The sequence below is a fragment of the Leucobacter musarum subsp. musarum genome (assembly GCF_001273845.1).
GTDB lineage: Bacteria > Actinomycetota > Actinomycetes > Actinomycetales > Microbacteriaceae > Leucobacter > Leucobacter musarum.
This window is the reverse complement of the sequence record NZ_JHBW01000087.1, coordinates 1-115343: the sequence shown is the minus strand read 5'-3', so window position 1 is coordinate 115343 and position 115343 is coordinate 1. Positions and strand designations below refer to the sequence as shown.

The 115343-nt window shown below is 65.6% G+C and carries 107 protein-coding genes and 3 tRNA genes; 24 read left to right on the top strand and 86 right to left on the bottom strand.

Going from position 1 to position 115343, the window contains the following annotated elements:
- Window positions 1-50 precede the first annotated feature (50 nt).
- Genes CH42_RS09560 through CH42_RS09550 form a run of 3 tightly spaced genes read left to right on the top strand, consistent with a single transcriptional unit; the run spans window position 51 to window position 2555 of the window.
- The gene (locus CH42_RS09560; protein WP_053352977.1) at window positions 51-1013 is read left to right on the top strand and encodes an EamA family transporter; all 963 of its coding nucleotides are present in this window, start codon (window positions 51-53) and stop codon (window positions 1011-1013) included.
- 32 nt (window positions 1014-1045) lie between these two features.
- The gene (locus CH42_RS09555) at window positions 1046-1651 is read left to right on the top strand and encodes a helix-turn-helix domain-containing protein (protein ID WP_053352976.1); all 606 of its coding nucleotides are present in this window, start codon (window positions 1046-1048) and stop codon (window positions 1649-1651) included.
- Entirely contained in the window at window positions 1644-2555 is a 912-nt protein-coding gene (locus CH42_RS09550) for an EamA family transporter (RefSeq protein ID WP_053352975.1), read from the top strand. The genes CH42_RS09555 and CH42_RS09550 overlap by 8 nt, the downstream gene beginning before the upstream one ends.
- Window positions 2556-2605: 50 nt before the next feature.
- Here the strand turns inward: CH42_RS09550 and CH42_RS09545 are convergent.
- The 3 genes from CH42_RS09545 to CH42_RS09535 form a co-directional block, all read right to left on the bottom strand.
- Window positions 2606-2690 (bottom strand) — tRNA-Leu (locus tag CH42_RS09545).
- A 108-nt stretch (window positions 2691-2798) separates the two neighbouring features.
- Complete coding sequence (gene ybaK, locus CH42_RS09540; protein ID WP_053352974.1) at window positions 2799-3302, bottom strand: Cys-tRNA(Pro) deacylase; 504 nt, start codon at window positions 3300-3302, stop codon at window positions 2799-2801.
- A 10-nt stretch (window positions 3303-3312) separates the two neighbouring features.
- Complete coding sequence (locus CH42_RS09535; RefSeq protein WP_053352973.1) at window positions 3313-5124, bottom strand: DEAD/DEAH box helicase; 1812 nt, start codon at window positions 5122-5124, stop codon at window positions 3313-3315.
- 122 nt (window positions 5125-5246) lie between these two features.
- Between CH42_RS09535 and CH42_RS09530 the strand changes: the two genes are divergently transcribed.
- Window positions 5247-6074 (top strand): SGNH/GDSL hydrolase family protein, encoded by an 828-nt coding sequence (locus CH42_RS09530; RefSeq protein ID WP_053352972.1) that lies wholly within the window; start codon window positions 5247-5249, stop codon window positions 6072-6074.
- 23 nt (window positions 6075-6097) lie between these two features.
- Window positions 6098-6442: a spore germination protein GerW family protein gene (locus CH42_RS09525; RefSeq protein WP_053352971.1), complete on the top strand. Its 345-nt coding sequence runs from the start codon at window positions 6098-6100 to the stop codon at window positions 6440-6442.
- Here the strand turns inward: CH42_RS09525 and gluQRS are convergent.
- Window positions 6432-7367, bottom strand: a complete 936-nt coding sequence (gene gluQRS / locus CH42_RS09520; protein ID WP_156322530.1) for a tRNA glutamyl-Q(34) synthetase GluQRS — start codon at window positions 7365-7367, stop codon at window positions 6432-6434. The two genes, CH42_RS09525 and gluQRS, sit on opposite strands and share 11 nt — an antisense overlap.
- Window positions 7368-7445: 78 nt before the next feature.
- Here gluQRS and CH42_RS09515 point away from each other — a divergent pair, with 78 nt between their 5' ends.
- From CH42_RS09515 to pdxY, 3 genes are all read left to right on the top strand, one after another.
- Window positions 7446-8834: an FAD-binding oxidoreductase gene (locus CH42_RS09515; protein ID WP_239684004.1), complete on the top strand. Its 1389-nt coding sequence runs from the start codon at window positions 7446-7448 to the stop codon at window positions 8832-8834.
- An 81-nt stretch (window positions 8835-8915) separates the two neighbouring features.
- On the top strand, window positions 8916-9398 hold the full coding sequence (locus CH42_RS09510) for a pyridoxamine 5'-phosphate oxidase family protein (protein ID WP_053352969.1): 483 nt from the start codon (window positions 8916-8918) through the stop codon (window positions 9396-9398).
- A gap of 97 nt (window positions 9399-9495) precedes the next feature.
- Window positions 9496-10347 carry a pyridoxal kinase PdxY gene (gene pdxY / locus CH42_RS09505; RefSeq protein ID WP_053352968.1) on the top strand — a complete coding sequence of 284 codons (852 nt, stop codon included), beginning with the start codon at window positions 9496-9498 and terminating at the stop codon, window positions 10345-10347.
- A gap of 41 nt (window positions 10348-10388) precedes the next feature.
- Here pdxY and CH42_RS09500 read toward each other — a convergent pair whose 3' ends face one another.
- Together CH42_RS09500 and CH42_RS09495 are read right to left on the bottom strand one after the other, a co-directional pair.
- On the bottom strand, window positions 10389-10760 hold the full coding sequence (locus CH42_RS09500; protein ID WP_053352967.1) for a fluoride efflux transporter FluC: 372 nt from the start codon (window positions 10758-10760) through the stop codon (window positions 10389-10391).
- A complete protein-coding gene (locus tag CH42_RS09495) occupies window positions 10757-11200 on the bottom strand; it encodes a fluoride efflux transporter FluC (RefSeq protein ID WP_053352966.1) in 444 nt (147 codons plus the stop codon). Before CH42_RS09495 ends, CH42_RS09500 begins: the two co-directional genes overlap by 4 nt.
- 123 nt (window positions 11201-11323) lie before the next feature.
- Here CH42_RS09495 and CH42_RS09490 point away from each other — a divergent pair, with 123 nt between their 5' ends.
- The 4 genes from CH42_RS09490 to CH42_RS09475 all read left to right on the top strand — a co-directional run bounded on the left by CH42_RS09490 (window position 11324) and on the right by CH42_RS09475 (window position 15986).
- A complete protein-coding gene (locus tag CH42_RS09490) occupies window positions 11324-12295 on the top strand; it encodes a metal ABC transporter substrate-binding protein (RefSeq protein WP_053352965.1) in 972 nt (323 codons plus the stop codon).
- Window positions 12292-13041, top strand: a complete 750-nt coding sequence (locus CH42_RS09485) for a metal ABC transporter ATP-binding protein (RefSeq protein WP_053352964.1) — start codon at window positions 12292-12294, stop codon at window positions 13039-13041. The genes CH42_RS09490 and CH42_RS09485 overlap by 4 nt, the downstream gene beginning before the upstream one ends.
- Window positions 13038-13919 (top strand): metal ABC transporter permease, encoded by an 882-nt coding sequence (locus tag CH42_RS09480; protein WP_053352963.1) that lies wholly within the window; start codon window positions 13038-13040, stop codon window positions 13917-13919. The genes CH42_RS09485 and CH42_RS09480 overlap by 4 nt, the downstream gene beginning before the upstream one ends.
- Window positions 13920-14003: 84 nt before the next feature.
- Window positions 14004-15986, top strand: a complete 1983-nt coding sequence (locus CH42_RS09475; protein ID WP_394325243.1) for an amino acid transporter — start codon at window positions 14004-14006, stop codon at window positions 15984-15986.
- Window positions 15987-15989: 3 nt separating this feature from the next.
- Here the strand turns inward: CH42_RS09475 and CH42_RS09470 are convergent, their stop codons facing one another.
- The 12 genes from CH42_RS09470 to CH42_RS09415 all read right to left on the bottom strand — a co-directional run bounded on the left by CH42_RS09470 (window position 15990) and on the right by CH42_RS09415 (window position 27448).
- A complete protein-coding gene (locus CH42_RS09470; RefSeq protein ID WP_053352962.1) occupies window positions 15990-17216 on the bottom strand; it encodes a serine hydrolase domain-containing protein in 1227 nt (408 codons plus the stop codon).
- A gap of 140 nt (window positions 17217-17356) precedes the next feature.
- A tRNA-Ala gene (locus CH42_RS09465) sits at window positions 17357-17432 on the bottom strand.
- A gap of 88 nt (window positions 17433-17520) precedes the next feature.
- Window positions 17521-17907, bottom strand: a complete 387-nt coding sequence (gene rsfS, locus CH42_RS09460) for a ribosome silencing factor (RefSeq protein ID WP_075205325.1) — start codon at window positions 17905-17907, stop codon at window positions 17521-17523.
- Window positions 17908-17975: 68 nt separating this feature from the next.
- Complete coding sequence (locus CH42_RS09455) at window positions 17976-19682, bottom strand: hypothetical protein (RefSeq protein ID WP_053352960.1); 1707 nt, start codon at window positions 19680-19682, stop codon at window positions 17976-17978.
- Window positions 19682-20278, bottom strand: a complete 597-nt coding sequence (gene nadD / locus CH42_RS09450; protein ID WP_370726576.1) for a nicotinate-nucleotide adenylyltransferase — start codon at window positions 20276-20278, stop codon at window positions 19682-19684. The genes CH42_RS09455 and nadD overlap by 1 nt, the downstream gene beginning before the upstream one ends.
- A gap of 14 nt (window positions 20279-20292) precedes the next feature.
- Window positions 20293-20505, bottom strand: coding sequence for a hypothetical protein (locus CH42_RS09445; protein WP_053352959.1), 213 nt, complete (start codon window positions 20503-20505; stop codon window positions 20293-20295).
- Between the two features lie 56 nt (window positions 20506-20561).
- Complete coding sequence (locus CH42_RS09440; protein ID WP_053352958.1) at window positions 20562-21815, bottom strand: glutamate-5-semialdehyde dehydrogenase; 1254 nt, start codon at window positions 21813-21815, stop codon at window positions 20562-20564.
- Between the two features lie 29 nt (window positions 21816-21844).
- Complete coding sequence (gene proB / locus CH42_RS09435; protein ID WP_053352957.1) at window positions 21845-22627, bottom strand: glutamate 5-kinase; 783 nt, start codon at window positions 22625-22627, stop codon at window positions 21845-21847.
- Window positions 22624-24129 carry a GTPase ObgE gene (gene obgE / locus CH42_RS09430; protein ID WP_053352956.1) on the bottom strand — a complete coding sequence of 502 codons (1506 nt, stop codon included), beginning with the start codon at window positions 24127-24129 and terminating at the stop codon, window positions 22624-22626. The genes proB and obgE overlap by 4 nt, the downstream gene beginning before the upstream one ends.
- 68 nt (window positions 24130-24197) lie before the next feature.
- A complete protein-coding gene (rpmA, locus tag CH42_RS09425; RefSeq protein WP_053352955.1) occupies window positions 24198-24452 on the bottom strand; it encodes a 50S ribosomal protein L27 in 255 nt (84 codons plus the stop codon).
- A gap of 33 nt (window positions 24453-24485) precedes the next feature.
- Window positions 24486-24794 (bottom strand): 50S ribosomal protein L21, encoded by a 309-nt coding sequence (gene rplU / locus CH42_RS09420; RefSeq protein ID WP_053352954.1) that lies wholly within the window; start codon window positions 24792-24794, stop codon window positions 24486-24488.
- A 146-nt stretch (window positions 24795-24940) separates the two neighbouring features.
- Window positions 24941-27448: an Rne/Rng family ribonuclease gene (locus tag CH42_RS09415; RefSeq protein ID WP_082309383.1), complete on the bottom strand. Its 2508-nt coding sequence runs from the start codon at window positions 27446-27448 to the stop codon at window positions 24941-24943.
- A gap of 260 nt (window positions 27449-27708) precedes the next feature.
- Between CH42_RS09415 and CH42_RS09410 the strand changes: the two genes are divergently transcribed.
- Window positions 27709-28320, top strand: a complete 612-nt coding sequence (locus tag CH42_RS09410) for a vitamin K epoxide reductase family protein (RefSeq protein ID WP_053352952.1) — start codon at window positions 27709-27711, stop codon at window positions 28318-28320.
- Here the strand turns inward: CH42_RS09410 and coaE are convergent.
- A complete protein-coding gene (gene coaE, locus CH42_RS09405) occupies window positions 28307-28912 on the bottom strand; it encodes a dephospho-CoA kinase (RefSeq protein WP_053352951.1) in 606 nt (201 codons plus the stop codon). The two genes, CH42_RS09410 and coaE, sit on opposite strands and share 14 nt — an antisense overlap.
- Window positions 28913-28963: 51 nt before the next feature.
- On the opposite strand from coaE, the gene CH42_RS09400 reads away from it, so the two are divergent.
- Window positions 28964-29569: a DUF4126 domain-containing protein gene (locus CH42_RS09400; RefSeq protein WP_053352950.1), complete on the top strand. Its 606-nt coding sequence runs from the start codon at window positions 28964-28966 to the stop codon at window positions 29567-29569.
- An 82-nt stretch (window positions 29570-29651) separates the two neighbouring features.
- Here CH42_RS09400 and rpsA read toward each other — a convergent pair whose 3' ends face one another.
- The 3 genes from rpsA to polA form a co-directional block, all read right to left on the bottom strand.
- Window positions 29652-31097, bottom strand: a complete 1446-nt coding sequence (gene rpsA, locus CH42_RS09395) for a 30S ribosomal protein S1 (protein WP_053352949.1) — start codon at window positions 31095-31097, stop codon at window positions 29652-29654.
- 152 nt (window positions 31098-31249) lie between these two features.
- Window positions 31250-32290, bottom strand: coding sequence for a helix-turn-helix domain-containing protein (locus tag CH42_RS09390; protein WP_053352948.1), 1041 nt, complete (start codon window positions 32288-32290; stop codon window positions 31250-31252).
- A gap of 111 nt (window positions 32291-32401) precedes the next feature.
- On the bottom strand, window positions 32402-35029 hold the full coding sequence (gene polA, locus CH42_RS09385; protein ID WP_082309382.1) for a DNA polymerase I: 2628 nt from the start codon (window positions 35027-35029) through the stop codon (window positions 32402-32404).
- Between the two features lie 115 nt (window positions 35030-35144).
- On the opposite strand from polA, the gene CH42_RS09380 reads away from it, so the two are divergent.
- On the top strand, window positions 35145-35585 hold the full coding sequence (locus CH42_RS09380) for a hotdog fold thioesterase (protein WP_053352946.1): 441 nt from the start codon (window positions 35145-35147) through the stop codon (window positions 35583-35585).
- A gap of 84 nt (window positions 35586-35669) precedes the next feature.
- Here the strand turns inward: CH42_RS09380 and CH42_RS09375 are convergent, their stop codons facing one another.
- From CH42_RS09375 to rpe, 15 genes are all read right to left on the bottom strand, one after another.
- A complete protein-coding gene (locus CH42_RS09375) occupies window positions 35670-36278 on the bottom strand; it encodes an ANTAR domain-containing response regulator (RefSeq protein WP_053352945.1) in 609 nt (202 codons plus the stop codon).
- 130 nt (window positions 36279-36408) lie between these two features.
- Window positions 36409-36490 (bottom strand) — tRNA-Leu (locus CH42_RS09370).
- Window positions 36491-36573: 83 nt separating this feature from the next.
- A complete protein-coding gene (pyk, locus tag CH42_RS09365) occupies window positions 36574-38028 on the bottom strand; it encodes a pyruvate kinase (RefSeq protein WP_053352944.1) in 1455 nt (484 codons plus the stop codon).
- 17 nt (window positions 38029-38045) lie between these two features.
- On the bottom strand, window positions 38046-39065 hold the full coding sequence (lgt, locus tag CH42_RS09360) for a prolipoprotein diacylglyceryl transferase (protein WP_053352943.1): 1020 nt from the start codon (window positions 39063-39065) through the stop codon (window positions 38046-38048).
- An 83-nt stretch (window positions 39066-39148) separates the two neighbouring features.
- Complete coding sequence (gene trpA, locus CH42_RS09355) at window positions 39149-39943, bottom strand: tryptophan synthase subunit alpha (protein WP_053352942.1); 795 nt, start codon at window positions 39941-39943, stop codon at window positions 39149-39151.
- Window positions 39940-41181 (bottom strand): tryptophan synthase subunit beta, encoded by a 1242-nt coding sequence (trpB, locus tag CH42_RS09350; protein ID WP_075205324.1) that lies wholly within the window; start codon window positions 41179-41181, stop codon window positions 39940-39942. Before trpB (CH42_RS09350) ends, trpA begins: the two co-directional genes overlap by 4 nt.
- A 20-nt stretch (window positions 41182-41201) precedes the next feature.
- On the bottom strand, window positions 41202-41972 hold the full coding sequence (gene trpC, locus CH42_RS09345) for an indole-3-glycerol phosphate synthase TrpC (RefSeq protein WP_053352941.1): 771 nt from the start codon (window positions 41970-41972) through the stop codon (window positions 41202-41204).
- Window position 41973: 1 nt separating this feature from the next.
- The gene (locus tag CH42_RS09340) at window positions 41974-42207 is read right to left on the bottom strand and encodes an HGxxPAAW family protein (protein ID WP_053352940.1); all 234 of its coding nucleotides are present in this window, start codon (window positions 42205-42207) and stop codon (window positions 41974-41976) included.
- A 34-nt stretch (window positions 42208-42241) separates the two neighbouring features.
- Window positions 42242-42916 (bottom strand): Trp biosynthesis-associated membrane protein, encoded by a 675-nt coding sequence (locus CH42_RS09335; RefSeq protein ID WP_053352939.1) that lies wholly within the window; start codon window positions 42914-42916, stop codon window positions 42242-42244.
- Window positions 42906-44498, bottom strand: coding sequence for an anthranilate synthase component I (locus tag CH42_RS09330; protein WP_053352938.1), 1593 nt, complete (start codon window positions 44496-44498; stop codon window positions 42906-42908). Before CH42_RS09330 ends, CH42_RS09335 begins: the two co-directional genes overlap by 11 nt.
- Window positions 44499-44572: 74 nt before the next feature.
- Entirely contained in the window at window positions 44573-44935 is a 363-nt protein-coding gene (gene hisI, locus CH42_RS09325; protein ID WP_053352937.1) for a phosphoribosyl-AMP cyclohydrolase, read from the bottom strand.
- Entirely contained in the window at window positions 44932-45717 is a 786-nt protein-coding gene (gene hisF / locus CH42_RS09320; protein WP_053352936.1) for an imidazole glycerol phosphate synthase subunit HisF, read from the bottom strand. Before hisF ends, hisI begins: the two co-directional genes overlap by 4 nt.
- A gap of 10 nt (window positions 45718-45727) precedes the next feature.
- Window positions 45728-46570 (bottom strand): ATP phosphoribosyltransferase, encoded by an 843-nt coding sequence (hisG, locus tag CH42_RS09315; protein ID WP_053353536.1) that lies wholly within the window; start codon window positions 46568-46570, stop codon window positions 45728-45730.
- 95 nt (window positions 46571-46665) lie between these two features.
- Entirely contained in the window at window positions 46666-46929 is a 264-nt protein-coding gene (locus CH42_RS09310) for a phosphoribosyl-ATP diphosphatase (protein ID WP_053352935.1), read from the bottom strand.
- Window positions 46930-46983: 54 nt separating this feature from the next.
- Window positions 46984-47646 carry a ribulose-phosphate 3-epimerase gene (rpe, locus tag CH42_RS09305; protein ID WP_053352934.1) on the bottom strand — a complete coding sequence of 221 codons (663 nt, stop codon included), beginning with the start codon at window positions 47644-47646 and terminating at the stop codon, window positions 46984-46986.
- A 55-nt stretch (window positions 47647-47701) separates the two neighbouring features.
- Here rpe and CH42_RS09300 point away from each other — a divergent pair, with 55 nt between their 5' ends.
- Window positions 47702-49147 (top strand): hypothetical protein, encoded by a 1446-nt coding sequence (locus CH42_RS09300; RefSeq protein WP_156322528.1) that lies wholly within the window; start codon window positions 47702-47704, stop codon window positions 49145-49147.
- On the opposite strand, the gene CH42_RS09295 is transcribed toward CH42_RS09300, so the two are convergent.
- From CH42_RS09295 to CH42_RS09285, 3 genes are all read right to left on the bottom strand, one after another.
- Window positions 49134-50576, bottom strand: a complete 1443-nt coding sequence (locus CH42_RS09295) for an MFS transporter (RefSeq protein ID WP_082309381.1) — start codon at window positions 50574-50576, stop codon at window positions 49134-49136. The two genes, CH42_RS09300 and CH42_RS09295, sit on opposite strands and share 14 nt — an antisense overlap.
- An 82-nt stretch (window positions 50577-50658) precedes the next feature.
- A complete protein-coding gene (locus tag CH42_RS09290) occupies window positions 50659-52062 on the bottom strand; it encodes a transcription antitermination factor NusB (protein WP_053352932.1) in 1404 nt (467 codons plus the stop codon).
- On the bottom strand, window positions 52059-52973 hold the full coding sequence (locus CH42_RS09285) for a methionyl-tRNA formyltransferase (protein WP_053352931.1): 915 nt from the start codon (window positions 52971-52973) through the stop codon (window positions 52059-52061). The genes CH42_RS09290 and CH42_RS09285 overlap by 4 nt, the downstream gene beginning before the upstream one ends.
- A 190-nt stretch (window positions 52974-53163) precedes the next feature.
- Here CH42_RS09285 and trpB (CH42_RS09280) point away from each other — a divergent pair, with 190 nt between their 5' ends.
- Window positions 53164-54375 carry a tryptophan synthase subunit beta gene (trpB, locus tag CH42_RS09280; RefSeq protein WP_053352930.1) on the top strand — a complete coding sequence of 404 codons (1212 nt, stop codon included), beginning with the start codon at window positions 53164-53166 and terminating at the stop codon, window positions 54373-54375.
- Between the two features lie 19 nt (window positions 54376-54394).
- Here trpB (CH42_RS09280) and CH42_RS09275 read toward each other — a convergent pair whose 3' ends face one another.
- The 4 genes from CH42_RS09275 to CH42_RS09260 all read right to left on the bottom strand — a co-directional run bounded on the left by CH42_RS09275 (window position 54395) and on the right by CH42_RS09260 (window position 58913).
- Window positions 54395-56551 carry a primosomal protein N' family DNA-binding protein gene (locus CH42_RS09275; RefSeq protein WP_053352929.1) on the bottom strand — a complete coding sequence of 719 codons (2157 nt, stop codon included), beginning with the start codon at window positions 56549-56551 and terminating at the stop codon, window positions 54395-54397.
- Window positions 56552-56559: 8 nt separating this feature from the next.
- Window positions 56560-57753: a methionine adenosyltransferase gene (gene metK, locus CH42_RS09270; RefSeq protein ID WP_053352928.1), complete on the bottom strand. Its 1194-nt coding sequence runs from the start codon at window positions 57751-57753 to the stop codon at window positions 56560-56562.
- 161 nt (window positions 57754-57914) lie between these two features.
- Complete coding sequence (rpoZ, locus tag CH42_RS09265; RefSeq protein ID WP_053352927.1) at window positions 57915-58196, bottom strand: DNA-directed RNA polymerase subunit omega; 282 nt, start codon at window positions 58194-58196, stop codon at window positions 57915-57917.
- Window positions 58197-58265: 69 nt separating this feature from the next.
- Entirely contained in the window at window positions 58266-58913 is a 648-nt protein-coding gene (locus CH42_RS09260; protein WP_053352926.1) for a hypothetical protein, read from the bottom strand.
- Between the two features lie 93 nt (window positions 58914-59006).
- Here CH42_RS09260 and CH42_RS09255 point away from each other — a divergent pair, with 93 nt between their 5' ends.
- A complete protein-coding gene (locus CH42_RS09255) occupies window positions 59007-59876 on the top strand; it encodes an acyl-CoA thioesterase (protein ID WP_053352925.1) in 870 nt (289 codons plus the stop codon).
- Window positions 59877-59891: 15 nt separating this feature from the next.
- Here the strand turns inward: CH42_RS09255 and CH42_RS09250 are convergent, their stop codons facing one another.
- From CH42_RS09250 to CH42_RS09240, 3 genes are all read right to left on the bottom strand, one after another.
- Window positions 59892-60359 carry an acyl-CoA thioesterase gene (locus CH42_RS09250; protein WP_053352924.1) on the bottom strand — a complete coding sequence of 156 codons (468 nt, stop codon included), beginning with the start codon at window positions 60357-60359 and terminating at the stop codon, window positions 59892-59894.
- Window positions 60360-60465: 106 nt separating this feature from the next.
- On the bottom strand, window positions 60466-62148 hold the full coding sequence (gene ettA / locus CH42_RS09245; RefSeq protein WP_053352923.1) for an energy-dependent translational throttle protein EttA: 1683 nt from the start codon (window positions 62146-62148) through the stop codon (window positions 60466-60468).
- 88 nt (window positions 62149-62236) lie between these two features.
- Window positions 62237-62725, bottom strand: coding sequence for a DUF6993 domain-containing protein (locus CH42_RS09240; RefSeq protein ID WP_053352922.1), 489 nt, complete (start codon window positions 62723-62725; stop codon window positions 62237-62239).
- A gap of 265 nt (window positions 62726-62990) precedes the next feature.
- Between CH42_RS09240 and ssb the strand changes: the two genes are divergently transcribed.
- Window positions 62991-63533, top strand: a complete 543-nt coding sequence (gene ssb / locus CH42_RS09235; RefSeq protein ID WP_053352921.1) for a single-stranded DNA-binding protein — start codon at window positions 62991-62993, stop codon at window positions 63531-63533.
- Here the strand turns inward: ssb and msrA are convergent.
- From msrA to CH42_RS09215, 4 genes are all read right to left on the bottom strand, one after another.
- Window positions 63530-64057 (bottom strand): peptide-methionine (S)-S-oxide reductase MsrA, encoded by a 528-nt coding sequence (gene msrA / locus CH42_RS09230; RefSeq protein ID WP_053352920.1) that lies wholly within the window; start codon window positions 64055-64057, stop codon window positions 63530-63532. The genes ssb and msrA overlap by 4 nt on opposite strands.
- Window positions 64054-64896: an ammonia-dependent NAD(+) synthetase gene (nadE, locus tag CH42_RS09225; protein WP_053352919.1), complete on the bottom strand. Its 843-nt coding sequence runs from the start codon at window positions 64894-64896 to the stop codon at window positions 64054-64056. Before nadE ends, msrA begins: the two co-directional genes overlap by 4 nt.
- 34 nt (window positions 64897-64930) lie before the next feature.
- Window positions 64931-68434 carry a DNA polymerase III subunit alpha gene (gene dnaE / locus CH42_RS09220; protein WP_053353534.1) on the bottom strand — a complete coding sequence of 1168 codons (3504 nt, stop codon included), beginning with the start codon at window positions 68432-68434 and terminating at the stop codon, window positions 64931-64933.
- 152 nt (window positions 68435-68586) lie between these two features.
- On the bottom strand, window positions 68587-69660 hold the full coding sequence (locus tag CH42_RS09215; protein ID WP_053352918.1) for an acyltransferase: 1074 nt from the start codon (window positions 69658-69660) through the stop codon (window positions 68587-68589).
- A gap of 212 nt (window positions 69661-69872) precedes the next feature.
- Between CH42_RS09215 and CH42_RS09210 the strand changes: the two genes are divergently transcribed.
- Entirely contained in the window at window positions 69873-71408 is a 1536-nt protein-coding gene (locus CH42_RS09210; protein ID WP_053352917.1) for a glycosyltransferase family 2 protein, read from the top strand.
- On the opposite strand, the gene CH42_RS09205 is transcribed toward CH42_RS09210, so the two are convergent.
- The 20 genes from CH42_RS09205 to CH42_RS09110 form a co-directional block, all read right to left on the bottom strand.
- On the bottom strand, window positions 71405-72322 hold the full coding sequence (locus CH42_RS09205; RefSeq protein WP_053352916.1) for an RluA family pseudouridine synthase: 918 nt from the start codon (window positions 72320-72322) through the stop codon (window positions 71405-71407). The genes CH42_RS09210 and CH42_RS09205 overlap by 4 nt on opposite strands.
- A complete protein-coding gene (gene lspA / locus CH42_RS09200; protein ID WP_075205321.1) occupies window positions 72309-72953 on the bottom strand; it encodes a signal peptidase II in 645 nt (214 codons plus the stop codon). Before lspA ends, CH42_RS09205 begins: the two co-directional genes overlap by 14 nt.
- An 11-nt stretch (window positions 72954-72964) precedes the next feature.
- Window positions 72965-73657, bottom strand: a complete 693-nt coding sequence (locus CH42_RS09195) for a DivIVA domain-containing protein (protein ID WP_053352915.1) — start codon at window positions 73655-73657, stop codon at window positions 72965-72967.
- A gap of 90 nt (window positions 73658-73747) precedes the next feature.
- Window positions 73748-74041 (bottom strand): YggT family protein, encoded by a 294-nt coding sequence (locus tag CH42_RS09190; protein ID WP_053352914.1) that lies wholly within the window; start codon window positions 74039-74041, stop codon window positions 73748-73750.
- 2 nt (window positions 74042-74043) lie between these two features.
- Window positions 74044-74544 carry a cell division protein SepF gene (locus CH42_RS09185; protein ID WP_053352913.1) on the bottom strand — a complete coding sequence of 167 codons (501 nt, stop codon included), beginning with the start codon at window positions 74542-74544 and terminating at the stop codon, window positions 74044-74046.
- Between the two features lie 30 nt (window positions 74545-74574).
- Complete coding sequence (locus CH42_RS09180) at window positions 74575-75270, bottom strand: YggS family pyridoxal phosphate-dependent enzyme (protein ID WP_053352912.1); 696 nt, start codon at window positions 75268-75270, stop codon at window positions 74575-74577.
- A gap of 18 nt (window positions 75271-75288) precedes the next feature.
- Complete coding sequence (gene ftsZ, locus CH42_RS09175) at window positions 75289-76524, bottom strand: cell division protein FtsZ (RefSeq protein ID WP_053352911.1); 1236 nt, start codon at window positions 76522-76524, stop codon at window positions 75289-75291.
- A 170-nt stretch (window positions 76525-76694) separates the two neighbouring features.
- Window positions 76695-77675, bottom strand: a complete 981-nt coding sequence (locus tag CH42_RS09170) for an FtsQ-type POTRA domain-containing protein (protein WP_156322527.1) — start codon at window positions 77673-77675, stop codon at window positions 76695-76697.
- A 176-nt stretch (window positions 77676-77851) separates the two neighbouring features.
- Window positions 77852-79273, bottom strand: coding sequence for a UDP-N-acetylmuramate--L-alanine ligase (murC, locus tag CH42_RS09165; protein ID WP_053352909.1), 1422 nt, complete (start codon window positions 79271-79273; stop codon window positions 77852-77854).
- A gap of 59 nt (window positions 79274-79332) precedes the next feature.
- Entirely contained in the window at window positions 79333-80418 is a 1086-nt protein-coding gene (locus tag CH42_RS09160; protein WP_053352908.1) for a UDP-N-acetylglucosamine--N-acetylmuramyl-(pentapeptide) pyrophosphoryl-undecaprenol N-acetylglucosamine transferase, read from the bottom strand.
- Complete coding sequence (gene ftsW, locus CH42_RS09155) at window positions 80415-81614, bottom strand: putative lipid II flippase FtsW (protein ID WP_053352907.1); 1200 nt, start codon at window positions 81612-81614, stop codon at window positions 80415-80417. Before ftsW ends, CH42_RS09160 begins: the two co-directional genes overlap by 4 nt.
- Window positions 81614-83143 (bottom strand): UDP-N-acetylmuramoyl-L-alanine--D-glutamate ligase, encoded by a 1530-nt coding sequence (gene murD / locus CH42_RS09150; protein ID WP_082309426.1) that lies wholly within the window; start codon window positions 83141-83143, stop codon window positions 81614-81616. Before murD ends, ftsW begins: the two co-directional genes overlap by 1 nt.
- A gap of 20 nt (window positions 83144-83163) precedes the next feature.
- The gene (mraY, locus tag CH42_RS09145) at window positions 83164-84252 is read right to left on the bottom strand and encodes a phospho-N-acetylmuramoyl-pentapeptide-transferase (RefSeq protein WP_053352906.1); all 1089 of its coding nucleotides are present in this window, start codon (window positions 84250-84252) and stop codon (window positions 83164-83166) included.
- Window positions 84249-85658 (bottom strand): UDP-N-acetylmuramoyl-tripeptide--D-alanyl-D-alanine ligase, encoded by a 1410-nt coding sequence (locus CH42_RS09140; protein WP_053352905.1) that lies wholly within the window; start codon window positions 85656-85658, stop codon window positions 84249-84251. Before CH42_RS09140 ends, mraY begins: the two co-directional genes overlap by 4 nt.
- Window positions 85655-87211: a Mur ligase family protein gene (locus tag CH42_RS09135; RefSeq protein WP_053352904.1), complete on the bottom strand. Its 1557-nt coding sequence runs from the start codon at window positions 87209-87211 to the stop codon at window positions 85655-85657. Before CH42_RS09135 ends, CH42_RS09140 begins: the two co-directional genes overlap by 4 nt.
- Window positions 87212-87236: 25 nt before the next feature.
- Window positions 87237-89036: a peptidoglycan D,D-transpeptidase FtsI family protein gene (locus CH42_RS09130; protein WP_053352903.1), complete on the bottom strand. Its 1800-nt coding sequence runs from the start codon at window positions 89034-89036 to the stop codon at window positions 87237-87239.
- Between the two features lie 36 nt (window positions 89037-89072).
- A complete protein-coding gene (locus tag CH42_RS09125; protein ID WP_053352902.1) occupies window positions 89073-89669 on the bottom strand; it encodes a hypothetical protein in 597 nt (198 codons plus the stop codon).
- Window positions 89666-90649 (bottom strand): 16S rRNA (cytosine(1402)-N(4))-methyltransferase RsmH, encoded by a 984-nt coding sequence (rsmH, locus tag CH42_RS09120; RefSeq protein ID WP_053352901.1) that lies wholly within the window; start codon window positions 90647-90649, stop codon window positions 89666-89668. The genes CH42_RS09125 and rsmH overlap by 4 nt, the downstream gene beginning before the upstream one ends.
- A gap of 11 nt (window positions 90650-90660) precedes the next feature.
- Complete coding sequence (gene mraZ, locus CH42_RS09115) at window positions 90661-91092, bottom strand: division/cell wall cluster transcriptional repressor MraZ (RefSeq protein WP_053352900.1); 432 nt, start codon at window positions 91090-91092, stop codon at window positions 90661-90663.
- 624 nt (window positions 91093-91716) lie between these two features.
- Complete coding sequence (locus CH42_RS09110; RefSeq protein WP_053352899.1) at window positions 91717-92103, bottom strand: DUF3040 domain-containing protein; 387 nt, start codon at window positions 92101-92103, stop codon at window positions 91717-91719.
- Between the two features lie 73 nt (window positions 92104-92176).
- Between CH42_RS09110 and CH42_RS09105 the strand changes: the two genes are divergently transcribed.
- Complete coding sequence (locus CH42_RS09105; RefSeq protein ID WP_053352898.1) at window positions 92177-93277, top strand: polyprenyl synthetase family protein; 1101 nt, start codon at window positions 92177-92179, stop codon at window positions 93275-93277.
- Window positions 93278-93305: 28 nt separating this feature from the next.
- Here CH42_RS09105 and CH42_RS09100 read toward each other — a convergent pair whose 3' ends face one another.
- Window positions 93306-93671, bottom strand: coding sequence for an Rv2175c family DNA-binding protein (locus tag CH42_RS09100; RefSeq protein WP_306455205.1), 366 nt, complete (start codon window positions 93669-93671; stop codon window positions 93306-93308).
- Between the two features lie 94 nt (window positions 93672-93765).
- Between CH42_RS09100 and pknB the strand changes: the two genes are divergently transcribed.
- A complete protein-coding gene (gene pknB / locus CH42_RS09095) occupies window positions 93766-95724 on the top strand; it encodes a Stk1 family PASTA domain-containing Ser/Thr kinase (protein WP_053352896.1) in 1959 nt (652 codons plus the stop codon).
- 80 nt (window positions 95725-95804) lie between these two features.
- On the opposite strand, the gene CH42_RS09090 is transcribed toward pknB, so the two are convergent.
- On the bottom strand, window positions 95805-97172 hold the full coding sequence (locus tag CH42_RS09090; RefSeq protein ID WP_053352895.1) for a class II 3-deoxy-7-phosphoheptulonate synthase: 1368 nt from the start codon (window positions 97170-97172) through the stop codon (window positions 95805-95807).
- 164 nt (window positions 97173-97336) lie between these two features.
- The gene (locus tag CH42_RS09085; protein ID WP_053352894.1) at window positions 97337-98008 is read right to left on the bottom strand and encodes a lysophospholipid acyltransferase family protein; all 672 of its coding nucleotides are present in this window, start codon (window positions 98006-98008) and stop codon (window positions 97337-97339) included.
- 140 nt (window positions 98009-98148) lie between these two features.
- On the opposite strand from CH42_RS09085, the gene CH42_RS09080 reads away from it, so the two are divergent.
- Window positions 98149-99978: an AMP-dependent synthetase/ligase gene (locus CH42_RS09080; protein ID WP_053353531.1), complete on the top strand. Its 1830-nt coding sequence runs from the start codon at window positions 98149-98151 to the stop codon at window positions 99976-99978.
- A gap of 73 nt (window positions 99979-100051) precedes the next feature.
- On the opposite strand, the gene def is transcribed toward CH42_RS09080, so the two are convergent.
- Both def and CH42_RS09070 read right to left on the bottom strand, forming a co-directional pair.
- Window positions 100052-100543, bottom strand: a complete 492-nt coding sequence (gene def, locus CH42_RS09075) for a peptide deformylase (RefSeq protein ID WP_053352893.1) — start codon at window positions 100541-100543, stop codon at window positions 100052-100054.
- A 41-nt stretch (window positions 100544-100584) separates the two neighbouring features.
- Window positions 100585-103986 (bottom strand): pyruvate carboxylase, encoded by a 3402-nt coding sequence (locus tag CH42_RS09070; RefSeq protein ID WP_053352892.1) that lies wholly within the window; start codon window positions 103984-103986, stop codon window positions 100585-100587.
- 209 nt (window positions 103987-104195) lie between these two features.
- Between CH42_RS09070 and CH42_RS09065 the strand changes: the two genes are divergently transcribed.
- Window positions 104196-105041: a ParA family protein gene (locus CH42_RS09065; protein WP_053352891.1), complete on the top strand. Its 846-nt coding sequence runs from the start codon at window positions 104196-104198 to the stop codon at window positions 105039-105041.
- Between the two features lie 79 nt (window positions 105042-105120).
- On the opposite strand, the gene CH42_RS09060 is transcribed toward CH42_RS09065, so the two are convergent.
- The 10 genes from CH42_RS09060 to CH42_RS09015 form a co-directional block, all read right to left on the bottom strand.
- Window positions 105121-105771, bottom strand: coding sequence for a MerR family transcriptional regulator (locus tag CH42_RS09060; protein ID WP_082309380.1), 651 nt, complete (start codon window positions 105769-105771; stop codon window positions 105121-105123).
- 156 nt (window positions 105772-105927) lie between these two features.
- The gene (ftsR, locus tag CH42_RS09055) at window positions 105928-106605 is read right to left on the bottom strand and encodes a transcriptional regulator FtsR (protein ID WP_053352890.1); all 678 of its coding nucleotides are present in this window, start codon (window positions 106603-106605) and stop codon (window positions 105928-105930) included.
- 1 nt (window position 106606) lies between these two features.
- Complete coding sequence (locus CH42_RS09050) at window positions 106607-107071, bottom strand: FHA domain-containing protein (RefSeq protein WP_053352889.1); 465 nt, start codon at window positions 107069-107071, stop codon at window positions 106607-106609.
- A 133-nt stretch (window positions 107072-107204) separates the two neighbouring features.
- Complete coding sequence (locus CH42_RS09045) at window positions 107205-108689, bottom strand: helix-turn-helix transcriptional regulator (RefSeq protein ID WP_053352888.1); 1485 nt, start codon at window positions 108687-108689, stop codon at window positions 107205-107207.
- Window positions 108690-108794: 105 nt separating this feature from the next.
- Window positions 108795-109214, bottom strand: a complete 420-nt coding sequence (gene mnhG / locus CH42_RS09040) for a monovalent cation/H(+) antiporter subunit G (RefSeq protein ID WP_082309378.1) — start codon at window positions 109212-109214, stop codon at window positions 108795-108797.
- Complete coding sequence (locus CH42_RS09035; protein ID WP_053352887.1) at window positions 109207-109518, bottom strand: monovalent cation/H+ antiporter complex subunit F; 312 nt, start codon at window positions 109516-109518, stop codon at window positions 109207-109209. The genes mnhG and CH42_RS09035 overlap by 8 nt, the downstream gene beginning before the upstream one ends.
- Window positions 109515-110081 (bottom strand): Na+/H+ antiporter subunit E, encoded by a 567-nt coding sequence (locus CH42_RS09030; RefSeq protein ID WP_053352886.1) that lies wholly within the window; start codon window positions 110079-110081, stop codon window positions 109515-109517. The genes CH42_RS09035 and CH42_RS09030 overlap by 4 nt, the downstream gene beginning before the upstream one ends.
- A complete protein-coding gene (locus CH42_RS09025; protein ID WP_053352885.1) occupies window positions 110074-111744 on the bottom strand; it encodes a Na+/H+ antiporter subunit D in 1671 nt (556 codons plus the stop codon). The genes CH42_RS09030 and CH42_RS09025 overlap by 8 nt, the downstream gene beginning before the upstream one ends.
- Complete coding sequence (locus CH42_RS09020) at window positions 111741-112250, bottom strand: Na(+)/H(+) antiporter subunit C (protein ID WP_053352884.1); 510 nt, start codon at window positions 112248-112250, stop codon at window positions 111741-111743. Before CH42_RS09020 ends, CH42_RS09025 begins: the two co-directional genes overlap by 4 nt.
- The gene (locus CH42_RS09015) at window positions 112247-115141 is read right to left on the bottom strand and encodes a Na+/H+ antiporter subunit A (protein ID WP_053353529.1); all 2895 of its coding nucleotides are present in this window, start codon (window positions 115139-115141) and stop codon (window positions 112247-112249) included. Before CH42_RS09015 ends, CH42_RS09020 begins: the two co-directional genes overlap by 4 nt.
- Window positions 115142-115343: the final 202 nt, after the last annotated feature.

Sequence of the window (115343 nt, the reverse complement as noted above, 5' to 3'; positions counted from 1 at the left end):
TCCACGCGGGCCCGTCGTTCGTCCGAGCCGCGCGATAGGCTCGCGACGTGATGACGCGCTCCGTTCCCCTCACGGGATTCCTCCTCGCAATCGGCTCCGCGGCGAGCTTCGCGCTTTCTGGCATCTTCGCGAGCGCACTGATCGCTGCCGGCTGGTCGCCCGGGGCGGCCGCGACCGCGCGCATTCTCTGCGCGGCGATCGTGCTCGCGGGCCCGACGCTCGTCATGCTGCGCGGCAATTGGCACCTGGTGCGACGTGCCTGGAAATCGCTGGTGCTCTTCGGGCTGCTCGCGGTCGCCGGGTGTCAGCTCGCGTTCTTCCTCGCCGTCGAGTTCATTCCCCCGAGCCTGGCGCTGCTCATCGAGTTCACCGGCCCCGTATTGCTGATGCTCTGGTTCTGGGCTCGCACCCGCGTCTCGCCCGGCGCGATCACGCTCCTCGGCGCCGCGATCGCGCTCGCCGGGCTCATCGCGATCTCCGCGAGCGGCGACGCCGGCGGTGCGCTGCATCCGCTCGGCATCGCATTCGCACTGGTGGCCGCGGTGGGCAACGCGGCCTACTACGCGACGGGCGCGTCGGCAGACCACGGCATCGCACCGCTGCCATTCGTAGGCCTGGGTCTCGCGGTCGCGGCGATCCTGCTCGCCGTGGTGAGCGGCACCGGCCTGCTGCCGTTCCGCGCGACGGCCGATCCCGTCGTGATCGCGGGCGCCGAGCTGCCCCCGGCGCTGGCGGTCACCGGTATGGTGCTCGTCTCGACGGTGCTCGCCTACGTGCTCGGTGTGGCCGCCGCTCGCCGCCTCGGGGCGACCGTCGCGAGCTTTACGGGCTATTCCGAACCTCTCTTCGGCATCTTCTGGACCATTGTGCTGCTCGCTGTCGTTCCGACCGGACGACAGTGGCTCGGCGCCGCACTGATCATCGCGGGTGTGATCGCGGTGAAGGTTGGCGAGCTCGTGCGGGCGCGCGGGCGGCGCGGGAGCACCGCGCGTATGCCAGCCGACCGAGATTGATATTGCACACATGAGTGCACTATTCTGCACTCATGTCACTGGAACCCGAAGCGCTCGCATCCCTCATCGGGCAGCGCGTCAGAGCAGAACGCACCGCGCTCGGCTGGAGCCTCGACCGGCTCGCCGACGTCGCGACCGTCAGCCGTCGCATGGTCGTCAATGTCGAGCAGGGAGCGGTGAATCCGAGCATCGGCACCCTGCTGCGCCTGAGCGATGCGCTCGGCATCGGGCTCGCCGCTCTGGTCCAGCCACCCGAGCCCGCCATCGCCCGAGTCACTCCGGCCGGATCCGGCACCGCCTTCTGGCGCGGCGAGCACGGGGGCGTCGGCACCCTCCTCACCGCGACTGACGCCCCTGACGTGGTCGAGCTCTGGGACTGGACGATGGAACCCGGTGACGCACTCGCGAGCGAGCCCCACACCGACGGCACCCAGGAGCTGCTGCACGTACTGCAGGGCGCCCTGAACGTGCGCGTCGATGGCACGGAGTACTCGTTGAGCCCCGGCGACGCCATCACGTTCGCCGGGAGCACCACTCACGAGTATCGCAACGACGGCGATACGACGACACACTTCACCATGACCGTGTTCGAACCCGGCGTGGGTGCGGCTCGTCGTGTGGAGTCACCCCATGCCTGAGCGCACACCCGTCACTACCGGCCACCCGACCGCGGCGCGGCGCATTCCGCCCTGGAGCCTCGCGGTGACGGCAATGTTCCTCATTCAATTGTCGAGCGCGCTCTCGGTGACGCTCATCACCGAGGTCGGCCCCGCCACCACGGCGTGGCTCAGGCTCACGATGGGCGCCATCATCTTTCTCCTCATCGCACGCCCCCGCCTGCGATCGATCAGACGGAGCGACCTGCTGCCGCTTCTCGGGCTCGGCGCCGCGAGCGCACTCATGAGCGTGGCGTTCCTCGCCGCGGTCGCCCGCATTCCGCTCGGCACCGCCGTGGCGATCGAGTTTCTCGGGCCGCTCGCGGTCGCCGCGCTGCGCAGCCGCTCGAAGAGCATGATCGCATGGCCGGCGCTCGCCCTCATCGGCGTCGTGTTGCTGACCGAGCCGTGGCACGGAACCGCCGACCTGCCCGGAATCGGCTTCGCCTTGCTCGCGGGAGTCGGCTGGGGCAGTTACATCCTGCTGACGCAGCAGGTCGGCGACCGCTTCCCGGGCATCAGCGGGCTCGCGATCACCATTCCCATCGCAGCGCTCTGCTCAACCGCCGTGGGAGTGCCCGGCCTCGCCGCGAACTTCGAGTGGCGGTTCCTCCTCATCGCGCTCGGCCTCGCCGTCATCGCCCCCGTGCTGCCCTTCGGTCTCGAGATGCTCGCGCTCAAGCGCATGACCCCGACCGCGTTCGGCACGCTGATGGCCATCGAACCGGCCATCGGCCTGCTGCTCGGTGCGGTCGTACTCGGACAGGCGCCCGGGCCGGTGCAGTTCATCGGGATCGCGATCGTGGTGATCGCCGGAGTCGCATCGCAACGCGGGGGCACCCGCGCGGGAGTCGGCGATCCTGCCGTCGCGCCGCTCTCGGAATAGGGTCGGGGAACGAGAAAGAGGCCCTCCAGAAGGAGAGCCTCTTACGTTCGTGCGCGGAGGGGGACTTGAACCCCCACGCCCTAATACGGGCACTAGCACCTCAAGCTAGCGCGTCTGCCATTCCGCCACCCGCGCGAACGATCCGGACCTTCATCGGCCGAACAGAAGATAACTTAGCACGAATTCTCGGGGCGAATCGAATCGGCCTGGGATCTCGCGCGCGTCGCGCACTGCGACCCGTCATCACCGCCCGGATGGGCGTCCGATCGCCGCGCGGATCGCGGCTGTGGCCCGCGCGAGATCGTCCGGAGCGAGCTCGATGTCGAGACCGCGACGTCCCCCGGAGACAAGCACGGTGTCGAACGCATCCGCCGTGCGATCGATCACCGTCGGCAGCGCCGTGCGCTGCCCCAGCGGGCTAATGCCGCCGACCACATAGCCCGTCTTGCGCTCCGCGACCGCCGGATCCGCCATGACGGCGCGCTTCCCACCGAGGGCGCCCGCAAGAGCTTTCAGGTCGAGCATCCCCGCAACGGGAACCACGGCGACGGCGAGCGAGCCGTCGACCTCGGCGAGCAGGGTCTTGAACACCCGCTCCGGGGCGATCCCAAGCTCGCGTGCTGCCTCCAGACCAAAGTCGGTAATCAACGGGTCATGGGTGTAGGCGTGCGCCGAAAACGCGATCCCTGCATGGGTCAGGGCGACGGTGGCAGGGGTGGATGCTCCCCCGGACTGCTTCTTGGCCATAGTGGCCAGCTTACGGTTGCAGACGCCGCCGCAGCAGTTCGATGCGTTTCTGCAGCTGCGTCACCGACGCCTGAGCCACGGCCGGGCCGCCGCAGACGCGACGCAACTCCGAATGGATATCCTTGTGCGCGTCACCCGAGACCTTCGAGTACATGCCGACCAGCGAGTTGAGCAGCTTGCGCTGTTCACCGAGGGTGCGATGCAGCGCCTCGGGCGACTCCGACCGCTCGGGCGCGTGTTCGAGAATGCCCTGGCGACTCGCACTGCGTCGCGCCTGGCGAGCCTGGCGCTGTTGCAACAGCGCCGCGACTTCCTGCGGTTCGAGCAGCCCGGGGAAGCCCAGGAACTCGAGCTCCTCCTCGGTTTCGACCTCCGCGTAACCGCCGAACTCGGCACCGTCGAAGACGGCACGGTCGAAGTGCGCATCTGATGACAGTGCTTGGTAGGTGAAACCTTCGCCCGCAAGCAGCTCGGACGACGCCTGGTCTCCACGCTCGGCCTCCGCCATCAGCGTGGCCTCGGCATCCCACATCTCTTCGGCGCTCTTCGGCCCCTCGAGCACGTGGTTGCGCTCTTTTTCGAGTTCCGAGGCGAGTTGCATGAGCGCGGGCACATTCGGAATGAAGACCGAAGCGACCTCGCCGCGTCGCCGTGATCGCACGAATCGACCGATCGCCTGCGCGAAGAACAGCGGGGTCGAGGAGCTGGTTGCGTAAACGCCGACGGCGAGCCGGGGCACATCGACACCTTCAGACACCATGCGCACCGCCACCATCCAGCGCGACTCGCCCTTCGAGAATTCGTCGATCTTCTCCGAGGCTCCGGAGTCGTCCGAAAGAATGAGCGCGACTGGCTCCCCCGTGATGTCGTGCAGCTGCTGCGCGTACGACTTCGCCGATGCGTGATCCGTCGCGATGACGAGCCCGCCGGCGTCGTGGATCTGCTGGCGTACCTCGGTCAGGCGTCGGTCTGCGGCACGCAGCACCTTTCCGATCCAGTCACCGGCTGGGTCAAGCGCCGTGCGCCAGGCCTGCGACGTGACATCTTTGGTATTGCCCTCGCCGAGCGCGGCCTCCATCTCTTCGCCCGCCGACGTTTGCCAACGCATCTTGCCGGCATAGACCATGAAAATGACGGGGCGCACGATGCCGTCGGCGAGTGCGCGGCCGTACCCGTAGTCGTAGTCCGTCATCGAGAGCCGGGAGCCGTCGCCCTGCGGCGCGTACTGCACGAACGGAATGGGCGCCTCGTCGGAGCGGAACGGGGTTCCCGTGAGCGACAGGCGCCGGCGCGCGTTGCCGTAGGCCTCGCGGATGGCGTCACCCCAGCTCAGCGCGTCGCCACCGTGGTGCACCTCGTCCATAATGACGAGCGTGTCTTCGTGCTCGGTGAGTAAGCGATGCTGCACCGGCTTCATCGCGACTTGCGCGTAGGTGACGGCAACTCCGTGATAGTGGCGCCCGTAAGCGAGACCATCGCTGTTCGAATACGACGGGTTGAGCCTGATGCCGGCTCGCGCCGCTGCGTCCGCCCACTGCGTCTTGAGATGCTCGGTCGGCGCGACGACGATGATCTGCTTCACGGTGTGGTTCGAACGCAGGATCGCCGCGAGTCGCAGTGCGAATGTCGTTTTGCCGGCACCGGGCGTTGCTGAGGCGAGAAAGTCGCGCGGGCTTTCGTCAAGGTAGCGCTTGATGGCCTCCTCTTGCCAGGCACGGAGCGTGCCGGCGGTACCGTGCGCGGCGCGCTCCGGGTACGCGGGGGGCAGGTGCTCAGCTGCACTCGTGCCCGGAAGGTGGAGGCCCGGGTCCGAATCTGTCACGACGTTCTAGACTATCGCTGTACGCCGAACGCCGCGCGCTCGGCAGAACCTGTGCGATGCGTATGCGACGGCCGGGTTCTTCGATTCGAACCCGTAAGTAACCGAATTCCCCGAGGTGAGCAATGGCACACGATGGCAGCATCGACCGGAGCGACGTCGAACTCCCCTGGTCTCGATTCGTCGCACTCGGCGATTCGTTCACTGAGGGCGTGGGCGACCCCGACGCCGACAGCCCGGGCGGGTTGCGCGGGTGGGCCGATCGGTTCGCCGAGGTACTCGGCGCCTACAGCGATGAGTTCGCCTACGCGAACCTCGCGGTGCGCGGCAAGTTGATTCAGCAGATCACCGACGAGCAGGTGGAGGCCGCGCTCGATTTGCGCCCCGACCTGATCAGCGTCTGCGCGGGCGGTAACGACGTGATTCGCCCCGGCACCGACCCCGATGAGGTCGCCGCCAAGCTGGAGCGGATCGTCGAACGGCTGAGTGTGGGCGGAGCGACGATCCTGCTCTTCACGGGAGTCGACACCGCGTTCCAGCCCGTGTTCCGTTCGATTCGCGGCAAAGTGGCGATCTACAACGAGAACGTGCGCAAGGTCGCGCAGCGGCACGACTGCATCGTGGTCGATCAGTGGGCGCTCGAAGAACTGCACGACAGCCGCTACTGGGCGGGCGATCGACTGCATCTGAATGCGCTCGGCCACCACACCATCGCCCTCGCGGCACTGGATGCGCTCGGCGTGCCTCACGACCTGGTGCCGCTCGATCCGCCGCCACTGCCGATCCGCAATTGGCGCGAGGCCCGGCGCGAGGACGTTGTGTGGGCGCGCGAGCACTTCGTGCCGTGGGTCATTCGTCGCATTAAGCACGTGTCGTCGGGCGATCACATCGAACCGAAACGCCCCGTTCCTGCGGCGGTGCGCGTATCGCGTCACGGGGCTGACGAAGCCTAGGTCGAGCGAGTAGGGTGGGCCGCATGACTCACCTCACGAAGCAGATCGCAGACACCCTCGTCCAGGTCGGCGTCCACTCGGCGTACGGCGATCCTGTCGAGGTCGACGGAACCACCCTCATTCCTGTGGCCTACACGGCCTACGGCTTTGGTGCGGGCGAAGGTGCCGGTGCCGGCGAGGGCGTCGCCCAGGGCGAAGGCTCGGGCGGTGGCGGTGGCGGTTTCGCCGTGCCGCTGGGTTCCTATGTCACCCGTGAGGGAACGACTCGGTTCGAACCCAACATCATCGCGCTGCTCGCCGTGGGTGTGCCCTTCGTGTGGGTCGCCGGGCGGGCGCTCTCCCGCATCATCCGGGCCCTCAAGAAGTAGCGAGCCGCCAGGTCCACGGCTCGGTCGGCACTGCCGCCGGGTCGAACCTGCTGAGCACCGTCGCCGCGGTCACGCGCTCCCCCGGCTGTGCCAGGTGGAGCGAGGTCGCGAGCCACCCGAGCACCTCGCCGTCGGTGACGCCGGCATCGCGCAGTTGTCCGAGCGTGACGGCACCGTCCCGCTTCGCGAGACGCGCCCCTGACGGTCCGAGCACGAGTGGGACATGCGCGTACTCGACTTCGGGCGGCGCGGGCAGACCGAGCAGACGCTGCAGCAGTATTTGCCGAGGCGTCGACGGCGCCAGATCGTCACCGCGCACGACCTGGTCGACGCCCATCGCAGCATCGTCCACCACCACTGCGAGGTTGTACGCAACCGTTCCATCGCCGCGCAGCAGCACGAAATCATCGATGTCGCCGTGCACCGGGCCGAGCACTCGATCAATGAAGCCGGGCGCTGACGTACCCTGGGGCACACGCAGCCGCACGGCGGGCAGCCTCGGAGCAATGCGCGCTCGGGCCTCGGCGCGCTCGGCCGGCGTTCGCTCGCGGCAGATGCCGGGGTAGGCGCCAGGTGGCGCGTGCGGAGCACTCGGCGCAGCCAAAATGTCTTTGCGGGAGCACGTGCACTCATAGACGAGGCCGGCATCACTCAGCTGAGCGATCGCGGCGGCGTAGGCAGCGGCCCGATCCGATTGCTGAACCGGCTCGTCGTCCCAGTCGATCCCGATGCGTGCGAGATCGCCGAGTTGCCGCTGAGCCGCTCCTGTATCCCGCGCGCGGTCGAGGTCTTCGATGCGCATTAGGAATCGCCGCCCCGATGCGCGTGCAAAGCACCACGCGAGCAGCGCGGTGCGCAGATTCCCGAGGTGCAGATCACCCGAGGGGCTGGGCGCGTAGCGACCGGCTCCGGCTGGCGATGTCATACCTGCCATCCTCCCATGCGCACGGGGTGTCGGATCGCTCACCCGCGATAGCCTGGGGGTTCGACCAAGGAGGCCCGTGTGATCGCTGTTCCGACCCCTCACGCTGCACCGAGCGGTGCGGTGCCGCCGATCGCCGAGCTGCGGACGTCTCTGGGCGATCGACTGGTCTCCGATCCGGAGCTCGTTGCTCCGTTCGCACGCGATTCCTCTCGGGCGCTGCTGGATGGCGCCCCCACCGCCGTGGTGTTCGCGGAGTCAACCGCAGACGTTGCGACTGCGCTGAGTTGGGCGCACCGCACCGGCGTCGCGGTCAGCGTGCGCGGCGCCGGAACGGGGCTCGCGGGCGGCGCGATGGCGTACCCCGGCGGGCTCGTCATCTCGCTCGAACGGTTGAACCGCATCATCGATATCGACGAGGAGAATCGTCTGGCGGTCGTGCAGCCCGGCGTGATCACTGCTGAGCTCGATGATGCGGCACGCGAGCTGGGGCTGTTCTTTCCGCCCGATCCGGCCAGCGCCCGCATCAGCACCGTGGGCGGAAACATCGCGACCAATGCCGGCGGACTGCGCTGCGTCGCGCACGGAGTGACGAGCGACTCGGTCGCCGCGCTCGAGGTCGTGCTCGCAGACGGGCGAGTGCTGCGCACCGGTTCGCGCACCCGTAAGAACGTCGTCGGCTACGACTTGACGCGCCTCTTCGTCGGCTCGGAAGGCACCCTGGGCGTCATCACCGAGGCAACCGTGCGCCTCAAGCCAGTGGCACCGGGCACGCCCCGCACGTTCCGCGCGAGCTTTGCGACGCTCGAATCGGCGGGCCGAGCCGTTACTGCCATCGTGGGCAGCGACCTGCACCCTGAGGTACTCGAACTCATGGACGCATTGAGCGTCGAGATCATCGAGTCGTTCCAGCCCAGTGGATTGCGTGTTCCCGCGGGCGCGATGCTCGTGGGCCAGACGACGGGGCTCGATGCCGAGCAGCGCGCCGTCGGCATCACCGCCCTGTGCGCGTCACTGGGTGCCGACGACATCGAGGTGTCCGACACCGATGCACTGCTCGCGGCACGCCGCCTCTCGAATCCGGCGCTGAACGCGCGTGGCCTGAAGATTTCCTGCGACGTGGGGGTTCCCGTCGCCGCACTCGCGACGGTGTTCCACGGGATCGGTGAGATCGCGGCCAGACACGGCAAGCGCGTGTCCACGGTGGCGCACGCCGGCGACGGCAACCTGCACAGCACCGTCGAAGCACCGGATACGCCCGAGGGCATCGCCGAGGCCGATGCGGTGATCGATGACATCACGCGCCTCGCCCTGTCATTGGGCGGCACAATCTCGGGTGAGCACGGCATCGGCTCGGTGAAGCGCCACGAACTCGGGTGGCAACTGGACGACACCGCCCTCGACGTGCAGCGCGCGATCAAGGCCGCGCTCGACCCCCAGGGCGTCCTCACTCCGCATCGAGCCATTTGACACCTCCTTGTCAACCGCCTCCCCAGCAGCAGGTGGCCGCGCAAAGCTGGTGGTCCCGGTACACCCAGACAAGGAGCACATATGACCCACAGCGAGCTGACCCCGGAAACCGTCATCGATCTCATGCGCGAGGAGCGCTTCGTGATGCTCTCCACCGCGACCGCTGCGGGCAAGATCGTTTCGCATCCGATGACGCCGCAGCAGATCACGGACGACGGCACGGTCTGGTTCTTCATTGGGCTGCAGGGGGATCAAGCGGATGCGATTCGTTCGAACCCTCAGGTGAACCTGGCGTTCGCCGAAACCGGCAGCTGGCTTTCGGTAGCGGGCGAGGCCGCATTCGTCGATGATCGCGCGAAAGCCGCAGAGCTCTGGGACGGCGAGGTCGACGCCTACTTCAAGGGTGGGCTCGACGATCCGAATCTCGGATTATTGCGCGTCTCGGGCGAATCTGCCCAGTACTGGGGCGTGCCCGGAGGCCGCGTGATGGCGGCAGTGAAGATCGCAGCGGCGAAGGTGCTGGGGCAGGAGAGTCCGGGGAAGTCGGGAACGACCGAACTCTAGAAGCAGCCGGCTTGCACCGGTGTCAGCCCACGCCTCTTGGTCCACGGGAACTTCCCACGATTGGTTCACCCATTGAACCAATGACAGGATCGAATCCATGCGCGTTCTCTCGATCCAGTCCTCGGTGTCGTACGGCCACGTCGGTAATTCAGCGGCGGTGTTCCCGCTGCAGCGCATCGGCGTCGAAGTCATGCCGGTGTATACCGTCGCGTTCTCGAACCATACCGGGTACGGCTCGTGGCGCGGCCCGCTGATGTCAGGTGACGACGTTCGCGACATCGTCATCGGCATCGAAGAGCGCGGCGGGCTCGCCGGTGTCGATGCCGTACTCTCGGGCTACCAAGGCGGCGACAGCATCGGTGACGCGATCCTCGACGCCGTCGCCCGGGTGAAGCACCACAGCCCCGATGCCCTGTACGCGTGCGACCCCGTGCTCGGCAATGCAAAATCGGGATGCCACGTGGCGCCCGAGGTGCAACGCTTGATCAAGGACCGCGTCGTCCCGCGCGCCGACCTGATCACCCCGAATCAGTTCGAACTCGGCTTCCTCACCGACACGACACCGGACACGCTCGATTCCACGCTCGATGCGGTCGACCGCGCTCGCGACCTCGGGCCGAGCACCGTACTCGTCACGAGCGTCGATCGCCCGGAACAACCTGCCGACGTCATCGAGATGCTCGCGGTGACGCCCGACGGCGCGTGGATCATCGAAACGCCCCGCATCCCGTTCAAGGTCAACGGTTCGGGCGATGTCACCGCGGCGTTGTTCACGGCGCATGTGCGCCGCAGCGAAGACCCCGCAGACGCGCTCGAACGCACGACCGCCAGCGTCTACGCGCTCCTTGAGCGCACCTACGCGGCCGAATCCCGAGAGCTGCTCCTCGTGGAGTCGCAAGACGCGTACGCGCACCCCGACCTCCGGTTCCGCGCGCGTCAGGTGCGGTAGCTCGCACTTGAACGTGTGACGCTCACCTCATCGCGCACAGTTCAGCGCAGCAGGGCCCCGCATAGCACACCGGCGATGGCCAGTGCCACGGCGACGACGAGCATGCCGACTCCGTTGACCAGTGCCGCGCCCCAGCGACGCGCCATCAGCAGTTGCGCGGTATCGAGGCTCGCCGTGCTGAACGTGGTGTACCCGCCGAGCAGGCCGCTCCCGATGATCGCGGCCAGCGGGTGATCCCACATCATGCCGGTGACGCAGCCGAGTGCGAACGAGCCGGTGAGGTTGATGATGAGAATGCCCCAGGGGTACCGTTCGCGCCACCTCACGGGCACGCTGGTGTCGACGGCGTGGCGCAGCGCTGACCCGACGCCGCCGGCGAGCGCGACGACGACCGCCAGCCACCCCGCGCTCACGAGGCCGCCCCGCCCGTCTGACCTGCGGGCGCGCCACGCGTTGCGAGCGCTCGCCCGGCACCCAGGCCGAGCCCACTCGCGGTCACTCCCCCGATGAGGGTGGTTGCCGCATAGCCGGCAACGACGCCCCACTGGCTGGCGAGGGCGGCCTGCGCAAGATCGGCCGCGAGCAGGCTGTACGTGGTGAAGCCGCCGAGCACGCCCGTGCCGAGCAGCAGGCGCAGCGTGCGCCACCGCCCCGCACTCCCGCGGGAGGTGACGATCGCCACGACCATCCCGAGCAGAAATGCGCCGAACAGATTGATGAGCAGTGTGGCGAGCGGAAACCCATTGGTCGACTCCGGCCCGCCAATCGCCGAGGTGATCCCGTATCGCGCAAGTGTGCCGAGTGCGCCCCCGACGGCGACGACGCCGAGGTCGGGGATCGCGCTGCGAGACATCACGGTGATCGAGTGTACAACTCACTGGCGGTCCTCGCGGATCGAGCGGTAGTGCGCTAACCTGAATTCAAAAGTTCGCCATGCCGAACTTTGACACTTGCACCACCTCACCTTGGGAGTCGCATGACCTCGTTCTCGGGACGCACCTTCGCGCACCGCATCGGCCTGGGCACCGCGGCCCTCGCCATCGTCGCCCTGCTGCTCGCTGGATGCAGTGCGGGATCGCGCGACACCTGGTCGGATGACGACTGGGATGGCGATCCTGACGCCCCCGTCGTCCTCACCACGTTCACGGTGCTCGCCGATATGGCGCGCACCGTCGGCGGCGACCGCATCAACGTGCGCTCCATTACCAAGACCGGCGCCGAGATCCATGGGTACGAACCGACGCCGCTCGACGTGGCGAAGGCATCCGAGGCCGATCTGATCCTCGACAATGGCTTCGGGCTCGAGGCCTGGTTCTCCCGGTTCGTCGCGCAGGCCGACGTGCCGCACGTCGTCGTCTCCGACGGCATCGAGCCCATCGACATCGCCGGCGATGCCTACGCGGGCAAGCCGAATCCCCACGCCTGGATGAGCCCCACGAACGCGCAGATCTATGTCGAGAACATCGTTGCCGCCTTCAGCGACCTCGACCCCGCGCACGCCGACGAGTTTGCCGCGAACGGCGCCGCCTATCGCGGGCAGCTGCAGGCGGTGCAGGATCGCCTGAGCGACGCAGTGGCGGATCTCCCTGAGGCACAGCGCGCGCTCGTGACCTGCGAAGGCGCATTCTCGTACCTCGCGCGCGACGCCGGACTCACCGAGCAGTACATCTGGCCGGTGAACGCCGAACAACAGGCGACGCCCCAGCAGATCGCCGGCACGATCGAATTCGTGCGCACGCATGATGTACCGGCAGTGTTCTGCGAGTCGACGGTCTCCGATCGCCCCATGCAGCAGGTGGTGACGAGCACCGACGCCCGCTTCGGTGGCACGCTGTACGTCGACTCGCTCTCGCTTCCCGACGGCCCGGTTCCCACCTACCTCGACCTCCTCACCTACGACGCCGACACCATTGCCGCCGCACTGCACGGCACGAAGGGATCCGCATGACCAGCTCCCCCGCGATCTCCGTCGATCGCGTCACCGTGCGCTACGGCGACGTACTCGCGCTCGACGCGGCGACGCTCGACGTGCCTGCCGGGGGTGTGACCGGGCTCATCGGCATGAACGGCTCCGGCAAGTCGACGCTGTTCAAAACCATCATGGGTGGGATTCGCCCCGAGCAGGGCACGGCTCGCCTCGCCGGACTCGCCCCAGCTGTCGCCCGGAAGCGCGGCATCGTCGCCTACGTGCCGCAAAGCGAGGACGTGGACTGGGCGTTTCCGGTGTCCGTCGCCGACGTCGTCATGATGGGCCGCTACGGCTCACTCGGGGCGACGCGTCGCGCTCGGGCGAGCGATCGCCGCGCGGTCGCCGACGCGCTCGAACGCGTCGACCTCGGCGACCTGGCCGAACGGCAGATCGGCAAGTTGTCGGGAGGGCAGAAGAAGCGCGCGTTCGTGGCGCGCTGCATCGCACAGGACGCCGAGATCCTGCTGCTCGACGAGCCGTTCTCCGGAGTCGATCAGCGCAGTGAGGCGACCATCGTCAGGCTGCTGCGCGAACTGGCCGAAACCGGGCGCACGGTGCTCGTGTCGACTCACGACCTGCACGCACTACCCGCACTCGCCGACGACGCCGCCCTGCTGCTGCGCCGCGTGCTCTTCCACGGCGCGGTCGCCGACGCACTCGATCCCCCGCAACTCGCACGCGCCTTCGGGCTCGGCGACGTCACGTCTCCGGAGGCCGCCGCATGAACCCACTCGATTACCTGCTCGAACCGCTCCAATACGACTTCATGATTCGTGCGCTCATCACCACCGTCATCGCCGCAGTCGTCTGCGCGCTGCTGTCGTGCTGGCTCGTGCTCACCGGCTGGTCGCTCATGGGCGATGCGGTGTCGCACGCCGTGCTCCCCGGCGTGGTGCTCGCCTACCTGGTCGGCGCCCCGTTCGCCCTCGGAGCACTCATCTTTGGGTTCCTCGCCGTCGCACTCATCGGCGCCATCCGGGACACGAGTCGTGTGAAAGAAGACGCGGCGATCGGCATTGTCTTCACCACCCTGTTCGCGCTCGGCCTCGTACTCATCTCGGTGATCCCGAGTCAGACCGATCTGAGTCACATCGTCTTCGGCAACATTCTCGGCGTCTCCGATGGCGACCTCCTGCAGATCGGCGTGCTGGCAGCGATTGCGTTCGCGATCCTCATCATCAAACGACGCGACCTGACGCTCTTCGCATTCGACCCCATCCACGCGCACGCCATCGGCCTCAATCCGCGAGCCCTCGGCGCACTCCTGCTGGGCCTGCTCGCGCTCACCGCAGTCGTCGCACTCCAAGTCGTCGGGGTGATCCTCGTCGTCGCGATGCTCATCATCCCGGGGGCCACCGCGTATCTCCTCACCGACCGATTCGGGCGCATGCTCGTCATCGCGCCGATCCTCTCGGCGGCCTGCTCCGTCATCGGCATCCTCGTGAGCTACTGGCTCGACGCCGCCTCCGGTGGTCTCGTGATTCTCGTGCAGGGCGCCGCGTTCACTCTCGTGTATCTGTTCAGCCCGCGTCAGGGCGTGCTCATCCGCGCGCTGACGCGTCGAGCACGTTCCGCCCGTGGCCAGCGTGCTGCCGCCGCGTAAGGACTCCGTATGCAGGGGCTCTCGCCCCGTATGGAAACCGTAAGGATCTTCCACCCGGCACCCCTCGGGGTGTTCGATAGTGGCATGCACACCTTCGCAAACGCATCATCGCTCGAAGCCCCCACCCTGGGCGCTCCGCAGCGCGATGCGCGAACTCGCCTGCGTCGCTGGCTCCTCGCCGACACCACGGTCTCCCCCGGACAGCAACCAGGCCCGCATGGCCGCCCCGACCAGCACCAGCGCACCCACTGGCTGCGCGTCATGTGCCTCACCGGGCTCGACTACTTCTCAACGCTCGGCTACCAACCCGCCATCGCCGCGCTCGCCGCAGGGGCCGTGGCGCCGCTCGCCACCATCATCCTGGTCGCGGTCACGCTTGCGGGCGCGCTCCCCGTCTATCGCCGGGTCGCGGAGGAGAGCCCGCACGGCACCGGATCGATCTCCATGCTCGCGAAGCTGCTGCCGCGGTGGGGCAGCAAGCTGACCGTGCTCGCCCTGCTCGGGTTCGCCGCAACCGACTTCATGATCACAATGACCCTGTCGGCCGCCGATGCCACGGCGCACCTGGTGGAGAACCCGTTCGCACCCGAGGCACTCCACGGTCAAGAGATCGTGATCACGCTCGCGCTGCTCGCCGGCCTCGGCATCGTCTTCCTACGCGGATTCCGCGAAGCGATCCGGCTCGCCACCGTGCTCGTCGGCGCGTTTCTCATCGTGAACGTGGTGGTCATCGTCGTCGCGATCGTGCAACTCATCGCGCACCCGGTCATGCTCGGCGACTGGTGGAGCGTGCTCACCACGCAGCACGGCAACCCGCTCTTCGTTGTCGCGGTAGCGCTGGTCGTCTTCCCGAAACTCGCTCTCGGCCTGTCCGGATTCGAGACCGGCGTGGCCGTGATGCCGCAGATCAAGGGCGACCCCGGCGACACCGAACTGCAACCGACCGGCCGCATTCGCGGCGCCAAGCGATTGCTGACGACGTCAGCGCTGATCATGAGCGGATTCTTGATCACCTCATCGATCACGACCGTCGCACTCATTCCCGCTGCGGAGTTTCAACCGGGCGGTGCGGCGAACGGGCGCGCACTGGCGTACCTCGCCCACACGTACCTCGGCGAGGGGTTCGGCACGGCATACGATCTGATCACGATCGCGATCCTCTGGTTCGCCGGCGCTTCGGCGATGGCCGGCCTGCTCAACCTCGTTCCCCGCTACCTGCCGCACTACGGCATGGCACCGGCTTGGGCGCGAGCAACCCGCCCGCTCGTGCTCGTATTCACGGCGGTCGCATTCTTCATCACCGTGATCTTCGAGGCGAGCGTCGACGCGCAGGGCGGCGCCTACGCCACTGGCGTGCTCGTGCTGATCACCTCGGCCGCCATCGCCGTGACGCTCGCCGCACGCCGTCGCTCGCAACGCGGGGCGACTACCGGGTTCGGCATCGTTTCGGTGGTGTTCGTCTATACGACCATCGCCAACATCATCGAACGGCCCGACGGCATCAAGATCGCCGCCTGCTTCATCGTGGGCATCATCGTCGTCAGCTTCTTCTCACGAGTGAAGCGGTCGACCGAACTCCGCGCGACCGCGGTACGCCTCACCCCGAGCGCGCAGGCGTTCATCGATCAGGCGCCGGGCGGCATCGTGCGACTCATCGCGCATGAACCCAACGACCTCAGCGCCGAACGGTACCGCGCAAAGCTCGAACACGCGCGCGTGGCGCACCGACTCCCCGACGACGACGTCTTGTTCATCGAGATCGTGGTCTCGGACAGCTCGGATTTCGAGAACGAACTGCTCGTCGAGGGGGTCGAGCGGCACGGCTACCGCATTCTTACCGTGCACGGCAGTACGGTGCCGAACGGCATTGCGGCCGTCGCGTTGCACCTGCGGCAGGATCTGCGCTGCACCCCCCACATCTTCTTCCGGTGGACCGAGGGCAATCCGCTCGCCAACCTGCTGCGATTCCTGCTCTTCGGCGAGGGAGAGATCGCTCCGATGACGCGCGAGGTGCTTCGGGAGGCCGAACCCGACCTCACACGCCGCCCCTGGGTGCACGTGTCGTAGGCGCTACTCCTGCGACTCGACGACCTTCGCCAGTGCACGGAAGGCGGCATCGGCCGGATGCCCGGCATCCACGTTGGAGGCGTTCATGTAGACGACGATGCTGGCATTTAGATCGGGGTTGAAGAATGTTGCCGCGGTGAACCCCAGGCCTTCGCCGTTATGCCCCCACCAATCACCGGTGTGCCCCATGCCGGTGCCGTAGGTGTCGTACGGCGGCTTCGGGATCGCATGCCCGTCACGGCGCAGCTCCTGCGTGGCGGGGTCGAGCAGTGCGCCGCTCCCAAGCGTCTGAGCCCACACGCGACCGTCGTCGAGCGTCGAGAACAACGCACCGGCCGCGCCGAGAATCGACGGCGTCTCGTCCTGCGGCTCAAGGCCATCCGCTTTCGGGATGTACCCGGTCGCGTGCGGAGCAGCCCAGTCATCGCCGCTCCCCAGGTACGTCGTACCGCTCTGCTCGAGCGGCGACAAGATCATCTCATTCAGCGCCTCTGCGTACGGCTTGCCCGTGACCTTCTCGACGACGGCGCCGAGCAGATTCGTGTTCGCGTTGGTGTACAGGTACTCCGAGCCGGGCTCGAACTGCGCCGGTTGGTCGATCACGAAGGCGTTCAGTTCATCGATCGTGTACACGTGGTCAGGGTGCGTCGCGAAGTCGGCGACGAACGCGTCGTTCACGTAGTCGGCGTTGCCGCTCGACATGTTCGCGAGCTCGAGCAGCGTGATGCGGTCGCCATTCGTCACCCCGTCGACGTACTGATCAATCGTGTCGTCGAGGTTCAGCTTGCCGGCGTCCGCGAGCTGCAGAATGAGGGTGACCGTGTATGACTTCGTGATGCTCCGGATCGGCCACACCATGTCCGTGCTGACGGGCGACTTCGCATCGACGTCGGCGACCCCGCTCGCCGCCGTCCACGAGCCCTCTCCGTCGATCCACACCCCGGCCGCCGCGCCGGGCACCCCGTACTGCTGCATCGTCGCCTCCAGTGCGGCTTCCAGTTGCTGCTGCAGAGACGTGGGCAGCTCGCCCTCGGGTGCCGCCGGGCGCTCGACCGCCGCGCTGCTGCTTCCGGTTTCGGCGACTGCATCGCCAGCACCGCTCTGCGGCGCGCTCGACCCGTTCCCGCAGGCGACAAGCGTCGCGGCAATGACGAGAGCGGGGATCGCACGCGCGGCCCGGCGGACTGAGCGCGAGTGCAAGGTCTTGCGCGGGTGCGGGTGCAGCGTCATTGTGAGTCTCCCCAAGCATCACACGTGATTCCCATGACCACGTTATGCGTCAAGTGTGAGTGAGCCTTCGCGAGAGGGCAAGCATCGATTCGACAACGCCCCGAAAAACACGAATGCCCCGCCGAAGCGGGGCATTCATTTGGTGGATCTAAGGGGACTCGAACCCCTGACCCCCTGCATGCCATGCAGGTGCGCTACCAGCTGCGCCATAGACCCGTGGAAGTCGAGCGAATGCTCGCTCGACAACTCTTTTACTTTACCGCATGTGACCGGGAGGTAGCCAAATCGGGCGTTCCCGGGCGCGTCACGACTCGGCGCCGACGGTGCCCGCGTCAGACTCCCGAGCCGGCAGCATCTCGGCCGTGTCGATGAGCGGCGCGTCTTGCCACAGCTTCTCAAGCTGGTAGAAGTCGCGCTCCTCGCGATGGAAGACGTGCACGATCAAGTCGCCGAAATCGAGCAGCACCCACCGTCCGCTTTCACGGCCCTCACGGCGCACGGTGCGCACGCCGGAATCATTGAGTGCGTCCTCGATGCCGTCGGAGATCGCTTGCACGTTGCGCTCCACGGCGCCCGTGACGATCAGGAAGACATCGGCGAGGCCGAATTGCTCGGTCACTTCGAGTGCGACCGGTGCCGTCGCACCCTTCTCGTCGGCGGCGATCACGGCCGTGCGCACATCGGCGCGCACGTCCCGGGTCTGAGCAGCTGCTGCGTTCAGTTCATTTCCTTCGTTCAGAAGTGGTCAGATTCGGCGATTCAGCCGAAGAATCCGTTGCTCGCGCCCCACGCACCCAGTGCGACGACCACGATCAGCAGTCCGCCGCCGGTCAGCGACAGGATGAGCGGGAGCTTGCTCTTCTCGCGCGCGGGCTTCGCGACGACCGGCATACCCGAATCGACGCGCGCGCTCACCGCGTGACGCGCCGACACCGGCGCGGGGCCGCTGCCGTCTCCCGACGGCTCGCTGAGCTGGTCACCGGTGATCGGGTCCATCTCGATCGAATCGTGAATCGCGGAGTGGCCACCGGTCTCGCCGAGCGACTTCGGCAGGTGCAGTGAGCCCGTGACGTACAGGTCACCGGTTGCACCGAGCGGGCCGGTAAGTCCACCCGTATCCTCCGGCATCGTCGGCAGGATCAGCGCCGAGGTGCCGGTGCCGCCCGTCGACCCCTCCTGCGCAACCGCGCGAGAGATAAGGTCATCGAAATCGCCGCCCGGCTGCGTGCCCGGAGTCGGGAACTGCCGCGAAGCGGGGTCATCAAAGACAGAGCGCCACTCTTCTGGCGGTGCGATATCCGGGAACGAATAGCTGGACTTCTGCTCGGGGCTGCTGGGGGCGGCCTGAGGCTCTGTCTGCTTCGGCGCGACAGCTGCCGCCTGCGTGGGCAGGGCGACCGTCTCTGCGGCCGGAACAACCGGAAGATCGTCTGCGGGCTCACGAGGCGGAACCACCTCAGGGATCGACTCCGGCGCCGCTTCCGAAACTGCTCGCATCGCATCGCTATCGATGACTGCGGTCGGCGCAGCGGCATCGGCCGGTGACGCCGCGGACACATCCGCATCACGCACCGCAGCATTCTCCGCTTCGGCCTCCGATGCAGCGCTCGCCTCGGGAGCTGACTCCGCGGACGCCTCGCTCGCAGGGTGCAGCGGCTCGGCGGGTGCGGTCTCCGCAGACTCCGCAGGCACAGCCTCGGGGGTCGGCTCGGCGTCATCGGCTTTGGCGCGCTGCCAAGGGAAGCGTCGCTTCGACTTCGCGGGCTCACTCGCCGGTTCGGTGGGGGCCGCTGACTCGTCGGCGGGTTGAGCAGGCTCATCTGAAGGAAGCATGTCTTCCGCAGCAGCATTCGCTGCGGATTCAGCCTCGCGCAGCTCTTCAACGGTGAAGGGCTCGGTCGGCGGGGAAATCAGTGAATCGAAATCGACCTCGGGTGCGGCTGACGGCGTAGCGGCACCATCGACCGACGGTGCGGAGTCGGCACCGTTTTCGCCATCTGCAATGGCGGGTTCGGCGATCTCGGGTGCAGCGCTGGTGTCGGCAACGGCAGGCTCCTCTGCCGCAGCGGGTTCCGGTTCGACCGGAACCGTGGGCACGACAGTCTCGACCTGGGCCGGCTCAGCGCTCGACGCGTTCTCGGGCTGGGCCGCAGCACGCTCCGCGAGCGCGGCTTCGCGCAACTGGCGCAGCTCGCGACGACTGCGTGGGGTGCCGTCGGGGTTCACGGGCGAGATCTCAATGTCGCCCGTTGCGGGGTCCGCCTGCGCGCCCGGCGCCGAATCTGTCGGCGCGTTCGGCACCGATGCCTGCGTCGCCGGGGCATCACCCGTCGGCTCTGGTTCGACGGCGGCCGGGGCGGAAGTTCCGGGCACGGCCTCAGCGAGGTCCATGGCGCCGGTCTCCCCCAGCTCCCGCATGCGCCGCTCTCGGCGGGTCAGCGGTCGTTGTTCGTCCTGCTCACTCATCACTCTGTCGCTTCCTCGGTGTAAAGCCCGTGCTTCGCAATGTACTGCACGACACCGTCAGGAACGAGGTACCACACCGGATAACCTCGTGCGACTCGGCCTCGGCAGTCTGTCGACGAGATCGCGAGCGCGGGAACTTCCAACAAGCTTACGTGTTCTGATGACAATCCTGAAAGCGAGAGCTCATGCCCCGGGCGAGAGACCGCGATGAAATGTGCGAAATCCCACAGGTGATCCGCGTCTTTCCACCCCAGGATCTGCTCGACGGCGTCCGCGCCCGAGATGAAGAAGAGCTCATCGTCAGGCATCTGCTCATGCAGATCGCGCAGCGTATCGACCGTATAGGTCGGGCCAGCGCGGTCGACATCGACTCGACTCACGGTGAATCGCGGATTCGAAGCGGTAGCGATCACCGTCATCAAATACCGGTGCTCACTCGGCGATACGTTCTCTTTCTGCCACGGTCGCCCCGTCGGCACGAAGATCACTTCATCGAGATTGAAGCTCTGCGCGACCTCGCTAGCCGCGACCAGGTGACCGTGATGAATGGGATCGAACGTACCGCCCATCACCCCGATGCGACGCGGATTCGACACGTCGACTCGTTCGATTAGTGGTGCGAGTCCGAACCGTGCTCGCGTGCGTAGGCCTCGGCCTTCGCGGCGTGACGATTCGCGACGTCGCGGAACGAGAAGACGACACCGGCGAACACCGTGAAGATCGCGAAAGCGATGATGCCGTAGACGATCGCCGGGAACGGCAGCTCGTTGACGACGTGGTGCCCCTCTTCGGCGGCGACTGCGATCGTGGCAAGAAGTGACATGGGGTCCCCTGCATTCATAACGGTTGGGTGGTACCGATCCAGTGTATCGGTTCAGATCAACGAATCTGGCCAGCGCCGCGCACCAGCCATTTCGTGCTCGTGAGTTCGGGGAGGCCCATCGGACCCCGTGCGTGGAGCTTCTGAGTGGAGATGCCGACCTCGGCACCGAACCCGAACTCTCCGCCGTCGGTGAACCGCGTCGACGCGTTCACCATCACCGCCGCAGAATCAACTTCGGCGAGAAAGCGTTCGGCATTGACGTAGTCGCTCGTGACGATGGACTCCGTGTGACGGGTCGAGTACCGGTCGATGTGCGCAATCGCCTCGTCGAGCGAGTCGACAACCCTGATGCCCATCTCCAGCGCCAAATGCTCAGTCTCCCAGGTCTCTGCCGTCGCAGCGGCAAGATCGCTACTCACGGCCTGCGCTGCCGGGTCACCCCAGAGTTCGACGTCCGCGGCACGGAGTGCAGCGACCAGACGCGGCAGCAGGCGAGGTGCTGCGTCACGATGCACGAGGAGCGTCTCGGCTGCGTTGCACACGCTCGGCCGGTGCGTCTTCGCATTGAGCACGATGGCTTCCGCCATCTCGGCGTCTGCCGTGGCGTCGACGAACACGTGCACGATACCCGAGCCGGTTTCGATCACGGGCACCGTCGATTCCTTCACCACCGTCGAGATGAGCCCGGCACTGCCGCGGGGAATGAGCACGTCGACATATCCGCGCGCCCGCATCAAGCGGCCCGCCCCCTCTCGCCCGAACGGGTCGATCGTCTGCACCGCGTCGCCCGCGAGCCCCGCACTCGACACGGCTTCCTGAATCACCCCGACCAGCACACCGTTCGTGTGCTCGGCGGCGCTGCCACCTCTTAGCACGACGCCGTTTCCGCTCTTCAGCGCCAGCGCAGCGATATCCACGGTCACATTGGGTCGGGCTTCGTAGATCGCGCCGATGACACCGAACGGCACGCGCACCTGACTGATACCGATGCCGTTGGCCAGCGTGCTCCCGCGCACGACCTCACCGATCGGATCGGGAAGCGCAATGACATCGCGAACCGCCGCTGCGAGCCCGCGCACGCGCTCCGCGTCGAGTCGCAGCCGGTCGAGCAGGCCGACACCGATCTGCTGCTCCCGCCCGCGCGCCAGGTCTCGCTCATTGGCCTCCACGATCTGTGGAATCGAGCCTTCGAGGCGATCAGCGATCGCGGCGAGTGCCGCGTTCTTCTGAGCCGTGGTGGCGGTCGCGAGCGTGCGCGCCGCGGTGCGAGCGAGCGACAGGCGCTCGAGGAAGGCATCTCCTGCAGACATGAGATTCAGCCTAGTGCGTTCCGGGCGGGTCAGCCGCCCGTGGGGCGCGCCTCGAACCGCGTGCCGTGATCCGCACCGTCGAGCACCGCCGAGAGCAACCGCGTCTCGGTGAGCAACACCGTCGCGCCGGCGTCGGCAGCGAGTCGTGCCGCCTGCACCTTCGTCGCCGCGCCGCCAGTGCCCCATCCCGACTGGCTTTCGCCGATCTCGATGCCCGCCAGAGGATCCCCGTACGCGACCTCGGCAATGCGCTTCGCTCCGACGATCATCGGCGGCGCCGTATAGAGCGCGTCGACATCGGAAAGCAGCACCAGACGATCAGCATCGACCAGCCGGGCGACCAGTGCCGCAAGGCGATCGTTGTCGCCGAAGCGGATCTCGTGCGTCGCGACCGTATCGTTCTCATTGATGATGGGCAGGATCCCGAGCTGCAACAAGCGTTCGATCGCTCGACGGGCGTTGCCGCGATGCGTCGGGTTCTCAATATCGTGCGCGGTGAGCAGCACCTGACCGGCGATGATCTCGTGAGTCGTCAGCGCTCGCTGATAGCGATTGACGAGAATGTTCTGGCCGACCGCCGCCGCGGCCTGCTGCGTGGCAAGATCTTCGGGCCGCTCATCGAGATTGAGAAACGGGACCCCCGTCGCGATCGCACCGCTCGAAACGAGAATCACCTGCGCACCACCGGCGTGCAGTCGGGCGAGTGACGCGACCAGATCAGGGATCTGCGCCGCGTTGTCGCCGCTCACCGACGAGGAACCGACTTTGACGACGACGCGCCGCGCCGCGAGCAGGTCGGCCCCGTGGGTCACGATTCGTCCTTCCAGAGCCCCGCCTCGCGTTCGCGATCGAGCTCGGCACGAGCTTCGGCCTTCGCGTCCATCATCCCGTGATATTCAACGCGACGTTCTTTGTTCGTGCGACGGTCATTCTGGTCGACGCGCAGGTCGGTTCCACGGGCACCCATCTGCACCTCAGCAGCGCTGGTGACGGTTGGCTCCCAATCGAACACGACCCCGGATCCCGGGCCGATCACCACGGTAGACCCCGCAGTGGCGCCTGCCTTCACGAGGGCGTCTTCGATGCCGATCTTCTGCAGACGATCGGCGAGGTATCCAACTGCCTCATCGTTCTTGAAGTCGGTCTGCGCCACCCAGCGCTCGGGCTTCGCACCTAGGATGCGGTACAGCGTGCCGTAACTTCCGCCCTCCGTCACCACGCGATAGCCGCCATCGTTGACGGCCTTCGGCTGCAGCACGATGCGCGGTTGCACCGGCTCGGACGCAATACGCCGCTGGCGATCCTGGTCCACAAGTTCACCGAGCGCAAAGCCGAGCTCGCGCAGCCCCTCGTGCGACACCGTCGAAATCTCGAAAACCCGATACCCCTGAGCTTCAAGATCGCCGCGCACGAAGTCCGCGAGCTCACGCCCCTCAGGTACATCGATCTTGTTCAGCGCGATGAGCTGGGGGCGCTCGAGCAGCGGAGTCTGCCCCTCAGGCACCGGGTACGCGGCGAGTTCTGCCTTGATGATCTCAAGATCGGAAATCGGGTCGCGGCCGGGTTCGAGCGTCGCGCAGTCGAGCACGTGCAGCAGCGCGCTGCAACGCTCGACATGGCGAAGGAAGTCGAGCCCCAGGCCTTTGCCCTCGCTCGCGCCCTCGATCAATCCAGGGACGTCGGCGACGGTGAAGCGATGGTCACCCGACTGCACCACACCGAGGTTGGGGTGCAGGGTGGTGAACGGGTAGTCTGCGATCTTCGGCTTCGCCGCGCTCATCGCCGCGATCAAGCTGGACTTGCCGGCCGACGGGTACCCCACGAAGGCGACATCGGCGATGGTCTTGAGCTCAAGGGTGAGCGATCCCGCCCATCCTTCGGTGCCGAGCAGCGCGAATCCAGGGGCCTTGCGCTTCGTGCTCGCAAGTGCGTTATTGCCCAGACCGCCAACACCGCCCTGTGCGGCGACATAGCGCGCACCCGCCTCGGTGAGGTCGATCAGGGTCTCCCCTGCCTCATTCTTGACCACCGTGCCGACCGGCACCGGAAGCAGCAGCTCGGCACCGTTCGTTCCATCGCGATAATCGCCGGCACCGAATCCGCCGTTCTCGGCAGTGCGGTGCGGTCGACGATGATACTCGAGCAGCGTCGTCACTTGCGGGTCGGCGACGAGCACAACGTCTCCGCCGTGTCCGCCGGCACCACCGTCTGGGCCGGCGAGCGGCTTGAACTTCTCACGACGGATCGACACGCAGCCGTTCCCACCGCGCCCGGACTGAATGTGCACCTGCACCTGATCGACGAACGTGACCATACTGTTTTCCCTGCCCTAGATACGGCAAAAGGCGAGCCGAAGCCCGCCTCGCCGTTGACTGCCTGTAATTAGGCGGCGGTCACGATGTTGACGACCTTGCGGCCGCCCTTAGCACCAAACTCGACCGCGCCCGCTGCAAGAGCGAACAGGGTGTCGTCGCCGCCACGACCGACGTTTGCGCCGGGGTGGAAGTGCGTGCCACGCTGACGCACGATGATCTCGCCTGCGTTCACCTGCTGGCCGCCGAAGCGCTTCACGCCGAGGCGCTGAGCGTTCGAATCGCGACCGTTACGGGTGGAGCTGGCGCCCTTCTTATGTGCCATGAGTCTCTACTCCTTGAATCGTTCCGAGGCGGATTACTTGATGCCGGTGACCTTGAGGCGCGTCAGATCCTGACGGTGCCCCTGGCGGCTCTTGTAACCGGTCTTGTTCTTGTATCGCTGGATGACGATCTTGGGGCCGCGGAGGTCGTTGAGCACCTCTGCGGTCACCTTGACCTTTGCGAGCTTTGCAGCGTCGGTGGTCACCTGGTCGCCGTCGACGAGGAGCACCGCGGGAAGCTCGAGCTTGCCCTTGGCGTCACCCGAAACACGGTTGACGGTGATGATCGAGCCAACCTCGACCTTTTCCTGACGTCCGCTTGTGCGCACTACTGCGTAAACCACTTCATACCCTTTTCTCGAGGATCGTCTTACGAGCCGAATCGCAGCAGTGCCGCGTTCGAAGCCTGTGTTTGCTGCCCGACAGAGCAGCACCAACGGTCAATATTATCTCGAAGCACCGATTTTGGTCAAATAGGCGCCCCCGCGTGTCACTCGCGTTCTGCGTCTCTCCGCAGTGCTGTGAGGTCGAGCGCCTCCGCGAGCGCCCGCTGGGCCGCCTGCTTGGCATTCACCGGTTCGCTCTCTCCCGACGCGGCATCCGCGCGACTCGGCTCGGCTCCCCCACGCACAGGCGCTGTACTCACACGGCGGTTGCGCGCGCGTCCATTGCCGGCAGCCGGGGCATCAGGGAGCGCGTTCAGCACCGAATCGAGCAACCCGGTCGCCGGCGGCTGGGATTCCGATCGCGGGGCGCGCTGACCTGACGAGCGCTGACCCGCATCAGAGCGATCGGCGTCGCGAGACCCGCTCCGCGATGACACGCGGCCGGTCACCGGAGCGGAGGACTCAGCCGCAGGGGCAGACTCCACCTCGCGAGCTGCCGCCTGAATCGCTTGAGCGAGTTCTTCGTGCTCGGGCTTCGGCGCGTGCAGCGTCGACGCCGCGACCTGAGCGAGCATGTTCTTCGCCCCGTCGCTGATCGCGTGCGTCTGGGACTTCGCATCGACGTGCGGCTGCTGCCCCTTGGCGCGCTTCGCATTGCGCGGCGACGACTCTGCTCGGTGGTGCTTGGCCACCGGCTCATGATGCACGATCACACCACGACCTGCGCAGACATCGCACGGCTCACTGAACGATTCGAGCAGCCCGATCCCCAGTTTTTTGCGGGTCATCTGCACGAGGCCGAGTGACGTCACCTCGGCGACCTGATGCTTCGTACGATCCCGGCTCAGGCACTCGACCATGCGGCGCAGCACCAGATCGCGGTTCGACTCGAGCACCATATCGATGAAGTCGACGACGATGATGCCACCGATGTCACGCAGACGCAGCTGGCGCACAATCTCTTCAGCGGCCTCGAGATTGTTCTTCGTGACCGTCTCTTCGAGATTGCCGCCCGAACCGACGAACTTGCCCGTATTGACGTCGACCACCGTCATCGCCTCGGTGCGATCGATGACGAGCGATCCGCCCGAGGGCAGCCACACCTTGCGGTCCAGCGCCTTGGCGATCTGCTCGGTCACTCGGTATTCGTCAAAGATGTCTCGCTCATGTGTGAAGCGTTCGACGCGCTCGAGCAAATCCGGAGCCACCTGCGACAGGTAGCGCTCGATCGTCTCGTACGTATCTGTGCCCGAGATCGTCAAGCGGTGGAAGTCCTCGTTGAACACGTCGCGAACGATCTTGATCAGCATGTCGGGCTCCGAGTGCAGCAGCACCGGCCCGCCGCCCTTCTCTACCCGCTTCTGGATCGACTCCCACTGACGAGTGAGGCGCTGCACATCGTGGGTCAGCTGATCCTCGCTCGCGCCCTCCGCAGCCGTGCGGACGATGACGCCGGCACCGCTCGGCAGCACTTCCTTCAGGATCTTCTTGAGCCGCGCGCGCTCCGTATCGGGAAGCTTCCGCGAGATACCGTTCATCGCGCCGCCGGGAACGTACACCAGGAATCGCCCAGGTAGCGAGATCTGACTCGTCAGACGCGCACCCTTGTGACCGACCGGGTCCTTCGTCACCTGCACGAGCACCTGATCGCCCGGCTTCAGCGCATTCTCGATGCGGCGGGCGGTATTGCCGCCCTCGAACTCGGACCAGTCGACTTCGCCCGAGTACAGCACTGCATTTCGGCCCCGGCCGATGTCAACGAATGCCGCCTCCATGCTCGGCAGCACGTTCTGCACGCGACCGAGGTACACGTTGCCGATGAGCGAGTTCTCGCTCGACCGAGCAACGTAGTGCTCGACCAGTACCTTGTCCTCAAGCACACCGATCTGCACGCGATCCGCAGTCGTGCGCACAATCATCTCGCGATCGACTGCCTCGCGGCGCGCCAGGAACTCCGACTCAGTGATGACCACGCGGCGGCGACCAGCATCACGACCGTCGCGTCGACGCTGCTTCTTCGCCTCGAGGCGGGTGGATCCCTTCACCTTCTGCGGCTCCGTGATGACGGGGGCCTGACGCTGCGGGCGACGCGGCGCTTCTTCGTCGGGGTGCGCTGCCGATTCAGCACCGTTGCGCCGCCGGTTGCGGCGCTGCTGTGCGGGTGACTCGCGATTCTCTGGCGCATCGTCGCGCGAGAAACGCTCATCAAGCAGGTCGTCGAGCTGACGCAACTCAGACGGACGGAAATCGGAGCGCCGCGAGCGCGGGGCCACCGGGGGCACGTCGGGCGCCAGGAAGATCAGTCGCGTCGTGGCCCGGAACCGCTCCTCCGGAGTCATGTCGGCGAGCGGCAGCAGCAGCTGCGGCTTCGCCGGAGCCCCCGGCGACTCCTCGGAGGCGTCGGAGGGAGACGCATCATCTGCCGACTCCCCCGCCTCAGCGGCGTCACCGTACGCAGCGGGTGCGGCCTCCGGGTCGACATCGGCCGACTGGGGAGATTCGCTTGCAGCCGATGCGCCCTCTACCGGAGTGGCAACTGATGTCGCTTCTGCAACCTCAGTGCTGTCGTCCGCCTGCTCTGTGTTGGGTTCTGTATTCGTCTCGTTCACCATTACTGGCGTCTCCTCTGCCCCGAGGTGCAGAAGCATTGCCCGGGGACACTTCTCGTGCGGGGTAACCCGCGAATCCTATTCTCCGCGGATGCCCCGCATCCGCGCTCGGTCGTTCTTCGACCGGTGAGGGTCTTGCGACCATCAAAAGACTGTGCGCACGTTTCGCCGGTTCGGCGCGCCGTACGCCCTCCATTATGTCACGGAGGTGTCGCCTGGTGCAGAGCAGATGAATTCGCAGGTGCGGCCGCTACGATCACCCCATGAGCTCTGAACTCCGCGCGCATTCGCGGCCTATCGCGTTCGCCCTGTTCACCCTGATCGCCGGCGTCGTGGGCTGGTTCGCGTCGTTCGAACTGCTCACCGAATACATCAAGACACTCCAAGATCCCGGCTACATTCCGAACTGCTCGGTGAGCATTCTCGTGACCTGCGGCCCGAACATGGCCTCGTGGCAAGGCTCCCTCCTGGGCTTCAGCAACACCATCATTGGCGTCTCGGCGTTTGTCGCGCCCATCGCCGTGGGTGTCGCACTGCTCGCCGGGGCACGCTTTTCGGCCTGGTTCTGGGCGTTGTACCAGGTCGGCCTGCTGGCCGGGTTCACCCTCATCTGCTGGCTCTTCAGCCAGAGCGTCTTTGTGATCGGAACGCTGTGTCCGTGGTGCATGGTGGTGTGGACCGTGATGATCCCGCTCTGGTGGGTCTCGTTCTTCCGCCCCTACGCCGTTGGAGACATTCCGGTGTCTGCTGGCGCACAGCGCTTCTTCGCGAAGTGCTACTCGTGGAGCTGGGTCGTCATTCTCGTCTGCTACGCGGTCATCGCATTCATTGCGCAGTTGCAGCTGAACTGGATCGCCGAATTCAGCCGGATGTAGTGAGGCGCCGCCACAGCCGGTCGACTTGCGCGATCGTCTCCGGCTCCGTACCCGATGTATCGATCACGTGGTCGGCGAGGGCTCGACGCTCGGCATCGGTCGCCTGGTTCGCGATACGACGTCGAGCATCGTCTTCGGCCATGCCGCGGAGGTGCACCATGCGAGCAACACGGGTCTCGACATCGGCTTCCGCGACGACAACCTGATTCCATTCGCCCTCGCGGGCCTCGGTCTCGACAAGCAGCGGTATCTCGTACACCACGATGGACGAAGCATCCGCCGCTTCCGCCGCGCGTGACCGTTCGGCGAAGAGGCGCCGCACCTCAGGATGCACGATGGCGTTGAGTGCGGCGAGAGCAGCGGGATCGCCGAACACTCGGGCCCCGAGGGCCGCGCGATCCAACGACCCGTCGGCGAGCAGCATCTGTGGTCCGAAACGATCAATGACGGCCGCGAGTCCCGGCGAACCCGGCGCAACCGCTGCACGAGCCAACTCGTCGGCGTCGATTCGCGTGGCCCCGAGCTCTTCGAGTCGCTTGCCGATCGTCGATTTTCCCGCGGCGATCCCGCCCGTGAGTGCGATCACCTGCATGCCGCACAGCCTATCCGGTGATCTGCGTATGCTGAGACGCAGGAGGTGACCATGCTCGAAATCCTCACCGGCATGACGCTCGCGGCGTCAGCCGGTTTGAACGCCTACATTCCGCTGCTCGGGCTCGGCCTGCTTTCACGCTATACCTCGATCGTGCAGCTGCCCGATGGATGGGTCTGGCTCGAGAACGGGTGGAGCCTCGGGATTCTCGGCGCACTCCTGGCCATCGAGATTCTCGTCGACAAGATTCCCGCGCTCGACTCCGTGAATGACGTGCTCCACACCATCGTTCGGCCGGCATCGGGCGGCATGGTGTTCGCGGCCGGCTCAGGCAGTGATACCTGGGCCGTGTCTGACCCCTCGACCCTCGTGCAATCCGGGAGCATCTGGCCATTCGTCCTCGGTGTGACCACTGCACTGGTGCCGCATCTTCTGAAAACGATCGCTCGACCCCTCATCAATGCGATGACCGCGGGAGCTGGAGCGGCGGTCTCGAGCGCTCTCGAAGACTTCGCAGCGGCCGCGCTCACGGTGCTCGCCGTCATCGTACCGGTGCTCGCACTCGTCGGTGTCATCGCGGTCTGCACCCTCTTGATCAGGCGACTGCGGCGCGCGCTGCGCGATCGTCGTCAGAGAACCGCGCCCGCAACCGTCTGATCTCGGCGACAACGCCGAAGGCCCGGCCCCCGAAAACGGGGACCGGGCCTTCGTAACTGGCACGCGGAGCGTGCCGTGAGGGTTAGTTACCCTCGAGCTGTGCCTTCAGAGCGGCGAGTGCCGCATCGTCGGCGAGAGCACCGGTCGAAGCCGAATCGCTCGAGAAGCTCGAAGACGGTGCCTCGACTGCCGGAGCCGCAGCGGCCTCGGCGAGCATCGAAGCGACCTGCTTCTTGTGTGCTTCCCAACGCTCCTGGGCAGCAGCGTACTCCTGCTCCCACTTCTCGCGCTGCGACTCGAAGCCGTCCTTCCACTCCTGGGTCTCGGGATCGAAGCCCTCGGGGTACTTGTACTCGCCGTTCTCGTCGTACTCCGTGGTCATGCCGTAGAGCGCGGGATCGAACTCGGTGCCCTCAGGATCGACGCCGTCGTTCGCCTGCTTGAGGCTGAGCGAGATGCGGCGACGCTCGAGATCGATGTCGATGATCTTGACGAAGACCTCCTGGCCGGCCGAAACGACCTGCTCAGCGAGCTCGACGTGCTGGCCCGACAGCTCCGAGATGTGCACGAGGCCCTCGATGCCATCGGCAACGCGGACGAATGCACCGAAGGGAACGAGCTTGGTGACGACGCCCGGGGCGATCTGGCCGATCGCGTGGGTGCGTGCGAAGACCTGCCACGGATCCTCCTGCGTCGCCTTCAGCGAAAGCGACACGCGCTCGCGGTCGAGCTCGACGGAGAGCACCTCGACGGTGACTTCCTGGCCGACCTCGACGACGTCGGAAGCGTGCTCGATGTGCTTCCACGAGAGCTCGGAGACGTGCACGAGGCCGTCCACGCCGCCCAGGTCGACGAACGCACCGAAGTTGACGATCGACGAGATGACGCCCTTGCGCACCTGGCCGGGCTTGAGCTCGGCGAGGAACGAGGAGCGAGTCGCCGACTGCGTCTCTTCGAGCAGTGCACGACGCGAGAGCACCACGTTGTTGCGGTTCTTGTCGAGCTCGAGGATCTTCGCCTCGATCTCCTGGCCGAGGTACGGCGTCAGGTCGCGCACGCGGCGCAGTTCGATGAGCGAAGCCGGGAGGAAGCCGCGGAGCCCGATGTCCACGATGAGGCCGCCCTTGACGACCTCGATGACGGTGCCGGTGACGACGCCCTCGTTCTCCTTGATCTTCTCCACGTCGCCCCAAGCGCGCTCGTACTGTGCGCGCTTCTTCGACAGGATCAGGCGACCCTCTTTGTCCTCTTTCTGGAGCACGAGTGCCTCGACCGAGTCACCGACGTTGACAACCTCATCGGGGTTGACGTCGTGCTTGATGGACAGCTCGCGCGAGGGGATGACACCCTCGGTCTTGAACCCGACGTCGAGGAGCACCTCGTCGCGGTCAATCTTCACAACGGTGCCTTCGATGAGGTCTCCGTCGTTGAAGGACTTAATGGTCTTTTCGACCGCTGCAAGGAAGTCTTCGGCCGAGCCGATGTCGTTTACTGCAACCTGCTTGCGTTCGGTCGTTGCGTTCGTCATGTAATTGGTCTCCAGAATGGACAGGGTATTCAGGCGGAAGCGCGCCGATCTTGGCCGAACCCGACGGTTCGCGAGCGCTCCCACGTGTGGACATGGTTGAGTCGCCACAGATGTGACGCTCTATGGTACCCCGGGAACACGCCCGGGATCAATTACACGGTGGGAACGGCGCGTCCGGTACGCGAGGCACGAACGATCGCGCTGACACCGAGCACGAGCGCGATGAGCAGTGCACCCAGCAGCACGAAGAACTGCACGTTCGCGTTGATCGTGGTGTCGTCCCAGCGAGTGAGATCGAGGGTGCCGCCTGAATCTTCACCGAGCACTCGATCGACGGCACGGTCAATCGCAAATGCGCACGCACCTGCGATCGCGATCGCAACCGCCCAGCGGCCGAGACGGTTCAACGGGAGGTATCGCAGCACCAGTGCATTCACCCAAATCGGGGCGAGCGCAATCGCGGCGAGAGGGAGCACGGGGTGCAGCCAGAGTTCGGGGGCGCCGATTGACACCATGATCACGAGCAGCAGGAGGAGTGCCCCCACGGTGTCGAGTGCGAGCGCGATAACAGTTCGATGCCTGGACAACGCAGCGGGGAGTTCGAGCAGCGACAGCCAGATCGGGCCGAACACCACGATCAGGCCAAAGAGCACAGAAGCGAGCGCGATCGGCAACCAGGATCCGCCGTCGGAACCGATCCAGACCACGCACAGGAGCGCGGCGAGGCTCAGTACGGCACCCCACAGCGCACTCCAACCCGGCTTCGGGATCGGGAGCAGTGGCAGACTCGTGAGACAGAATGCCAACAGCACTGCCGGAAGCACCGTCCAGAACCAGGACAGCGTGTGCGAGACCGAGAGGTTGACGATGAAGCAGGCCAGGATCGCCGCGGCGTACGCACTCAGGCTGGTCCAGAGCACGGCGCCCCGCCAGCGCCGGTAGGTGCGTGCGTCGCGCTGGTCGGCGCGACCGAGTCGATCTTCGCTGGCGCTGATGAGCTCTTGGGTACTCACACCGAGTGCGTCGGCAAGATGGGCGACGAGGGTGATGTCGGGGTACGACAGACCGCGCTCCCACTTGGAGACGGCGGACTCAGTGACGTGCAGGTGCTCGGCGAGTTGTCGTTGAGTAAGGCCGGCGTCACGGCGTCGTTCCGTGACGAAAATGCCGAAGTCGTGTTTGGTGATGTTCATGAGAGTTATCCAAGCAGTGCGGGTCGCCCGGCCAGCCCGAAACTCGTGATTTCACCACTCGACTGTTGAGCCAGTGGCGGAATCACGCGGAAGTCGGGTTACGCGAACCGGTCAGTGCGCCGCCGCGTTCCAGTTCGGACCGTGCCCGACCTGCACCTCGAGTGGCACCGAGAGTTCAGCCGCGCCCGCCATTTCCTCTCGCACAATCGCCTCGAGCGCATCCCACTCGCCTTCGGCGACCTCGAACATGAGCTCGTCATGAATTTGGAGCAACATGCGCGAGGAGAGATTCGCCTCGCTCATGCGACGTTCCACTTCGATCATGGCGCGCTTGATGATGTCGGCTGCCGACCCCTGAATCGGCGCGTTCAGCGCGGCGCGCTCGGCATTTTCGCGGAGCACGCGATTCGGGCTCGCGAGGTCCGGGAACGGGCGGCGACGACCGAAGATGGTTTCGGTGAACATATCGCGCTTCGCCTGGTCGACGACGGAGCGCAGGTAGTCGCGCACGCCGCCGAAGCGTTCGAAGTAGTCGGTCATGAGCTGCTTGGCTTCGGCAGCGGAGATGTTGAGCTGCTTCGAGAGCCCGAACGCCGACAGGCCGTATGCGAGACCATACGACATCGCCTTGACCTTCGATCGCATCTCGTTGGTGACCTCGTCGGGTGCGACTCCGAAGATCCGGGCGCCGACGAACCGGTGCAGGTCTTCGCCCTCATTGAACGCCTGGATCAGCCCGGCATCGCCCGACAGGTGCGCCATGATCCGCATCTCAATCTGGGAATAGTCCGCGGTCATCAGCGTCGAGAATTCACCGCTGTGGATGAAGCCCTCGCGGATGCGACGCCCTTCTTCCGAGCGCACGGGAATGTTCTGGAGATTCGGATCGGTCGACGCAAGTCGTCCGGTGCTCGAACCCGTCTGCACGAAGGTGGTGTGGATTCGGCCGTCGGGCTGCACCGCTTTGATGAGCGACTCCACCATTTGACGCAGCTTGTTCGCGTCGCGATGGCCGAGCAGTGCATCGAGGAACGGGTGGGGCTGTTTCGTCTGCAGGTCAGCGAGGGCCGCCGCATCGGTAGTGTACCCACGAGTGGTCTTGCGCGTCTTCGGCATGTCAAGCTCGTCGAAGAGCACTTCCTGCAGCTGCTTCGGCGACGACAGATTGACCTCATGGCCGATCGCATCGAACGCCTGTTGCTGCAGTTCGGCGACACGCGCCGTCAGCTCCGCGTCTTGCGCGGCGAACAGCGGCTCATCGATCTGCACCCCGCGGTGCTCAAGGGCGTGGAGCACCGGTACGAGCGGCAACTCGATATCTCGATAGACCTCGCCGGCCCGCGATTCGAATCGCTCAACGATCGCGGCGTGCAGGCGCACGACGTACCAGGCGAGTGTCGCGATATCGGCGACACTGCCCTCGTCGGGGACGAGCTGATTGGGATCACCCTCGGGCACCTGCTCCCCCAAATACCGGAATACCGCATCGTTGATGCTCTTCTCCGCGTTCGACGGGCGCAACACCCACGCGGCGAGCAGAGCATCGCCCGCGATCCCTCCGATGATCACTCCCCCGCGCCGCGCGACGGCGAGTTGCTGCTTCGCGTCATAGAAGGTCTTCGGTGCATCGGATGCGAGCCACTCCTCGAAGAGTGTGTAGTCGCGCCCGCCCGGCTGCCAATCGAATCGAACCGAGGATTCGGGGGTCGCCACCCCCACTTCGAAGCCGCCATCAAGCTCACGAACCAGTACTGCGGGGTTCTCGTTCTTCTGCAGCCAATCTGCGAGTTCCTCGTCAATGAGATTCTTCGACTCCGGCCGCTCGGGCGCGAGCGGCACGGCGGCCGACACCGTCGACCCGCCCGTGGGCACCTCTGCGCCGGCAAGCTTGCCCACGCGCTGGAGCAGCGTGCGGAACTCAAGCTTCGCAAAGATCTGCTGCACCGCCGCCATGTCGATCTCGCCACGTTTGAGTTCATCGAGTTCGACATCGAGCTCGACATCGCGCACCAGACGGTTCAACCGACGGTTTCGTTCGGCCAGGTGCGCGTGCTCACGCAAGCTCTCGCCGACCTTACCGCCGACCTCGTCTTGCCGACGCAGGATCTCTTCGAGGGAGCCGAACTGATTGATCCATTTCACGGCCGTCTTCTCACCCACGCGGGGGATGCCGGGCAAATTATCGCTCGTCTCCCCGACGAGCGCCGCGATCTCAGGGTATTGCTCGGGCCGAATACCGTAACGCTCCATGACCTTCGCGCCGTCGTAGCGCGTCAACTCACTCACGCCCTGCTTCGACGGGTAGAGCAGGGTCACTCGATCATCAACGAGCTGGATGGTGTCGCGGTCACCGCTGACCACGAGCACCCGGTACCCACGCTCTGCGGCACGCGTCGACAACGTCGCCAGAATGTCGTCGGCCTCGTAATTCTCCTTCTCAAGGGTACGGATACCCATCGCGTGCAGCGCCTCTTGCAGCAGCGGGATCTGCCCCTTGAACTCTGCGGGCGTCTCGCCGCGAGTGCCTTTGTACTCCGGGTATTCCTCGGTGCGGAACGAGTGTCGAGAAATATCGAACGCGACCGCGAGTGCATCGGGCTGTTCGTTGCCCAGCAGATTGATGAGCATCGCGATAAACCCGTGAATCGCATTCGTGTGCTGACCCGACTGCGTCTGGAAACTGTCTACCGGCAAGGCGTAGAAAGCACGGAATGCGAGCGAGTGGCCATCGATGACCATGAGAGTAGGCTGAGTGTTCGACACGGCATCAGCCTACAATCCGCCGCCGACATTCCCCAGGGCGTGCACCGATACGGTCGAGTCGCGCGTGTCACATCGTCTCCGAAAGGTTCCCATGACTGACTCCCCCGCACACGCAGACGCCGCACCGATCGATGGTCTCGCCTACATCCGCGAACGCGGTATGGGTGCCCTTGCCGATCGCATGGGCATCGAAGCCATCGAATTCACCCGTGACCGCGCGGTCGCGACCATGCCGGTCGCGGGCAATACGCAACCGATCGGCCTCCTGCACGGCGGCGCGTATGTGGTGCTCGGAGAATCGCTCGGATCCATGCATGCGAATCTCGTCGCCCCTGAGGGGTATGTCGCGGTCGGCGTCGACATCAACGCGACGCACACCGGCTCGGCGACGTCTGGCCTGGTCACCGGCGTGTGCACTCCGATCAAGCTGGGGCGCAGCATTGCGGTCCACGAGATCGTGATCACCGACGAACACGGCAGCCGTTGCTCCACGGTGCGCATCACCAATTTTTACAAGCAGCAGCGCGACTAGTCTCCGGCACACAGGAAGGCCCCGGAACCCGCATTCGCGGGCCGGGGCCTTCCTGTATTCGCGGTCGAACTCGACGGCGACAGATTACTCCTTCTTCTGCCCGAGCTGATCGATGATCGTCTTGGCGACATCTTGCATGGTCAGACGACGATCCATCGACGCCTTCTGAATCCAGCGGAACGCCTCGGGCTCGCTCAGGCCCATCTTGTCGTTCAAGATGCCCTTGGCGCGATCCACGAGCTTGCGGGTCTCGAAACGCTCAGCGAGATCGGCGACTTCGCTTTCGAGCGCCACAATCTGCTGGAATCGCGACAGGGCGATCTCAATCGCGGGGATCAGGTCGGCCGGGGTGAACGGCTTCACGACATAGGCGAGCGCACCGGCTTCGCTTGCGCGCTCCACCAGCTCCCGCTGGCTGAACGCAGTGAGCAGCACAACCGGGGCCATGTGCGTCTTATTGATGCGCTCTGCTGCGGAGATGCCATCGAGCTGCGGCATCTTCACATCCATGACCACGAGATCCGGGCGCAGCTCCTCGACGAGCTTGACGGCGGTCTCGCCATCACCGGCCTCGCCGACCACCTCGAAACCGTTATCGCGCAGGGTCTCGACGATGTCGAGACGGATCAGGGATTCGTCTTCCGCAACGACAACGCGTCGCGGAGCGCTCGGTGCAGTGCTCTGGTCATTCACCCGTCCAGCTTACGACATTCATACTGCGGAATTCCGAAAAGCAGCTTGAATTCGAGCGTTCGCACCGAGGCCCACACGCACAGATGCCCCGCTGCGTGACGTGAGTCACTGCAGCGGGGCATCGAGTTCGTGCCGAATGCGGGACTTGAACCCGCACGCCTTTCGGCAACGCATTTTGAGTGCGCCGTGTCTGCCAATTCCACCAATTCGGCGAACTCCACCAGCCTAGCGCACAGACAGGCGAAGGTTGCGCGCGACGCGGCCCCGGTGGGCGCGTCGCGCGCATGCGAACGGGCTAGTTGCCGAACGTACGCGGACCGGCCTCAGGCAATAGCCCCGTCGATTCACCCATGCGATGAATGCGCAGCGTGTTCGTCGTGCCGACCACTCCGGGAGGCGATCCGGCAATGATCAAGACCTTCTCGCCGAGCTCCGCGCGAGAGTGCTCGAGCAACACCTTGTCGACCTGCTCGAACATCTCATCGGTGCTGCCGACACGGGGCACCTCATAGCTCTGCGCACCCCAGGTCAGCTCCATGCGACGACGCGTCCCGGCGTCAGGGGTGAAGCCGACGATCGGAATCGGTCGGCGCAATCGCGACATGCGACGCACAGTGTCACCGGACTCCGTGAAGACGCAGATGAAGCGGGCTCCGATGAAATCAGCGACCTCAGAAGCTGCAAGGGTGAGCGCACCGCCCTGGGTGCGGGGAGCGCTCCCGAGAGGTTCGATGCGGCCGAGCGCGTGATCCTCCGTGGCCTCGATGATTCGAGCCATCGTCGCGACAGCCTGCACCGGGTACGCGCCGACGCTGGTCTCGCCCGAAAGCATCACCGCGTCGGCACCGTCGAGAACGGCGTTCGCGCAGTCGGAGGCTTCAGCTCGGGTGGGGCGCGGGTTCTCGATCATCGACTCGAGCACCTGGGTGGCCACGATGACCGGCTTCGCATTGCGTCGCGCGATCGACACCGCTTCAGCCTGCACCAACGGCACCTGCTCAAGCGGCAGCTCGACTCCGAGATCGCCACGTGCCACCATGATGCCGTCGAAAGCTGCGACGATCTCTTCGAGATGCTCGACCGCCTGCGGCTTCTCGATCTTGGCGATCACGGGCAGACGCACGCCGGCTTCGTCCATGATCTCGTGCACGCGCGTGATGTCGGCGGCGTCACGCACGAACGACAGTGCGATGTAGTCGACGCCCAGCGCGAGCGCCCAACGCAGATCTTCTTCGTCCTTGTCCGAGAGCGCCGGAACGTTGACGGCCACGCCCGGCAGATTGATGCCCTTGTTGTTCGACACCTTGCCCGGAATCTCAACGGTCGTATACACCGTGTCTTCCGTCACTTTCACCGCGCGCAGAGCGACCTTGCCGTCGTCGACGAGCAACGGATCTCCGGGGCGCACATCTCCGGGAAGTCCCTTGTGCGTCGTTCCGCAGATCGTTCGGTCGCCCACGATCTCTCGGGTCGTGATTGCGAATTCGTCGCCGACCTCGAGCTCGTACGGACCATCGGCGAACACACCGAGGCGAATCTTCGGCCCCTGCAAGTCGGCGAGCACTGCGATGGGACGCTGCACCTCGGCCTCGGCGCGACGGATATTGCGATAGATGCCCTCGTGCACGTTGTAGGTGCCATGGGACATGTTCAGGCGAGCCACATTCACGCCGGCCTGGATCAGCGCGAGCGTGTGGTCGTAACTGGAAACAGCGGGGCCCCAGGTGGCGACGATCTTGGCGTGACGCATGCAGCGGTCTCCTTCGGTTAGTGGGTCTTACCGGGGGCGTCCGTCTCGGCTACCGGAGCGGCCTCGACGACGTCTTCGGCGTCAGATGGGGTGTCGACCGCTTCCGCAGCGTCGCGTTCGCTCGCGTCTCCTCGATCGATGATGTGATAGAACTCGTCGGCGTTCGCCGTGTCCTGAAGCACCGTGTCGCTCGGGTTTCGACGCCCGGGCAAGTACACCGTGTTCTCGATACCGACGTGACGCTGACGGCGCACGATGAAGAGGATGACCCCGACGAGGATGGCGATCAGTGCGGCAAGGACGTTGGTGCGGATGCCCAGGAAGAGCAGGCTCGGGTCCACGCGGAGCGACTCGGTGAACGAGCGGCCGATGCCGTACCAGATGAGATACAGCGCGAAGAAGGTGCCCCAGCGCGGACGCCACTTGCGCTCAATCGCGAGCAGCACGACGACACCGAGCAGGTTCCAGATCGCCTCGTAGATGAACGTCGGGTGGAACAGGGTCCCCTCCGGCAGTCCGATGGGGAACGCAGCGTTGCTCGCCTCAATCTCCAGCCCCCAGGGCAACGTGGTCGGTCCGCCGAACAGCTCATGGTTGAAGTAGTTGCCTACACGACCCACCGCTTGCGCGATGAGCAGACCCGGTACCAGTGCGTCAGCGAACGACCAGAATCGGATTCCGGTGATGCGCGAGGCAATCAGTACGCCGATGGCCCCGCCGATCAGCGCACCGAAGATGGCGATGCCGCCGTTCCAGAAGGCAAAGATTTCGAGCGGGTTCTTGCCTGCGCCGAAGTAGTCGCCCCAGTGCGTCACCACGTGGTACAAACGCGCGCCGATGATGCCGAGGACCAGTGACCAGACGAGGAAATCGAAGACTGCGCCGCGTTCACCTCCGCGCTGACCGAGGCGACGGGCAGTCCAGATCCCGGCGATGATGATCCCCAGAATGATGCAGAGTGCGTAGAAGTAGATCCGCAGCGGCCCGATCTGCAGATACTGCAGTTCTGGGCTCGGAATGCTCAACGGGAGAATCATTCACTCCTCTTTCGATCGCGGCGCGCTGCCGCGGGACTTCGATGGAAACCGCGCGGAATCGCCGTGCGGAAGACGGGTCAATCTTACCGCGCGGTACCCGCCGCGATACTGCGCACCGTGTCGGCGAGCTGCGCCACGCCGCCGTCGCGCAGCGCGCGAACGAACGCTGTTCCGACGATCGCACCGTCGGCGTAGTCGAGTGCCGCGGCAACCTGCTCGGCGGTGGAAATGCCGATTCCGACACAGGCGATCTCTGCACCCTGTTCGCGCAGTCGCTGGGTCAGCCCGCGAGCCGCCGCATCGAGCTGGGCGCGCTCACCCGTGATGCCCATGGTCGACACGGTGTACACGAATCCACGGCTCGAGTCGCCGACGAGCGCGAGACGCGCATCGGTCGAGCTCGGTGCGGCAAGAAAGACGCGATCGAGCCCGTGCGCCTCGCTCGCCGCGATCCAGTCTGACGCGGAATCCGGAGTGATGTCGGGCGTGATCAGCCCGGCGCCACCCGCAGCGGCCAACTCCCGCGCAAAACGATCCACACCGTATTGCAGCACTGGGTTCCAGTACGTCATGACGAGTACCGGAGTGTCCACCGCTTCACGAATGCGCCGAACGGCCTCGAAGACGTCCGAGAGACGGAATCCTTCAGCGAGCGCCGTCTGCGTCGCCTCTTGAATCACCGCTCCGTCCATCACCGGATCGGAGTATGGGACACCCAACTCAAGCACATCAGCTCCACTGCGTGCCATGGCGATCGCCGCATCGATGCTCGTGTCGAGATCGGGGAAGCCGACGGGAAGATAGCCGATCAAGGCTCCGCGGCGATCTTGCTGCGCCGCGCGAATCGCGCGCGCGACCTGTGATTCCGCCGCGCTCATCCGTCGACCTCCGGTCCGTTTTCGTCGAGAAGACCGAAGTATCGGCCAGCCGTCGCCATATCCTTATCGCCGCGCCCGGAAAGACTGACCAAGACGATGCCGCCCTCGCCCAGCTCCGCGCCAATGCGCTGCGCGCCGGCGAGTGCGTGCGCCGACTCGATTGCGGGGATGATGCCCTCGGTGCGGCTCAGGAGCCGCAGCGCCTGCATCGCTTCGTCGTCGGTCGCCGGAATGTACTCGGCACGACCGATGTCGGCGAGCCACGCGTGCTCCGGCCCGACACCGGGATAGTCCAGGCCGGCAGAGATCGAATGCGACTTGATGGTCTGCCCATCCGCGTCCTGCAGCACATACGTCCGCGCACCGTGCAAAATTCCGGGTCGACCGCGTTCGATCGATGCGGCGTGCTGTTCGGTATCGACGCCGTCTCCAGCTGCTTCAACGCCATACAAGCGAACATCGGCGTCGTCGAGGAACGCATCGAACATACCAATTGCGTTCGATCCGCCGCCCACGCACGCGACGACCGCATCGGGAAGACGACCGACGCGCTCGAGCAGCTGCGCGCGAGCCTCCTCGGAAATGATCTTCTGGAAGTCGCGCACCATCGCGGGGAACGGGTGCGGGCCCGCTGCCGTACCGAAGATGTAGTTGGTGCGATCGACGCTCGCGACCCAATCGCGATACGCCTCGTTGATCGCGTCTTTCAGCGTGCGCGATCCGGTGCGCACCGGGATGACCTCGGCGCCGAGCAGCCGCATGCGAGCGACGTTGAGCGCCTGACGCTCGGTATCGACCTCGCCCATATAGATCGTGCATTCGAGACCGAACAGCGCAGCCGCCGTGGCCGTGGCCACCCCGTGCTGCCCCGCCCCGGTCTCCGCGATGACGCGGGTCTTGCCGAGGCGCTTCGTAAGGAGCGCCTGTCCGAGCACGTTATTGATCTTGTGCGAGCCAGTGTGGTTGAGGTCTTCGCGCTTCAAGAAGACGCGTGCGCCTCCGGCATGCACGGCGAAGCGGGGCACCTCAGTGATCGGAGACGGGCGGCCCGCGTACGAGAGCAGCAGCTCCGTGAGTTCGGCGCGGAACTCAGGATCTGCTTGGGCCGCGGCGTACGCCTCGGTCAATTCGTCGATGGCAGCGATGAGCGACTCTGGCATGTACCGGCCGCCGAATTCTCCGAAGAATGGGCCGTGCTGGTCGCGCAGACTCGTCGTCGCCGGGTTCTGATCGGTCACAGTGTCCTCTACAGATTCAGTCAGACGCTGAGATATGACTGCAGCGTAGCGATGGGGTCGCTCGTCACGAGCGCTTCGCCGACGAGCACCGCGTCGGCACCGGCTGAGCGGTAGTGCTCGACATCGGACACGTTGAGCACCGCGGATTCCGCGACCCGAGTCACTCCGGCAGGTATCTGGTCGGCCACACGGCCGAACAAATCACGGTCGAGCTCGAAGGTCCGGAGATCTCGGGCGTTGACCCCGATGAGCTGTGCACCGAGGTCGACCGCACGGGCGACTTCCGTATCGCTGTGCGCTTCGACGAGCGGGGTCATGCCCAGTTCACGAATAAGGTCGTGCAGACGCTCGAGTCGGGGCTGCTCAAGTGCCGCGACGATGAGCAACACGAGGTCAGCGCCGGCTGCTCGCGCTTCGAGTACCTGGTACTCGTCGCCGATGAAGTCTTTGCGCAGCACCGGAATGCTGATCGATTTGCGCACCGCTTCGAGGTCGGCGAGCGAGCCCTTGAACTTGCGCTCCTCCGTCAGCACGCTGACCGCGCTGGCACCACCGGCTTCATACTGCGTCGCCAGGTCCTGAGGTTCAGGAATATCGGCGAGATCGCCGCGTGATGGGCTTGCGCGCTTCACCTCGGCGATGACCTTGATGTGATCGGCCGGCGCCAGCGCGGCGAGTGCGTCGAGCGCAGGTCGCGCGGCCAGCGCATCCGCCTCAACCTCGGCGAAGGGTCGCGTCAGTTTCCGAGTCGCAGCGTCTTCGAGCGAACCTGCGAGGAGATCTTCGAGCACGTCAGTCGTGCGCCGGAGGGGTGAACTTCGGCCCGTTGACGCCGTAGCCGGCCTTGGAGAGAACCCACCCGAGCAATGCGCCCACCACGACGACGCCGACGCACACCCACACCATCAGTGCGTTGTGCAGGAAGAAGAAGACGGTGCCGGCAGCGATGCCGAGCAGCATCACCACGACCGCCGTCCATGCGGCGGGCGAATCGCCGTGACCGGGGTCTCCGTGCTGGGTACTCATGAATCTCCTCTGAACAGAATTCGACGGTTCCAGACTAGCGGAAATCAGAAGCACCGTTCGGCGCCTCCCCGGCGACATCGTCATCCGCCGCAGATTCCGCGTCTGTATCGGGGGTGCGGTCAGCATCGAGCTCTTCGTCGTCGCTCGGGTCGTCACCGCCGGAGAGGGCATCCCAGTCGGAGATGCGATCCGGTTGACCTGCTGCAGTCGCAACCGCCGGTGCCGACGCATCGTACTTGCGTCCACCGGTCACCCATCGGCCGCCCCAGACGACGACGGTCACCCCGAGCAGTGCGGCGATCACCCCGGCGGCGACGCACACCCACACCCAGGCAGAAAGCTGGCTCCACACCACCAGTGACGTCGTGTTCGCCCCGGTGATCCCCGTGAGTGAGGTAATGGTTCCCGCGATCGCCTCGAGCGGCTGCGCAATGACGCTGATGGTGAGCGCGGCGAGGCCCGCTCCGAGCAAGACGATCAGTGCACCCAGCACCCGCCGGAACACCCGGCCGGCTATCGTGAGGGCCAGCGCTGCGGCGAAGATTGCGATAGCAATGGGCGATACCGCGGAGTTCACATCATGCCCGGCGACGGTTTCGAGGCTGTGGGTGCCATCGAGCATGAATGAGATCCAGGTCTGCGATCCGGCAAGCAGTGCAAGCGCACCGGCCGCGGCCAGCCCGGTGATGGTCAACAGCTTAGGCCGCATCGTGGGCCTCCCCCAGCGCGTGCAGCGTGTTCGCAATGGCGATCGCCCGCAGCGGCGCCGCGGCCTTGCTGCGGCACTCGGCGTCCTCGGTCTCGGGTACCGAGTCGGCGACCACTCCGGCACCGGCCTGCACCATCGCGACGCCGTCCTTGATCGTTGCCGTGCGGATCGCGATCGCGAGATCCGCGGCTCCACCCAGCCCGAAGTATCCGACGACGCCGCCGTAGACTCCGCGCTGCACGGGCTCAAGCTCATCGATGATCTGCAGTGCACGCGGCTTGGGGGCGCCCGAGAGCGTGCCCGCGGGGAAGGTGGCGCGGAATACATCGATCGGGTTCTGACCCGAGCGCGCTCGGCCTTCGACGCTCGACACGATGTGCATGATGTGGCTGAACCGTTCGATGCGCATGAACTCGGTCACCTCAACCGACGAAGGTTCGCACACTCTGAGCAGATCGTTGCGCGCCAGGTCGACGAGCATGAGGTGCTCTGCGCGCTCCTTGGCATCGGCGAGGAGATCGCGCTCATGCTGCTGATCCTCTTCGACCGAGGCTCCGCGCGGCCGGGAGCCGGCGATCGGGTGCGTCATGACGTGACCGTCCTCCTGCACCGTCACGAGGGCCTCAGGGCTCGAACCGACAACCGCGAACGGATGCCCTGCGGCGTCTTCAAGCTGCAGCAGGTAGAGGTACGGGCTCGGATTGAGATGGCGCAATACTCGGTAGACGTCGAGAGGGGCTGCGGTGCACGGCTGGTCGAATCGTTGCGAGGGCACCACCTGGAAGATGTCGCCGTCGACGATGTATTGCTTCGCGGCTTCGACTGCCGCGACGTACTCCGGTGTCGACGTGAGACGCTTCGGGTCGGGGGCCGCATCACGGTCTACGGAGTTCAACGGGGAAGCTTCAGGAGCGGCGAGCGCGTGCTGCAGCGCGTCGAGTCTCGCCTGCGCGTCCGCCCACTGTGCATCGGCGAGCGCACGGTCGTCGTTCGCTTCTGACGGTGCGGGATCGCCGAGCGCAGCATCGTGCAGCACGTTGGCGAGCAGTACAACGCTCCCCTCACGATGGTCGATGACGACGAGCTCGGAGACGAAACTGAGCCCCTGCGTCGGCAGGCCTGGCCCGTCGACGGGGCCGTGCTCGAGCTTCTCGAACTGGCGCACCGTCTCCCACCCGAGGTACCCGACGAATCCGCTCGCGAGCGGCGGCAAACCCTCGACCTGCGGCGACCTCCAGCGCTCGTAGACCGCACTCAGCGCCTCGACGGGCGCCAACTCGCTGATGCCACCGGGAAGCAGGCGCTCCTCCGATACTTCACCACCGTCGGCCGGCGACCAGTGGGCACGACCGCCGCGCTCACCGAGCACTCCGAAGCTGCCGGCGCCGACGAAACTGAACCGCGTCCAGACGCCGCCCTGCTCGGCCGATTCCAGCAAAAAGGTGCCTGGGCGCGAGCCCGCAACCTTCCGGTAGATGCCGACCGGGGTATCTGCGTCGGCGAACACTTCGCGGCACACCGGAATCACTGCGTGGGAGGCGCGCGCGGCGTCGAACGCGGCGCGCGAGGTCGTCAAGCTCACCGTGTCAGCCTACCGCGCGTCGGATGTGAGCCTGGAGCCGCAGAGGCCCTCGGCGCCTCAATTCTCGGTGTCGCTCAGTCGTTGGCAGGGTCGCCGACGAGCGCAGTGATCTCACGATCGTCGAAGCAGGTGCGCGTGCCGGTGTGGCACGCCGCACCGACCTGGATCACCCGCACGAGCAGAGTGTCGCCGTCGCAATCCATAGACACGCCGCGCACGTACTGTCGGTGCCCGGAGGTGTCGCCCTTGCGCCAATACTCCTGCCGTGAGCGCGACCAGAAGGTGACCCGGCCCGTCGTGAGAGTGCGCCGCACGGCTTCGCGGTCCATCCAGGCGAGCATGAGCACATCACCGTTGGCGTCGTCTTGAATGATCGCCGGCAACAGGCCGTCGGCCCCGAAAACCAGATCTGCGGGTACGGGATCGATCGCGGTCATGATGCCGGCTCAGCATCGCTCAGGCGCACCTCGTACCCCGCATCTGCGAGCGCGCGCTTCACTTCCCCGATGGTGAAGGTCCCGTCGTGGAACACGGACGCGGCGAGCACGGCATCGGCTCCCGCATCGACAGCGGGGGCGAAGTGCTCCAGCGCCCCTGCGCCGCCGGAGGCGATCACGGGTACCGGCGAGATGTCGCGCACGAGTCGGGTGAGCTCGAGGTCGAAGCCCGCGAGCGTTCCGTCCGCATCCATCGAGTTGACAAGTAGTTCACCCGCGCCGCGCTCGACCGCCTCGCGGCACCAGGCGAGCGCGTCGATATCGGTCTCGCGCTTGCCGCCGTGCGTGGTCACGACGAAGCCCGAGGGCATGCGATCGCTACGCTTCACGTCGAGTGACAGTACGAGCACCTGGGCCCCGAATCGATCGGCGATCTCGCCGATCACTGCGGGTCGGGCAATTGCGCCGCTATTGATGCCCACTTTGTCTGCGCCGACGCCGAGCAGACGCGCCACGTCGTCGACGCCGCGCACGCCACCGCCAACGGTCAGCGGAATGAACACCTGTTCAGCCGTGCGCTGCACGACGTCGTAGGTGGTCGATCGGTCGTCGACGGTCGCGGTAACGTCGAGGAAGGTGAGCTCATCAGCGCCTTGCGCCGCGTAACGTGCCGCGAGTTCGACCGGATCACCGGCGTCGCGGAGGTTGAGAAAGTTGACCCCTTTGACGACGCGCCCGCCTGCGACGTCGAGACACGGGATCACACGGGTTGCGATGGACATGATGCTCCGCTCAGAGTCGCGCGGCGTGAATGGCTGTCACGAGGATCGCGCGTGCGCCGAGGTCGTAGAGGCGATCCATGATCTGGTTCGCGTCGTCCGATCGCACCATGACGCGCACGGCCACCCAGCGCTCGTCTTTCAGCGGCGACACGGTCGGCGATTCGATGCCCCCGGCGATGCGCGTCGCCTCCTCGAGCTGTTCGACCGGCAGGTCGTAGTCCATGATCACGTACTTCCGAGCCACCAGGACGCCGCGCAGTCGACGCAGCAGGCGTTCGATGTCGGCGTGCTGCTTCGGGCCACCGATCAGCACCGCCGTGGACTGGAGAATCACCGGGCCGAAGATCTCCAACCCGGCCGCCCGCAGTGTGGCACCCGTCGAAACGACGTCGGCAACGGCGTCGGCGACACCGAGCTCCACCGCGGATTCGACTGCTCCGTCGAGTTTGACGAGCTCGGCGATGACGCCGCGCTCGCGCAGGAAATCGTCGACGAGCTTGGTGTAGCTGGACGCCACCCGGCGGCCGGCGAGGTCAGCGAGCTCGGTGATGCCGCTCCCGGCAGGCGCGGCGAACCGGAACGTCGAGTCCGCGAACTCGAGCTCTTCGATCTCGGTCGCGCCAGAACCGGAGTCGAGCAGCAGATCACGCCCCGTGATGCCGACGTCGAGCGCGCCCGAGCCGACGTAGGTCGCGATGTCCTTCGGACGGAGGTAGAAGAATTCCACCTGGTTGCGCGTGTCAGCGTGAACGAGCTTGCGGCTGTCGGAACGCCCTGTGTAGCCGGCCTCCGCGAGCATCTCGGCGGCCGTCTCGGAGAGCGAGCCTTTATTGGGAACTGCGATGCGAAGCATGGTGCGTGGAAATCCTTCCGTGCGGCCGGTTCTGCCGGCCAAGAGTGAGAGGTCAGCGGCGAGCATCGGCGCTCGGGAATCCCGGCGCGCCGATGCTACAGATGCGCGTAGACGTCTTCGAGGGTGAGGCCCTTCGCGAGCATCAGCACCTGCAGGTGGTACAGCAGCTGGCTGATCTCTTCCGCGCAGTCTGCGTCGGATTCGTACTCGGCAGCCATCCAGACCTCGGCGGCTTCCTCGACGATCTTCTTGCCGATCGTGTGCACGCCGGCATCCAGGCGCGCGACGGTGTCGCTGCCTTCGGGGCGGGTGGCCGCCTTTTCGCTGAGCTCGGCGAACAGCACCTCGAACGATTTCACGGGACTAGCCTACCGGGTTTCGGCGGGGTGCCGGATCGCACCGTCGCTCTCGGCTCAGTGCGTGTGGGCGGATGCGGCAGCTCGCAGCTCTGCGATACGTGCTTCCGGGACGCCCCCGTATACGGCAGAACCCGCGACGAAGGTATCCGCTCCGGCTTCCGCGGCGACCCCGATCGTCTCGGTCGTGATGCCACCATCGACCTGTAGCCAGACGTCGAGGCCGAACCGCCGCTTGGCGTCTGCGAAGCGACGCAGCTTCGGCATCATGTCGGGCATGAACGATTGCCCGCCGAAGCCGGGCTCCACGGTCATGATGAGGACCTGGTCGAACTCAGGAAGCAGCTCGAGGTAGGGCTCGGGGTCGGTGCCCGGTTTCAGTGCGATACCGGCTCGGGCGCCGCGCTCGCGCAGGGCGCGTGCGAGCGAGACGGGATCTGCTGCGGCCTCCGCATGGAAGGTGACCGAGTAGGCACCGAGCTCTGCGTAGGCGGGCGCCCAGCGATCCGCATCCGAGATCATGAGGTGCACGTCGAGCGGCACGGGCGACACCGCTTGAATGCGCTCGACGATTGGCGGGCCCATGGTGAGGTTCGGAACGAAGTGATTATCCATGACGTCGACGTGCACGAGGTCGGCAGAACGAATCGCCTCCAGCTCGGACTGCAGGTTGACGAAGTCGGCGGACAGGATGCTCGGGTTAATACGCTGCGCGGTCACGGGAACAGCCTACGGCCTCCCACCGACGCTGACTCAGACGCTCTAGTCTGGAGCCATGACGGACCCCGAGGACGCGCATCCGCTGCTGCCCGATGAGCCGCAGCCGACCTCCGCTGCTCCCCCGGGGTTGCTGCCTCCGCCGGGGCTCGCACCGTCTCCGGGGCTGACCCCGCCGTCGTTCGGGCCACCGCCCGGCCTGACGATGCCGCCCGGGATGGGTTCGCCCGAGCTGGGCGCTGCACCGGTGCTGCCCGAGACTCCCGCGATGCCCGAACTCCCGTCGGCTGATCCGTCGTTCCTTGCCGTCGATCCCGAGTTGCAGCCCGCGGTGACGGCACCTCCCGAGGTTCCCGTCGCACCACCGCATCCAGAGCCCGTGCGCGCGGACTTCGCCCATGCGAATCCGTCACCCCCTCAGCCCGCGCCGGGCCCACCGGTCGCGCCCGCGGCTCCCACAGCATGGTCACCCCCATCGAATGCCACCGAGCCCCTCGCAACCCCCGCCGCAAAAGGCACGGGCAAAGCCGGCTGGGGCGCCCTCATCGGTCTCGGTATTGTGGCGATCTTCATGGTGATCGGATTCGCCTCGTCGAATGGTGACCCGTCAGACGAGGCACCGAGCGACCTCGAGCTGAGTGCAAGCGATACGGCTGTTTCCTATCTCACCGCGCTGGCGAATGGCGATGGCGCCACGGCCCGGGAGTTCGCCGGTGTCGACGGCCTCGAGCCGCTGCTCACCGACGAGGCGCTGCGCGACGCGATCGACGCCGCTCCGATCACCGATATCGAGGTGCTCGACGAGCGCGACTCGGATGACCTCGGCGACCGGGTCGTGACGGTCGCATACGAGGTCGGGGATGTCTCGGTCACCCGAGAATTCTCGTTCTGGGAATTTCCCGATTCCTGGCTGATGACGAACGGGACCGTGCACCTGTACGCCGGGGCGTTCGAGGGGATGGATCTGCGCATCGGCGGCGCCGCCCCGGAAGACAACGCGCTGGAAGGGTTCCCGATCGCATATCCCGTCGAGTTCACGTCCGACTGGTTCGAACTTTCGACGGGCACGGACCGACTGGTGCTCGCGGACGACTCCGCGCTTACCGAGTTCTCAGCTGCGACTCCGGTGCTCTCAGACGCTGGCGTCGCAGAGTTCCGCCGTCTCGTCACCGCGTCGCTCACGGAGTGCCTCGCGGCTCAGACCCTGGAGACGAGCTGCGGGATGTCCGTGCAGCGCACCTTCTCTGAAGGGTGGACTGCAGTCGACGGCACCGTGACTCGAACGCTGCAGGCCGGGGTCGACGACCGGATGGCTGCGATGATTCCAGATCCGGATTACGGCACCCCCACCCGGGTGACGACCTATGAATGGATCGCCGCCGACATCGCGTTGGACGTGTCGCGATCGGGCGAGGTGGCGCGAGCTGATCTTGAGTACGGCGAGGAAGCCCTGCAGCCCTACGTCGACTTCAGCAGCGCCTCGCCCACACTTACGTGGGAGTGACGGCGCCCGCACCCGGAACGGGCGGGACCTCGCCCGTGCCCGTCGATCCGTCGGAATCGTGCGCGTTCGGCGCCGGAACGGCCGCATAGCTCCGCGACAGCACCCGATAGGAGCGAGTCAGAAACGCCCCGAGACCGAGGAGCACCATCGCGACGCCCGCCCACACGAAGATGAGGGCGATGCCGCGACTCTGGCCGTCGCCGAGCAACCACCCCCAGTCTGCAGCTCCTGCAGGCTCGCGCATGTAGGGCACGATCCAGAACTCGGCGATGGGCGCAATGAGCAGCGAAGTAATCGGAGCTGCGGCCGCTTCGAAGGTCATTGCGAGTCCGAAGACACGGCCTTGCTTCTCGAACGGCACGACGCGTTGGATCACGGTCTGCTCCGCCGCTTCGACGGCGGGCATCAGTGCCATGAACACCCAGATTCCCGTGATGAACAGCCAGGGCCACTCGCGCAGGGTGAATCCGATTCCGAGCACCCCGAGCAGGATCACGAGCACGAGCATGGTGCGGATCGGATTCTTCCCGAGGCCGAACTTCGCCACCGCGAGGCCGCCGACGATGAATCCGGTCGAGGCGAGCCCGAACACCATCCCCCACACTTCGACGGGGAACATCTCAAGCCCGTACGGATCGAGCAGCGCCATGAACACCCCTCCCGAGAGGTTGTTCAGCGTCGAGAAGAACACGAGTGCCAGCAGTCCCGGCACTGCGAGCATCGCAGCCATGCCTCCCCGAAAGTCGACGGCGCTGCGGGTGGGATCGGGCACGATCTCGGGTTCGGGGATGCGGAGCGCGAGGAGATGCAGGATCGGCGCGCCCACGCAGACCGTCGCGATGATGATGGTGCCGCCCATGCCGAGCAACCCGACCGACAATCCGCTGAAGACGCTGGTAGCGATGAACGCCAAGCCCTGCACGGTTCCGACGAGGCCATTCGCATTGGCGTGCTTCTCGACCGGAACCAGCAGCGTCACCGTCGTGGCCAGCGCGAGGTTGCGCAGCAGTTCGACCACGCACCCCGCGAGCACGACGAGGGTGAACACCCAGAACCAGGGCCGGTCGAGTCTCAGCAGCTCCGGGCTCGGCACGGCGAAAAAGATGGCGCACCCGACTCCGAACGCCGCGAGCGACGACCACGCCGAGATCAGCATCACGCGGTGCTTGCGCAGTCGGTCGACCAGTGACCCGAACCACATCGAGCACACCGCCAGCAGGATCATGTACACGCCGCCGAGCACCCCGGTCGCCAAGATGCTTCGGGTCTCCAGATACACCCAGAAGACGACGGCGAACCAGAGGAAGTTGGTCGTCAGGTTGGCCACGGCGGTATTGACGAGCACGTGGGCGAACGTGCGCGAGCCACCGGCCGGCGGTGCGATCGGCACCGGCGGCCGCCCTGCCTCCGGGCCCGGATTCATGGTCATGGCCTCAGGCTAGACGTGACCGCCGACATCCGCTAGATCCTCGTCGTGCATGCATCACCGGCCCGATGCCGCAGACCAGTCGTCAGCGCCGTTCGAGCAGCGCGATGAACATCGCGTCCGTGCCGTGCCGGTGCGGCCAGAGCTGCGCGCTCAGCGTCTCCCCCGGAAGGTCGATCGCTCCCCGGGCCACTGCGGCGACGGCGTCGCGCGCGCTGCGCTCAACGAGCTCGGGGTGTCGTCGGAGCAGACGATCAACGGTGACCCGAGTTTCGGCGAGGTGCGGAGAGCATGTCACATACGCGAGCAGCCCACCGGGTGCGAGGTGATCCGCCGCCGCGTCGAGCAACTCCCCCTGCAACTGCGTGAGCTCGGGCAGATCCGATGGCTGCTTGCGCCAGCGCGCTTCTGGCCGACGGCGCAGCGCGCCGAGACCCGAGCAGGGAGCGTCGACGAGAATCCGATCGAACGTCGCGCCCGAAGACGCTCCGAAAGCCGCTTCCGAACGGCCGTCGTGCGAGACGACCTCGACGGCCTCCGCGACTCCGGTCACGGATCGGCGCACGAGCTCGGCCCGGTGCTCCGATACTTCGTTCGCGCGCACCGTCGCGCCGCCCGCAATGGCTTCGGCCCCCAGCACGGCAGTCTTTCCGCCGGGCCCGGCGCACAAGTCGAGCCAGCGCTCCCCCGATTGCACCGGGCGAGCCCGGGTGAGCGCGAGCGCAGCGAGCTGCGAACCCTGATCCTGCACCCGTGCGAACCCGGACCGCGCTCCGGTCTCCTCGATCGCGCGTGCCGGATCGCCGCCGCCGACTTCGAGTCCGAGCGGCGAGGGGCCGGTGAGCGTGAGTTCCACCCGATTGTCGCGGTCGGCGATGTCTTCCGGCGCGACACCGGCGCCCGGCAGCACCGCCAGGCTCACCCGCGGCGCGACGTTGTCTGCGGCGAGCAGCTCCTCGAGCTCATTCCGCCGCCCTTCGGCGTGCAGCGCATCGCGCACGGCACGGATCACCCACGCGGGGTGCGAGGACTGAGCGGCGAGTGCGTCGTCGGCGTTCCGCGCGTTCTCAGCGATGCGCGTATCCCACTCGGCAGACTCGGTGCGTCCGATCGTGCGCAATACTCCGTTCACGAATCCCGCAGCGGCACGGTTGCCGACGCGCCGCTGCAGCTCGACGCTCTCGTTCACCGCAGCGTGGGCGGCGGTGCGCATGCCGAGCAGCTGATGAGCGCCGAGTCGAAGCACATTGCGCGTACGACTATCGATCCGCTCGATCTCGCGCCGAGCGGCGAGCTCGATGATGCGGTCGTAGCGGCCGCGCCAGCGCAAGACACCCGCCGCCAGCTCGGTGGCGAGACCCGCATCGCGCGCGTCGAGCCCGGCTTCGCGGATGCGCGCAGGCAACGCCAGGTTCGCATACGCATCGCGATCCTCTACATCGCGCAGCACATCATAGGCCACGAGTCTCGGCTTCGAAATCGCACTCATGACACCACCGCCTCTCCGTCGCGGCCGCGCAGCCAGGCGGCGCCATCCATCGCGGGCTTGCCGGCCGGCTGCACACGTTCGAGTCCAAGCGCGCCGTCGACCAGCTGCAGCACGGCCTCGCCGTCCGCGAGCACCACCTGGCCCGCCACCGCGCCGGGCAGAGCCTCAGCACGACGCACCGCGTGCAGCTTCAACGGTGCCTCGTCATGGAGCACGAACGCTCCGGGTTCGGGCGTCATGCCGGCCCACGTCGCCAGCACTTCGACGGTCGGCCGTGAGAGGTCAAGACGGCCGTCATCTCGCAACAGTTTGTGCGCGTAGCTCGCCTCGCCCTCCTGCGGTTCCCCGGCTTCGGCGTTCTCTGCGAGCAGCGCCACCGCATCGACCAATGCCGCCGTGCCGAACGACGCGAGATCGGTGAGCGCCGCACCGGCGGTCGTGCCCTCGGGCACCTCGCGAGCATCGCGCGTGAGCACGTCCCCGGCATCCAGCGCCTCCACGAGACGGAACACGGTGACGCCGAGCCGCTGCTCGCCCGCCGCGAGCGCGCGCTGCACGGGAGCTGCGCCGCGCCACTGCGGCAGCGCGGAAAAGTGCAGGTTGATCCAGCCGTGAACGGGGGTCTCGAGCAGCAGGGTGCGCACGAGCCCGCCGTAGGCCACAATCACACCGAGTTCGGGCGTGAGGCCCGCCGCCCACTCGGTCGCCGCGGCATCCAATCGATTCGCCTTCAGCACAGGAATGCCGAGCGCATCGGCCGCCGCCGCCACGGGTGACGGCGTGAGCACGCGTTTGCGCCCCAGAGGTGCGTCGGCGCGGGTGATGACCCCGACCACGTCATGACCGGCGGCGACGAGCGCCTGCAGACTCGGAACGGCGAACTCGGGAGTGCCCGCGAAGACGATACGCATTCGACCATTCTCCCACTTGACTCGGGCTCGTGCGGCCCGCTGCGATCCTGCTATGCTCCTCGTATGCGTACCGTGCAGCAGTGGTGGACCGCCTAGGCGGTCTCCCTCTCGTGCGCATGCACACCGACACCGCCTCTCGAGGGCGGTGTTTTTTCGTCTCCGAGTGGCGCAATGAAGCAAAGGACCACCCATGACTCAGACTTCCCCCTACCGTGCCGACGCCGAAGGTAATTTCGGCGAGTTCGGCGGCGCAGAGCTGCCGCCGTTCCTCGCCGGCCCGATCGCCGAGGTCGCCACGGCCTACGCCGAGGCGATGCAGGATCCGGATTTCCAGGATCAGCTGCAGGCGCTTCTGCGCACCTACGTCGGTCGCCCCTCGCTGCTCTACTTCGCCGAAAACCTCACCCGCAGGCTCGGCGGCGCGAAGATCTACCTCAAGCGCGAAGACCTGAACCACACCGGGGCCCACAAGATCAATCACTGCCTCGGCGAGGCACTGCTCGCCCAGCGAATGGGCAAGACGAAGGTCATCGCCGAAACGGGTGCCGGTCAGCACGGCGTCGCGCTTGCAACCGCGGCCGCGCTCGTTGGGCTCGACTGCGAAATCCACATGGGTGCGATCGACGTTGAGAAGCAGCACCCGAACGTCGTACGCATGGAACTGCTCGGCGCGAAGGTCGTTGCCGTCGAAGCAGGCGGTCGTTCATTGAAGGAGGCCGTCGACTCGGCATTCGGCGTCTACGCGGCGTCTCCCGACGAGTACTTCTTCGCCATCGGCTCCGTGGTTGGGCCGCATCCCTACCCCTCGATGGTGCGCGACTTCCAATCGGTCGTGGGCCGCGAAGCCCGCGCACAGATTCTTGAGGCCGAGGGCAAGCTGCCCAATGTGCTGGTGGCCGCGGTGGGAGGTGGCTCGAATGCGCTGGGCCTGTTCGACGCGTTCCTCGAAGATGAGTCGGTACGCATTCAGGGCGTCGAGCCCGCCGGTGAGGGGCTCGAGGGCGACCGTCACGCCGCGACGATGACGCTCGGCACGCCGGGCACGCTGCACGGCATGCGCACCAAGGTGCTGCAAACCGAATCGGGAGAACCATCGCCCGTCCACTCGATCGCTTCGGGGCTCGATTACCCGGGAGTCGGACCGCAGCACGCCCACCTTGAGCAGCTCGGGCGCGTTGAGTACGTGTCGGTGACCGATGCGGAGACGCTCGCCGCGTTCCAGACGCTCTCGAAAGTCGAGGGCATCATTCCGGCGCTCGAGTCCTCGCACGCACTCGCGCAGGTCATCAAGCTCGCTCCGACGCTGCCCGCGGACGCGGTCATCGTCGCGAACCTGTCGGGGCGCGGCGACAAAGACGTGGACTTCGTCGCGGAGCGCCTGCGCGACGCCGCAGCGGTCTGAGCCGCACGACGCGGACGACCTAGCCGTCGAAGACGCCGCGATCGTCGAACCGCAGCCGGAGCGCTTCGGGGCGTGCCCGCCCTGGAGCGCTGCCGCGCGTGCGCGAGGCCGAGCCGGCGGCATCGGCGACGAGTGCGCCGCGCAGGCGGCTTGCGACCTCTGCACCGTGACCATAGTCGAACCGAACGATGGCGCGCACCAGGCCCGCTGGCGTCTTCGCAAGGCCACCCGCGGGCACCTGCGTCGGCCCGAGATGATCGGTTCCCGGAACCTCCGCGAGTTGCAGCAGCGCGCGCTCGACCTCGTCGGGCCCGCCACTGACGCTCGCCACGCGCACCGCCGGCGGATACCGCAACGCGTGGCGGTCCCGCAGCTCGCCGTGCAACCACTCTTCTGTGCGACCGGTCACAAAGGCACGCACCACCGGGCCCCCACCCGAAGCCATGAGGCACACGCCGTCTGCTGCGGTGAGGGCTGCAGCGTTCTCCCACCAGCGCAGACAGTCTTCACCCGCGCGGAGGGTTTCGATGCTGAGCAGGCGCTCGGCATCGAGCAGCACGACTGCGCGGTAGCCACCCGCGGCCAGCGGCTCGGCGCCGCGCGTTGCGACGACGATGGCGGGTCGAGCGTCGACGCGTTCCCGCGGATGGTCTCCGTCGCTGAGCAGCACGCGCGCGCCGGCGAACTGCCGTTCGAACTGTTCGACGGTGCGCCCGGACCCCATACCGCGCTCAACGAGCGTGCGCCCGTCGCAGGTGCGGCACTGCCAGCGAGCCGGGTGCTCCCCGCACCAGCGGCACGATGCTCGACCGATCGCTCGGAAGCCGATCGGTCCCGCACAGACCTGGCATCGAGCCAGGTCACCGCACTCGGCGCACACCGCGACCGGGGCGTAGCCCGGCGTGGCGACCTGCACGAGCACCGGTCCGCTCCGCAGCCCTTCACGGATCGTGCGCGCGGCGAACTCGGGCACGCGGCCCGCAAACGCGTCGGGCGCCAACGACGCGTCGGCATGTTGGATGCGGGCGCGCCGCGGCGGGTTGCGCTGCGCTCGCACGTAGCCCAGGTCGACGAGTCGTTGCACCTCGGCGCTGCGGGTGTGCCCGGCGAAGAACAGCCCGGCACCGGTCTGCTCGGCACGCACGAGGGCGGCGTCTCGCGCATGCACGTAGGGGGTCAAGGGTTCGGCGAGCACGGGGTCGCCGTCGTCCCAGATGAGGATCGCCCCGAGTTCGTGGGCTGGCGCGTATCCGGCAGAGCGGTTGCCGAGAATGATGCGGGGTTCGGCGTCGAGCGCGCGGAGGAACCCCGCGTAGCGCTCGCCATTCGACTGACGCGAATCGACCCGGACCACGTGCTCGTGCCCGAATGCGGCGAGTGCATCGCGCAGTTGGTCGAGGTCGCGATAGTCAGGCGCAATGATGATCACGCTGCGCCGTGACTCGTACACCGCGAGTGCAATGCGTGCCAGCTGCCCGGCCCACCCGCCGACCCACTCCCCCGTGTGCAGCCGCTCAGGACCGTGCGACGCGGTCAGCGCAAGACGTGCTCCGGCGGTGAGCTGTTCGGCGATGGTGTGTTCCGCCGACAGCGCGACGTCGTCGGCGATCGCGGTCGCCGTGATCGCTTCCGCCTCGGCCGGATCGACGCCATCGACCTCCGGGCTCTCCAAAACCTCAGGGGCTTCCCTGGATTCCGCGACCGTCGAACCCGCTGCGCCCGCACTCTTCGTTTCCGGGGCCAACGCCGCCGCCAAGTGCTGTTTCTCGACGCGCACTTGGCGCGTGGGAATGGCGAGCCTCAAAATGTCACCCGCCGAGCCTCCCGCGCGATCGGCGACCGCACGAGCCAGGCGCCAGACTTCCGGGGTCAGCTGGGGTACGGGGGTGACGAGATCGGCGACGGGCGACAGCTCGCCGCCGAAGTCGCTGCGCTCGGAGAATCCGACGACGAACCCGAATGTCTTGCGTTCTCGCGAGCGGAACGGCACACGTACGCGTTGCCCCACGCGAATCTCGTCGGCAAGCTCGGGCGGCACCGCATAGTCGAAGAGGTGATCGAGTTGTGGAAGAGCGGAGTCGAGCAGGATCTGCGCGATGGGTCGGCCCTGTGCCCCTTCAGCCCGTTCATACCCCGACCATCCGCGTGCGGAGACCGGTGACGCGCTTGACGCCATACGCGTGCCTAGAGTCCGGCGGCGGCCCGCAGCTCTGCGACGCGCGGGGTAGCCTCCCAGGTGAACTCGGGCAGTTCGCGGCCGAAGTGCCCGTACGCGCTCGTCTTCGCGTAGATCGGGCGCAGCAGTTCGAGATCACGGATGATGGCGAGGGGTCGCAGGTCGAACGTCTCTCGCACGGCGCGCTCGATGCGGTCGAGCGGCACCGTCTCCGTGCCGAAGGTCTCGACGTAGAGGCCGACCGGGTGGGCACGACCAATCGCGTACGCCACCTGCAGTTCCGCGCGCGAGGCCAACCCGGCGCGCACTACGTGCTTCGCGACCCAGCGCATCGCATACGCGGCAGAACGGTCGACCTTCGACGGGTCCTTACCACTGAAGGCGCCACCGCCGTGTCGGCTCGCGCCGCCGTAGGTGTCGATGATGATCTTGCGGCCGGTGAGCCCGGCGTCGCCCATCGGGCCGCCGACGACGAACGGGCCGGCCGGGTTGATGAAGAGGTCGGCGTCTGCACTCGAGAGCTCGACGCGCTCGAGCACTGGACGAATGACGAGGCGCTCGATCGCGTCACGGAGCGCGGGCTGCGTCAGATCGGCGTGGTGCTGCGTCGACACCACGACGGCTTCGACACTCGCGGCACGATCTCCGTCGTACCCGATCGTCACCTGCGTCTTGCCGTCGGGGCGCAGTTCGGGCAGCTCACCGCTCTTGCGCGCTTCGGTGAGGCGCTCGGCCAGACGATGCGCGATCCAGCTGGGAAGCGGGTGGAGTTCTGGCGTCTCGTCGGTGGCAAACCCGAACATGATGCCCTGGTCACCCGCGCCCTGACGACTCAGCGCGTCGTCGTCACCCGAACCGCTACGGACCTCGAGCGACGTGTCGACACCGCCGGCGATATCGGGCGATTGCTGACCAATCGACACAGACACACCGCAGGAGGACGCGTCGAATCCCATTTCGGAGCTGGTGTAACCGATCTCACGCACGGCGTTGCGCACGAGCTGCGGGATCTCGACGTACCCCGTCGTGGAAACCTCACCGGCAACGTGCACCAAGCCCGTGGTCACGAGCGTTTCGACGGCGACGCGAGCGCCCGGGTCCTGCGCGAGCATCGCGTCGAGGATCGTATCCGAGATGCGATCGCAGATCTTGTCGGGGTGCCCCTCGGTAACGGACTCTGAGGTGAACTGACGCAACGACACGGGTCTCCTAGAACTGCGATGACGGGGCGGAAGTACATCCACCAGATGAAAAAACGCCGGTGGCGTCGGACCTTTTCAGGGTATCCGACGCCACCGACATTGCTGAGCCGCATCACTCAAGATTGCAGAGCACAGCGAAAGATTGCGGCTGCAATCGCGACTTACGCCTCTTCGTCGAGCTCTGGCGTGGCCTCAGCGCGCCGGGTCATCGTGAGCTTGCCCTCGACGATCTCGTGCAGGGCGATCGAGAGCGGCTTGTCGTCGACCGATGAATCGACCAGCGGGCCGACGTTATCGAAAAGATTGCCGTCGTGCAGATCGGTGTAGTAGTCGTTGATCTGACGGGCACGCTGCGAAGCGAAGACCACCAGGGCGTACTTCGAATCGACCTTCTCGAGCAGATCGTCGATGGGCGGGTCGATGATGCCGTTGGGGTTGGCCATTACACACTCCTCTTGTTGACCGTCATATCCTACCCGAGGAACGAGGGATTCGCTGGACGCGCAACTCGACTACCCCAGAAGCGAGCGCACCAGCACATGCCCGCGCACCGCAGTGAGACGCGTCCACGTCAGCGAACGCGCGATGTGGACCGGCGCGTCATCACCGAGAAACCCCAGCGTCTCGGCGGCGAATGCGGCCGCTGCCGGCACACCGGGCGCCATCTCCAACCCCCACACCGTTGCTCGAACGCGGTGCACCACGGCTTCGCCGGGATCGGCGGGCAGCGCCGCGGCCACGCGGTCGATTCCCTCGAGTGCAACCCCGCGCACCGAAGCCGCGTCCAGCGAACCTGCAGGGATCCAGCCCGAGGTGGGTGGCAGTACGCCGGCCCATGCCGCCATCGGGCTGGGAACCGGCAGTTCCAACTCACGGCCGATGAACCCGAGTCGGGCAATGCGGTCGAGCAGCGCGCGCGCCTCGACCGTAGTGTCGACGTCAGGCTCCGTCGACGTTGCCAGAGCGAACGCACGCATGACGAGCACCACTGGCACCGGATCGGTGATCCCGCGCGGCGCCTGCGTGCACCCGAACACCGCGAGCGCAGTCCCCCGCGACACGATCCGCACCTCGGGTTGACCCGCGCGCAGGAGTCGTTCGAGGAAGATCTTCAGGTCGTCGCGTGTCGCCGCATCGGCGAGCGAAAGGATCGCAGGCATCGCTGCCGAGTCTAGTCCGCGCAGGCCAGAGCACCCCGGCCGCAGCCCTAGACTGGGGCCATTCCAGTCCGCGCGCACACGACGGAGGCTTTCATGATCGCATCACCGAACCTGCTCGAGATGCTCACCGTGCTCGATTCGGGCGCACGCACCCGTGAGAACATCCTGACCGGCCCGCCGCTGCCCACCCCGCACGGGCGATCTTTCGGCGGACAGGTGCTCGGTCAGGCGATCGCCGCTGCCGGCACGACGGTCCCCGACGATCGGCAGATTCACTCGATGCACGGCTATTTCCTGCGCCCGGGCGATAGCGACGAACGGATGACTTTCGAAGTCGACCGCCTCCACGACGGGCGCTCATTCTCGACCCGACGCGTGCAGGCCTATCAGCACGGCGAGGCGCGCATGTCGATGATCTCGTCGTTCCAGACCCCGGATGCGGGTGTGGAGCACCAACAGACGATCGACCTCACCACTGTCCCCGACCCGAACACGTTGCCGACTGTCTGGGAGAAGTACGGCCACCTCGGTGGCGATGGACGTGCCTCGTGGGTGCTCAATCGACCGTTCGACTTTCGCTACGCCGAGTCAGACATCATCCTGCGCGTTGCCGAGCGCACCTCGACGCAACGCGTCTGGATGCGCAGCCGCGAAGCATTCGACGCCTCACCACTCCTCAACGCTGCAGCGCTCGCTTTTGGCAGCGACTACCTGCTGCTCGAACCGGTGGCGCGCCAGCACGGGATTCCCTGGGCCACGCCGGGGATGCGGGCGGCGAGTCTCGACCATGCCATGTGGTTCCACCGCCCGTTCCGAGTCGACGAGTGGTTGCTCTACGAGCTCGATTCGCCGACGTCGCAGGGCGGTCGGGGGCTGGCGCACGGCCGCTTCTTCGACCGTGACGGCAACCTGGTCGCAAGTGTGGCGCAGGAGAGCATGATCCGGCTGCCCGGCCAGGAGTAAGCCGAAAGACCGCGCTCAGCCGCGCCGCATGCGCAGCGGCTCGTCTATCCAGGGCTCGACGGAAGCTCGACCGACCTCAGAGAGACGCACCGGACGCAGCGTCGATCCGTCGACGATGACGATGTGGGAGATCGCCTTTGCGACGACCGAGCGTTCGGCAGCCGCGCCATCGACGATCTCATAGTGGACTTCAAGGCTCGAACCCCCGAGCTTGCCGATCCACAATTCGACAGTGATCGGACGCTCCGAATACTCGAGCACGCGGGTGTACTCGATCTGTTGGCTCGCCACGAGCATCTTCGGGCCGTTCGGATCGTCGCCCCGGAAATGTCGCTCCATTCCGGTGCGCTCCCGCCCCGACCCCAGCCAGAAGGTGCGCACGCGCGCCTCCTCAAGAAATCGCGCGAACGCGACGTTGTTCACATGCCCGTAGGCGTCCTGATCCCCCCAGCGCAGTTCCATATCGACGCGCGTCCGTGCCATGAGTGATCCCCTCTCACCTCGCCGCGCTCCCGCCCACGAGGCGATCGATGTGCGCCCCCAGCAAGCGAGGCGCGGCCCCCATACGGGAGCCGCGCCTCGCCGCGGTTTAGTCGCGCGTGAGCTTGCGGTAGGTGACCCGCGACGGCTTCGCCGCGTCGGCACCGAGCCGCTCGATCTTGTTCGCTTCGTAGGCCTCGAAGTTGCCCTCGAACCAGTACCAGTTCGCAGGGTTCTCCTCGGTGCCCTCGTAGGCGAGGATGTGCGTCGCGATGCGATCCAGGAACCACCGGTCGTGCGTGATGACGACGGCGCAACCCGGGAACTCGAGCAGCGCGTTCTCGAGGCTCGTGAGCGTCTCGACGTCGAGGTCGTTAGTCGGCTCATCGAGGAGCAGTAGATTGCCGCCCTGCTTGAGCGTCAACGCCAGGTTCAGTCGGTTGCGCTCGCCACCGGAGAGCACGCCGGCCGGCTTCTGCTGATCCGGCCCCTTGAACCCGAAGGTCGAGACATAGGCGCGCGACGGGATCTCGACGTTGCCGACCTTCATGTAGTCGAGGCCCTCCGAGACCACCTCCCACACGGTCTTCTTCGGGTCGATGCCGCCTCGCGTCTGGTCGACGTAACTCAGCTTGACCGTTTCGCCGATCTTGAGCTCGCCGCCGTCGAGCGGTTCGATGCCGACGATCGTCTTGAAGAGCGTCGTCTTGCCCACACCGTTCGGGCCGATGATGCCCACGATGCCGTTGCGCGGCAGCGAGAACGACAGGCCATCGATGAGCGTGCGCCCGTCGAACCCCTTGTTCAGCGTCTTCGCCTCGAGCACGACATTTCCGAGACGCGGGCCCGCGGGAATCTGGATCTCTTCGAAGTCGAGCTTGCGCGTGCGCTCTGCCTCCGTCGCCATCTCCTCGTAGCGGGCCAGACGGGCCTTCGACTTCGCCTGACGCCCCTTCGTGTTCGAGCGCACCCACTCGAGTTCTTCTTTGAGGCGCTTCTGCAGCTTCTGGTCCTTCTTGCCCTGGACCTCGAGACGCGCGGCCTTCTGCTCCAGGTACGTGGAGTAGTTGCCCTCGTACGGGTACAGGCGACCGCGGTCGACCTCGCAGATCCACGTGGCGACGTGATCCAGGAAGTACCGGTCGTGGGTCACGGCCATGACCGCACCCGGGTACTTCGCAAGGTGCTGCTCAAGCCAGAGCACGCTTTCGGCGTCGAGGTGGTTCGTCGGCTCATCGAGGAGCAGCAGATCAGGCTTCTCGAGCAGCAGCTTGCACAGCGCGACGCGGCGCTTCTCACCGCCCGAGAGGTTCGAGATGATGGCGTCGGCCGGCGGGCAGCGGAGTGCATCCATCGCCTGATCGAGCTGATTGTCGAGGTCCCAGCCGTCAACCGCGTCGATCGCTTCCTGGAGCTCGCCCATCTCGGGGAGAAGCGTGTCGTAGTCGGCGTCGGGATTCGCCATCTCCGCTGAGATCTCGTTGAAGCGATCGAGCTTGCCCTTGATCTCGGCGACGCCCTGCTGCACGTTCTCGAGAACCGTCAGGTGCTCGTCGAGCTCCGGCTCCTGCATCAGGATGCCGACGGAGTATCCGGGGGTGAGGATCGCGTCACCGTTCGACGGGGTATCGAGCCCCGCCATGATCTTCAGAATCGTGGACTTACCGGCGCCGTTCGGGCCGACCACGCCGATCTTCGCGCCCGGCAGGAACGCCATGGTCACGTCATCGAGGATCACCTTGTCGCCGTGCGCCTTGCGCGCGCGAACCATCTGGTAAATGTACTCAGCCATAGACACTTTCGGGCGCGGAGGCGCCCCGAACTCCTTTGTGGGCAGGAATGGATGCGGATCGCCACCACTCTACCGCGCGGAGCGTTGCTCAGCTGATGGGCGCGGTCTCCCCGATCAGGCACAAATCCTGGTTCGGCCCGACTGCGGGTTCGTTCTGAGCGACGAAGCTCCGATCAGCCGCAACGACCTGACCGATCAGGCAGTCCGTACCGATGCGCACCGACACAAAGATGTTGTCGGCGGGCAGATTGGTCTTGCTCGCGTCGAAACTCACCTGCATCGCGGTCTTGTCGAAACCGGCTTCGGCAACGGCCTGCACGATCGGTGCGCCCTGCACGGCCCCCGTGCCGGCGCTGAACGCCCGCAGCACTTCCGTGAAATACGGCAGATTCTCGGCGGCGGACCCCCCGGGCACCAACTCGGGGGTGGTCTCCGGCGGAGCCTGCGTCTCCCGTTTCGGTGTCTCGGGTGTGGGGCCCTCGAGTATTGCGCACCCGCCGAGCAGCAGTGCACTCAGCGCGAGCGCTGCGACAGCGGCAAACGCAGATCGGCGGGAGGGATGCGGATCAGTAGGCACACGCACAGTGTACAAAGCGGGTGCGCGACCTGGCTGGTGATGCGCTGGAACAGGATCCCCTCCCACGCTCAGGCACAATGATCCGCTCACTGTTGGGTATTCTCCCGGTCTACCCCCGCGTCATCCACAATTCGCGCGCACCCGCCGGTGGGAGCCGCGTGGATCGCGCAGGCTATGGGTGAGCGGGCGGCACGGACTCCGCACGGCACGCGCCGCCCGCTCATCACATTCCCCGCCGTTCACGGCATCAACGAAGGAGCGAAGCATGACCACCACTGTCTGCGTCGTCGGCACGGTTGCGACGACCCCCAAACTGATTTCGACACCGGGCAAAGTAACGCTCTGCACGTTCCGCATCGCCGCGACCGAGCGGAAATACGATCGTGAGCGTTCGCAGTGGGTCGATGGCGAGACCAACTGGATGACGGTCAACACCTTCCGAGGCCTCGCCGACCACTCAGCCGCCTCGTTTTCCACCGGCGACCGCGTCATCGTGAATGGGCGGTTACGCGTTCGCGCGTGGGAGACCGAGGAGAAGTCGGGCACCTCCGTCGAAGTCGAAGCCGATGCCATCGGCCATGACCTTCGCTGGGGCACAAGCACCTTCGCGAAGCAGAACGCCACACCCCCACCGATCGAATCTGACGCGTCGGCGACGCCGGCGAGTCCCGGAGCCTTCGCCGACGACGCACTCACCCCGTCGGATTCGGGATGGTCGGTGACCCCGGCACCTTCTGACGCTGCCGAGAGTGCGCCGTTCGGCGAAGGCGACGTCGCCGAGGCGGATGCGCTGCTGAATGCTGCCTAGCGCAGATACTCGGCGAACGACGCCCGAACCTTGTTCACCTTCGGCACGGCGACCGCGAGGCAATATCCCTGGGTCGGATTCTTCGCGAAGAAATCCTGGTGGTACTCCTCAGCCGGGTACAGCGCGCCGAGTGGTTCGATCGTCGTAACGACCGGACGAGGCCAGAGTCCGCCCGCCCGCTCGCGGGCGGACTCGAACTCGGCCCGTTGCGCGTTGTCTGCCGGGAACATCGCGGATCGGTATTGCGTTCCCACGTCGTTGCCCTGCCGATTGAGTTGGGTCGGGTCGTGCATCGTGAAGAACGCATCCAGAATCACCGAAGAAGGAATGACCTCCGGGTCGAACGTCACTGCCACGGCTTCCGCATGCCCCGTTGTTCCCGTGCACACCTGCTCATACGTGGGATGGTCGTTCTCGCCACCCGTGTATGCCGACACCACATCAGTGACGCCCCGGAGTGCTCGATACGCGGCATCCAGGCACCAGAAGCAGCCCCCGGCCAGAACGTAGGTCGTGTTCGTCATTTCTCTCCTTCAGCCGGCATCCACCAGTCATCGCTGGGCGAGACCGGCAGACGGCGCTTGTGCTCCGTCGCGCGGTACCGGCGCTCGAGGTTCTCAACGCTCGACGGGTCGACCGTGTTCCCGGTGAGGAACGCGTCAATCTCGGAATAGCTGACTCCGAGGCTCGATTCATCGGTCTGCCCCGGCTGGTCGTCGAGCAGGTCTGCGGTCGGCGCCTTCTTCCAGAGCCGCTCCGGGGCATCGAGTGCCCGGAGCAGCGAGGCGCCCTGCCCCTTGGTCAATCCATCGAGCGGCACGACGTCGGCCGCCCCGTCGCCAAACTTGGTGAAGAAGCCGGTCACCGCTTCCGCAGCGTGATCCGTGCCGACCACGAGGAGTCCTCGGTCGCCCGCGATAGCGTACTGCGCGACCATGCGCATACGCGCTTTGATGTTGCCACGATTGAAATCGGTGACCGGTGAGCCGAGGGCATCCGACACGGCCGCATCGAGCGCGGCTGTCGCGGGCTTGATATCCACGGTCAGCGTTTGATCGGGCGCGATGAACTGGAGTGCGAGTTGCGCATCATCTTCATCCTGTTGCACGCCGTGCGGCAGTCGGACGGCGACGAACTCCGCCTCGCGACCCGCGGCACGCAAGCGTTCGACCGCGAGCTGCACCAGCCGACCCGCCAGCGACGAATCTTGGCCGCCGGAAATTCCGAGCACAAAGCCGCGCACCCCCGGAATAGCAACGGCGTATGCGGCGAGAAAAGCGACGCGACGTTCGATCTCCGCCTGCGGGTCGATCTCGGGTTGCACGCCCAGGGCGTCGATGATCTGCTGCTGTGACTCGCTCATACGCACACCCTACTCCGGCCGGATTGCCGCATGGTTACAGCAGATCTTCTACGGGCAGCAAACACCGGGGACCGAGGAGGCCCTTCAGCTCGCCAAAGAGATCAGCCGTAATGCGCACCTGCTGCGGAAGTTCGAAGACGCGGATCGCAGTTGACGTCATTAGGTTCAAACGCACCTCGCTGTCGCCCCGGTGACGCGCCAGTGTGTCTTTCAACTCCCCCATCACCTTCTCGGTCGCTCGGGAGTCCGCAAGGGAGATCATCAGCATCGACGCGTCGTCTTGCGCAGATACATCGATCGGCTTGACCCCGTAGGCGTGCATGGACATGCCGTCGTCACGCGCATTCATCTTCCCTCGGAGCGCCACCACGCTGTCTGGCTGCAATAGGCTGCCGAACTCCTGATACGACTTCCCCATGAACAGCGCCTGCACCTCGCCGGTGAAGTCCTCGATCGTGACCATGCCGTACAGGTTGCCGGACTTCGCCGTGCGGTGCTGCACACTCGTGAGGAGCCCGGCGACCGTGACAATCTCGCCGTCAAAACTCGGGCTCGCTTCGGGGTTGGTCACCTGCTGCACGGTGGCACTCGCTTCTTTCGCAAGGGCGGCGTCGAGTCCGCGAAGCGGGTGATCCGAGACGTACAAGCCGAGCATCTCTCGTTCGAACGCGAGCTTGTCTTTCTTCGTCCACTCCGGGCGATCGGGAACCTGCGACACCGAATCACCGGCGCCGTCGGACTCAGCGACTTCAGCGAACAGGCTGTCGAAATCGAAACCGACATTGCCGTTCTCGGCGTCACGCTTCTCCTTGACCGAACTTTCGATCGCAGATTCGTGGATTTCGACCAGCGCCCGTCGCGTACCCCCGAGCCCGTCGAAGGCACCCGCTTTGATGAGTGATTCGATCGTGCGCTTGTTCAGCGCGACCAGCGATACCTTCTTGAGATAGTCGTGGAAGGTCTCGAAGTTGCCCTTGGTCTCGCGCGCCTCCCGCACCGCCTCGACAACGTTCGTACCGACGTTGCGAATCGCGCCGAGGCCGAATCGAATATCGGAACCGACTGCAGAGAAGTTTGCGAACGATTCATTCACCGCCGGCGGCAGCACCTTGATGCCCATGCGGCGGCACTCGTTGAGATAGATCGCGAGTTTGTCTTTGGAGTCGCCGACACTCGTCAACAGCGCCGCCATGTACTCGGCGGGATAGTGCTCTTTGAGATAGGCGGTCCAGTAACTCACCACGCCGTACGCCGCAGAGTGCGCCTTGTTGAATGCGTAGTCCGAGAAGGGCAGCAGAATGTCCCAGAGGGCTTTGACAGCGGCCTCAGAATACCCGCGCTCTTTCATGCCGCCGGCAAAGCCTTCGTACTGTTTGTCGAGCTCAGACTTCTTCTTCTTGCCCATGGCGCGTCGCAGAATATCGGCCTGGCCGAGCGAGAAGCCCGCGACCCGCTGCGCGATTGACATCACCTGCTCTTGGTAGATGATGAGGCCGTAGGTCGTCTCGAGGATGTCTTTCAGCGGCTCGGCCAGCTCGGGGTGAATCGGCGTGATCTCTTGCAGGCCGTTCTTACGGAGCGCGTAGTTCGTGTGGGAATCGGCACCCATGGGGCCCGGGCGGTACAGCGCGAGCACCGCGGAGATGTCTTCGAAGTTGTCGGGCTTCATAAGGCGCAGCAGGCCGCGCATCGGCCCGCCGTCGAGCTGAAACACCCCGAGTGTGTCGCCGCGCGCGAGCAACTCGTACGACGGTGCATCGTCGAGCTCGAGGCGCTCGAGATCAAGTTCCTCGCCGCGGTTCAGGCGGATGTTCTCCAGGGCATCCGAGATGATCGTGAGGTTGCGCAACCCCAGAAAGTCCATCTTGATCAGCCCGAGGCCTTCGCAGGTCGGGTAATCGAATTGGGTGACGATCTGCCCGTCTTGTTCACGCTTCTGCAGCGGGATGATGTCGATGAGCGGATCGCTCGACATGATCACGCCGGCGGCGTGCACACCCCATTGCCGCTTCAGGCCTTCGAGCCCGAGTGCGGTGTCGTAGACCGTCTTCGCCTCGGGGTCTTCTTGCAGTACCGCGCGGAACTCGGCTGCCTCTTTGTACCTCGGGTGCTTGCTGTCGGTGATACCCGAGAGGGGGATGTCTTTCGCCATGACGGCGGGCGGCATCGCCTTGGTCAGCTTCTCGCCCATGCCGAAGGGGAACCCGAGTACGCGCGACGAGTCTTTCAGCGCCTGCTTCGATTTGATCGTGCCGTAGGTGACGATCTGAGCGACACGTTCGTCGCCGTACTTCTCCGTCACGTACTTGATGACCTCGCCGCGACGGCGATCATCGAAGTCGACGTCGAAGTCGGGCATGGAAACACGGTCGGGATTCAGGAAGCGCTCGAAGATCAGCCCGTGCTGCAGCGGATCGAGATCGGTGATGCGCATCGCGTACGCCACCATCGAACCGGCACCCGAACCGCGGCCGGGGCCGACGCGGATACCGTTGTTCTTCGACCAATTGATGAAGTCGGCGACGACGAGGAAGTAGCCGGGGAACCCCATCTGCGTGATGACGCCGATCTCGTACTCGGCCTGCTTGCGCACATCATCGGGAATGCCGTTCGGGTACCGGTACTGCAGGCCCAGCTCGACCTCTTTAATGAACCAGCTATCTTCGGATTCCCCTGCGGGCACCGGGTATCGCGGCATATAGTTCGCCGAGGTGTTGAATTCGACGTTGCAGCGCTCGGCGATAAGGAGGGTGTTGTCGCACGCCTCCGGGAAGTCGCGGAAGATGTGCCTCATCTCAGCGGCCGTCTTCAAGTAGTACCCCGACCCGTTGAATTGGAAGCGGTTCGGATCGTCTAGGCGCGACCCCGACTGCACGCACAGGAGCGCCGAGTGCGCCTCGGCATCGGCCTCGTGCACGTAGTGGAGGTCATTTGTCGCGACCAGGGGAATCGAGAGATCGCGGGCGATCTTCACGAGATCGCTCTGCACACGGCGCTCGATCTCGAGTCCGTGATCCATCAACTCGCAGAAGAAATTCTCGCGCCCGAAGATGTCCTGGAATTCTGCGGCTGCCTGACGCGCCTCCTGGTACTGCCCGAGGCGCAGTCGGGTCTGGATTTCACCCGACGGGCAACCGGTCGTGGTGATCAGCCCTTTTCCGTAGGTCTGGAGGAGCTCGCGATCCATACGCGGCTTGAAGTAGTACCCCTGCATCGACGCGTAGCTCGAGAGCCGGAAGAGGTTGTGCATGCCCTCCGTCGACTCAGACAGCATGGTCATGTGCGTATAGGCGCCCGAGCCCGAAACATCGTCGCCACCGCCGTCGCCCCAGCGCACACGTGTCTTGTCTGTGCGGTGCGTGCCCGGCGTCAGGTACGCCTCGATGCCGATGATGGGGTTGAGCCCGTGGTCTTTGGCCTGTCGCCAGAAGTCGAAGGCACCGAACGTGTTGCCGTGGTCAGTGACGGCGATCGCCGGCATTCCCTGCGCAGCAGCGGCCTCCATGAGTGGCCCGACACGCGCCGCCCCGTCGAGCATCGAGTACTCGCTGTGCACGTGCAGATGCACGAACCCGTCTGAATCTGACACCGGTGAAACCCCTCTCGCGGACCATCACCAGGGTACTGCGCGCCTCTGACATTCGACACTTCGCGAGACAGCGCGCGGCGCGGCGCGGCGTGATCAGGCGATCAAGCGAGAACCCCGCGCACCCACGGGATGCAGCGCAAGAGCAGTGAGGCCCCCAGACTCAGTGCAGCGACAGCGACGGTGAGCACGGGTACCGAGATCCACGGGCTGGCGATCTCCGTCGTCATTCCGATCTGCCGCAGGCACCACAGGAAGAAGGGATGCACGAGATAGATTCCGAATGATGCCCCCGCGAACAGGGCCACCGCGCGAGTCCACCCGGCGCTCAGACGATGCGACAGGTTCCAATCGCGCGCGCAGACGAAGACGGCAACAGCGACGACGGCCACGGTGATCGACACGAAGTCGAAGTACCGCTCGTCAGTCTCTCCGGCTGCACGCGAAGCTTCGATCGTGCCCCATACCGTCGCCGCGATGCCCGCAGCCGCGCAGATGATCCACCCCACGCGTGCTCGTGTCGTGCCGCGCGCCGTGTGCAGCAGATAGCCGAGCACGAAGTAGCCGGAGTACCCGAGCACGAGGTCGAAGCGCATCGTGCCGAGCACCGACCGCAGCAGGTCGCCGGCACCCGGAATGGGTTCGAGCAGCGGGAACACCGCCGCGAACGGAACCGCGAGTGCGACGAAGTACCACGAGATGCGACGGTCGGTCGTGATCCGGCGCAGGATCGGCGTCGCCAGGTTCAACCCGATCAGTGCGATCAGGAACCACAAGTGGAAGTGACCGGTCACGAATTCGGAGATGAACTCCCACAGATCCCGGCTCCCACCGGGGCCATACACCGTGAGCGCGGCGTACAGCAGCGACCACACGGCATATCCGACGGTGAGACGTGCAATTCGTCGTCGCAAGGAACGGGCCCGAAGCGTGCGCTGGGGGTCGAGGAAGAGCGCTCCCGAGATCATGAAGAAGATCGGTACACAGAACCGGAGTGCGCCGTTGATCCACGTCAACTCGACCCATCTAGTCTCGCTGATCGGAATCGCATGCCATTCGGTAATCGCGGCGTGGATCCCGATCACCGCGATCGTCGCAACGACGCGCAACACCTCAAAATACTCGATGCGCTTCGGGTCCTCCTGCACGGGAGTGGTCGTCGCTGCCTGAGTATCCATGCCTCGGAAGCGTATCAAGCTCTGTGCAGGGAGGCTCACAGCGGGCCGCCACAGGGGGGTCGCCACACCGGTTGGTCACAGCCGTTCAAAACCTCGTCGGGAGTAGGGTGAACGGACGGCGGGTACGAACGCGTTCTCCAAGACCACGTTCCTGCGACGAGGTTCCATCGACATGGGCCGCCGCCGCCAGCGATACATCGAGGAGTTGCCCAGTGAACGAACGCATCCCGCGCGTGAGCGTCGTGATTCCTGTCTACAATTCGATGCCCTACCTCACCGGAACGCTCGAGTCGTTGATCGCTCAAGATCTGCGCAACATCGAGATCATCGCCATCAACGACGGTTCGACAGATGGATCGGGCGCGGAGCTCGACCGCTTCGCCGCACTCGATCACCGAATCACCGTGGTGCATCAGGAGAACAGCGGGTGGCCCGGGATGCCACGCAACCGGGGGCTCGAACGCGCGCAAGGACGCTACGTCCTGTTCATGGACGCGGATGACACCATGGTGCCGCATGCGCTCCGCGTGATGGCGGATCAGGCCGACGAGGCGGAGGCCGACGTCGTGATCCCTCGATTCGCCGGAACCGGGGGTCGCCACGTGCAGGCGTTGTTCGAGCGTCACCCGGAGGGCCCGATCTCGCTCGAGCGCGCCATGGAAAGCCTGTCACCGCAGAAGCTCTTCCGGCGCGACATGCTGGAGACGGAGGGGTTCCGATTCCCCGAGGGCAAAGTGCGCTTGGAAGACGGAATCTTCGTGACGCGCGCCTACGTGCTCGCTCGCCGCATCCTGTTCTCGGGATCCGGCCCGTTGTACCTCATCGCGTTGCGCGACGACGGCGGAAACATTTCGAGCCAGGCGATCGACCCGCAGAACTACGTGTCGTCATGTCGCACGATTGCCGAGACGCTGCGTGCCGGTGTTCCAGATGAGACACGCAGCAGCACCCTCATCCGTCAGTTCTTCACGCGCAAGGGCTTGCGGTTCTATGCACCGAAGCGCTGGATGCTCATGGATTCTGAACGTCGACACGAATGGGTCGATCTGCACCGCGCCTTTCTGAACGACTTCCTTGCCGAGTCGAGCGACGCGCGGATCGCGCATCCGACGGACCGGTTGAAGCTCGAACTCATTCGGGCCGGAGACGTGTCAGGCCTGGAACGCCTCATCGCGTCGGCGCCTGAACTCGAACATCTCCCTCGAGCGCTCGGAGCTCGCGCCGTTCCCGGCGGGCTCGAATTGACCATCTCGATGTCGCCGACATCGAACGATTCACCGCTGCGGAGTGCCGGAACCGGAATTCGAGCGCGACTCGCGGACCGCGTGTACCGTGCCTCGCGCCCGTACCTCGACCGCCGCGTCGTCCGCGGAGGCTCACGATGGATCGCGCGACTGCTCACCGGTGATGCTGCGGGGGCGACGCTGCTTCTTGCCGGACGCAAGGTCGCGCGCGCGGCGGCCATTCCCGGCCGACTCGCCTATCGCGCTGACGCATCTTCATCTGGCGACACCGGCGGCCCCAGCTACCGATTCGTCGTGCCGAACTCGCTCCTGCGTCGATACGGTGCGGATCGCGTCGACCTCTGGACGGTCGCCCGTTCGGGGCGCCGGCTCAGTGGGGACCGCATTCGCGTGACGGCGGATCGCCGGCCCGGTCGCGAGGTTGCCGGTGTGCGGCTGTACACGACTGATCGCGGTAACCTCAGCCTCCACGGTCGCGGCGCCCGCCGCAGCTCGAGCGACTAGGCGTCGAGCACGTCGAGCGCGTGCTGCAGGTCTGCAGGGTATCGACTCGAGTACGTCACCCGTTCTCCCGACCCAGGGTGACGGAAGCCGAGTCGCATCGCATGCAGCCACTGCCGCGTGAGCCCGAGTCGGGCCGAGAGCGTCGGGTCGGCGCCGTACATGCCATCGCCCACGCACGGATGCCGTTGGGCAGCCATGTGTACACGAATCTGGTGTGTGCGACCGGTCTCCAACTGGATCTCGAGCAGCGTGGCGTAGGGGAAAGCTTCGAGCGTCTCGTAGTGCGTCACCGAGGGTTTGCCGTCGCGCGTAACGGCAAACTTCCACTCATGACCGGGATGGCGACCGATCGGCCCGTCGATGGTCCCCGCGAACGGATCCGGATGACCTTGCACGACGGCGTGATAGATCTTCTCCACCTCGCGCTCCTTGAACGCGCGCTTGAGGTCGCTGTACGCACGCTCACTCTTGGCCACCACCATGAGTCCGCTGGTGCCCGCGTCGAGGCGATGCACGATGCCCTGCCGCTCGGGCGGGCCTGAGGTGGCGATCCGGTACCCGGCTCCCGCCAGTGCGCCCAGCACTGTGGGGCCCTGCCAGCCCAATGATGGGTGCGCAGCAACGCCCGCGGGTTTGTCGATCACGACGATCTCGTCGTCATCGTGCACGATTCCGAGCTCCGGGAGGTCGACCGGAACGATCTCGGGGCCGCGCTTCTCCTGCCACGACACTTCGAGCCAGCCGCCTGCCGTCAAACGATCCGACTTGCCCAGCGTCCGACCGTCCATCACGACATCGCCAGAGCTCGCGATTTCCGCGGCGAAGCTGCGCGAGAATCCGAGCATTTTGGCGAGTGCGGCGTCGATGCGCTCGCCCGCGAGACCGTCGGGGACCGGAAAACTACGGTGTTCCATGTGCCTGGTCTTCTGCACCGTGTGCGTCGTCGCGTGGCTCCCCTGCAGGATCGGTAGCATCGGCATCGGACGTCGAATCGCGATCCCTGCGAGGTCGGGCATCGATCGAGACACCGAGAAGCGTGATCAGGATGAATAGGATCATCCCGGAGACGATGGCGATGTCGGCAATGTTGTAGATCGCTTCATTGAAGCCGAGCCACAACCAGGGCGTCGAGATGAAGTCAATTACGTGGCCCTGCGGAAAACCCGGCTCACGTGTCAGACGATCCGTCAGATTGCCGAGCACGCCGCCCAGGAGCAACCCGAGGAAAAGCGCCCACGCAACTGAGCGCAGTCGTCGAATCTGCCAGAGAACGACCACCACGACAGCGACCGCCAGAATGGTGAAGATCCAGGTCGAACCGGTTGCGAATGAGAACGCAGCTCCCGGATTGCGCACGAAGTGCCACCGCAGCAGCTCGCCCCACACGGGCACCGTTTGGCCCTCGACCAGATGGTCGACGACCCAGTTCTTCACGAGTTGATCGACAGAGAACACCACAGCCGCCACTCCGAGGAGGAGCAGCGGCACAAGCGCACGCCGTCGCGAGGCGGTGGGGATGCCCACCGCCTCGGAACCGTCGTTCACGTTCGCGACTACTACTGCAGGCCGTCAGGCGCGCCGGCCGGCTCAGGAGAGCCGTCGAGTCCGCGCAACTGCGACTGAATGTAGGAGCGAAGCGTTGAGCGGTACTCGCTCTCGAACTGACGCAGATCCTTGATCTTGAACTGCAGGTCGCTGCGCTCCTCGCCGAGCTGACGCAGTTCTTCAGCGCGCTGCTTCTGGGCCTCGTCGACGAGCTGCTTGGCGGTGCGCTCGGCGTCCTGGATCATCTGATCGCGCTTCGCCTCAGCGTCCGAGATGAGCTTGTCGCGGGTCGCTTCGCCCTCGTGCACGTGCTTGTCGTGCAGCTCGAGCGCGAGCTGCAGCATGGCGCTCGACTTGACTGCATCGGGCTGCGGAAGCGCCGTATCGGTCGAGGCGGCCGGTGCCGAAACCACGGGCGCTGCCACCGGCTGCGGTGCCGGCGCCTCGACCACGATGGTCTGCTCAGATGCTGCACCGTCGGAGGCATCAGCGCTCTCCGCAGCAGCAGTGCTCGACCCGGCGGCCGCGAGCTGCGCGGTCAGATCGTCGATCTGCGAGCGCAGTTCGGCTTTCTCCTGCTCGTGCTGGCGCAGCTCCTCGACGATGGTGTCGAGAAAATCATCGACCTGGTCGAGATCGTAGCCATCGCGGAACTTGGTGATCGTGAACTTCTGGTTCACGACATCTTCGGGAGTCAAGGCCATCGTTACGTCTCTTTCGCTTCGGGACCACTGACGTGGTCTAGAACAACGCTAGCAAATAAAGTCGGGTTCGCGCAGGCGAAGCGCAGCTGACTACAGGGCGGAGAGGATCGCGATCAGGATCCAGCAGGCAATCATCGTGAGCATCCACCCCAGATCAAGCGCCACCTGACCCAGTCGAATCGGCGGAAACACCTTACGGAACAGCTTGATCGGCGGGTCGGTCACCGAGTACACGAGCTCGACCAGAACGACCCAAAATCCGCGTGGCCGGAAATTGCGATTGAGTACCGTGACCCAGTCAAGGACGAATCTCGCCCACAGCACGAAGGTGTACACGCGCAGCGCAAGGATCAGAATGAAGGCGATCGCCCCAACGATCTGCACGCTCAGGCCGAGGGCGCGACGAAGAACGAACCACTGTCGCTCTTCTGAGAATCATCACCAGCGGTCTCGATGTGCTCGGGCGAGAGCAGGAAGACCTTGCTCGTCACACGTTCGATGCGCCCGTGCAGGCCCATCGTCAGTCCGCTCGCGAAGTCGATCAAGCGCTTGGCGTCACCGTCGTTCATGCGCGACACATTGACGATGACGGGAACACCGTCACGGAAGCTCTCCGCAATGACCGTGGCATCGCCGTACGCCGTCGGGTGCACCGTGAGGATCTCGTTCAACGCCTGGGGCGCCGCCTGGCGTGTCGGCGTCACGCGACGCAGCGGGGTGACGGAGGCGCGCTGGGGCGCCTGGCGCGGCGTGTCGGCCTTCGGCGCAGTCGCCGCTGGCTGGGCAGCGCGGGGGGCCGCCGGCTGCGGCGACTCGGTGCTCTGCGCGTCGAGGTCTTCCTCGGCGAGGCCCAGGAACACCATGGTCTTCTTCAGCGGGTTGCTCATTGTTTCTCCCAACGGTGCGGTGCTTCGAGACTACCGGGGGTCCGGGCGTTTCCCCGTGATTGCACTGCCGATCCGCAGGTGTGTCGCGCCAGCGGCAATGGCCTCCCGGAAGTCGTGCGTCATGCCCGCAGAAATGGCGGTCGCCTCGGGTGCGAGCGCGCGCACGCGCTCGGAATACTGGGCGAGTCGCTCGAATGCCGCGGCCGGCGGCTCTTCGAGCGGGGCAACTGCCATGACGCCACGCAGGCGAAGATCTTCGGCGCGCAATGTGCGCTCGGCGAGTGCTTCGAGGCCTGCAGGTGCAACTCCCCCGCGCCCCGGATCATCCGTGAGGTTGATCTGCAGGAACACGTCGAGCGGCGTACCGACACCGTCCAGGGCATCAACGAGACGCTCGCGATCAATGGAATGAATCGCACGGGCATAGCGGGCGGCTTGGCGTGCCTTCTTCGTCTGCAACTGTCCGATGAAGTGCCAGGACAGCGCGGGATCAGCTACCGCTTCCGCCTTTTCCTGGGCTTCCTGGTGCCGGTTTTCACCCACATCGCGAACGCCGTGCGCCGCGAGCTCCGTGACCAGAGCAGCCGGGTGAAACTTGGTCACCACGATCAGCGTCAGATCGTCGGGCTGCCGCCCCACGGCCCGGGCAGCGTCAGCGATCTCGGCGCGCACCGAGGCGAGGCGATCCCCGAGCCCCGGGTATGCGAGCGTTGCATCGTCTGCCATGTGCGCGACCCGTCGCCGCTACCGGAGGAACTCGGGAATGTCGAGATCGTCGTCGTCATCTCCGTCGAATGCCGGATCCGACAGTTGCGCCTCGACCGGAGGGTTGGAGAGCACCTCGCCGAACTGCCCGGTCGGCGGATTCTGCGTAGCGGCCTCGCGATCCTGCGATGCATTGAATCCCGGGTAGCCCAGGCCCGTAGCCTCCGCGGTCGCACCCGCGGCGCGCGGTGCCGGCGCGGCGACGTCTTCCAGGCTCTCGACATGACTGCCGCGACGTCCACGCTCGGGGCCGGTGACCTGGGGGCTCGGCTCCTCGTCGAAGCCGGCAGCGATCACCGTGACGCGCACCTCATCGCCGAGCGTGTCATCGATGACGGTACCGAAAATGATGTTGGCTTCAGGGTGCACCACGTCTTGCACCAGCGTGGAGGCCTCGTAGATCTCGCTGAGCGCGAGGTTGGATGACCCCTGAATCGACAGCAGCACGCCGTGCGCGCCTTCGACCGATGCCTCGAGCAGCGGAGATGCGACGGCGAGCTCAGCGGCCTTAATCGCGCGGTCGGCTCCCCGTGCGGAACCGATGCCCATGAGTGCCGCACCCGCGCCCTGCATGACCGACTTGACGTCGGCGAAGTCGAGGTTGATGAGACCCGGTGTCGTGATGAGGTCGGTGATCCCCGAGACTCCGGCGAGCAGCACCTGGTCCGCGGCGGCGAATGCTTCGATCATGCTGATGCCCGGCTCGCTGATGTCGAGCAGGCGATCGTTCGGTACAACGATGAGCGTATCCACGGCCTCGCGAAGCGTGTGCACCCCGGAATCGGCCTGTGCAGCGCGGCGCTTCCCCTCGAAGCTGAACGGTCGAGTGACGACGCCGATGGTGAGTGCGCCGATCGACTTCGCGATACGCGCGACCACGGGAGCGGCGCCCGTTCCGGTACCGCCGCCCTCCCCCGCGGTGACAAAGACCATGTCAGCCCCCGACAGAGCCTCCTCGATCTCCTCGGCGTGATCCTCAGCCGCACGTCGCCCGACCTCGGGGTCGGCGCCGGCGCCGAGACCACGGGTCAGCTCGCGCCCCACATCGAGCTTGACGTCGGCATCGCTGAGCAGCAGCGCCTGGGCATCGGTGTTGACAGCGATGAACTCGACTCCGCGGAGTCCGAGTTCGATCATGCGGTTGACGGCGTTCACGCCGCCGCCGCCGACGCCGACGACCTTGATCACCGCAAGGTAGTTCTGGTTCGCTGACACGTGGTTCCTCCGCCCCTAACCTTCAACCTCTACTTAAGGTTAAGTGTTAGTATCGCCGTATACATTTCCTGCGCACCACCGTATGGGGAGTGCCCCGCCACCAGAGGCAGACACGCCGCGACCGGTACGAAACTTCGTCCGAACGCGTCCGTGCGCATGCCGCCACGCCGTTATTGCACGAATACGGGAGCCTCGGACGACGAGACATCGATTCGGCTCACCGACTGATCGGCGAGTGCAGTGAGCATCGTTTGCAGCACCACTGCCTTGCGACGCGTATCCGTCGCATCGCCCCAGAGCACTTCAACTCCCGAGGCGAGCGTCAACGTCACGTCCTGCGCGCTCGTCGCCGTCGCGCCCACGATCTGAGCCCGAAGCTCGTCGGGCATGTCGCGCAACGACCGAGCGGCCGAGTGAAACGCGTCAGAATCGAGGTTGGCGAGTGCGCCACCGGCAACCGGCACTCCGGCCGGGGCCGCCTCTGCGGTACCGAGCAGCACTCCAGCGGCATCGTAGATCGAGAACCCCGCGTCACCGGCGACCGAGAGGACGGGCACGCGTTCTTGGATCCGCACAATGAGAGTGTGGGGCGGCACGCGCTCAACGGCATAGCGTTGAATAACCGGGAAAGGTTCGAGCGCGCGATGCACCTCGGCATCGTCGACGAGAGCAAGAGGCACGCCGGTGAAGCGCTGCAGCGCCGCCGAGATGTCTGCTTCGTTGACCGTCGCCGCGCCTTCGACGCGGACGTCGCGTACGGCCATGAGTGGTGTGAACACCCCTGCCGCAACGAAGAGGGCGAGGGCCGCGCCGACGCTTCCAGCAATGATCCAGAATCGCCGTCGCCCTCTCGAGGCAGCAGAGAAACGCTTCCGTTCCAGACGGAAGCGCGCGCGCCGCTGCTTCGCGGCAGCTTTCAGTCGACGTTCTGCGGCACGCACGCTGTCGGGCTCGCCCCGCTCGCGCCGGCGCTCCAGCGACGTCTCTGCACCCGCGCGAATTGCGCGCACATCGCTGAGATCGACCGTCGGTGCCACCGCTGCCTCGCGGCTCGACGATTCGGCGTCATCAACCGGCGACGCGGGGGAACCCGCCTCAGGCACGGCCTCAAGCCCAGTGTCGGGCGCGGAGGCGTTCTGGTGCTTGCTCATCCCGGCGCGGCGCCCTCGGAGCCGATCCACGATCGATGGCGCGTCGCCGCGCTCCGCCGCGCTCGCGTCGAACGGCGTTGCACCGCGCGCCCGCTCCGGCGTGCGCGGCTCCGCGGAAGCGGGCCGCGATGCTTCGGGCTCTGGCTCTGGCGAGCGATCGAACCCGCTCGGCCGCTTCACCGCGCCTCGGGCTCGAACCGGTCGCGCAGCGCCTCGACGACCTGAGGAATGATGCGATACACCGTGCCGCAGCTCATCGTGACCATGACGTCGCCGGGCCGTGCGATCTCGGCGAGGTACGCCGCGGCGTCGCCCCACTCGGGCAGATAGGTCACTCGCTCAGCATCGACGAAGTCGTCAGACACGAGCGCGCCGGTCACCTCGGGCGCCGGATCTTCGCGTGCGCCGTCAACAGCGAGCACCACGGTGTGATCAGCGCCCTGCTCGAGCACCTCGGCAAATTCGCGGTGGAACAGGCGCGTTCGGCTGTAGAGGTGCGGTTGGTGGATCGCGATGAGCCGCCCGTCCCCGACCACCGCGCGCGCGGAATCCAGCAGAGCAGCAACCTCGGTCGGGTGGTGCGCGTAGTCGTCGTACACACGCACCCCGCCCACCTCTGCGTGGAACTCGAACCGTCGCTTCGTACCCCCGAACTCGGCGATGGCGGTGAGTGCCGCATCGGGCGCCCAGCCGAGCCCGGTCAGAACCGCGAGCGCTCCGACCGCATTCACCGCGTTATGCGTGCCGAACACGGAAAGCTGCGCACTGTAGCGCTCGCCTGCGATTTCGACGGTGAAGCGAACGGGCCCCGAGTCATCGACCTCGACGATGCGCACGTCGGCGCTCTCGTCTCGACCGAAGGTGCGAATCGCGGCAGCACTCCCCTGCGCACGCACAGCCTCGAGCACTTCGCGCGCTCCCGGGTCGTCCGCAGAGATGACGATCTGCTCGCTCGCCCCGCGGGCGAAATCGACGAATGCCTGCATGAACGCCTCGCGCGAGCCGTAGAAGTCGAGGTGCTCGGGATCGACGTTGGTGATCAGCGCGACAGCAGTGTCGTAGAGCAGGAAGGACTTGTCGGATTCATCCGCCTCGATCACGAAGAGGTCGTCTGCTCCGGTTCCAGAGCTCGTTCCCAACGACTCAATAATGCCGCCGTTGACGAACGACGGATCAGCACCGAGTCCGAGCAACCCGGTCACCAGCATGCCCGTCGAGGTCGTCTTTCCGTGCGCGCCGGCCACCGCGACCAGTCGCCCGGAACGCGCGAGCCAGGCGAGCGCCTGTGATCGGTGCAGCACCGGAATGCCGGCCTCCAGTGCGCGCTGGTACTCGGGGTTGTCCGTCCAGAGTGCACCCGTCACGACGAGGGTGTCCGCGTCGCCGACGTTCGCCGCATCGTGACCGATGCTCACGTGAATGCCGAGGGCCTCGAGCGCCGCGGTTGAGTAGTTCGCGCTCCGGTCAGAACCAGTGACGCGCACCCCCGCCTCATGCAACATGCGGGCGATTCCGCTCATGCCCGACCCGCCGATACCGACGAAATGGACGTTGCCGAGATCTTCAGGGATCTCCAGCTCGAGATCGGGATAGATCATGGCGCCTCCTCAGCACGAACCGACAATCAAGAGTATCGCGCGACGCCCGCGCGACGAGTTCACGCGCTGCGCGTCGCGCTTAACGCTTCGCGCACGAGGCTCAGCAGTCGCGCCGTTCCATCGAGCGAGCCTGCGCGGCGCGCGCGCTCCGACATGTCGGCGAGTCGCGCATCATCGACGATCAGCGGGATCAGGGTGTGCCGCACCCATTCGGCGCCGAGCTCGCCGTCTTCCACCAGCAGAGCACCGCCCGCTTCGACGACGCCCGCCGCGTTGAAACGCTGCTCGCCGTTGCCGACCGAATAGGGCACGAGCACTGACGGGACTCCCAGTCCGGCAAGCTCGCTCACGGTGGTCGATCCCGCGCGCGACACCGCAAGATCGCAGGCCGCAAAGGCCAGATCCATGCGATCGCAATACGGCACCACCGAGTAGCCCGGCACCCCCGGGTCGGCGAGCTCAGTGAGTCCGCCCCAGACGTGCAGCACCTGCACTCCGGCCGACACCAGTTCGCGGGCCGAACCAGAAATTCCCTGGTTCAACGCCCGCGCGCCGAGCGACCCGCCAGTGACGAGCAATGTGCGGTGGTCGGGAGCGAGCCCGAAGTGGGCACGGGCCTCGGCACGAAGCGCCTGCCGATCGAGCCCCGCAATCTCCGGCCGCAGCGGCATTCCGGTCACACGGGCGCCCGTGATCGGGGTGCCCGCAAACGTCACCCCGACGTACGGCGTGCTCCGTGCGCCGAGCTTGTTCGCCATTCCAGGCTTCGCATTCGCCTCGTGAATCACCACCGGAATACGCTCGCGCGCGCCGGCACGATAGGCCGGAGCCGCCGCGTATCCGCCGAATCCGATGACCACATCGATGTTGCGCTCACGAATCAGGGCGCGCACCTGCGAGACCGCCCGAGCGAATCGCCAGGGAAAACGGAACGCGGCGAGGTTCGGTCGACGCGGAAACGGAAGCCGTTCGATGTGCACGAGCTCATATCCGCGTTCCGGAACCAGTCGCGCTTCCAGCCCTTCTCGGGTGCCGAGCACCACGATCACCGCGTCCGGCTCCTCGGCGCGGATCAGATCGGCGAGGGCGAGCAGCGGGTTCACGTGCCCGGCGGTGCCGCCGCCGGCGAGCAGATAGTGGGTCATTGCGGTGAGATCTCCTCTGAGTGCTGTGCGGTATCGCGCGCGATCGAAATCACCACGCCGATGGCGATGAGACACGCGATGAGTGCGGTGCCTCCCGAACTGATGAGCGGGAGCGGCACCCCGAGCACGGGGAGGATGCCGATCACGACGCCGATGTTCACGAATGCCTGGCCCACGATCCACACGAGAATGCCCCCGACGACCGTGCGGCCGAAGCGGTCGCGCGTACGTGTGATGAGGCGCAGCATAACCACCGTGAGTACGACGAATAGCGCGATGACCAGCAGTGCGCCGATGAAGCCGAGCTCCTCGCCGATGATGGCGAAGATGTAGTCGTTGTCGGCTGCGGGGAGCCACGACCACTTCGCCTTCGAATTGCCCAGTCCGACCCCGAAGAACCCGCCGCCAGCGAGCGCCCAGAGCCCGTGCGTCGCCTGCCAGTCGATGCCACTGTAGTCGTCAGTGCCGCCTGCATGGCTGAGGAGCCGCTGCATGCGGTTCGGACTGGATAGCACGAAGAAAGCCACCGCCAGGGCTCCGCCCAGTGCGGTCACCCCGAGTGTCTTCCAGCTGATGCCGCCGAAGTACATCGCACCGAACACGATGGCCGCCATGATGAGTACCGTGCCGAGATCTCGGCCGAGCAGCACCACGCCGAGCGCAATGACGGCGCCCGGCAGCACCACCGGAATGAGCTCGTGTCGCATCTGCCCGAGGAGCGGCTCCTTGCGCTGCAAGACGGCACCGACCCAGACCACGAGGGCGAGCTTCAGCGCTTCAGAGGGCTGAGCGGTGAACCCGCCGATTTGAATCCAGTTGCGGTTGCCGTAGACCTCGACGCCGAGTGGCGTGAACACGAGCAGCTGCAGCACGATGCCGATACCGAGGAACAGCCACGCGTACCGCTTCCAGAACTGCATCGGCATCGCTGCGGCAACGAGCATCAGTGGGATGCCGATCACCGCGAAGATCACCTGCCGCCAAAAGCCGCCGAAGAAGCCCTGGTCCGCAAGATAGGAGGTAATCGAAGATGACGACAGCACCATGATGAGGCCAAACCCCACCAAGAGGAAGGTGATGGTGTAGAGCGCGACAACGGTGCGATCCGACCCGGTGCGCAGCACCCCGCCCAGACGGATGATCGCCTGAATCGGAGCTCTGCCCGTGCCGTCGCTCGGCCCCGCACCCGCTGACATCACTCCAGCTCTCGCACAGCCGCCTGGAACCGACGGCCGCGATCGGAGTAGCTCTCGAACTGGTCCATCGAGGCCGCCGCCGGCGAGAGCAGCACGATGTCTCCGGGTTGGCCGATCCCGAGCGCTTCCGTCACGACCGCGCGCATGATCCCGTCCGCGTCCAGGTCGGCGTCGATGATGTCGATCACCGGTCGTTCGCCGAGGTGCCGCCGCAGCGCCTCGAGCACGGGAGCTCGATCCCGACCGATGACAATGGCCCCGCGCAGTCGATGCGCGTGGGCACTCACGAGCGCGTCGATATCGACGCCCTTGAGGAGCCCGCCCAGCACCCAGACGACATCCGTCAACGCGCGCAAGGAGGCGTCGGCAGCGTGCGCGTTCGTCGCCTTCGAATCATCGATCCAACGCAGATCGCGGATTTCGCCGAGGTGCTGCGCACGGTGGGGGTCCGGCGTGAAACTCAGGATCGCACTCGCGATTTCGCCGGGTTCGACTCCGCGCGAGCGTGCGAGTGCGCTGGCCGCGAGAATGTTCTGCACCATGTGGGGCGCACCGAGATCGTGCTCGGCGAGCTCGTCGACGGTCACCAGCTCATAGGCTTCGGATCGCCGACCCGCATGGAACCCGCGATCGACGAGAATTCCCTCGACGACCCCGAATCCGCTCGAGGGCGGGGTATCGAGACCGAAGCTGATCGCGCGAGCACCCTCGATCACATCGGCTGCTTCGACCATGCGTTCCGTCTCGGCGTCCGCACGGTTGTAGACACAGGCGGCTTGCGTGCGCTCGTACACCTTTGCCTTCGCGGCCCAGTAGGCCGCGGGGCTCCCGTGCCAATCGAGATGGTCGTCAGCGAAGTTCAGGCACGCACTCGCGTACGGCGAGATCTGGCCGAGGCGCTCGAGCTGAAAGCTCGACAGTTCGACGACGATGACGTCGTAGCCCTGCGGATCACGGAGTGCGTCAAGAATCGGCGTCCCGATATTCCCGGCCGGCGTAACGCGAAGTCCCCCCGCCGCGAGCATGTGCGCGGTGAGCTGGGTGGTCGTGGTCTTCCCGTTGGTGCCGGTGATGCAGATCCAATCGGCGACGCGATCGGTCTTATCTCGCAGGCGCCATCCGAGCTCGATATCGCCCCACACGGTCACGCCGCGCTCAGTCGCCCACGTCGTCAGCGGGTGATCGGGTCGATAGCCCGGCGACACCACGATGAGTTCGGGATCGAAGTCCGTGAGATCCGCGAGCTGCGCCGTGTCATCGTCATCCACGAATCGTTCCGCACCGATGACGTCGAGCAGTCGTTCGCGCTCCGCATCGGGCGCTCCGAAGATCACCCGCACCCTCGCGCCGAGTTCGACCAGCGTGTCGGCGACCGAGAACCCGGTCACGCCGAGGCCGAGCACGGCCACACGCAATCCGCTCCAGTCGTGGTGCCAGCTGGAGAGCGCCGAGACCCGGTCGGCCACCAGTCGTGCGTAGATTGCCGCCGACCCCCCGGGTTCCTGCGCCTCCGCGTTCGTGTCGCCCATGCTCATCGCGTCGTGTCCTTTCACGGCTGCTGCAGCAGCCATTCGCCGTAGAAGGCACCGACCCCAGCGATGACGAACAGTGCCGCGACGATCCAGAATCGAACCACGACCGTGACTTCCGCCCATCCCTTGAGCTCGAAGTGATGGTGGATCGGGCTCATCAAGAAGATACGTTTGCCGTGGGTCACCTTGAAGTAGATGCGCTGCACGATGACCGAACCGGTCTCGATGATGAAGAGCCCGCCGATGAGCAGCAGCAGCACCTCGGTGTGGGTCAGGATCGCGAGGGCCGCGATGGCGCCGCCGATGCCCATGGAGCCGGTGTCGCCCATGAAAATGTGTGCGGGATTCGTGTTCCACCACAGGAAGCCGGCGACGCCGCCGAGGAATGCCGCGGCGATGACCGCGAGATCCATGGGATCGCGCACGTCATAGCAGCCGGGTTCGGATCCCGTGCTAATGCAGCTCTGCGCCGACTGCCAGAACCCGATCAGCAGGTAGGCACCGAAGGCAAAGATGGCCGACCCCGCGGCGAGTCCGTCAAGGCCGTCAGTCACATTCACGGCATTCGTCGTTGCCGTCACGATGACCATCACCCAGATCACGACCAGGCCGACGCCCGCGATCGCTCCGAAGGTCATGAAGTCGAACGGCAGGTCCCTGAACACCGAGATGTGGGTGGAGACCGGTGTAATCCCGGCCTCATTCGCGAACTGCAGTCCGAGCACTGCGAATGAGACGGCGATGATGACCTGACCGGCGATCTTCGCCCAGCCGCCGAGCCCGGCGGACTGCTGCTGACGCGTCTTCATAAAATCGTCGATGAACCCGACGAGCCCGGCCCCGACCGCCATGAGAATGACCAGCAACGCCGAAGGCGACGGCTGCTCTCCCATGATGAGTTTGCCCACGAAGTACGCAATCACCGACCCCGAGAGGAAGATGATGCCACCCATGGTGGGGGTGCCGCGCTTGACCTCGTGCTCTTTCGGTCCGTCGACACGGATCGGCTGGCCCCAGCGCAGGCGATTGAATATTCGCACGAACAGCGGTGTCAGCAGCAGCGAATAGAGCAGCGAGAACCCGCCCGCGATCAGCAGCGCGATCATGCGTGCGCCTCCCCGAGTCGGTCGCCGAGTTGCTGCAGCCCTGCGGCGTTCGAGGACTTCACGATGACCGTGTCATTCGGGCGGAGTGTGTCGGAGAGGTAGGCGAATGCCTCGTCCTGAGTTTCGAAGAACACGCTCTCGCCGTCCCACGATCCCTCGTTGATCGCGCTGATGTGCAGCTGGCGAGCTGCGGCGCCGACGACGACGAGCTCTGAGATGCGCAGGCGCACAGCCTGCAAAGCGACCCGGATGTGCTCTTCGATCGAGTACTCGCCGAGCTCGCTCATCGCACCCAGCACGGCGACGGATCGCCCGTCTGGCTTGCGAATCTGCGCCAGCGTGCGGAGCGCCGCGCTCATTGAGTCGGGGCTCGCGTTGTAAGCGTCGTTGATGATCGTGATGCCGTCACGGCCACCGAGCACCTCCATGCGCCCCGGTGCGGCGAGTGTCGCCGCTTCGAGCTCGGCGACGACGTCGCTGAGTCCCAGGCCGAGTTCGAGGCCGACCGTTGCCGCCGCGAGTGCGTTCATCACATGGTGCTCCCCCAGCACCCGGAAGTGCACGGGAGCTTCTGCACCGTCGGCGCGGATCGTGAACCGCGTGCCCTCGGCCGATGATTCGATGTCGGCACCACGCACGTCCGCGTCCGCGCCCAGACCGAACCAGCGCACGCGCGCGCGCGTCAAGTCGGCCATTTGTGCAACGCGCGGATCATCGCGGTTGAGCACGGCGACGGCGGACTCGGGAAGGTCGCGCACCATCTCGCTCTTGGTACGGAAGGTGGTTTCGATGCCACCGAACTCGCCGGCGTGGGCAAGCCCCACGGTGAGCACGACTCCGATGTGCGGAGGCGCCATGGCGGTCAACCGGGCGATTTCGCCCTCGCCGCTCGCGCCCATCTCGGCGACCAGCGTGCGAGTGTCTGCGGCAACGCGCAGCATCGTCAACGGCCCGCCGACCTCGTTGTTGAACGATTTCGCTGAGGCCACCGTGGCTCCGGTGCGCTCGGCCATGGATTGCACGAGGTTCTTGGTCGTGGTCTTGCCGTTCGAGCCGGTGATCCCGACAATGGTCAGATTCCCTGCCGCACGCACTCGACTCACGACCTCGGTCGCGAGATCGCCGAGCGCGATCGTACTGTCGGCGACCACGATCTGCGGAACTCGGTCGTCGACTTCGTGTTCGACGACGAGCAACGACGCGCCCGCGTCGATGGCACGATCGGCGAAGCGGTGCCCATCGGTTTCTTCGCCGCGGCGGGCAAAGAAGATATGCCCGGGGCCGACCTCGCGCGAGTCCGTCTGGGATTCACCGGAGACGATCGTCGTGTCGGGCACGCCGGTCGCTCCCGGAACGAGGCGTCCGCCGACGGCGGTCGCAATCTCGGCGAGTGTCAGTTCAATCACGGGAGCAATCCTGCCTCGCGGAGCGCGCCGCGAACTTCGTCACGCGCCGAGTACGGAAGGAATTTCCCGGCGACTTCTTGGTGGTCCTCGTGTCCTGGACCGGCATACAAAATAACATCCCCGGGTTCGGCAAGCGAAATGGCGAGCCGCACGGCGGTGCGCGGGTCACCCTCTTCAATGACCGTCGCGTGGTGTGCGGAACGGGCTCCGGCGAGCAGCTGCGCGCGAATCACCTCCGGCGGCTCGGAGCGGGGGTGATAATCGCAGACGATCACGGTGTCAGCCCCAGCTGCGGCGATACGACCCATCTCCTCGCGCTTCGTGGTGTCGCGATCCCCGTCGGCTCCGAACAAGAAGATCACCTTTCCCGGAGCGACTTCGCCGAGTGCATCGAGCATCGCTTCGAATGCACCCGGGGTGTGTCCGTAATCGACGTAGAAGCGGGGCCCGTCGCTTCCGGGCAGCGTCATCTGCTCGAGCCGCCCCGGAATGAACACCGGAATGCGCCCCCGTTCGAGACCCGCCTCGACCTGGGCGAGCGGGATGCCTGCCTCGTGCAGCATGATGAGCGCCAACGCCGCGTTTTCGGCCATGAACCGGCCGAACACCGGCACGCTGCCCCGGAAGTGCGCGCCCTCCGGCCCCTGCAGAACGAACGATACGCCGTCGAGGTTTTGCCGGGTGACCGCCAGATGCCAATCGGCGTCCTGGCCGTACTCGGTGGCCAGCCTGGTGACGGGGATCTTCGACTCGCGCGCAACGCGCTGCCCCCACGGAGTGTCGACGACGACGACCCCGCGCGCGGCGTGCTCCGGAGCAAACAACGCCAGCTTGGCCGCGAAATAGGTTTCGAGATCACCGAATTCGTCGAGGTGATCCTGCGAGAAATTGTTGAACGCGACCACGTCGAAATGCACGCCGTCGAGTCGGTGACGCACGACCGCCTGCGCTGAAACCTCGAGCGCGACGCCCGACACTCCGACCTCGACCATGCGGGCGAGCAGTCCATGCAATTCGGAGGCTTCGGGGCTCGTCAGGTTGCTCACGATGACCTCGTCGCCGATGCGGCGCTCAGCGGTCGAGCTCAATCCGGCGGTGATGCCCGCGGCGCGCAGCAGTTCGGCGATGAGGTACACGACGCTGGTCTTGCCGTTCGTTCCGGTCACTCCGAAGGTGCGGGCCGACAATGCCGCCGTGCCATAGACCCGCGCCGACACCTCGCCGAGCACCGTGCGCGGGTGCGACTCCGAAACAAGCACGGGCACATCGAGGCCCGCTTCGCGCACCCGGTGCACACCGGCCGCGTCCGTGAGGATGGCGACGGCGCCTGACTGCACGGCTTGCGCCGCAAAATCGGCACCGTGCCGGTGCGCACCCGGCATCCCGACGTAGAGATCCCCGGGGCGCACGTCGCGCGAGTCCAGCGAGACCCCGGTCGCGGCGAGTCCTGCGACGGATCCATCGACCGTGAATCCGAAGTCGCCGACCACCGCCTCGAGCGAAGCGGGATTGGGGCTCTGCGGGCGAATGCTCAAGGCATCTCCGGTACTCACGGGTGTGTGCCTCCTGGGGCGTGTGTCAATATTCGGTCGGGAGCGGGGTGAACTCGCCCGTCGACGGCGGGATGTGGAAGGTGCGAATCGTCGCTTCAGCCGCGTCACGGAACGCCGTGATCGCGGCGACGCCGCCGTCGCCGCCATTTGATGGGAACGCCACTGATGCTACCGCGACATATTGCGGGTCGTCGGCCGGGAAGATACCGGCGAAGGAGTTCACGTAGGTATCGCGATACAGTCCCGTCGCCGGATCGACCTGCTCGGCGGTACCGGTCTTGCCGGCGATCCGATACCCCGGAATCGCCAGGATGTCTTTGAACCAGGCCTCGGTGGTCACGGTCTCGAGCATGGCCATCATGTCGGCCGCCGTGCTCTGCTGAATCGCAGTCACATCGTCCCCGTGATCCATGGCGGTCTTCGTACCGTCCGCCGCGACGCAGTCCGCGACCAGCGCGGGCGGCACCCGCACTCCGCCGTTCGCGATGGTCTGATAGACACCTGCAGTCTGCACGATCGTCGACGAGAGCCCCTGGCCGAACATCGTGTTGTAGGAAGTCTGGCGATCCCAACCCGTGTAATTCGCGAGTTGACCGGAGTCCTCGAGCGGCATACCCGCTTCCGTGGACTCGCCGATCCCGAATTTACGGAGGTAGTCGTAGCGCACTTCGGGGCTCAACTGATTGCCGAGCATCGAGGTGCCGACGTTTGACGACTGGGTCAGAATCCCAGTCAACGTCCACGGCATCTCCGGGTGGGAGAACGCATCACCGAAGCGCACGTCGGGTTCGGGCGTGAGATAGTCAGGCGTCAGATTCTGCGACAGCGGCGTCGAGACGCCCTGGTCGATGAGTGCCGCAGCGGTAATCGCTTTAAATGTCGAGCCGGGCTCGTACGGGCTCGTGAAGGATCGCGCCTCGCGCTTTCCGGGGTCGCCCGCGTCGACATCGTTCGGGTCGACCGAGCCGTCCTCGGCCACTGCGACGAGCTCACCGGTTTTCACGTTCATAATGACGAGCAGGCCCCACTCGGCCGCGACATTCTGCACCTGCTGGTTGATGGCCTGCTGCGCCTCCCACTGCAGGTCGCGATCGAGCGTGAGCTCCACCGTTCCGCCGTCTTGGACCTTGCGCGTCACCACGACGCTGCCCGGGAGCGCGACATTGTCCTCGCTCCGCTCGTAGGTCTCGGTGCCGTCCACGCCGGTCAGGCACGCGTTCTGCGAAAGTTCAATGCCCGCCAGCGGCTCGTCGTCCGCGCCGAAGAACCCGACAATGTTGCCCCCGACCGCGCCGTTCGGATAGGTGCGCTGATGCTGGCTCTCGAACGTGAGCCATGGGATGTCGAGCGCCTTGAGTGCGTTGAGCTGGGTGAGATCGATGGATCGCTTCACGTAGGCGAAGTCAGACTTCGGGTTGTCTTTCAGCGCGTCATCGACGATCTGCTGAATGTCGTCCGCACTCTGACCGGTGATCTTGCCGATCTCAGCAAAGGCCTGCGCGGCGGTCACTTCGACCGTGCCGACGCCGCGCTCGGTGTCGGCACGGTAGAACACGCCCTTGTTGAGCTTCGTGTTCTTCGGGGAGAGTTGCACGTCGTAGCGTTCATCGGTCGTCGCGAACACCTCGCCGTTGCGATCGACGATGTCGCCGCGCACACTCGGAATCGCTACGGGCACCGCACGTTTGTCTTTCGCGTCCTCGTTCAGCGCCGCGGCTGAGACCACCTGCACATCGACGAGTCGCACGAGAAAGACGAGTGAGGCGACGACGATGATGCCAAGCGCAATGGCTCGGCGCAGCGACGAACCGCGCATTCTCAGCATGCCGTACCTCTCCCTCTCGGCCGCCGACGGGACGCGCTAGTGGGTGTCGGGAGCCGGAAGCTTTCCCGACAACCGTACCGGCGGATCCATGGTTTCCGACTGAGCGCCCGCGGCCTGTCCGCGAGGCACCAGCAATCCCGCAGCGTCGACGACCGGCATGTTCTCGAGTGTCGAGTTCGGAATCAGGTTGCCACTGGCTTCGGTCGTCTCGGAATCAAGCGCACCCAGCACCGCGCCGTCGCTCAGACGCAGCGTTGCGGGGCGCGTGTTCTGCACCATTCCGAGGGCGGCAGCGTTCTCCGCGAGGTTCTGCGGGGAGGCCAGCTTGTCGACGTTCTGTGACAGCACACGCTCCACGCGGCCCAGGTCGCGCTGCTCGGTTTCGAGCGCGCGCGTCTCGTAGGCGCCCTGTGAAATCGCGATGCTGAGGCCGAGCTGCGTGGCGAAGATGGCGAGGATGATGCCGACTCCCGCGAGCGCGATGGCAAGCGGACTGCGGCGCGGGCGGGGTACCGCTGACGGCACCGAGACCGGCCGCAGATGGCGCTCCCCCGGCGTTGTCGTCGGCGCCTGAGCCGGCGCACCGAGCCGCAGCGCGGCGGAGTCAAAGTTGACCGGAAGCGTTGCGCTCATCGCACGTCCCTCACTCGTTCGGCGGCGCGAAGCCGGACCGGGATGGCCCGCGGATTGCGGGCCCGTTCTGCATCGTCTGCAAGTTCCGCGCCTCGAGTGAGCAGACGGAACTCGGGGCGGTGCTCGGGCAGTTCCACCGGAAGCCCGGCGGGAGCGGTCGACGTCGACCGGCGCGACAGCTCGCGCTTGACGAACCGGTCTTCGAGCGATTGGTACGACATGATGACGGCACGACCGTCGACGGCCAGGAGGTTCAGTGCTGCGGGTATCGCGCGCTCCAGCACGGCCAGCTCTGCGTTGACCTCGATGCGCAGCGCCTGGAACACGCGCTTGGCGGGATGCCGCTGGTCGCGCACGGCTGCGGGGGTGGCCTCCTGCAGCACGTCGACGAGCTCCCCGCTGCGCGTGATCGGCGCGAGTGCGCGGGCAGCGACAATGGCTCGCGCGTACCGCCCCGCCAGCGGCTCCTCGCCGTAGCGTTCGAAGATCGCGCGGAGTCGCCCCTCAGGCGCTTGTGCGAGGACATCGGCGGCGGTCTCGCCACGGCTCTGGTCCATGCGCATGTCGAGCGGCGCGTCCTGCGCATAGGCAAAACCGCGATCGGCCTCATCGAGCTGCAGCGACGACACGCCGAGATCGAACAGCACGCCGTCGATCCGGTCGAAGCCGCTGTCGTGTACCGCCCGCGCGATGTCGTCGTATACGGCGTGCACGCGGATTGCGCGGGCACCGAAGCGCTCCAGTCGTTTTCCGGCCAGCGCGAGCGCTTCGGTGTCACGGTCGAGGCCGATCACCGTGAGGTTCGAAAAGCGCTCGAGCAGAGCTTCCGTGTGCCCGCCCATGCCGAGCGTTGCGTCGACGATAACCGGCCCGTCGGCACTCCCGGCAGTCGTTGCGACCGGAGCGAGGAGTTCGATGCAGCGGTCGAGGAGCACTGGCGTGTGCAGCTCGCTCGGATCGCGTGAGATGTCGTGCGTCATGGGATTCCGGGCTAGAACAGCCCCGGGATCACCTCCTCCTCAATTTCGGAGAACGACGCTTCCTGCGCCGCCAAGTAGGTCTGCCAGGCGTCGAGATCCCAGATCTCAGCGCGCGTGCCGGCACCGATGACCGCGACGTCACGGTCGAGCCCGGCGTAGGTGCGCAGATTCTGCGGGATCGTGACGCGGCTCTGCTTATCCGGCGTCTCGGGGTGCGCCCCCGAGAGAAACACGCGCAGGTAGTCGCGTGCCTGTTTGGAGGCGAGCGGAGCCGAGCGGACCTGATCGTGCAGCACCTGGAACTCGGTTTCGCTGAACACATAGAGGCTGCGCTCTTGACCGCGAGTAATGACGAGCCCATCCGCGAATTCATCCCGAAACTTCGCCGGCAGGATCAACCGGCCTTTATCGTCCAGGCGCGGCGTGAAGGTTCCCAGAAGCATGGGCCCTCCCTCCACCGTCTCGTTCTAGTTCCCAGTTTACTCCACTTTCCTCCACCAGTTGCGAGATTGGCTCCACTTTATTCCCGAATTCGCGAAAATTCGCCGATGCATGCCCCTGAAAGACGCGCGCGACCGGGCCCGCAACTGCCCGCGCAGTCGCCAAATATCGCCGAGACTCCGCGTCATATCTCCGAAGATCGCACCGCCGAGCGACGCTGGGGAGCAAAGTGGAGGGAGTTCCGCCGCCGATGCAGAATCAGACGGTGTACCCCAGCCTCAGACGGCGCATCCCAGCCACCGGGGGCACGACTGCACGCACCCGATGGCAGTGAGATGCCTGCACTCAGGCCGAGGGAGTGCGAGTGTGCGCGAGTGGTCACCCCGGAAACACAAAACGGGCGCCGGACTCAGTCCGACACCCGTTCACGGTGCAATCACGCGCGCCTACGGCGCATCGATCAGCGTTCCACCCCGCGCTGCGCTCCGTGGGCCGGCGCTATAGCGCCGCCGAACGCGGTCCAGAAACGCGATGCGTTTCTGATCAGCGTTCCACCCCGCGCTCCACTCCGTGGGCCGGCGCTGTAGCGCCGCCGAACGCGGTTCAGAAACGCGATGCGTTTCTGATCAGCGTTCGCCCTCCATGCGCTGGTCCCAGCGGCGCTCCATGCGCTCGCTGAAAGACTCACGCGCAGCCTTGCTCGAACCGCCGCCGGACGGGGTCGACGTGATGTCTTCGACGGTCAGCGTGTCCGTGGACCGTCGCGACAACATGAGCATGACGCCGCCCAGCATGACAGCGAAACCGATGAGACCCAGCCACAACTGCTGCACTGCGACGCCTCCGATGAGTACGCCGATACCGATGATCACCACGACGATGCCGAGCACGAGCGAGCGGTAGTTCAACCGGCGATGCTCTGATGATCCCGCCTGCATGACGTCGGCTTCGCTCTGATAGAAGCCGCGCTCCATCTCGTCAAGCAACCGCTGTTCGTGTTCTGACAGCGCCATGACGACCCTCCCGGCTCGGTGAAAACTTGGTACCCGTCAGTCTACGACTCCCAGCCGTGAGTAGGCTAGGCGCGTGGAAGAAACGACCCGACTCGCAGCCCTCGTCCAGGAGCGCATCACTGACTTTCTGGCTCGGCATCGCGAAGATCTGGCGCCGCTCGGTGACGATGCAAGCCCGCTCCTCGACTCGGCGGAACGCTTCCTGAGCGGCGGCAAGCGATTTCGTGCGCAATTCGCTGCGCTCGGTTACCGCTCCGTGCGCGAACTCGACATCTCCGGCGATGTCGATGGTGCGTTCTCCGGCGTACTCGACGCCGCGTGCGCGCTCGAACTCTTCCATGCGGCTGCGCTGATTCACGATGACATCATCGATCGCTCCGATACGCGACGCGGGCGCCCCGCGGTGCATCGCGCGTTCGCCGAGCGGCACGCCGCCGCGAACTGGTCGGGCGCCTCCGAGCATTTCGGTATCGCCGGGGCGATTCTGCTCGGCGACCTCCTCCAGTCGTGGGCCGACGAGCTGATGCACTCAGCCTGCACTCATGCAGCGACTGCAGCGGCCGCGATTCGCGCACGCGAGCACTTCAATCGGATGCGCAGCGAGGTCGCGATCGGCCAGTATCTCGATTTACTCGAAGAGCAGCAGCCCGAGTTCGCCGAGCACGACCTGCAATTGGAGCGGTCAACCCGGGTGCTCGTCTACAAGTCGGCAAAGTACAGCGTCGAGGCGCCGCTGCTGATCGGAGCCTCACTCGCTGGCGCCGACGAATCGCATGAACAGGCGATGCGAGACTTCGGGCTTCCGATCGGCGTCGCGTTTCAACTGCGTGATGATCTGCTCGGGGTGTTCGGTGATGCCGCGGTCACCGGCAAGCCCACCGGCGACGACCTGATCGAAGGCAAACGCACGGTTCTGGTGACGTTGGCCCGGCACCACCTGCCGACGACGCAGCGCCGCATTTTCGATGATCTGCTCGGCAACGATCTCGATGCGGAGCAGGTCGCGATCCTGCAGCGCACGATTCGCGAAAGCGGTGCGGTCGATCGCGTCGAAGAGATGATCAGTCGAAATGTCGAGCGCGCGCTCGGCTCACTCGCCGGTGCTCCTGTGCGTCGGGATGCAAGCGATGCACTCGCGCGCCTCGCGGATCGCGCCGCCCGACGCGAGTTCTGAGGCGGGCGACCGACGTCAGGTCGTCGCGTTAGAACGCGAGCGACTGCGTGGCGCGCCGCACGGCGCTCTTACGCCCCGCCTGCAGCGAATCGACCGGACGCTCGCCCAACTCCGCATTCTCCGCGAGCAGCCAGATCACCGCTTCTTCTTCCGAGAAGCCCGCGTCGTGTAGCACGAGCAGCGTGCCGCGCAGCGGCGGCAGCGGTTCGTCGCCCTGCAGAAATTCTGCGGGTACGCGCATGACCCCGTCGATGCGCACGGACGCGAGGTAGTGCTCCTCGATCAGGCGATGGAGTCGACCCGGCGTGACGCCGAGACGGTCGACCAGGTCGGCGATGCCGAGCATGGGCGCGGTCGTCAGCGGGCTGCGATCAGAAGAGGTGTTGTCTACCACGGTTCTACTGTGCCAGCGCCTCGCATCTCGCGCAATCCGCGCGACTCCGGCGCGCGTCATGATTCGTCGCATCAGACTTCCGTAGACTCGACGGGTGACTACCGTGCCCACCGACCCGTTGATCGGGCAGACGCTCGACGATCGGTATGCGATCCGCTCGCGCATTGCGCGGGGCGGTATGGCCATGGTGTATCTGGCGACCGACCTCCGTTTGGAGCGGCGCGTCGCGGTCAAAGTCATGCACGAGCATCTCGCCGAAGATGACAATTTCACGCGTCGCTTTGAGCAGGAGGCACGGAGTGCCGCACGCCTGTCGCACCCCAATCTGGTCAACGTTTTTGACCAGGGACACGACCTCGGCCGCACCTATCTCGTGATGGAGTACCTACCGAGCATTACGCTCCGAGACCTCCTCAAACAGCAGCACCGCCTCACCACCGAGCAGACGATTGAGATCAGCGATGCGGTGCTCTCGGGCCTCGCTGCGGCGCATGCAGCGGGCATTGTGCACCGCGATCTGAAGCCCGAGAATGTCATGCTGGCTGACGACGGCCGGATCAAACTCGGTGATTTCGGTCTCGCTCGCGCCGTGTCAGCCAACACGACCACCGGCCAGGCACTCCTCGGCACGATCGCCTATCTCTCCCCCGAACTGGTCACGCGCGGGATCGCCGACGCGCGTAGTGATCTCTACGCCTTTGGCATCATGCTGTACGAAATGCTCACCGGGGCTCAGCCGTTCACGGGCGAGCAGCCGATGCAGATCGCGTATCAGCACGCGCACTCCGAGGTTCCCCTGCCGTCGCTCGTCACCCCCGAGATTCCCGAGGAACTGGACGACCTCGTACGTTGGATGACGCAGCGCGAGCCCGACGCGCGACCCGATAACGCCGGCATCGCCCTCGCCGCCCTGCGCGATGGTGAGGTACGTGACGCACCCCTGGGATCGACGCGGGTACTGCCCAGAGCGGCCGACGAGGGAATCCCAACGCCGTCCACCTCGGTGCTCGACCCTCAGCAGCAGTGGGCGGTGGCGTCGGGCGCCGGTGCCACCACGGTCGCCCCGCAGATCGACGCGACAGAGTCGCCGGCGAATACCACCGCAGCTGCCACCTCCATTGATCGTGCCGCTGGGTACGCCCGATCGCGCAGCCGCCGAGGCCGTTGGATCGCGCTGCTCGCCGCAGTGCTTGTCGTCGCTGCCGGAGGCATCGGATGGTGGTTCGGGCAGGGTCCCGGATCACAAGTGTCTGTACCCGATGTCTCCGGGCAAGAGATCGCGGCCGCGCAAACCGCACTGGAACAGCACGATCTCGTGGTGTCGCTCGTCGAGTGCCCGAGCCTCGAGGTGCCGGCAGGCAGTGCGGCAGGCAGCGATCCGCAGGCCGGCGCACGCGTCGATCGAGGCACCGCGGTGCAGCTCTGCCAGTCGACGGGGCCGCAAATGCTGCCGGTACCGACACTCGTGGGGCTCCCCCAAAGCGACGCCGAGTCGGCGATCGCTCAGGCGCAGTTCGCCTTTGGCTCCGTCGTGGAACAGCGCTTCTCGGACGCTGAAGCCGGTACGGTGCTCGCTGCGCTCGGCAGCGACGGCGACGCTCTCGGCGACACCTACCCCGAACAGGGCGTGGTCGACCTCATCACCTCAGCGGGCACCCTGCCCGACGTTTCTGGCGCGTCCGTCGCCGATGCAACGGCGACGCTCGCCGACCGCAAGCTGACAGTCGACGCGTCCCTGCAGCAGGATGCTTACAGCGACAGCGTTGAAAAGGGATCCGTAATCGCCCTGCTTCCGCAGACCGACCCCGTGCGCCCAGGCGATCCCGTCGGATTGCAGGTGTCGCTCGGCCCCGAACTCTTCCCCGTTCCCGACGTGTCAGGCATGGGCTTGCAAGAGGCGATGGACGCACTCACCAACGCGGGCTTCGCCCCGAGCACCTTGGTTCCTGATGCGCTGCGCAGCTTCGCCAAGGCCATCAGCACCGACCCGGCGGCCGGCACCGAAGTCGCGGCAGGCACTGAGATTCGCGTGCGCAGCACGATCTCACTGTAGGTCCAGCTTGAGTCTCTGAGACTCAACGCACGAACGCCCCGCACACCTCGGCGGTGCACGGGGCGTTCGTCGCGAGCGAATCAGGAGATCTTCTTGAGCTCCTCAGCCACCTGGAACGCGAGCTCGAGCGACTGCATGTGATTGAGGCGCGGGTCGCAGAGCGACTCGTACCGCGTCGCAAGCGTGTCTTCGTCGATGTTCTCCGAACCTCCGAGGCACTCGGTGACATCGTCACCGGTGAGCTCGATGTGGATGCCGCCGGGGAACGTACCGACCTCGCGGTGCGCCTCGAAGAAGCCACGCAGCTCGTCCATGACGTCGTCGAATCGGCGCGTCTTGTAGCCCGTAGCCGTCGTCATGCCGTTGCCGTGCATCGGATCGGTGACCCACAGCGGAGTCGCACCGGCGTCACGCACGCCCGCCAGGAGACCCGGAAGGACGTCGCGGATCTTGCCCGCGCCCATGCGCGTGATGAACGTCAGTCGGCCGGGCTCGCGCTCAGGATCGAGCTTGTCGATGAGACGCAACGCATCGTCAACCGACGCCGTCGGGCCGAGCTTCACACCGATCGGGTTGCGCACGTGCGAGAGGAACTCGACGTGCGCGCCGTCGAGGTCACGAGTGCGCTCACCGATCCAGAGCATGTGCCCCGAGGTGTCGTAGAGGTTGCCCGTGCGCGAGTCGACGCGCGTCAGCGGTCGCTCGTAGTCGAGCAGCAGCGCTTCGTGGCTGACATAGAACTCGGTCTGCGTCAGTGCTGCGTTGTCAACACCGCACGCGGCCATGAACTTGAGTGCGCGGTCGATCTCTGCGGCCAGGGACTCGTAGCGCTGGTTCGCCGGGTTCGAGACGAAGCCCTGATTCCAGGCGTGCACCTGACGCAGGTCTGCGAAGCCCCCCTGCGTGAACGCGCGAATGAGGTTCAGCGTCGACGCGGAGACGTGGTACCCCTGCACCAGTCGCTGCGGGTCCGCAGTGCGCGAGTCAGTCGTGAAGTCGTAGCCGTTCACGAGATCGCCGCGGTAGGCCGGAAGCGTGACACCCTCACGGGTCTCCTCGTTGCTCGATCGCGGCTTCGCGAACTGACCGGCCATGCGGCCGACCTTGATCACCGGCATCGAGGCGCCATAGGTGAGCACGACCGCCATCTGCAGCAGCGTCTTCACGCGGTCACGGATCTTGTCGGCCGTCGCCGCGGCGAACGTTTCGGCGCAGTCGCCACCCTGCAAGAGGAAGGCTTCACCGCGCGCCGCAGCGGCGAGGCGCTCGCGCAGCTGATCAGCTTCGCCGGCAAAGACCAGCGGAGGCTGTGCAGACAGTTCACGCGACGCATAGGCGACGGCATCGGGATCGGGCCAGACCGGCTGCTGCTTGGCCTCGAGCGCCTGATAGGCGTCGAGCTCCGCGAACGCTCGTTCGGCAGCAGTCTCGTGAATCTGGGTAGTCATTGCGATCCCTCACAGTAGGTACGTGAAATCGTCGCGGCGGATCGCCGCAACCCTGTCAGCCTACTGCCTCAGGCGGGCCCGCGACGACGCGGGGACGACTGAGTGAGACGCTCGAAGCGAACGTGCACCTTCGCGGCGCATGCTGCCGCTCTCGACGGAGGCGATCAGCGGTTGCGCACGCTCGATGCGTACACGTCGACGTAGCTCTGGCCGCTCAGTTTCTGGATCTCGAGCATGATTTCGTCGGTGACGCTGCGCAGCACGAACCGATCGGCGCTCATCCCAGCGAAACGAGTGAAATCCAAAGGCTTGCCGACGACGGTTCCGATGCGACGGATCTTCGGCACCTTTGCCCCGATAGGCATGGCCTTCTCCGTATCGATCATGACGATGGGCACGACCGTGGCGCCCGACTCCACGATCAGACGCGCGACGCCCGTACGCCCGCGATACAAACGGGCATCGGGGCTGCGCGTGCCCTCGGGGTAGATGCCCAGCACGTCACCGCGATCCAACACCGCGAGACCCGTGTTCAATGACGCTTCGGACGCTTTGCCGCCGGAGCGGTCGATGGGCAGCTGGCCCACGGCCAGCATGAACGACTTCACCAGCCAGCCCTTGAGTCCTTTCCCGGTGAAGTAATCGCTCTTCGCCAGGAAGTAGACCCGCCGCTCGATCATTGCGGGCATGAAGAAGGAGTCGATCACCGACAAGTGGTTTCCTACAAGAATCACCGGCCCGGTCGCGGGAATGTTCTCGGCACCCTCCAGCCACGGGCGGTAGATCGTTTTCAGCAACGGCCCGATGATCAGGTGTTTAAAAATCCAGTAGAGCACAGCCCACGATTCCTCTCGACTGAGAACACCATACCTGAGCCCGGGTGGACACGGGGGTATGCATATAGGGTGGCAGAACAAGGTGCGACGCGAGACGCCGCGTCGCGGATGACGGATACATGAGTATCGAAGGAGCTGCCGTGAATCAGTCCGAAACCCCGATCCTCGTTCCGCCGGTGCCGGAGGACAACATCACGGATCTCCTCGAGCAGCGAGTTCAGGAGACGCCGGATCGCGCACTCTTCGCTGTCCCCGAAGGCGAGGGCTGGCGCGACATCAGCGCGGCCGAGTTCCGCGCCGATGTGATTTCACTGGCGAAAGGGTTCGCCGCCGCCGGCATCGAGCCGGGCGACCGCATCGCGTTCATGTGCAAGACGAGCTACCAGTGGACCCTGGTCGACTTCGCTATCCACTACACCGGTGCCGTCATGGTGCCGATCTATGAGACGTCATCCCCGCTGCAGGTGCACTGGGTGTTGGAAGATTCGGGTGCGCGAGCGATCCTCACGGAGACTGAGGATCACGCAGAACGGTTCTTGGAGATTCGCGACGACCTCCCTGCGGTGTCGCTGTCGTGGCGCCTCGACCAGGGCGCGCTCGACGATCTCCGAGCGCAGGGTGCAGCCATCGACGATGCCGAGATCGAGCGTCGCCGCTCCATCGCCGTCGGAAGCGATGTCGCGACGCTGATTTATACGTCCGGCTCCACCGGGCGCCCGAAGGGTTGTGTGCTCACGCACGCCAACTTTGTCGACCTGTCGCGCAACACGGCTCCCGCCCTTACCGAGCTGGTGCACCAGCCGGGCGCTTCCACGTTGCTCTTCGTTACGCTCGCGCACGTCTTCGCACGGTTCATCTCGGTGCTCTCCGTGCACGGGGGCGTTCGCGTCGGGCACCAGGCCGACACCTCGCAGCTACTGCCCGCACTCAGCACGTTCAAACCGACGTTCTTGCTCGCGGTGCCACGCGTGTTCGAGAAGGTCTACAACTCGGCCGAGCAGAAGACTGAGTCCGAGGGCAAGGGCAAGATTTTCCGCGCAGCGGCGAAGGTTGCGGTCGCGCACTCCGAAGCGCTCGACGCCGGTAAGGTGCCGTTCGTGCTGGGCCTCAAGTTCAAGCTCTTCGACAAGCTCGTCTACGGCAAGCTGCGCGAGCGTCTGGGCGGCAACGTGCGGTTTGCCGTTTCGGGCTCAGCTCCGCTCAGCCACTACCTCGGTCACTTCTACCGCAGCCTCGGTGTCAAAATTCTCGAGGGCTACGGGCTCACGGAAACTACAGCGCCCGCAACGGTGAACCTTCCGCACAAGTTTAAGATCGGCACCGTCGGCCCGGCGCTTCCGGGGCACACGATCCGCATCGCCGAAGACGGCGAAATCGAGATCAAGGGAATCGACGTCTTCAGGGAGTACTGGAACAATCCTGAGGCCACGGCGGCTGCGTTCACCGCCGACGGGTTCTTCCGCACCGGTGACATCGGTTCACTGGATAACGACGGGTACCTGTCGATCACCGGCCGTAAGAAGGAAATCATCGTGACCGCGGGCGGCAAGAACGTCGCGCCAGCGGCCCTCGAAGACCCGATCCGTTCGAACACCATCATTGGGCAGGTCGTCGTAGTCGGCGATCAGAAGCCGTTCATATCGGCGCTCGTCACGCTCGATCCTGAAATGCTCCCGAGCTGGCTCAAGAACAATGGCGAAGACCCGAACATGACGCTCGAGGAGGCTGCGGTGCACCCGAAAGTGCTCGCTGAAGTGCAGAGCGCCGTCGACGCCGGAAACGAGTACGTGTCGCGTGCCGAATCGATCCGCAAGTTCGTCATTCTTCCGACGGAGTTTATCGAGGCGAATGGCCACCTCACCCCGAAGATGAGCATTCGTCGCGACAACATTCTCCGCGACTTCGCGGGTGAGATTGCGGGGATCTACGGCGAGAACCCGCAGACCGAGGCCGTCAACGTCGCGCGGTAGCTCTTCCTCCGACAGTACAGCCCGGGCCACCACATTTGTGGCGGCCCGGGCTATATGCGTGACGTCGCGCCGCTCAGAACCAGGCAGAGGTGCGAATCTGACGCATTGCCTCGCCGCGTGATTCGCGGTCGAGACGCGAGAGGTACAGCTTGCCATCGAGATGGTCGCACTCGTGCTGCAGCGCTTGCGCCATCAAGCCCTCGCCCGTGATCTCGATCGGGTTGCCGTCGAGATCGATTCCTCGAACCGTCGCACGCGGATAGCGCAGCACGTCGAACCAGAGGTCAGGCACGGAAAGACAGCCTTCCCCGGTCAGCTCCGGTTCGCCCTCGAGCGCCACGATCTCCGGGTTCAGTACGTAGCTGATCTCTCCGTCGATATGCAGGCTGAACGCTCGCAGGGTGTGACCGATCTGCGTCGCAGCGAGCCCGGCACGGCCCTCCATGTCGACCGTATCAATGAGGTCTTGCACCAACGCTCGTACGCCGTCGTCAATGTCGACAATGGGATCGCAGACCGTGCGCAGCACGGGATCGCCAAAGACTCGGATGTCACGAATCGCCATGACATCCGAGCCTACCGGCACGGGCCGTCAGCCCGAAAACGCTACTCGGTGATGGTGGCGATCAAATCGCCCGACTCGGTCGCCCGCGTCCCGGTGAACACGACCCGCTCCACACGACCCGAAACGGGCGCTGTGATCGCGGCCTCCATCTTCATCGCCTCGATCGACGCGACCGGCTGACCCGCTTCCACGACGTCACCGACCGCGACCTTCACGGTCACCGTGCCCGAGAACGGAGCCGCGACATGCCCCGGAACCGTACGATCCGCTTTCTCCGCGATCACGGCCTCAACCTTGACCGATGCGTCTTTTACGTACACCTGACGCAACTGCCCGTTCACGCGCACCATCACAGTCCGCACACCCTTCGGGTCCGCCTCACCGATCGCTTCGAGGCCCACGTACAACCGCACACCCTTGGCGAGATCGATCGCGTGCTCCTCACCGGCCGACAGACCGTAGAGGTAGTCCGGAGTGTCGAGCACTGACACGTCACCGAACTGCTCGCGCGCATCCAGGAACTGACGCGTCGGCTGCGGGAACAGCAGTCGATTCAGTGTGTCGCGCCGCTCGGCGCTCGTACCATCGAGCAGCGCCTGATCGGCGTCAGACACCGGCGTGACCGCGATATCAACGCTGCGCCCGGCGAGCACCTTCGAGCGGAAGGGCTCCGGCCATCCGCCCGGGATCTCGCCGAGTTCACCCGCGAGGAACCCGACCACGGAATCCGGAATGTCATACTTCTCCGGGTTCGCCTCGAAATCAGCGGGGTCGGCATCCACCGCCGACAAATGCAGCGCAAGATCACCCACCACCTTTGACGACGGCGTCACTTTCGGGATGCGCCCGAGGATCCGGTCGGCTGCGGCGTACAGGTCTTCGATCTTCTCGAAGTTGTCGGCAAGCCCCAGCGCGATCGCCTGCTGGCGCAGATTCGACAACTGCCCACCCGGGATCTCGTGCGTGTACACGCGACCCGTTGGCGACGGCAGCCCTGACTCGAACGGCTTGTACACGGCACGCACGGCATCCCAGTACGGTTCCAACGCATACACCGCGTCCTGATCAAGGCCCGTGTCGCGGTCCGTGTCCGCGAGCGACGCCACCAGTGCCGACAGCGACGGCTGCGACGTGGTGCCCGACATCGGTGCGGATGCCGCATCGACCGCGTCCACGCCCGCAGCGCTTGCCGCGAGCAGCGTCGCGAGCTGCCCACCCGGAGTGTCATGCGTGTGCAGGTGCACGGGCAGAGCGAAGCGTTCCCGAAGCGCGGTCACGAGCTTCGCGGCCGCGGCCGGGCGCAGGAGCCCTGCCATGTCTTTGATCGCGAGCACGTGCGCGCCCGCGTCGACGATCTGTTCCGCGAGACGCAGGTAGTAGTCGAGGGTGTACTTGTCTTCGGTCGGGTTCAGCAGGTTCCCCGTGTACGACATCGCGACCTCGGCGACGGCCGTTCCGGTTTCCCGGACCGCGTCAATTGCGACCCGCATCTGGTTCACATCGTTCAGCGCATCGAAGATGCGGAAGACGTCGACGCCCGTCGCAGCAGCCTCGGCCACAAATGCTTGGGCGACTTGTTTCGGGTACGGGGTGTACCCGACCGTGTTCTGGCCACGCAGCAGCATCTGGATCGGCACGTTCGGCAACGCCTCACGGAGCACCGCGAGCCGCTCCCACGGGTCTTCACCCAGGAACCGCAGGGCGACATCGTACGTCGCCCCACCCCACGCCTCAACCGACCACAACTCGGGCGTCATCCGCGCCACATAGGGCGCGATGCGGGCGAGATCCTTCGTACGCACCCGGGTCGCAAGCAGCGACTGGTGCGCATCCCGGAACGTGGTCTCGGTGACCGCGAGTGCGGTCTGCGCGCGCAACTGCTTCGCGTACGCCTCAGGGCCCACCTCGAGCAGCAGCTGGCGATTGCCCGCGGGGGCCGGCGCCGCAAGGTCGATCGCGGGCACCTTCTGCGCAGGATCGATATGCCCGGGTCGGGCGCCGTTGGGTTGATTCACCGTCACGTTCGCGACATGCTGCAGAAGCCTCGTCGCACGATCCTTCGGCTTGTTCATCTGCAACAGCTCAGGCCGCTCTTCAATGAACTGCGTCGAAACGTCACCAGCTCGGAACGCATCATCCGCAAGCACCGACTGCAAGAACGGAATATTCGTCGACACCCCACGGATACGGAACTCGGCGAGTGCACGCTCAGCACGATTCACCGCTTCAGGGAACGACCTCGCCCGGCACGTGAGCTTCGCGAGCATCGAGTCGAAGTGCGGGCTGATCTGCGCCCCTACATCGATCGTGCCCCCATCCAGGCGCACCCCGCCACCACCCGGCGAGCGATACGCCGTGATGCGGCCGAGGTCGGGTCGGAACCCGTTCGCGGGATCCTCCGTCGTAATGCGGCACTGCAGCGCTGCACCACGCAACTGAATGCGATCCTGCGTCAACTCGAGCTCTTCGAGCGTCGCCCCGGCCGCGATCCGCATCTGCGCACGCACGAGGTCGACATCCGTGACCTCCTCAGTGACCGTGTGCTCCACCTGAATGCGCGGGTTCATCTCGATGAACACGTGCTCACCCTGACGCTCCCCCGCCGTGTCCAGCAAAAACTCGACCGTGCCCGCGTTCTCGTACCCGATCGATTTCGCGAACGCGATCGCATCCCGCGTCAACTCGTCACGCTTCTCCTGCGACAAATTCGGGGCCGGCGCGATCTCGACGACCTTCTGATGCCGGCGCTGCACCGAACAATCCCGCTCAAACAAATGCACCGTCGCACCCGACGAATCCGCAAGCACCTGCACCTCAATATGGCGCGGACGCAGCACCGCCTGCTCGATAAACATCGTCGGATCACCAAACGCGGACTCCGCCTCACGCATCGCGGACTCCAACGCGTCCCGCAGATCCTCAACCCGTTCCACACGCCGCATGCCACGACCGCCGCCACCCGCGACCGCTTTCGCGAACACCGGGAACCCGATCTGAGACGCCCCCGCAATCAACGCATCCACGTCGGTCGTCGGCGGCGTCGAACGCAGCACCGGCACCCCGGCAGCGATCGCGTGCTCTTTCGCGGCAACCTTGTTGCCCGCCATCTCGAGCGCGTTCTTCCCCGGCCCAATAAACCGAATCCCCGCGGCCTCTGCGGCGGCAGCCAGCTCCGGGTTCTCGGACAAGAACCCGTACCCGGGGTAGATCGCGTCAGCACCCGACTCAACAGCGACCCGAACAATCTCCGCCACATCCAGGTACGCGCGCACCGGATGCCCGACCGTACCAATCAGATACGCCTCGTCCGCTTTCAACCGATGCAACGAGTTGCGGTCTTCATACGGAAACACCGCCACCGTCTGAGCACCCAGCTCATGCGCCGCCCGAAACGCGCGAATCGCGATCTCACCACGATTCGCCACCAAGATCTTCTGGAACACTCCGCCTCCTTGCTACTGCGCTTATCGCCGGGTGCCCACACCGTCGAACTGGTTTGATATCAAGATACATGGTCACGGTTACCGGTTTCGGCATTGAGCCGCACCGGCACCCGCCCGCACCGCGAAATTTGCGACTGAATCCGTTGCGATCCGACTTCGCCGAGAACGAAGTCAGGCGATCCGCACGTCAAATCCACTAAACTTGCCGTGTGCATGTATTGAGTGTGAGTTCCCTCAAGGGCGGCGTCGGCAAGACGACCGTGACGCTCGGCCTCGCATCGGCCGCGTTTTCACGGGGTCTGCGGACCCTCGTCGTGGACTTCGATCCGCAGTCCGACGTGTCTACCGGGCTCGCCGTCAACCCCGAGGGGTACGCCAATATCGCCAACGTTCTTGAGAGCCCGAAAGAGAAGACGGTGCGCAGTGCGATCGCGCACAGCGGGTGGAATGATTACCACGAAGGCGGCACCATCGACCTGCTGGTCGGCAGCCCCTCAGCAATCAACTTCGATGGGCCACACCCCTCGACACGCGACATTTGGAAGCTCGAGGAAGCCCTCGCGATCGTCGAATCCGAATACGATCTCGTGCTGATCGATTGCGCCCCATCGTTGAACGCGTTGACGCGCACCGCCTGGGCAGCCAGCGACCGCGTGCTGGTCGTCGCCGAACCGAGCCTGTTCGCTGTGGCAGCGACCGACCGTGCACTTCGCGCAATCGAGGAAATTCGTCGTGGCGTCAGCCCCCGCCTGCAGCCGCTCGGCATCCTGATCAATCGCACGCAGCCGCAGTCGATGGAGCACCAGTTCCGTATTCGAGAACTCCGCGAGATGTTCGGCCCGCTCGTGCTCAACCCGCAGCTTCCCGAGCGCCTCTCCCTGCAGCAGGCGCAGGGCGCCGCGAAGCCGGTGCACATGTGGCCAGGCGAGGCGTCTCAGGAGATGGCAGCGAATTTCGATCTCGTCCTCGATCGCATTCTGCGTTCCGCCGGCATCGACGCCGCACGAGCTTCTGAATCGGGAGCTCCGACGGCGACCGTGGTCACCGAAGACTGACGACGAACCGCGTCCCGTGAAATGACGAAGGGGCTGACCGCGAATATGCGGTCAGCCCCTTCGTCATTTCAGAACCGAATCAGGAGATCTTCCGGGTCTTCCGGCGAGCAGCGAGCTCATCGACCGCACGATCTTGCGATGCTTCCTCGCGATGCTCGTCCATGTCGACGAGCGACGTCTCCACCTCGCGCAGCACCTTACCCACGGCAATGCCGAAGACACCCTGGCCGCGACTGACCAGGTCGATCACTTCGTCATTCGAGGTGCAGAGATACACACTCGCCCCATCGCTCATGAGCGTCGTCTGCGACAGGTCATGCACACCGGCCTCGTGCAGCTGCGACACAGCCGTGCGAATCTGCTGCAGCGAAATGCCCGTGTCGAGCAGGCGCTTGACGAGCTTCAGCACCAGAATGTCTCGGAATCCGTAGAGGCGTTGCGACCCCGAGCCCTGTGCGCTGCGCACCGTGGGCTCGACGAGACCCGTGCGGGCCCAGTAGTCGAGCTGGCGGTAGCTGATTCCCGCGGCACGCGCCGCGGTCGCACCCTTGAAACCGCCATCTTGGTTGGGGCGCGGAAGACCATCATCGAACAGCACATCGGCATCGATCGCATACGACTGAAGCGTTTCAGTGGGCGCGTCAGAGTGCGCCCCGGCGGACACAGCGTTTGGCTCCGCCTCCACCGATGGAGTCGTCGCATCGCCGTCAGGCTGCCGAGTGTGCTCCATCGTGTTCCTTTCTCATCGGCGCACCGTGAGAGCGGCGCCGAACTCCCCCAACGCTACCGAGCGCTCGACCCCCGTGCAACGACCGTCGAGTCTCAATTTGATCGTGTCGACTTCAAGTGGAACTTGAAGGTTGAAAACACGCCAAATACAGGTCGATCAGGCCGTTCCGAATCGCCGCCGCAACACGCCGGAGCGAACCGTGTCCAGGTGCTCAGCGAGTTCAAGCGCTCCCTCGGTGGCCGCGGGTGACGCCGGCTTGACTCCACGGGTCGAAACGGCGTGCGCGATCAGCTCGGCATCACGCTCAGCCGCAACGCGGAGCGGTCGGAGGTGTCGCGGAGTAATGCCCTGCTCGGCAAGCTTCAACAGCGACGTTACTTGCGCCACTGCGTCATGCGGAAACACCTCTGCGGCCGGCAAGAGGCCCGCCGCAATCGCTTCACCCAGGAACCGCGCGCTCGCCCCGGTCAGACGCCGGAGCTCCTCACTGCTCAGTACCCGCTTCGGGGTAAGGATGCTCGACGCGCTGCGCGACGCGGCGCCGGGAATGATGGGATCTCGTCCCTGATCAATCTCGTCGAGCACCTCCGCGATGACCTTCAACGGCAAATAGTGGTCACGCTGCAGGGTGAGGATGAGACGCAGCCGCTCGATATGCTCCTGCGAAAACTTACGGTACCCCGATGCCGTGCGTTCAGGAGTGATGAGCCGCTGCTCCTCAAGGAAGCGGAGCTTCGACGGTGTGAGATCGCCGAAGTCGTCTTGGAGACGCGCGAGGACCTGACCGATGCTCAGGAGTCCAGAGGAATACGGGCGGGCCTGTGCCGCCACCACCCTAGTTCTCCTCGGCGAGATCGAATCGCGAGGCGAAGAACGTGAAACGGAACTTGCCGACCTGCACCTCTGAGCCGTCAGCAATCTTGACCGCACCCTCGATGCGCGTGCCATCGCTGAACGTCCCGTTCAATGACCCGAGGTCGGCCACGGTGAACTCCGTACCTGACCGCCGGAACTCCGCGTGACGTCGGGACACGGTCACGTCATCGAGGAAGATATCGACAGCCGGGTGTCGGCCGGCGACAGTCACGTCTTGATCGAGGAGGAACCGCGCACCCTGATCGGGACCACGGCGCACGACCAGCAGGGCAGCGCCCGACGGGAGTGCCTCGACCGCTTCGCGCTCATCGATCGTCAGATCGGTGGCTCGGGTGCGAATGAGGGCTCCGAGATCTTCACGGAACTGCTGAGTCGATCGCACTTCTGTGCTGTCGTCGCGACGGGCATGATTTTCACTGGTCATGTCCTCACCCATTCCTACTCCCGGAGCCAATGCGAGCCGGTCGACTCGGTACTTCTACGCTAGCGCAGCCCAGGCCAACGGCGCACCTCGGCATGAGGTTTTGTGCCGCATCGCGGCGTGGCGTCCAGCAGATTCACCGCGTTTCGTGTGATTCGAGGAATGCGTAGACTTCGTGCGCGTCCACTCCCGGAAAAGTGCCAGTCGGCAGCGCCGCCAGCAGACTCGTCGGTGTCGCTGCTTCTGGCCACGCCGCCGGCGCCCATTTCGTCGTCATCTCCGTCGAGGCGCTCCGGCAGCACCGATCATCGGGGCAGAACGACTGTGATCGGTGCGGCGTCTCGCGCCCGCGGAACCACTTGACGTCAGAGAACTGCACCCCGACACTGACCGAATAGAGCCCCTCTTTCGCGCGTTCGACTCGCGAGGTGCACCAGTACGTGCCGCCCGACGCCATGTCGGTGTACTGGTACCACGGGTTGAAGTGGTCAGGCTGCCCGAACACCGTGCGTGCGGTCCAATTGCGACAGACCATCGCACCCTCAACGTTGCCGAGTGCGTCTGACGGGAACCGCACTCCGTCGTTCTCATACGCTTTGATCAGGGTGCCCGACTCATGCGCCTTCATGAAGTGCACATCGAGCCCTAGACGCTCCGTTGCGAGATTTGTGAATCGATGGGCTGCCATCTCGTAGGAGACTGCAAACGCGTCGCGCAGATCCTCCATGGAAATCTGCCGCTGCCGTTTTGCTTCGGCGAGCAGTGAGACGGTCGCCGGCTCGGGAAGCAGCACGGCGCCGGCAAGATAGTTCGCCTCGATGCGCTGGCGCAGGAAGTCGCCGTAACTGGTCGGCTCTTCATGACCGCGGACCACGCTCGCGAGCGCCCGCAGAATCGGCGCACGAGCGTCGCGCGACGGAGTTCCACTCCCGAGATACACACGACCGTTGCGACGGTCGATCACCGACCGTGTCGAGTGCGGCATATCGGCAACATAATGCAGGCTGAAACCCAGCTTCTCCGCGATGTTCGACACCAGCTGTTGCGAGACCGGACCTCCCGAATATCCCACCCGCTCGAGCATCGCGGCCGCTTCACGCTCAAGGTCCGCGAAATAGTTGCCTGCCACACGCATTTCCGCTCGCAGTTCGGTGTTCGCGCGTCGCGCCTCCTCCGGCGTAGCCGCACGTTCGCGGTGCAACCGCTCGACTTCGCGATGCAGGCCCAGCAGCGCGCGCAGCGTCTCATCACTCGTCGTCTTCGACACCCGAATCGGCTGCAACCCGAGCGATTGGAACACGGCGCCGCGCTGTGCTCGTTCGACCGCGATCTCGAGTCCCGCGCGTTCCGAGGGAGCCTCATCGCGCAGCAGATCGTCGACGCTCACTGCGAGCGCCGCCGCGAGCGAGCGAAGCATGGGCAAGCGTGGCTCACGCCTGCCGTTCTCGATCGCTGAGAGTTGCGATGGGGCGCGGTCGACGGCCTGGGCGAGTTGCTCGAGCGTCAAACCGCGTTGCGCGCGGAGTGCACGAACGCGCCGACCCAATGTCAGGGCGTCGCTGCTCTCCTCGGCCGGGTCGAACTCGGCGGCGTGGGCGGTGGGTGCTGACTGCAGTGTCATGACGACATCATGTCAGAGCCCGGAACTTCCGACAAGCGGAACTTTCAGACTTCTTCGCACCCCAAACCTCGGCAATGCGCGCGGTGTGGGGCGATTCCGCGGAAATTATTGCGAAGCGTCGGAGTCGCCGACACCCCGATCCGCAGGATCGACACGGTTAGGGAGGCGAGGCCCGTACAGGTCGCTTCGCTCGATCGCGGGGCCCAGCTCATCAACGACGAGCGTGGCAGTATCGAGCTGCCCGGTGCGATACGCGGCGCGACCCACCATGTGCGCAGCCACCGGAGCGGTGAGCGATTGGAAGACGAACACCGGGATGAGCGCGAGCAGTGTCGCGAAGGAACGTTGATCGAGCGCGATCGCGGCGATGACCAGCAAGAGTCCGAAAATCTGAGGCTTGGTCGCGGCATGCAACCGGCTCAACGCATCGGGGAACCGAAGGATCCCGATGCCTGCGGCGACCGACAATACTGCGGCCAGAAACACGCAGATCACCGCCGCCGTGTCGAGAATGATGTCAGACATGGCCCACCTCCGATGGTTGCGGCGGTGCCGGTTGCTCTGCACGACGCTTGACGAATCGTGCCACGACGATGGTGGCGAGTGTCGCTGTCGCGGCGATCACGGTCATGAGCGGAATGGTGTCGGTGTGCCCGCGAGCGACCATATCTGCGCCGACGGCGAGCATCAGCGTCGTGAGGAGCACATCGGATGCGACCATGCGATCGAGAATCGTTGGCCCGCGCACGATCCGAATGATGGCGGCAAGCGCGGTCACCGTGAGACCGGCGCCGGCAGCGATGAGCAGTGCGGCATTGACCACGGTCATTTGAGCGCCCTCATCTCTTCTTTGGAGCCAACCGCGCACACCAGCAGACGTTCGATGGTGCGCACGTCACGCCGCATCTTGGTGAGCTCGCGCTGCGTCGGCGTATTGAGTACGTGCAAGTACAGGGTCGATTCGAACCGATCGATCTCGGCAACGAGCGAGCCAGGGATGAGCGAGTTCGTCAGGCCAACCATGGTCATGATGAAGTCGGAGCGCGTGTTGAGCTTGACGGCGATGATCGACGTCTTGGGCGGTGGCCCAGGCCTCACCGCGAGCCACGCGACCTCCCATGAGGCGCGCCCCAGGTGCCAGATGAAATACCCCAGGTACTGCGCCGCGAACCACACGTTGAACCGACCGGCGAGTTCGACCGGTGGCAAGTAGAACAATCGCATGACGACGATGGCAACCACGAGCCCGCTCACCACAGAGAGCAGAGATACCTCTTGCCAGAGCATCATCCACAAGAGCACGAGTCCGATGACGAGTGGGAGCTCATGCAGTCGCACTCCCCACTCCATTCGACGGGCAGCGCGGGGTGATCCGGCATTCGACTCACTCATGCTCGCCCCCGTTCTCGAGCGTCGTCGTTCCGCTGCCGCCGCCCGGCCCGCCACTGCCCGCACCCGAACCGTCGCCGAGCACCTGGTCGACCACAGCTCCCGGGTGTGCGAGATCTTCTCCGGCGCGCGTTGCATATGCGTACAACGGGCCGGCGAAGACGGTGAGCGCGACGCTCACCACGACCATGCCCGTCGTCGCGGCGAACATGAGACGGGGAATCTCTTTCTGCTCGGCTTGCGGCTGCGCATCGGGCGCGTCTTGCAGACGCTCGAAAAGCGCACGCTCGCGCTCGCGCAGCACGAGTGCTTCGGTGGTCGCTGGCTTCGCCGCCTTGGCCTCGGCCTTCGATGGCGAACGCCAGAACGCGAGCACCCAGGAGCGAGCCAACGCGTACAGCGTCAGCAGGGACACCAACGCGCCGATACCGATCAGCCAGTAGGCCTCGGGCGTTCCAAGGTCGGCGGCGACCGTGAACAGCCCGAGCTTTCCAATGAACCCCGAGAATGGTGGGATTCCGCCGAGGTTGAGCATGGGGATGAAGAACAGCACCGCGATGAACGGCGCGCTCCGCATCAGTCCGCCCAGGCCCGAGATCGATGTGGTGCCGCCCTGACGTTCGATGAGACCAACCGCGAGGAACAGGGTGGTCTGCACGATGATGTGGTGAGCGATGTAGTAGATCGTGGCAGCGAACCCCGCGGAATTCGCCATGCCGATGCCGAAAATCATGTAGCCAATGTGGCTGATGAGCGTGAACGACAACAAGCGCTTGATGTCGAGTTGCGAGACCGCGCCCAAGATGCCGACGAACAACGTCAGCCCCGCGATGATCAGGAGCAATCGATCAACGCTTGAGTTCGGAAACAATTGTGTCTGTGTGCGGATGATGGCGTAGACGCCAACCTTCGTCAGCAGTCCGGCGAATACGGCAGTCACCGGCGCCGGCGCCGTCGGGTACGAATCCGGAAGCCAGAACGCGAGCGGGAACACCGCGGCCTTGATACCGAACGCGATGAGCAGGGTGAGGTTGAGGAGCAACTGCACCTCGCTGGGGAGCTCAGCGATCCGCACCGTGAGCTGGGCCATGTTCACGGTGCCTGTCGCGCCGTAGATCAAACCGATCGCCGCGAGGAACAGCACTGAGGAAACCAGCGAGACGATGACGTAGGTGACGCCGGCGCGGATCCGCTGGGCGGTGCCGCCGAGTGTGATCAAGACGTAGCTCGCGACCAGGAGAATCTCGAAACCGACGTACAGATTGAACAGATCGCCCGCAATGAATGCGTTGAACACCCCCGCGCCGAGCACGAGGTAGGTGGGGTAGTAGATCGAGACGGGCGTATCATCGTCGCCGTCGGCGAGACCCTGACCGATCGAGAACAGGAAAACCCCGAGCAACACCACTGATGACACCGTAAGCATCAGTGCGGAAACGCGATCGACGACGAGGGCGATGCCGAAGGGCGCAGCCCAGCCGCCTACTTCCATCACCAGGGTGCCGTGCGCGTCGACGAGATACATGAGCGCGCCGCTGAGCACCACGACGGAACTCAACGCGACCAGCGTGATGCCCTGCTGCAGTTTGCGATGCCCGGGCACCGCGAGTGCGAGCGCAGCGCCGGCGAGCGGGATCAGAACCGCAAGTGGTACGAGTGGAATCATCGGGCGTCCTCCCCCGCGGAGGGAGCGGCACTGCTGGTCGAAGTCTCGACGGGATCAGCATCCGAAACTTCGTCCGGGAAGTCCTCGGCGTCGTACTCCTGGGTTTCAGCGAGGTCTTCATCGGTGACCTCGGTCGCCGCGAGCGCTTCAGCAGTGGCAATCTCGAGATCGGCCTCGTCATCTTGCACGCGATCATCGTCCTCGTGCGCAAGCCGCCACGAACGATAGATCAACGCGAGCAGGAACGCGCTGACGCCGAACGTGATGACGATTGCCGTCAGAATGAACGCCTGCGGCAGCGGATCGCTCATCTCTTCGGCGGCGGTCTCCCCCGAAATCGGTGCAGCACCGAATGAACCCGACATCAGAAAGATCAGAATGTTCGTTGCGTTGCCGACCAGAAGGAAGCCCAGCAGCAGTCGCGTCAGCGATCGGTCGAGCATGAGGTAGACACCGCAGGTGTAGAGCACCACCATTACTGCGACCAGAACGAGTGGCATGGTCATCGTGCGCTCACCTCCTCTTCCTCGAATGCTGCAATATCGGCTTCTTCGTGTTCGTCGATCTCGGCTCCGAGGCTGCGCAATACATCGAGAATCAGGCCGAAGACTACGAGGTACACGCCCACATCGAACAGTGTGGACGTGACGAGCGGCAGCGTACCGAAGACGCCGAGATCGACATCGACCCAGGCTGACGCGAGCGCGGATTGTCCAAAGAGCATGGGAAGGAATGCCATCGACACTGCGATCGCAAGTCCGGTCCCCAGAATGCGCCCGGCATCGAGGGGTACGGTCGCGCCGAGCTCATGCCGCCCTCCAGCCAGATAGCGAGCGACGAGCGCGAGACCGGCCACCAATCCCCCGGCGAAACCGCCACCAGGGGTATTGTGCCCCGTCAGCAACAGGTAGATCGACAAGATGATCAGCCCGTGGAAGATCAGCCGCACCACGACCTCGAGCAGGATCGAACGTCGCGCAGGGTCAAGGTGTCGCCCGGCAAGCACCCACGACATGCGCCGCGCCGGGTCCTGCGGATCCGCTACGCGCATGAGATGCTCCTGCGCTGCCGAACGCGCCGCACGGCGACTGATCTTCGGTCGGGTGTCGACGCGAGTACTCACGAACACGAGGGATGCGACGCCCGTCGCCGCGGCCAGGATCACCGAGAGTTCACCCATCGTGTCCCAACCGCGAATGTCGACCAGCATCACGTTCACGACGTTGCTCCCGTGGCCGCCGGCGTAGGCAAGCTCGGGAAGTTGTAGGGAAATCGGCTCGGCGATTCGGGATCCCAGAGCAATTACGGCAAGAGCGCCGAAGACGAGTCCAACTCCCAGACCAATTGCTCCGCGCGCCCAGCGCTTCGGGCGCGTTGCGCGGCTGCCGATCCGCTGTGGGAGTCGACGAATGACAAGAACGAACGCGATCAGCGTGACCGTTTCAACCAGGGCCTGTGTCAGAGCCAGGTCGGGAGCTCCGTGCATGGCGAAGATTGCGGCCATGCCGTACCCAGTGACCCCGACCAGCACCACTGATTGGAAGCGCGTACGTGCACGCAGCGAGAACAACGCGGCGATGATCATCACGATGGCGATGGGAATCTGCACCGGTGAGGTCGCGAACACCACTTCGCTGGGCCACTCGCCAGTGAACAGCACCGTGCCGCCAAGCGCCGCGACCAGCACGATGAGGATGACGGCCAAGTAGAACGGCAAAGAGCCGCGCTGCGTGATTGCGGTCACCCGCACGGCAAGCACATCGACGAAATGAGTGACAACCCAGTACGCGTGCGAGGCGGACCAACGTTCAACGGGTGGTGGTGCGAATGTGCGTGTGCGGCTCAACCGGAGCGCGAGAAGTATGCCAAGGATCAACACAACGACCGACGCCAGCAACGCCGGAGTCCACCCGTGCCAGAGTGCGAGGTGCTCGATCTCGATGCCCCGCTCACGAGCCTCAGGCACGAGTGGTTGCAGTACGTGGTCGACGCTGCTGGAAACGATCCCGAGAAGGAGCGCCGTAGCAGAGAAGAGTGCCGGAGCAACCAGGATGAATCGACCGGGGTCACGGGCGACGCGACAAGACGCGACGCCCGTCTTACGCCCGAAGGCTCCCCACAAGAAGCGTCCCATGTAGGCGACAGTTAGCAGGCTTCCGACGACTGCAACGACAAACGCGACCCAGGCAATCGGCTCGTCTCCAGCTACCGCCAACAATTCTGTGAACGCGGATTCCTTTGCAACGAAACCGAAGAACGGCGGAGCCCCGGCCATTGACGCTGCCGCGAGCACAGTAATGACCGCGAGCACGGGCATCCGACGCCCCAACCCACTGAGCTTGCGCAGATCACGGGTGCCGGTTGCGTGGTCGATAATGCCCACTGACAAGAACAATGGAGCTTTTGCGACGGCATGCGCGAACAGCAACGCAAAGCCGGCGAAGCTTGCACGCGGATCACCCACGCCGAACACCATCACGAGCAAGCCCAGTTGACTCACTGTGCCGTGCGCGACGATCAGTTTGATATCAAACTGGCGCAGAGCACGAATACCGCCGTTGAGCATCGTCACGGCACCGAGTACCACGAGTGTTTCGCGGAATCCCGGTACGTCTGCGAAGGCGGGCGTGATGCGTGCGATCAAATAGATGCCGGCCTTGACCATCGCCGCTGCGTGCAGATAGGCGCTCACCGGCGTCGGTGCTGCCATGGCACCCGGGAGCCAGAAATGGAAGGGGAAGATCGCCGACTTCGAGAGTGCTCCCGCAAGCACCAGGAATACCGCGGTGGTGCCCACAGCACCTTCGGGTCGAGTGGAAACAATCTCTGAAAGCAAAGAACTGTCGGCCTGGTGGGCAAGGAGCACCAGGCCGACGAGCATCGCGAGCCCACCGAACGTCGTCACCATCAACGCTTGCAGAGCGGCAGCCGTCGATGTCCGCAGTCGCGTGAGGTGCCCGATGAGCAGGAACGAGAAGATCGTCGTGCCTTCCCAGAACACGAAGAGCAAATAGACATCGTCGGCAAGCACAAGCCCGAGCATTGACGTCGCGAACCCCATGAAGACAGCGGCGAAGCGCTCGAGTCCGGGTTCTCGGGGCTCAAAGTAGCGGGTGCAGTACAACAGCACCAACGCACCCGCTCCAGTCACGAGCAGTGCGAACAAGAGCGCGACCGGATCAAGCCTGAAGGTCAGTGTGAGATCGATCTGCGGCACCCACACGAATGACTCGACAATCGTGTTGCCGCCGTACACGCCTGGCGCCAGCGACAGGAGAACGACGAAGATCGCGGCCATCACGATGGCGAAAACCCCAAACACCCGACGCCCCAAGAGTCGGGCTGCGGGGTGGGCGACAATCGAAACCAGAGCAAGGATGAGCAAGACACTCATCATCGCTCCCATAGGCGGCCCACTTCCGGTTCGGTCGTCGTTTGGATCTCAGTACAGTCTACCGGAACCAAGTCTCCAAAACTTCGCGGTGCGCCGCTGGCGAACTCCCTGATCGCAACGGCGAACGCACGTGTGGCGCGAATCAGATCTCGCGGCACTGTTCGCGGCCGCAAACTCGTCCCAGAAAAAGCGAAAGGGTCGCACG

Coding starts and splice junctions, on each gene's coding strand:
- CH42_RS09560 (WP_053352977.1), top strand. CDS start 51: ATGACGCGCTCCGTTCCCCTCACGGGATTCCTCCTCGCAATCGGCTCC.
- CH42_RS09555 (WP_053352976.1), top strand. CDS start 1,046: ATGTCACTGGAACCCGAAGCGCTCGCATCCCTCATCGGGCAGCGCGTC.
- CH42_RS09550 (WP_053352975.1), top strand. CDS start 1,644: ATGCCTGAGCGCACACCCGTCACTACCGGCCACCCGACCGCGGCGCGG.
- ybaK (WP_053352974.1), bottom strand. CDS start 3,302: ATGGCCAAGAAGCAGTCCGGGGGAGCATCCACCCCTGCCACCGTCGCC.
- CH42_RS09530 (WP_053352972.1), top strand. CDS start 5,247: ATGGCACACGATGGCAGCATCGACCGGAGCGACGTCGAACTCCCCTGG.
- CH42_RS09525 (WP_053352971.1), top strand. CDS start 6,098: ATGACTCACCTCACGAAGCAGATCGCAGACACCCTCGTCCAGGTCGGC.
- gluQRS (WP_156322530.1), bottom strand. CDS start 7,367: ATGACATCGCCAGCCGGAGCCGGTCGCTACGCGCCCAGCCCCTCGGGT.
- CH42_RS09510 (WP_053352969.1), top strand. CDS start 8,916: ATGACCCACAGCGAGCTGACCCCGGAAACCGTCATCGATCTCATGCGC.
- pdxY (WP_053352968.1), top strand. CDS start 9,496: ATGCGCGTTCTCTCGATCCAGTCCTCGGTGTCGTACGGCCACGTCGGT.
- CH42_RS09495 (WP_053352966.1), bottom strand. CDS start 11,200: ATGTCTCGCAGCGCGATCCCCGACCTCGGCGTCGTCGCCGTCGGGGGC.
- CH42_RS09490 (WP_053352965.1), top strand. CDS start 11,324: ATGACCTCGTTCTCGGGACGCACCTTCGCGCACCGCATCGGCCTGGGC.
- CH42_RS09485 (WP_053352964.1), top strand. CDS start 12,292: ATGACCAGCTCCCCCGCGATCTCCGTCGATCGCGTCACCGTGCGCTAC.
- CH42_RS09480 (WP_053352963.1), top strand. CDS start 13,038: ATGAACCCACTCGATTACCTGCTCGAACCGCTCCAATACGACTTCATG.
- CH42_RS09475 (WP_394325243.1), top strand. CDS start 14,004: ATGCACACCTTCGCAAACGCATCATCGCTCGAAGCCCCCACCCTGGGC.
- CH42_RS09470 (WP_053352962.1), bottom strand. CDS start 17,216: ATGACGCTGCACCCGCACCCGCGCAAGACCTTGCACTCGCGCTCAGTC.
- CH42_RS09455 (WP_053352960.1), bottom strand. CDS start 19,682: ATGAGTGAGCAGGACGAACAACGACCGCTGACCCGCCGAGAGCGGCGC.
- CH42_RS09445 (WP_053352959.1), bottom strand. CDS start 20,505: ATGTCACTTCTTGCCACGATCGCAGTCGCCGCCGAAGAGGGGCACCAC.
- CH42_RS09440 (WP_053352958.1), bottom strand. CDS start 21,815: ATGTCTGCAGGAGATGCCTTCCTCGAGCGCCTGTCGCTCGCTCGCACC.
- obgE (WP_053352956.1), bottom strand. CDS start 24,129: ATGGTCACGTTCGTCGATCAGGTGCAGGTGCACATTCAGTCCGGGCGC.
- rpmA (WP_053352955.1), bottom strand. CDS start 24,452: ATGGCACATAAGAAGGGCGCCAGCTCCACCCGTAACGGTCGCGATTCG.
- CH42_RS09415 (WP_082309383.1), bottom strand. CDS start 27,448: ATGGTGAACGAGACGAATACAGAACCCAACACAGAGCAGGCGGACGAC.
- CH42_RS09410 (WP_053352952.1), top strand. CDS start 27,709: ATGAGCTCTGAACTCCGCGCGCATTCGCGGCCTATCGCGTTCGCCCTG.
- coaE (WP_053352951.1), bottom strand. CDS start 28,912: ATGCAGGTGATCGCACTCACGGGCGGGATCGCCGCGGGAAAATCGACG.
- CH42_RS09400 (WP_053352950.1), top strand. CDS start 28,964: ATGCTCGAAATCCTCACCGGCATGACGCTCGCGGCGTCAGCCGGTTTG.
- rpsA (WP_053352949.1), bottom strand. CDS start 31,097: ATGACGAACGCAACGACCGAACGCAAGCAGGTTGCAGTAAACGACATC.
- CH42_RS09390 (WP_053352948.1), bottom strand. CDS start 32,290: ATGAACATCACCAAACACGACTTCGGCATTTTCGTCACGGAACGACGC.
- polA (WP_082309382.1), bottom strand. CDS start 35,029: ATGGTCATCGATGGCCACTCGCTCGCATTCCGTGCTTTCTACGCCTTG.
- CH42_RS09380 (WP_053352946.1), top strand. CDS start 35,145: ATGACTGACTCCCCCGCACACGCAGACGCCGCACCGATCGATGGTCTC.
- pyk (WP_053352944.1), bottom strand. CDS start 38,028: ATGCGTCACGCCAAGATCGTCGCCACCTGGGGCCCCGCTGTTTCCAGT.
- lgt (WP_053352943.1), bottom strand. CDS start 39,065: ATGATTCTCCCGTTGAGCATTCCGAGCCCAGAACTGCAGTATCTGCAG.
- trpA (WP_053352942.1), bottom strand. CDS start 39,943: ATGAGCGCGGCGGAATCACAGGTCGCGCGCGCGATTCGCGCGGCGCAG.
- CH42_RS09340 (WP_053352940.1), bottom strand. CDS start 42,207: ATGAGTACCCAGCACGGAGACCCCGGTCACGGCGATTCGCCCGCCGCA.
- CH42_RS09335 (WP_053352939.1), bottom strand. CDS start 42,916: ATGCGGCCTAAGCTGTTGACCATCACCGGGCTGGCCGCGGCCGGTGCG.
- hisI (WP_053352937.1), bottom strand. CDS start 44,935: ATGACCGCGATCGATCCCGTACCCGCAGATCTGGTTTTCGGGGCCGAC.
- hisF (WP_053352936.1), bottom strand. CDS start 45,717: ATGTCCATCGCAACCCGTGTGATCCCGTGTCTCGACGTCGCAGGCGGG.
- hisG (WP_053353536.1), bottom strand. CDS start 46,570: ATGCTTCGCATCGCAGTTCCCAATAAAGGCTCGCTCTCCGAGACGGCC.
- CH42_RS09300 (WP_156322528.1), top strand. CDS start 47,702: ATGACGGACCCCGAGGACGCGCATCCGCTGCTGCCCGATGAGCCGCAG.
- CH42_RS09295 (WP_082309381.1), bottom strand. CDS start 50,576: ATGACCATGAATCCGGGCCCGGAGGCAGGGCGGCCGCCGGTGCCGATC.
- CH42_RS09290 (WP_053352932.1), bottom strand. CDS start 52,062: ATGAGTGCGATTTCGAAGCCGAGACTCGTGGCCTATGATGTGCTGCGC.
- CH42_RS09285 (WP_053352931.1), bottom strand. CDS start 52,973: ATGCGTATCGTCTTCGCGGGCACTCCCGAGTTCGCCGTTCCGAGTCTG.
- trpB (WP_053352930.1), top strand. CDS start 53,164: ATGACTCAGACTTCCCCCTACCGTGCCGACGCCGAAGGTAATTTCGGC.
- CH42_RS09275 (WP_053352929.1), bottom strand. CDS start 56,551: ATGGCGTCAAGCGCGTCACCGGTCTCCGCACGCGGATGGTCGGGGTAT.
- rpoZ (WP_053352927.1), bottom strand. CDS start 58,196: ATGGCCAACCCCAACGGCATCATCGACCCGCCCATCGACGATCTGCTC.
- CH42_RS09260 (WP_053352926.1), bottom strand. CDS start 58,913: ATGCCTGCGATCCTTTCGCTCGCCGATGCGGCGACACGCGACGACCTG.
- CH42_RS09255 (WP_053352925.1), top strand. CDS start 59,007: ATGATCGCATCACCGAACCTGCTCGAGATGCTCACCGTGCTCGATTCG.
- CH42_RS09250 (WP_053352924.1), bottom strand. CDS start 60,359: ATGGCACGGACGCGCGTCGATATGGAACTGCGCTGGGGGGATCAGGAC.
- ettA (WP_053352923.1), bottom strand. CDS start 62,148: ATGGCTGAGTACATTTACCAGATGGTTCGCGCGCGCAAGGCGCACGGC.
- ssb (WP_053352921.1), top strand. CDS start 62,991: ATGACCACCACTGTCTGCGTCGTCGGCACGGTTGCGACGACCCCCAAA.
- msrA (WP_053352920.1), bottom strand. CDS start 64,057: ATGACGAACACGACCTACGTTCTGGCCGGGGGCTGCTTCTGGTGCCTG.
- nadE (WP_053352919.1), bottom strand. CDS start 64,896: ATGAGCGAGTCACAGCAGCAGATCATCGACGCCCTGGGCGTGCAACCC.
- dnaE (WP_053353534.1), bottom strand. CDS start 68,434: ATGCTCGACGGGGCGGCGCGTGTCGGGCCACTCATGGAGGCCGCTGCT.
- CH42_RS09215 (WP_053352918.1), bottom strand. CDS start 69,660: ATGGATACTCAGGCAGCGACGACCACTCCCGTGCAGGAGGACCCGAAG.
- CH42_RS09205 (WP_053352916.1), bottom strand. CDS start 72,322: ATGGAACACCGTAGTTTTCCGGTCCCCGACGGTCTCGCGGGCGAGCGC.
- CH42_RS09195 (WP_053352915.1), bottom strand. CDS start 73,657: ATGGCCTTGACTCCCGAAGATGTCGTGAACCAGAAGTTCACGATCACC.
- CH42_RS09185 (WP_053352913.1), bottom strand. CDS start 74,544: ATGAGCAACCCGCTGAAGAAGACCATGGTGTTCCTGGGCCTCGCCGAG.
- CH42_RS09180 (WP_053352912.1), bottom strand. CDS start 75,270: ATGGCAGACGATGCAACGCTCGCATACCCGGGGCTCGGGGATCGCCTC.
- CH42_RS09170 (WP_156322527.1), bottom strand. CDS start 77,675: ATGAGCAAGCACCAGAACGCCTCCGCGCCCGACACTGGGCTTGAGGCC.
- murC (WP_053352909.1), bottom strand. CDS start 79,273: ATGATCTATCCCGATCTCGAGCTGGAGATCCCTGAAGATCTCGGCAAC.
- CH42_RS09160 (WP_053352908.1), bottom strand. CDS start 80,418: ATGACCCACTATCTGCTCGCCGGCGGCGGCACCGCCGGGCACGTGAAC.
- ftsW (WP_053352907.1), bottom strand. CDS start 81,614: ATGTCAGCGGGTGCGGGGCCGAGCGACGGCACGGGCAGAGCTCCGATT.
- murD (WP_082309426.1), bottom strand. CDS start 83,143: ATGGGCGACACGAACGCGGAGGCGCAGGAACCCGGGGGGTCGGCGGCA.
- mraY (WP_053352906.1), bottom strand. CDS start 84,252: ATGATCGCGCTGCTGATCGCGGGCGGGTTCTCGCTGCTCTATTCGCTG.
- CH42_RS09130 (WP_053352903.1), bottom strand. CDS start 89,036: ATGCTGAGAATGCGCGGTTCGTCGCTGCGCCGAGCCATTGCGCTTGGC.
- CH42_RS09125 (WP_053352902.1), bottom strand. CDS start 89,669: ATGAGCGCAACGCTTCCGGTCAACTTTGACTCCGCCGCGCTGCGGCTC.
- rsmH (WP_053352901.1), bottom strand. CDS start 90,649: ATGACGCACGACATCTCACGCGATCCGAGCGAGCTGCACACGCCAGTG.
- mraZ (WP_053352900.1), bottom strand. CDS start 91,092: ATGCTTCTGGGAACCTTCACGCCGCGCCTGGACGATAAAGGCCGGTTG.
- CH42_RS09110 (WP_053352899.1), bottom strand. CDS start 92,103: ATGGCGCTGTCAGAACACGAACAGCGGTTGCTTGACGAGATGGAGCGC.
- CH42_RS09090 (WP_053352895.1), bottom strand. CDS start 97,172: ATGACTACCCAGATTCACGAGACTGCTGCCGAACGAGCGTTCGCGGAG.
- def (WP_053352893.1), bottom strand. CDS start 100,543: ATGGCGATTCGTGACATCCGAGTCTTTGGCGATCCCGTGCTGCGCACG.
- CH42_RS09060 (WP_082309380.1), bottom strand. CDS start 105,771: ATGGAGCACACTCGGCAGCCTGACGGCGATGCGACGACTCCATCGGTG.
- CH42_RS09050 (WP_053352889.1), bottom strand. CDS start 107,071: ATGACCAGTGAAAATCATGCCCGTCGCGACGACAGCACAGAAGTGCGA.
- CH42_RS09045 (WP_053352888.1), bottom strand. CDS start 108,689: ATGACACTGCAGTCAGCACCCACCGCCCACGCCGCCGAGTTCGACCCG.
- mnhG (WP_082309378.1), bottom strand. CDS start 109,214: ATGTCTGACATCATTCTCGACACGGCGGCGGTGATCTGCGTGTTTCTG.
- CH42_RS09035 (WP_053352887.1), bottom strand. CDS start 109,518: ATGACCGTGGTCAATGCCGCACTGCTCATCGCTGCCGGCGCCGGTCTC.
- CH42_RS09030 (WP_053352886.1), bottom strand. CDS start 110,081: ATGAGTGAGTCGAATGCCGGATCACCCCGCGCTGCCCGTCGAATGGAG.
- CH42_RS09025 (WP_053352885.1), bottom strand. CDS start 111,744: ATGATTCCACTCGTACCACTTGCGGTTCTGATCCCGCTCGCCGGCGCT.
- CH42_RS09020 (WP_053352884.1), bottom strand. CDS start 112,250: ATGACCATGCCACTCGTTCTGGTCGCAGTAATGGTGGTGCTCTACACC.
- CH42_RS09015 (WP_053353529.1), bottom strand. CDS start 115,141: ATGATGAGTGTCTTGCTCATCCTTGCTCTGGTTTCGATTGTCGCCCAC.